Source organism: Variovorax sp. W1I1, assembly GCF_030815625.1.
Lineage (GTDB): Bacteria > Pseudomonadota > Gammaproteobacteria > Burkholderiales > Burkholderiaceae_C > Variovorax > Variovorax paradoxus_C.
Window position 1 is genome coordinate 3,879,887 of the sequence record NZ_JAUSWZ010000001.1, and the last position, 110,105, is coordinate 3,989,991.

121 protein-coding genes, 2 tRNA genes and 1 pseudogene (2 of these 124 running past the window's edge) are annotated in these 110,105 nt (G+C 64.5%); 52 read left to right on the forward strand and 72 right to left on the reverse strand.

The genetic code is table 11. The features are described 5' to 3' along the window. Positions 1-850 carry the 5' portion of an acetyl-CoA C-acyltransferase family protein gene (locus tag QFZ83_RS18125; RefSeq protein ID WP_307508703.1) on the reverse strand. Its footprint begins 335 nt before the window's first position, so the window shows 850 of its 1,185 coding nt (coding positions 1-850); it begins with the start codon at positions 848-850; its stop codon lies beyond the left edge, outside the window. Positions 851-892: 42 nt separating this feature from the next. Continuing rightward, positions 893-1,588, reverse strand: a complete 696-nt coding sequence (locus tag QFZ83_RS18130; protein ID WP_307508706.1) for a TetR/AcrR family transcriptional regulator — start codon at positions 1,586-1,588, stop codon at positions 893-895. A 139-nt stretch (positions 1,589-1,727) separates the two neighbouring features. Between QFZ83_RS18130 and QFZ83_RS18135 the strand changes: the two genes are divergently transcribed. Genes QFZ83_RS18135 through QFZ83_RS18160 form a run of 6 tightly spaced genes read left to right on the forward strand, consistent with a single transcriptional unit; the run spans position 1,728 to position 8,398 of the window. Then, positions 1,728-2,594 carry an ABC transporter ATP-binding protein gene (locus QFZ83_RS18135; protein WP_307508709.1) on the forward strand — a complete coding sequence of 289 codons (867 nt, stop codon included), beginning with the start codon at positions 1,728-1,730 and terminating at the stop codon, positions 2,592-2,594. Next, entirely contained in the window at positions 2,594-3,472 is an 879-nt protein-coding gene (locus QFZ83_RS18140; RefSeq protein WP_013540549.1) for a branched-chain amino acid ABC transporter permease, read from the forward strand. The genes QFZ83_RS18135 and QFZ83_RS18140 overlap by 1 nt, the downstream gene beginning before the upstream one ends. Beyond that, on the forward strand, positions 3,472-4,509 hold the full coding sequence (locus QFZ83_RS18145) for a branched-chain amino acid ABC transporter permease (RefSeq protein WP_307508713.1): 1,038 nt from the start codon (positions 3,472-3,474) through the stop codon (positions 4,507-4,509). The genes QFZ83_RS18140 and QFZ83_RS18145 overlap by 1 nt, the downstream gene beginning before the upstream one ends. A 23-nt stretch (positions 4,510-4,532) precedes the next feature. Then, positions 4,533-5,732: an ABC transporter substrate-binding protein gene (locus QFZ83_RS18150; RefSeq protein WP_307508716.1), complete on the forward strand. Its 1,200-nt coding sequence runs from the start codon at positions 4,533-4,535 to the stop codon at positions 5,730-5,732. Between the two features lie 3 nt (positions 5,733-5,735). Next, positions 5,736-6,581 (forward strand): ABC transporter ATP-binding protein, encoded by an 846-nt coding sequence (locus QFZ83_RS18155; protein ID WP_307508719.1) that lies wholly within the window; start codon positions 5,736-5,738, stop codon positions 6,579-6,581. Continuing rightward, positions 6,578-8,398 carry a long-chain fatty acid--CoA ligase gene (locus QFZ83_RS18160; protein ID WP_307508721.1) on the forward strand — a complete coding sequence of 607 codons (1,821 nt, stop codon included), beginning with the start codon at positions 6,578-6,580 and terminating at the stop codon, positions 8,396-8,398. The genes QFZ83_RS18155 and QFZ83_RS18160 overlap by 4 nt, the downstream gene beginning before the upstream one ends. An 11-nt stretch (positions 8,399-8,409) precedes the next feature. On the opposite strand, the gene QFZ83_RS18165 is transcribed toward QFZ83_RS18160, so the two are convergent. Together QFZ83_RS18165 and clpB are read right to left on the reverse strand one after the other, a co-directional pair. Then, a complete protein-coding gene (locus tag QFZ83_RS18165) occupies positions 8,410-8,754 on the reverse strand; it encodes a hypothetical protein (protein ID WP_013540544.1) in 345 nt (114 codons plus the stop codon). Positions 8,755-8,760: 6 nt separating this feature from the next. Further along, the gene (clpB, locus tag QFZ83_RS18170) at positions 8,761-11,382 is read right to left on the reverse strand and encodes an ATP-dependent chaperone ClpB (protein WP_307508725.1); all 2,622 of its coding nucleotides are present in this window, start codon (positions 11,380-11,382) and stop codon (positions 8,761-8,763) included. Between the two features lie 144 nt (positions 11,383-11,526). Between clpB and QFZ83_RS18175 the strand changes: the two genes are divergently transcribed. Further along, positions 11,527-12,522: a Bug family tripartite tricarboxylate transporter substrate binding protein gene (locus QFZ83_RS18175; RefSeq protein WP_307508728.1), complete on the forward strand. Its 996-nt coding sequence runs from the start codon at positions 11,527-11,529 to the stop codon at positions 12,520-12,522. Positions 12,523-12,645: 123 nt separating this feature from the next. On the opposite strand, the gene QFZ83_RS18180 is transcribed toward QFZ83_RS18175, so the two are convergent. After that, positions 12,646-13,122 (reverse strand): molybdenum cofactor biosynthesis protein MoaE, encoded by a 477-nt coding sequence (locus QFZ83_RS18180; RefSeq protein WP_307508730.1) that lies wholly within the window; start codon positions 13,120-13,122, stop codon positions 12,646-12,648. Positions 13,123-13,375: 253 nt separating this feature from the next. Here QFZ83_RS18180 and dapA point away from each other — a divergent pair, with 253 nt between their 5' ends. After that, positions 13,376-14,272 carry a 4-hydroxy-tetrahydrodipicolinate synthase gene (gene dapA / locus QFZ83_RS18185; protein ID WP_307508733.1) on the forward strand — a complete coding sequence of 299 codons (897 nt, stop codon included), beginning with the start codon at positions 13,376-13,378 and terminating at the stop codon, positions 14,270-14,272. Here the strand turns inward: dapA and moaD are convergent. The 6 genes from moaD to QFZ83_RS18215 all read right to left on the reverse strand — a co-directional run bounded on the left by moaD (position 14,259) and on the right by QFZ83_RS18215 (position 20,424). Further along, positions 14,259-14,510, reverse strand: a complete 252-nt coding sequence (moaD, locus tag QFZ83_RS18190; protein WP_307508736.1) for a molybdopterin converting factor subunit 1 — start codon at positions 14,508-14,510, stop codon at positions 14,259-14,261. The two genes, dapA and moaD, sit on opposite strands and share 14 nt — an antisense overlap. 7 nt (positions 14,511-14,517) lie before the next feature. Beyond that, a complete protein-coding gene (gene glp, locus QFZ83_RS18195) occupies positions 14,518-15,807 on the reverse strand; it encodes a gephyrin-like molybdotransferase Glp (protein WP_307508739.1) in 1,290 nt (429 codons plus the stop codon). Further along, positions 15,800-16,345: a molybdopterin-guanine dinucleotide biosynthesis protein B gene (gene mobB, locus QFZ83_RS18200; protein ID WP_307508742.1), complete on the reverse strand. Its 546-nt coding sequence runs from the start codon at positions 16,343-16,345 to the stop codon at positions 15,800-15,802. Before mobB ends, glp begins: the two co-directional genes overlap by 8 nt. An 18-nt stretch (positions 16,346-16,363) precedes the next feature. After that, the gene (gene thrC / locus QFZ83_RS18205) at positions 16,364-17,779 is read right to left on the reverse strand and encodes a threonine synthase (RefSeq protein ID WP_307508744.1); all 1,416 of its coding nucleotides are present in this window, start codon (positions 17,777-17,779) and stop codon (positions 16,364-16,366) included. Then, a complete protein-coding gene (locus QFZ83_RS18210; RefSeq protein ID WP_042579528.1) occupies positions 17,776-19,098 on the reverse strand; it encodes a homoserine dehydrogenase in 1,323 nt (440 codons plus the stop codon). The genes thrC and QFZ83_RS18210 overlap by 4 nt, the downstream gene beginning before the upstream one ends. Positions 19,099-19,191: 93 nt before the next feature. Further along, positions 19,192-20,424 carry a pyridoxal phosphate-dependent aminotransferase gene (locus QFZ83_RS18215; protein ID WP_306877512.1) on the reverse strand — a complete coding sequence of 411 codons (1,233 nt, stop codon included), beginning with the start codon at positions 20,422-20,424 and terminating at the stop codon, positions 19,192-19,194. Positions 20,425-20,523: 99 nt separating this feature from the next. On the opposite strand from QFZ83_RS18215, the gene QFZ83_RS18220 reads away from it, so the two are divergent. From QFZ83_RS18220 to QFZ83_RS18255, 8 genes are all read left to right on the forward strand, one after another. Then, positions 20,524-20,907, forward strand: coding sequence for an Mth938-like domain-containing protein (locus tag QFZ83_RS18220; protein ID WP_307508751.1), 384 nt, complete (start codon positions 20,524-20,526; stop codon positions 20,905-20,907). 135 nt (positions 20,908-21,042) lie between these two features. Then, positions 21,043-21,519 carry a peroxiredoxin gene (locus QFZ83_RS18225; protein ID WP_007830801.1) on the forward strand — a complete coding sequence of 159 codons (477 nt, stop codon included), beginning with the start codon at positions 21,043-21,045 and terminating at the stop codon, positions 21,517-21,519. Positions 21,520-21,738: 219 nt separating this feature from the next. Further along, a complete protein-coding gene (locus QFZ83_RS18230) occupies positions 21,739-23,526 on the forward strand; it encodes a PhoH family protein (RefSeq protein ID WP_307508754.1) in 1,788 nt (595 codons plus the stop codon). A 152-nt stretch (positions 23,527-23,678) separates the two neighbouring features. Then, the gene (locus QFZ83_RS18235) at positions 23,679-24,050 is read left to right on the forward strand and encodes a VOC family protein (protein WP_307508756.1); all 372 of its coding nucleotides are present in this window, start codon (positions 23,679-23,681) and stop codon (positions 24,048-24,050) included. A gap of 6 nt (positions 24,051-24,056) precedes the next feature. Beyond that, positions 24,057-24,506 carry an EVE domain-containing protein gene (locus QFZ83_RS18240; RefSeq protein ID WP_307508758.1) on the forward strand — a complete coding sequence of 150 codons (450 nt, stop codon included), beginning with the start codon at positions 24,057-24,059 and terminating at the stop codon, positions 24,504-24,506. A 45-nt stretch (positions 24,507-24,551) separates the two neighbouring features. After that, positions 24,552-25,001, forward strand: coding sequence for a GyrI-like domain-containing protein (locus tag QFZ83_RS18245; RefSeq protein ID WP_307508760.1), 450 nt, complete (start codon positions 24,552-24,554; stop codon positions 24,999-25,001). Continuing rightward, complete coding sequence (locus QFZ83_RS18250; RefSeq protein WP_307508762.1) at positions 24,998-25,456, forward strand: 6-O-methylguanine DNA methyltransferase; 459 nt, start codon at positions 24,998-25,000, stop codon at positions 25,454-25,456. The genes QFZ83_RS18245 and QFZ83_RS18250 overlap by 4 nt, the downstream gene beginning before the upstream one ends. Further along, positions 25,456-26,202 carry a YafY family protein gene (locus QFZ83_RS18255; protein WP_307508765.1) on the forward strand — a complete coding sequence of 249 codons (747 nt, stop codon included), beginning with the start codon at positions 25,456-25,458 and terminating at the stop codon, positions 26,200-26,202. The genes QFZ83_RS18250 and QFZ83_RS18255 overlap by 1 nt, the downstream gene beginning before the upstream one ends. A gap of 6 nt (positions 26,203-26,208) precedes the next feature. Here the strand turns inward: QFZ83_RS18255 and dnaB are convergent, their stop codons facing one another. The 7 genes from dnaB to ppsA form a co-directional block, all read right to left on the reverse strand. Beyond that, complete coding sequence (gene dnaB, locus QFZ83_RS18260; RefSeq protein ID WP_307508768.1) at positions 26,209-27,615, reverse strand: replicative DNA helicase; 1,407 nt, start codon at positions 27,613-27,615, stop codon at positions 26,209-26,211. A gap of 175 nt (positions 27,616-27,790) precedes the next feature. Further along, positions 27,791-28,243 (reverse strand): 50S ribosomal protein L9, encoded by a 453-nt coding sequence (gene rplI / locus QFZ83_RS18265; RefSeq protein ID WP_013540525.1) that lies wholly within the window; start codon positions 28,241-28,243, stop codon positions 27,791-27,793. A gap of 12 nt (positions 28,244-28,255) precedes the next feature. Then, positions 28,256-28,537: a 30S ribosomal protein S18 gene (gene rpsR / locus QFZ83_RS18270; protein ID WP_007830781.1), complete on the reverse strand. Its 282-nt coding sequence runs from the start codon at positions 28,535-28,537 to the stop codon at positions 28,256-28,258. A 21-nt stretch (positions 28,538-28,558) separates the two neighbouring features. Further along, a complete protein-coding gene (gene priB, locus QFZ83_RS18275; RefSeq protein ID WP_013540524.1) occupies positions 28,559-28,873 on the reverse strand; it encodes a primosomal replication protein N in 315 nt (104 codons plus the stop codon). Positions 28,874-28,877: 4 nt separating this feature from the next. Beyond that, on the reverse strand, positions 28,878-29,252 hold the full coding sequence (rpsF, locus tag QFZ83_RS18280; protein WP_019655917.1) for a 30S ribosomal protein S6: 375 nt from the start codon (positions 29,250-29,252) through the stop codon (positions 28,878-28,880). Positions 29,253-29,368: 116 nt separating this feature from the next. Further along, positions 29,369-29,833 (reverse strand): hypothetical protein, encoded by a 465-nt coding sequence (locus tag QFZ83_RS18285; protein ID WP_307508770.1) that lies wholly within the window; start codon positions 29,831-29,833, stop codon positions 29,369-29,371. Positions 29,834-29,968: 135 nt separating this feature from the next. Further along, positions 29,969-32,362 (reverse strand): phosphoenolpyruvate synthase, encoded by a 2,394-nt coding sequence (gene ppsA / locus QFZ83_RS18290; protein WP_307508773.1) that lies wholly within the window; start codon positions 32,360-32,362, stop codon positions 29,969-29,971. Positions 32,363-32,553: 191 nt separating this feature from the next. Here ppsA and QFZ83_RS18295 point away from each other — a divergent pair, with 191 nt between their 5' ends. Next, a complete protein-coding gene (locus tag QFZ83_RS18295; protein WP_306877557.1) occupies positions 32,554-33,375 on the forward strand; it encodes a pyruvate, water dikinase regulatory protein in 822 nt (273 codons plus the stop codon). Between the two features lie 43 nt (positions 33,376-33,418). On the opposite strand, the pseudogene QFZ83_RS18300 reads toward QFZ83_RS18295, so the two are convergent. From QFZ83_RS18300 to ahpC, 3 genes and pseudogenes are all read right to left on the reverse strand, one after another. Continuing rightward, a pseudogene (locus QFZ83_RS18300) lies at positions 33,419-34,643 on the reverse strand (IS3 family transposase). A 135-nt stretch (positions 34,644-34,778) separates the two neighbouring features. Then, positions 34,779-36,341 (reverse strand): alkyl hydroperoxide reductase subunit F, encoded by a 1,563-nt coding sequence (ahpF, locus tag QFZ83_RS18305; protein ID WP_307508775.1) that lies wholly within the window; start codon positions 36,339-36,341, stop codon positions 34,779-34,781. A 90-nt stretch (positions 36,342-36,431) separates the two neighbouring features. Then, entirely contained in the window at positions 36,432-36,995 is a 564-nt protein-coding gene (ahpC, locus tag QFZ83_RS18310; RefSeq protein WP_013540513.1) for an alkyl hydroperoxide reductase subunit C, read from the reverse strand. A gap of 260 nt (positions 36,996-37,255) precedes the next feature. On the opposite strand from ahpC, the gene bfr reads away from it, so the two are divergent. The 13 genes from bfr (at position 37,256) to hemP (ending at position 48,326) form a co-directional block, all read left to right on the forward strand. After that, entirely contained in the window at positions 37,256-37,732 is a 477-nt protein-coding gene (gene bfr / locus QFZ83_RS18315) for a bacterioferritin (protein WP_013540512.1), read from the forward strand. 118 nt (positions 37,733-37,850) lie between these two features. Continuing rightward, on the forward strand, positions 37,851-38,498 hold the full coding sequence (locus QFZ83_RS18320; RefSeq protein ID WP_307508777.1) for a PepSY-associated TM helix domain-containing protein: 648 nt from the start codon (positions 37,851-37,853) through the stop codon (positions 38,496-38,498). A gap of 61 nt (positions 38,499-38,559) precedes the next feature. Further along, on the forward strand, positions 38,560-39,060 hold the full coding sequence (locus QFZ83_RS18325) for a DUF2271 domain-containing protein (RefSeq protein ID WP_307512754.1): 501 nt from the start codon (positions 38,560-38,562) through the stop codon (positions 39,058-39,060). 50 nt (positions 39,061-39,110) lie between these two features. Continuing rightward, positions 39,111-39,920, forward strand: coding sequence for a DUF4198 domain-containing protein (locus QFZ83_RS18330; protein ID WP_307508779.1), 810 nt, complete (start codon positions 39,111-39,113; stop codon positions 39,918-39,920). 19 nt (positions 39,921-39,939) lie between these two features. Next, positions 39,940-40,938, forward strand: coding sequence for an FAD:protein FMN transferase (locus QFZ83_RS18335; RefSeq protein WP_307508781.1), 999 nt, complete (start codon positions 39,940-39,942; stop codon positions 40,936-40,938). Beyond that, on the forward strand, positions 40,935-42,293 hold the full coding sequence (locus tag QFZ83_RS18340) for a sulfite reductase subunit alpha (RefSeq protein ID WP_307508782.1): 1,359 nt from the start codon (positions 40,935-40,937) through the stop codon (positions 42,291-42,293). Before QFZ83_RS18335 ends, QFZ83_RS18340 begins: the two co-directional genes overlap by 4 nt. Before the next feature lie 240 nt (positions 42,294-42,533). Beyond that, positions 42,534-44,915 (forward strand): catecholate siderophore receptor Fiu, encoded by a 2,382-nt coding sequence (locus tag QFZ83_RS18345; protein WP_307508785.1) that lies wholly within the window; start codon positions 42,534-42,536, stop codon positions 44,913-44,915. Between the two features lie 91 nt (positions 44,916-45,006). Beyond that, on the forward strand, positions 45,007-45,687 hold the full coding sequence (locus QFZ83_RS18350; RefSeq protein ID WP_307508787.1) for a Fe2+-dependent dioxygenase: 681 nt from the start codon (positions 45,007-45,009) through the stop codon (positions 45,685-45,687). Positions 45,688-45,800: 113 nt separating this feature from the next. Next, positions 45,801-46,073 (forward strand): bacterioferritin-associated ferredoxin, encoded by a 273-nt coding sequence (locus QFZ83_RS18355; RefSeq protein ID WP_013540504.1) that lies wholly within the window; start codon positions 45,801-45,803, stop codon positions 46,071-46,073. A 101-nt stretch (positions 46,074-46,174) separates the two neighbouring features. Beyond that, on the forward strand, positions 46,175-46,858 hold the full coding sequence (locus tag QFZ83_RS18360; protein ID WP_373424067.1) for an energy transducer TonB: 684 nt from the start codon (positions 46,175-46,177) through the stop codon (positions 46,856-46,858). Positions 46,859-46,880: 22 nt separating this feature from the next. Further along, on the forward strand, positions 46,881-47,597 hold the full coding sequence (locus tag QFZ83_RS18365) for a MotA/TolQ/ExbB proton channel family protein (RefSeq protein WP_176658475.1): 717 nt from the start codon (positions 46,881-46,883) through the stop codon (positions 47,595-47,597). 5 nt (positions 47,598-47,602) lie between these two features. After that, positions 47,603-48,016 carry a biopolymer transporter ExbD gene (locus QFZ83_RS18370; protein ID WP_013540501.1) on the forward strand — a complete coding sequence of 138 codons (414 nt, stop codon included), beginning with the start codon at positions 47,603-47,605 and terminating at the stop codon, positions 48,014-48,016. A gap of 97 nt (positions 48,017-48,113) precedes the next feature. Beyond that, the gene (gene hemP, locus QFZ83_RS18375; RefSeq protein ID WP_013540500.1) at positions 48,114-48,326 is read left to right on the forward strand and encodes a hemin uptake protein HemP; all 213 of its coding nucleotides are present in this window, start codon (positions 48,114-48,116) and stop codon (positions 48,324-48,326) included. Positions 48,327-48,512: 186 nt separating this feature from the next. Here the strand turns inward: hemP and QFZ83_RS18380 are convergent, their stop codons facing one another. After that, on the reverse strand, positions 48,513-48,920 hold the full coding sequence (locus QFZ83_RS18380; RefSeq protein ID WP_013540499.1) for a heme-binding protein: 408 nt from the start codon (positions 48,918-48,920) through the stop codon (positions 48,513-48,515). A 162-nt stretch (positions 48,921-49,082) separates the two neighbouring features. Here QFZ83_RS18380 and QFZ83_RS18385 point away from each other — a divergent pair, with 162 nt between their 5' ends. Continuing rightward, positions 49,083-49,784 (forward strand): Bax inhibitor-1/YccA family protein, encoded by a 702-nt coding sequence (locus tag QFZ83_RS18385; protein ID WP_306877572.1) that lies wholly within the window; start codon positions 49,083-49,085, stop codon positions 49,782-49,784. Positions 49,785-49,832: 48 nt separating this feature from the next. On the opposite strand, the gene rlmD is transcribed toward QFZ83_RS18385, so the two are convergent. The 5 genes from rlmD to surE are packed head-to-tail and all read right to left on the reverse strand — an operon-like array spanning position 49,833 to position 54,793. Then, positions 49,833-51,269, reverse strand: coding sequence for a 23S rRNA (uracil(1939)-C(5))-methyltransferase RlmD (gene rlmD, locus QFZ83_RS18390; RefSeq protein WP_306877573.1), 1,437 nt, complete (start codon positions 51,267-51,269; stop codon positions 49,833-49,835). Between the two features lie 43 nt (positions 51,270-51,312). Continuing rightward, positions 51,313-52,335 carry a sigma-70 family RNA polymerase sigma factor gene (locus QFZ83_RS18395; RefSeq protein ID WP_306877575.1) on the reverse strand — a complete coding sequence of 341 codons (1,023 nt, stop codon included), beginning with the start codon at positions 52,333-52,335 and terminating at the stop codon, positions 51,313-51,315. A 4-nt stretch (positions 52,336-52,339) separates the two neighbouring features. Then, positions 52,340-53,248 carry a peptidoglycan DD-metalloendopeptidase family protein gene (locus QFZ83_RS18400; RefSeq protein ID WP_307508791.1) on the reverse strand — a complete coding sequence of 303 codons (909 nt, stop codon included), beginning with the start codon at positions 53,246-53,248 and terminating at the stop codon, positions 52,340-52,342. Between the two features lie 11 nt (positions 53,249-53,259). Beyond that, positions 53,260-54,033: a protein-L-isoaspartate(D-aspartate) O-methyltransferase gene (locus QFZ83_RS18405; RefSeq protein ID WP_306877577.1), complete on the reverse strand. Its 774-nt coding sequence runs from the start codon at positions 54,031-54,033 to the stop codon at positions 53,260-53,262. Between the two features lies 1 nt (position 54,034). Further along, positions 54,035-54,793 carry a 5'/3'-nucleotidase SurE gene (gene surE / locus QFZ83_RS18410; protein WP_206178240.1) on the reverse strand — a complete coding sequence of 253 codons (759 nt, stop codon included), beginning with the start codon at positions 54,791-54,793 and terminating at the stop codon, positions 54,035-54,037. A gap of 127 nt (positions 54,794-54,920) precedes the next feature. On the opposite strand from surE, the gene QFZ83_RS18415 reads away from it, so the two are divergent. After that, on the forward strand, positions 54,921-55,907 hold the full coding sequence (locus QFZ83_RS18415; RefSeq protein ID WP_013540492.1) for an NADPH:quinone oxidoreductase family protein: 987 nt from the start codon (positions 54,921-54,923) through the stop codon (positions 55,905-55,907). An 82-nt stretch (positions 55,908-55,989) separates the two neighbouring features. On the opposite strand, the gene QFZ83_RS18420 is transcribed toward QFZ83_RS18415, so the two are convergent. The 3 genes from QFZ83_RS18420 to QFZ83_RS18430 form a co-directional block, all read right to left on the reverse strand. Beyond that, the gene (locus QFZ83_RS18420; RefSeq protein ID WP_013540491.1) at positions 55,990-56,334 is read right to left on the reverse strand and encodes an H-NS family nucleoid-associated regulatory protein; all 345 of its coding nucleotides are present in this window, start codon (positions 56,332-56,334) and stop codon (positions 55,990-55,992) included. A 276-nt stretch (positions 56,335-56,610) separates the two neighbouring features. Further along, positions 56,611-56,686, reverse strand: a tRNA-His gene (locus tag QFZ83_RS18425). A 75-nt stretch (positions 56,687-56,761) separates the two neighbouring features. Beyond that, positions 56,762-57,415: a YbhB/YbcL family Raf kinase inhibitor-like protein gene (locus QFZ83_RS18430; RefSeq protein ID WP_307508795.1), complete on the reverse strand. Its 654-nt coding sequence runs from the start codon at positions 57,413-57,415 to the stop codon at positions 56,762-56,764. Between the two features lie 184 nt (positions 57,416-57,599). On the opposite strand from QFZ83_RS18430, the gene QFZ83_RS18435 reads away from it, so the two are divergent. Then, positions 57,600-57,848: a GlsB/YeaQ/YmgE family stress response membrane protein gene (locus QFZ83_RS18435; protein ID WP_013540415.1), complete on the forward strand. Its 249-nt coding sequence runs from the start codon at positions 57,600-57,602 to the stop codon at positions 57,846-57,848. Positions 57,849-57,900: 52 nt separating this feature from the next. Further along, on the forward strand, positions 57,901-58,233 hold the full coding sequence (locus QFZ83_RS18440; protein WP_307508797.1) for a hypothetical protein: 333 nt from the start codon (positions 57,901-57,903) through the stop codon (positions 58,231-58,233). A 27-nt stretch (positions 58,234-58,260) separates the two neighbouring features. Here the strand turns inward: QFZ83_RS18440 and QFZ83_RS18445 are convergent, their stop codons facing one another. From QFZ83_RS18445 to QFZ83_RS18455, 3 genes are all read right to left on the reverse strand, one after another. Next, the gene (locus QFZ83_RS18445) at positions 58,261-58,935 is read right to left on the reverse strand and encodes a histidine phosphatase family protein (protein ID WP_206178237.1); all 675 of its coding nucleotides are present in this window, start codon (positions 58,933-58,935) and stop codon (positions 58,261-58,263) included. A gap of 104 nt (positions 58,936-59,039) precedes the next feature. Continuing rightward, complete coding sequence (locus tag QFZ83_RS18450; protein ID WP_307508799.1) at positions 59,040-60,956, reverse strand: peptidyl-prolyl cis-trans isomerase; 1,917 nt, start codon at positions 60,954-60,956, stop codon at positions 59,040-59,042. 237 nt (positions 60,957-61,193) lie between these two features. Next, positions 61,194-61,976 (reverse strand): toll/interleukin-1 receptor domain-containing protein, encoded by a 783-nt coding sequence (locus QFZ83_RS18455; protein ID WP_307508802.1) that lies wholly within the window; start codon positions 61,974-61,976, stop codon positions 61,194-61,196. 762 nt (positions 61,977-62,738) lie between these two features. Between QFZ83_RS18455 and QFZ83_RS18460 the strand changes: the two genes are divergently transcribed. Beyond that, positions 62,739-62,990 carry a hypothetical protein gene (locus QFZ83_RS18460; protein ID WP_307508804.1) on the forward strand — a complete coding sequence of 84 codons (252 nt, stop codon included), beginning with the start codon at positions 62,739-62,741 and terminating at the stop codon, positions 62,988-62,990. 136 nt (positions 62,991-63,126) lie between these two features. Here QFZ83_RS18460 and QFZ83_RS18465 read toward each other — a convergent pair whose 3' ends face one another. The 3 genes from QFZ83_RS18465 to QFZ83_RS18475 form a co-directional block, all read right to left on the reverse strand. Beyond that, complete coding sequence (locus tag QFZ83_RS18465; protein ID WP_307508805.1) at positions 63,127-63,429, reverse strand: hypothetical protein; 303 nt, start codon at positions 63,427-63,429, stop codon at positions 63,127-63,129. Then, entirely contained in the window at positions 63,426-64,334 is a 909-nt protein-coding gene (locus tag QFZ83_RS18470; RefSeq protein WP_307508808.1) for a DUF72 domain-containing protein, read from the reverse strand. Before QFZ83_RS18470 ends, QFZ83_RS18465 begins: the two co-directional genes overlap by 4 nt. Before the next feature lie 67 nt (positions 64,335-64,401). After that, the gene (locus QFZ83_RS18475) at positions 64,402-64,590 is read right to left on the reverse strand and encodes a hypothetical protein (RefSeq protein WP_307508811.1); all 189 of its coding nucleotides are present in this window, start codon (positions 64,588-64,590) and stop codon (positions 64,402-64,404) included. Positions 64,591-65,369: 779 nt separating this feature from the next. Between QFZ83_RS18475 and QFZ83_RS18480 the strand changes: the two genes are divergently transcribed. Together QFZ83_RS18480 and QFZ83_RS18485 are read left to right on the forward strand one after the other, a co-directional pair. Continuing rightward, positions 65,370-66,065 (forward strand): hypothetical protein, encoded by a 696-nt coding sequence (locus QFZ83_RS18480; RefSeq protein ID WP_307508814.1) that lies wholly within the window; start codon positions 65,370-65,372, stop codon positions 66,063-66,065. A 307-nt stretch (positions 66,066-66,372) separates the two neighbouring features. Next, positions 66,373-66,585, forward strand: a complete 213-nt coding sequence (locus tag QFZ83_RS18485) for a hypothetical protein (RefSeq protein WP_307508817.1) — start codon at positions 66,373-66,375, stop codon at positions 66,583-66,585. Here QFZ83_RS18485 and QFZ83_RS18490 read toward each other — a convergent pair. The 18 genes from QFZ83_RS18490 to QFZ83_RS18575 form a co-directional block, all read right to left on the reverse strand. After that, positions 66,575-67,123, reverse strand: a complete 549-nt coding sequence (locus tag QFZ83_RS18490) for a hypothetical protein (protein WP_307508820.1) — start codon at positions 67,121-67,123, stop codon at positions 66,575-66,577. The genes QFZ83_RS18485 and QFZ83_RS18490 overlap by 11 nt on opposite strands. 37 nt (positions 67,124-67,160) lie before the next feature. Then, a complete protein-coding gene (locus QFZ83_RS18495) occupies positions 67,161-67,745 on the reverse strand; it encodes a glycoside hydrolase family 19 protein (protein WP_307508822.1) in 585 nt (194 codons plus the stop codon). After that, positions 67,742-68,134, reverse strand: coding sequence for a hypothetical protein (locus QFZ83_RS18500; RefSeq protein WP_307508824.1), 393 nt, complete (start codon positions 68,132-68,134; stop codon positions 67,742-67,744). The genes QFZ83_RS18495 and QFZ83_RS18500 overlap by 4 nt, the downstream gene beginning before the upstream one ends. Further along, complete coding sequence (locus QFZ83_RS18505) at positions 68,124-68,492, reverse strand: hypothetical protein (protein ID WP_307508827.1); 369 nt, start codon at positions 68,490-68,492, stop codon at positions 68,124-68,126. Before QFZ83_RS18505 ends, QFZ83_RS18500 begins: the two co-directional genes overlap by 11 nt. A 21-nt stretch (positions 68,493-68,513) precedes the next feature. Further along, complete coding sequence (locus QFZ83_RS18510) at positions 68,514-68,738, reverse strand: hypothetical protein (protein WP_307508830.1); 225 nt, start codon at positions 68,736-68,738, stop codon at positions 68,514-68,516. A 2-nt stretch (positions 68,739-68,740) separates the two neighbouring features. After that, on the reverse strand, positions 68,741-70,633 hold the full coding sequence (locus QFZ83_RS18515; RefSeq protein WP_307508833.1) for a hypothetical protein: 1,893 nt from the start codon (positions 70,631-70,633) through the stop codon (positions 68,741-68,743). After that, positions 70,626-71,033 carry a hypothetical protein gene (locus QFZ83_RS18520; RefSeq protein ID WP_307508835.1) on the reverse strand — a complete coding sequence of 136 codons (408 nt, stop codon included), beginning with the start codon at positions 71,031-71,033 and terminating at the stop codon, positions 70,626-70,628. Before QFZ83_RS18520 ends, QFZ83_RS18515 begins: the two co-directional genes overlap by 8 nt. Beyond that, positions 71,030-72,505 carry a LamG domain-containing protein gene (locus QFZ83_RS18525; protein WP_307508837.1) on the reverse strand — a complete coding sequence of 492 codons (1,476 nt, stop codon included), beginning with the start codon at positions 72,503-72,505 and terminating at the stop codon, positions 71,030-71,032. The genes QFZ83_RS18520 and QFZ83_RS18525 overlap by 4 nt, the downstream gene beginning before the upstream one ends. A 4-nt stretch (positions 72,506-72,509) precedes the next feature. Next, on the reverse strand, positions 72,510-73,718 hold the full coding sequence (locus QFZ83_RS18530; protein WP_307508839.1) for a hypothetical protein: 1,209 nt from the start codon (positions 73,716-73,718) through the stop codon (positions 72,510-72,512). A 23-nt stretch (positions 73,719-73,741) separates the two neighbouring features. After that, complete coding sequence (locus tag QFZ83_RS18535; RefSeq protein ID WP_307508841.1) at positions 73,742-77,326, reverse strand: hypothetical protein; 3,585 nt, start codon at positions 77,324-77,326, stop codon at positions 73,742-73,744. 3 nt (positions 77,327-77,329) lie between these two features. Then, complete coding sequence (locus QFZ83_RS18540; RefSeq protein WP_307508843.1) at positions 77,330-77,725, reverse strand: hypothetical protein; 396 nt, start codon at positions 77,723-77,725, stop codon at positions 77,330-77,332. 2 nt (positions 77,726-77,727) lie between these two features. Continuing rightward, positions 77,728-80,451, reverse strand: coding sequence for a phage tail tape measure protein (locus QFZ83_RS18545; RefSeq protein WP_307508844.1), 2,724 nt, complete (start codon positions 80,449-80,451; stop codon positions 77,728-77,730). A gap of 113 nt (positions 80,452-80,564) precedes the next feature. Next, complete coding sequence (locus QFZ83_RS18550; RefSeq protein ID WP_307508846.1) at positions 80,565-81,353, reverse strand: hypothetical protein; 789 nt, start codon at positions 81,351-81,353, stop codon at positions 80,565-80,567. A 20-nt stretch (positions 81,354-81,373) separates the two neighbouring features. Beyond that, complete coding sequence (locus tag QFZ83_RS18555) at positions 81,374-81,781, reverse strand: hypothetical protein (protein ID WP_307508848.1); 408 nt, start codon at positions 81,779-81,781, stop codon at positions 81,374-81,376. 1 nt (position 81,782) lies between these two features. Then, positions 81,783-82,067: a hypothetical protein gene (locus QFZ83_RS18560; protein WP_307508850.1), complete on the reverse strand. Its 285-nt coding sequence runs from the start codon at positions 82,065-82,067 to the stop codon at positions 81,783-81,785. A 16-nt stretch (positions 82,068-82,083) separates the two neighbouring features. Continuing rightward, entirely contained in the window at positions 82,084-83,967 is a 1,884-nt protein-coding gene (locus QFZ83_RS18565) for a phage major capsid protein (protein ID WP_307508853.1), read from the reverse strand. A gap of 50 nt (positions 83,968-84,017) precedes the next feature. After that, positions 84,018-85,562 (reverse strand): phage portal protein, encoded by a 1,545-nt coding sequence (locus QFZ83_RS18570; RefSeq protein WP_307508856.1) that lies wholly within the window; start codon positions 85,560-85,562, stop codon positions 84,018-84,020. Next, on the reverse strand, positions 85,559-86,104 hold the full coding sequence (locus QFZ83_RS18575) for a hypothetical protein (protein WP_307508858.1): 546 nt from the start codon (positions 86,102-86,104) through the stop codon (positions 85,559-85,561). Before QFZ83_RS18575 ends, QFZ83_RS18570 begins: the two co-directional genes overlap by 4 nt. A 194-nt stretch (positions 86,105-86,298) precedes the next feature. On the opposite strand from QFZ83_RS18575, the gene QFZ83_RS18580 reads away from it, so the two are divergent. After that, positions 86,299-87,249 carry a hypothetical protein gene (locus QFZ83_RS18580; RefSeq protein WP_307508860.1) on the forward strand — a complete coding sequence of 317 codons (951 nt, stop codon included), beginning with the start codon at positions 86,299-86,301 and terminating at the stop codon, positions 87,247-87,249. Between the two features lie 113 nt (positions 87,250-87,362). On the opposite strand, the gene QFZ83_RS18585 is transcribed toward QFZ83_RS18580, so the two are convergent. From QFZ83_RS18585 to QFZ83_RS18615, 7 genes are all read right to left on the reverse strand, one after another. Further along, positions 87,363-88,244, reverse strand: coding sequence for a TIR domain-containing protein (locus QFZ83_RS18585; RefSeq protein ID WP_307508862.1), 882 nt, complete (start codon positions 88,242-88,244; stop codon positions 87,363-87,365). A 70-nt stretch (positions 88,245-88,314) separates the two neighbouring features. Further along, positions 88,315-88,617: a Mor transcription activator family protein gene (locus QFZ83_RS18590; RefSeq protein ID WP_307508867.1), complete on the reverse strand. Its 303-nt coding sequence runs from the start codon at positions 88,615-88,617 to the stop codon at positions 88,315-88,317. Further along, positions 88,611-90,746, reverse strand: a complete 2,136-nt coding sequence (locus QFZ83_RS18595; RefSeq protein ID WP_307508869.1) for a phage terminase large subunit family protein — start codon at positions 90,744-90,746, stop codon at positions 88,611-88,613. Before QFZ83_RS18595 ends, QFZ83_RS18590 begins: the two co-directional genes overlap by 7 nt. Further along, complete coding sequence (locus QFZ83_RS18600; RefSeq protein WP_307508872.1) at positions 90,743-91,276, reverse strand: hypothetical protein; 534 nt, start codon at positions 91,274-91,276, stop codon at positions 90,743-90,745. Before QFZ83_RS18600 ends, QFZ83_RS18595 begins: the two co-directional genes overlap by 4 nt. 178 nt (positions 91,277-91,454) lie before the next feature. Then, positions 91,455-92,240, reverse strand: a complete 786-nt coding sequence (locus QFZ83_RS18605; RefSeq protein ID WP_307508876.1) for a hypothetical protein — start codon at positions 92,238-92,240, stop codon at positions 91,455-91,457. After that, complete coding sequence (locus QFZ83_RS18610) at positions 92,231-93,172, reverse strand: helix-turn-helix domain-containing protein (protein ID WP_307508878.1); 942 nt, start codon at positions 93,170-93,172, stop codon at positions 92,231-92,233. The genes QFZ83_RS18605 and QFZ83_RS18610 overlap by 10 nt, the downstream gene beginning before the upstream one ends. 40 nt (positions 93,173-93,212) lie before the next feature. Further along, a complete protein-coding gene (locus QFZ83_RS18615) occupies positions 93,213-93,431 on the reverse strand; it encodes a hypothetical protein (RefSeq protein WP_307508880.1) in 219 nt (72 codons plus the stop codon). Between the two features lie 116 nt (positions 93,432-93,547). Between QFZ83_RS18615 and QFZ83_RS18620 the strand changes: the two genes are divergently transcribed. Beyond that, positions 93,548-94,486: an IS481 family transposase gene (locus QFZ83_RS18620; protein ID WP_307508883.1), complete on the forward strand. Its 939-nt coding sequence runs from the start codon at positions 93,548-93,550 to the stop codon at positions 94,484-94,486. On the opposite strand, the gene QFZ83_RS18625 is transcribed toward QFZ83_RS18620, so the two are convergent. Beyond that, the gene (locus tag QFZ83_RS18625) at positions 94,466-94,768 is read right to left on the reverse strand and encodes a phage regulatory CII family protein (protein ID WP_307508885.1); all 303 of its coding nucleotides are present in this window, start codon (positions 94,766-94,768) and stop codon (positions 94,466-94,468) included. The two genes, QFZ83_RS18620 and QFZ83_RS18625, sit on opposite strands and share 21 nt — an antisense overlap. Here QFZ83_RS18625 and QFZ83_RS18630 point away from each other — a divergent pair. Beyond that, a complete protein-coding gene (locus QFZ83_RS18630) occupies positions 94,767-95,060 on the forward strand; it encodes a hypothetical protein (protein WP_307508887.1) in 294 nt (97 codons plus the stop codon). The genes QFZ83_RS18625 and QFZ83_RS18630 overlap by 2 nt on opposite strands. A gap of 23 nt (positions 95,061-95,083) precedes the next feature. Here QFZ83_RS18630 and QFZ83_RS18635 read toward each other — a convergent pair whose 3' ends face one another. Beyond that, the gene (locus QFZ83_RS18635) at positions 95,084-95,308 is read right to left on the reverse strand and encodes a hypothetical protein (protein WP_307508891.1); all 225 of its coding nucleotides are present in this window, start codon (positions 95,306-95,308) and stop codon (positions 95,084-95,086) included. Between the two features lie 73 nt (positions 95,309-95,381). Between QFZ83_RS18635 and QFZ83_RS18640 the strand changes: the two genes are divergently transcribed. The 9 genes from QFZ83_RS18640 to QFZ83_RS18680 all read left to right on the forward strand — a co-directional run bounded on the left by QFZ83_RS18640 (position 95,382) and on the right by QFZ83_RS18680 (position 99,489). Next, positions 95,382-96,053 carry a LexA family transcriptional regulator gene (locus QFZ83_RS18640; RefSeq protein ID WP_307508894.1) on the forward strand — a complete coding sequence of 224 codons (672 nt, stop codon included), beginning with the start codon at positions 95,382-95,384 and terminating at the stop codon, positions 96,051-96,053. Between the two features lie 82 nt (positions 96,054-96,135). After that, a complete protein-coding gene (locus QFZ83_RS18645; protein WP_307508896.1) occupies positions 96,136-96,465 on the forward strand; it encodes a hypothetical protein in 330 nt (109 codons plus the stop codon). 646 nt (positions 96,466-97,111) lie between these two features. After that, positions 97,112-97,321 (forward strand): hypothetical protein, encoded by a 210-nt coding sequence (locus QFZ83_RS18650; protein ID WP_307508898.1) that lies wholly within the window; start codon positions 97,112-97,114, stop codon positions 97,319-97,321. Between the two features lie 4 nt (positions 97,322-97,325). After that, a complete protein-coding gene (locus tag QFZ83_RS18655; RefSeq protein WP_307508900.1) occupies positions 97,326-97,676 on the forward strand; it encodes a hypothetical protein in 351 nt (116 codons plus the stop codon). Beyond that, positions 97,673-97,873 carry a hypothetical protein gene (locus tag QFZ83_RS18660; protein WP_307508903.1) on the forward strand — a complete coding sequence of 67 codons (201 nt, stop codon included), beginning with the start codon at positions 97,673-97,675 and terminating at the stop codon, positions 97,871-97,873. Before QFZ83_RS18655 ends, QFZ83_RS18660 begins: the two co-directional genes overlap by 4 nt. Beyond that, positions 97,873-98,145: a hypothetical protein gene (locus tag QFZ83_RS18665; protein ID WP_307508904.1), complete on the forward strand. Its 273-nt coding sequence runs from the start codon at positions 97,873-97,875 to the stop codon at positions 98,143-98,145. Before QFZ83_RS18660 ends, QFZ83_RS18665 begins: the two co-directional genes overlap by 1 nt. Before the next feature lie 49 nt (positions 98,146-98,194). Beyond that, the gene (locus QFZ83_RS18670; RefSeq protein ID WP_307508907.1) at positions 98,195-98,317 is read left to right on the forward strand and encodes a hypothetical protein; all 123 of its coding nucleotides are present in this window, start codon (positions 98,195-98,197) and stop codon (positions 98,315-98,317) included. Beyond that, positions 98,314-98,655, forward strand: a complete 342-nt coding sequence (locus QFZ83_RS18675; RefSeq protein WP_307508909.1) for a hypothetical protein — start codon at positions 98,314-98,316, stop codon at positions 98,653-98,655. The genes QFZ83_RS18670 and QFZ83_RS18675 overlap by 4 nt, the downstream gene beginning before the upstream one ends. A gap of 45 nt (positions 98,656-98,700) precedes the next feature. Next, entirely contained in the window at positions 98,701-99,489 is a 789-nt protein-coding gene (locus tag QFZ83_RS18680) for a hypothetical protein (RefSeq protein ID WP_307508912.1), read from the forward strand. Positions 99,490-99,497: 8 nt separating this feature from the next. On the opposite strand, the gene QFZ83_RS18685 is transcribed toward QFZ83_RS18680, so the two are convergent. Then, positions 99,498-100,145, reverse strand: coding sequence for a hypothetical protein (locus QFZ83_RS18685; protein WP_307508915.1), 648 nt, complete (start codon positions 100,143-100,145; stop codon positions 99,498-99,500). Between the two features lie 107 nt (positions 100,146-100,252). Between QFZ83_RS18685 and QFZ83_RS18690 the strand changes: the two genes are divergently transcribed. After that, entirely contained in the window at positions 100,253-100,489 is a 237-nt protein-coding gene (locus QFZ83_RS18690; RefSeq protein WP_280809798.1) for a helix-turn-helix domain-containing protein, read from the forward strand. Here QFZ83_RS18690 and QFZ83_RS18695 read toward each other — a convergent pair. From QFZ83_RS18695 to QFZ83_RS18715, 5 genes are all read right to left on the reverse strand, one after another. Further along, positions 100,454-101,578, reverse strand: a complete 1,125-nt coding sequence (locus tag QFZ83_RS18695; RefSeq protein ID WP_307508918.1) for a tyrosine-type recombinase/integrase — start codon at positions 101,576-101,578, stop codon at positions 100,454-100,456. The two genes, QFZ83_RS18690 and QFZ83_RS18695, sit on opposite strands and share 36 nt — an antisense overlap. Before the next feature lie 172 nt (positions 101,579-101,750). Continuing rightward, positions 101,751-101,826 (reverse strand) — tRNA-Val (locus QFZ83_RS18700). 26 nt (positions 101,827-101,852) lie between these two features. Further along, a complete protein-coding gene (locus QFZ83_RS18705) occupies positions 101,853-102,125 on the reverse strand; it encodes an HU family DNA-binding protein (RefSeq protein WP_007830705.1) in 273 nt (90 codons plus the stop codon). Positions 102,126-102,359: 234 nt separating this feature from the next. After that, entirely contained in the window at positions 102,360-103,445 is a 1,086-nt protein-coding gene (locus QFZ83_RS18710) for a tartrate dehydrogenase (protein WP_307508920.1), read from the reverse strand. Then, positions 103,442-104,353 carry an alpha/beta fold hydrolase gene (locus QFZ83_RS18715; protein ID WP_307508923.1) on the reverse strand — a complete coding sequence of 304 codons (912 nt, stop codon included), beginning with the start codon at positions 104,351-104,353 and terminating at the stop codon, positions 103,442-103,444. Before QFZ83_RS18715 ends, QFZ83_RS18710 begins: the two co-directional genes overlap by 4 nt. Positions 104,354-104,423: 70 nt before the next feature. Here QFZ83_RS18715 and QFZ83_RS18720 point away from each other — a divergent pair, with 70 nt between their 5' ends. Continuing rightward, a complete protein-coding gene (locus tag QFZ83_RS18720) occupies positions 104,424-105,392 on the forward strand; it encodes a LysR substrate-binding domain-containing protein (protein WP_307508926.1) in 969 nt (322 codons plus the stop codon). 3 nt (positions 105,393-105,395) lie between these two features. On the opposite strand, the gene QFZ83_RS18725 is transcribed toward QFZ83_RS18720, so the two are convergent. From QFZ83_RS18725 to uvrC, 3 genes are read right to left on the reverse strand one after another with little or no spacing between them, the layout of a single operon-like run. After that, positions 105,396-106,292 (reverse strand): DMT family transporter, encoded by an 897-nt coding sequence (locus tag QFZ83_RS18725; RefSeq protein ID WP_307508930.1) that lies wholly within the window; start codon positions 106,290-106,292, stop codon positions 105,396-105,398. Further along, positions 106,289-106,855 carry a CDP-diacylglycerol--glycerol-3-phosphate 3-phosphatidyltransferase gene (gene pgsA / locus QFZ83_RS18730; RefSeq protein WP_042578517.1) on the reverse strand — a complete coding sequence of 189 codons (567 nt, stop codon included), beginning with the start codon at positions 106,853-106,855 and terminating at the stop codon, positions 106,289-106,291. The genes QFZ83_RS18725 and pgsA overlap by 4 nt, the downstream gene beginning before the upstream one ends. Before the next feature lie 48 nt (positions 106,856-106,903). Beyond that, entirely contained in the window at positions 106,904-108,874 is a 1,971-nt protein-coding gene (gene uvrC, locus QFZ83_RS18735) for an excinuclease ABC subunit UvrC (RefSeq protein WP_307508933.1), read from the reverse strand. Between the two features lie 142 nt (positions 108,875-109,016). On the opposite strand from uvrC, the gene ggt reads away from it, so the two are divergent. After that, positions 109,017-110,105 carry the 5' portion of a gamma-glutamyltransferase gene (gene ggt / locus QFZ83_RS18740; RefSeq protein ID WP_307508936.1) on the forward strand. Its footprint extends 957 nt past the window's final position, so only the first 1,089 of its 2,046 coding nucleotides appear in the window; it begins with the start codon at positions 109,017-109,019; its stop codon lies beyond the right edge, outside the window.

The following is a 110,105-nucleotide window of genomic DNA, read 5'->3' on the forward strand; positions in this document are numbered from 1 at the left end:
CGGCGTGCGCGTAGCCGACGAGGCGCGCGAGGGGCTTCAGGCCCAGCGCCTTCACGCGGCCGCCTTCGGCCAGCACGACAGCCGCCGCGCCGTCGTTGATGCCCGAGGCATTGCCTGCGGTGACGAGCCCTTCCTTCTTGAATGCGGGCTTCATCTTCGAGAGCGTGTCGACGGTGGTGTCGGCGCGCACGTGCTCGTCGGTGTCGAACAGCACGACGCCCTTGCGCGTCTTCACCTCGACCGGAACGATCTGCTCCTTGAAGCGTCCCGCTGCAATGGCTGCGGCGGCGCGCTGCTGGCTGGTGGCGGCCAACTCGTCCATCTGCTCGCGCGTGATGCCGTAGCGCGCGGCCACGTTCTCGGCGGTGATGCCCATGTGGATCTTCTCCCACGGGTCGTGCAGGATGCCCAGCATGTAGTCGACCAGCACCGCGTCGCCCATGCGCGCGCCGTAGCGGGCCGAGGTGTCGAAGTACGGGCCGCGGCTCATCGATTCCGAACCGCCGCCGATGGCGATGTCGCAGTCGCCCAGCGCAATCGCCTGCGCCGCCGACACGATGGCCTGCAGGCCGGAGCCGCAGAGGCGGTTGACGTTGAAGGCCGGCGTCTCGATGGGGCAGCCCGCATCGATGGCGGCCACGCGGCTCAGGTACGCGTCCTTCACGTCGGTGGGGATCACATTGCCCATCACCACATGGCCGATGGCATCGGCCGCGAGGCCGCTGCGTTCGATGGCGGCCTTGACGGCGGTGGTGGCCAGTTGGGTGTTGGGCACGTCCTTCAGCGCGCCGCCGAAGGTGCCGATGGCGGTGCGGGCGGTGCCGACCACGAAGATGTCGCGTTGGGTCATGGTGTGGTTCTCCTGGATTGAAAAAAATCGGTTCGCGGCCGGTCACCCGGCCTTCACGGCGGCGGGCTTGCGACGCGCCACGGCCGGGCGGTGCAGCACGCCATTGAGCAGCAGCTCGATGCCCTGGTCGGCGATCTGGTCGGGCGTCAGGTCGCCGTCGGGGCGGTACCAGCGGCCGATCCAGCTGAGCGCGCCGGCCAGCATGAAGGCGGCCATCTTCGGATCGCAAGGCGCGAGTGAGCCTTCGGCCACGCCGTCCTCGATGAGCCGGCGGAACTGCCCGTCGATGCCGGCCTTCAGGCGGCGCAGCTCCTTCTTGAGCGGCGCGGGCAGCGGGTCTTCGCCGATGCGGATCACGCACATGCCGAAGTCCTGCGTCACCACGCCCGAGTAGATGCGCATGCAGGCCTTGAGCTGGTCGATGGCGCTGCCGCCCGCGGCGCGCACCTCGTCGATGCCGGTCTGCATCAGGTCGAGCGCGGTCTTCACGCACTCCAGCAGGATCTGGTCCTTGCTCTCCACGTAGTAGTAGAGCGTGGGCTTGCTCACGTTGAGCCGCTCGGCAATGTCGTCGAGCGAGGTCGCATGGAAGCCGCGCTCGTTGAAGAGCTGCGCGGCCGTCTGCAGCACGGCATTGCGCTTGACTTCGCGCTGCTGCGCGCGCTTGTCGGCAGGCTCCCAGGGGGAGGGAGAGAGGGGTCGGCGGAGTGCTGGGGCTTGGCGAGGCATGGGAGGCATCGGGTTTCTGCGGGCGGGGAAAGTCCGGATGCCGCGCAATGCGGCGAACTGTGACATTACCCGCCAGTAGGAATTTTACGGGCCAGTAGCTTTTCTGCCCCTGGACACAAACCCTGACCCTATCGCCTCCCTCTTAGCCATGCCTGACGAGCCCTCGCGGGGCGCCTCCCCGCACCCTTCTCCGGCTGCCACCGTGCTGCAGGTGGAGGCGTTGACGCTCGCATTCGGCGGCGTGAAGGCGCTGACCAACGTGGGCTTCGGCGTCGCGCCCGGCTCGATCACCGCGGTGATCGGCCCCAACGGCGCAGGCAAGACATCGCTCTTCAACACCATCTCGGGCTTCTACAAGCCGGCAGAGGGCCGCGTGCTCTTCGAGGGCGAAGACATCACCCGCGTGCCCGCGCCGAAGCGCGCCGCGCTCGGCCTCGCGCGCAGCTTCCAGAACATCGCGCTCTTTCGCGGCATGACCGTGCTCGACAACATCAAGCTCGGCCGCCATGCACACCTGAAGACCAACGTGTTCGACGCTCTCTTCTACCTGGGCCGCGCCCGCCGCGAGGAAGCCGAGCTGCGGCGCGATGTGGAGGAACGGATCATCGACTTCCTGGAGATCGACCACATCCGCCACGCCTCGGTCGCCGCCCTGCCCTACGGCCTGCAGAAGCGCGTGGAGATGGCGCGCGCCCTCGCCATGCAGCCCAAGGTGCTGATGCTCGACGAGCCCGTGGCCGGCATGAACCGCGAGGAGACCGAAGACATGGCGCGCTTCATCCTCGACGTGCGGCGCGAGTGGGGCATCACGGTGCTGATGGTGGAGCACGACATGGGCATGGTGATGGACCTGTCAGACCACGTGGTGGTGCTCAACTTCGGCCAGGTCATCGCAGAGGGCACGCCATCGCAGGTGCAGGCCGACCCCGAGGTGGTCCGCGCATACCTCGGCGCGGGCGACGTCGGCGAACTGCGTCGGCGGCTGCGCGGCGAATCCACGGCGGGGGCGGCGTGATGGATTGGGCCTACCTCTTCGAGATCGCGCTCACCGGCATTGCCGGCGGCGGCCTCTATGCATTGGCCGCCCTCGCCTTCGTGCTGGTCTACAAGGCCACGCGCGTGGTCAACATCGCCATCGGCGAGATGCTGATGGTCGGCGCGTACCTGTTCTTCACTTTTGCCGCGAGCTTCTCGCTGCCGATCTGGCTCGCGGTGCTGGGCTCGGTGATCGGCACCGGCCTCCTGGGCGCTGTGATCGAGCGCACGATGATCCGCCCGCTGCTCGGCGAGCCGCCGATCTCGGTGTTCATGGTGACGGTCGGGCTCGCATCGATCCTCGTCGGCTTGGTCGAGATCATCTGGACCGCCGACCAGCGCCGCCTGCCCGAGTTCCTGCCGAACGCGCCGGTGATGGTCGGCGAGGCGTTCCTCGCACCCAAGATCGCCTATGGCGCGCTGATCGCCGTGGTGCTGATCGGCATGGTGCTGCTGCTGTTCCGTTTCTGGCGCGGCGGCGTCGCACTGCGGGCCACCGCCTCCGACCAGGCCGCGGCCTACTCGATGGGCATCAACGTGCCGCGCGTGTTTTCGCTCGCCTGGGTGGCCTCGGCCATGATCGCTGCGGTGGCCGGCATCATCGTCGGCGCCATCGGCGGCATCTCGTCCTCGATGGGCGTGTTCGGCCTGTCGGTGCTGGTGGTGGTGATCGTCGGCGGGCTCGACAGCGTGCTCGGTGCGCTGGTCGGCGGTGTCTTCATCGGACTGGTCGAGGCGCTCGCGGGTTCGTACCTCGGCGGCGAATACAAGCTGCTCGCAACCTTCATCGTGCTGGTGCTCGTGCTGATGGTGCGGCCCTACGGGCTCTTCGGCACGCACGAGATCGAGAGACTCTGATGCGCATCGGTACCCTCAAGCAAAGCTATGTCGCCGATGCGGCGCTGTTCGACTCGCGCACGCAGAAGATGTGGCTCATGGTCGGCGCGGCGCTGCTGGTGCTGTTCCCGTTCATGGCCAGCGACTATTGGCTGTACCTCGCATGCCTCGTGGCCATCAACGTGGCGAGCGCCACGGGCCTGAACATTCTCACCGGCTACACCGGCCTGGTGAGCCTGGGCCAGGCGGCGTTCATGGGCCTGGGCGCCTACACCGTCGCGATCATGCAGACGCGGCTGGGAACGCCCTTCCTGCTGAACATCGCCGCGGGCGGCGTGGTCGCCATGCTCGGCGGCTTGATCGTCGGAATTCCCTCGCTGCGTGTGAAGGGCCTGTACCTGGCCATCGCGACCATCGCGGCCTCGTTCATCACGCACTTCCTGTTCGCCAACCTCAAGCTCACGGGCGGCACCACCGGCATCTCGCTGCCGCCGGCGCAGTTCTTCGGCCTGCCGCTGGACACCTCTTTCCGCCTCTACTGGGTGATCGTGCCGGTCATGCTGCTGATGGTGCTGGGCGCGGCCAACCTCTTTCGCACCCGCGTGGGCCGGGCCTTCATCGCGATCCGCGACCGCGACATCTCGGCCGAGGTGCTGGGCATTCCGCTCCTGCGCTACAAGCTGCTGTCGTTCGGGCTCTCGTCGTTCTACGCGGGCGTAGCCGGTGGCCTGTGGGCCTACTTCTTCCGCGTGGTCACGCCCGAGAGCTTTCCGCTCCTGATGTCGATCTTCTTCCTGGCCGCCATCATCGTCGGCGGCATGGGCACGATCCTGGGCGGCATCTTCGGCGCGGTGTTCATGACGATGGTGCCCGAGCTGCTCAAGCTCATCGTCGACCTGCTGCCGGGCGGCGTGGAGATGACAGTGTTTCTCTCACCCGTGCGCACCGTCGTGTTCGGGCTGCTGATCGTCGGATTTCTGGTGTTCGAGCCGCACGGGCTCGCAGAAGTGTGGCGGCGCATACGCCGCTTTTTCCATCTATGGCCGTTCCGCAACTGAGCCTATTCCAACAGGAGACAAGCATGCCCAAGACACCGAAGAAACCGAAGCTTTCACAACACCGCCGTGCACTGCTGATCGCCGCGGGCCTGTCCTCCGGGCTCGCCGCCGTGCCGTTCGCGCACGCCCAAGGCACCGAGGACATCGTCATCGGCGGCTCCATCCCGATGACCGGCGTGTTCGCCTTCGCGGGCGTCGGCATCAACGCCGGCATTGCCGACTACGTGAAGATCGTCAACGACGCGGGCGGCATCAAGGGGCGCAAGCTGCGCTATGTGCCCGAAGACACGGGCTACAAGGTCGACGTGTCGGTCGCAGCCTTCAAGAAGATCACGAGCCAGAACAAGGTCAACCTCTACTACGGCGACTCGACGGGCTTCTCCAAGACCATCAACCCCGAGCTGGACCGCAGCGGGCAGATCCTGATGGCGGGCGCCTCGTTCGCGACCGAGCTCAACGACGCGGCCAAGTACCCGAACCAGTTCCTGGTCGGCCCCGACTACACCGAGCAGATCGGCATCCTGCTGCGCCACATCGCCAAGGAGAAGCCGGGTGCCAAGGTGGCCTTCGTGTACTCCGACTCCGAGTTCGGCCGCGACCCCATCGAGGCCAGCGAAACCGCGGCGAAGAAGCTCGGCCTCACGGTGCCGGTGAAGCTCATGACGCCGGCCGGCAGCGTGGACGTGTCGACCGAGGTCATCAAGCTGCGCCGCGCCGCGCCCGACTACACCATCTTCCACGGCTACATCCTCGCGCCGATTCCGGAGTTCGTGCAGCAGGGCAAGCAGATGGGCATGACCAGCAAGTGGATGGGCACCTTCTGGACCATGGACAGCTCCACCGTGATGAAGATGGGCGAAGGCGCCGACGGCTTCATGGGCGTGATGCCCTACCGCTACTACTACGACACCTCGGCCAAGGCGCCGATGCTCGACAAGATCCGCGCGCTGCGCCCCGAGTACCAGAGCACGGCCTACACACAGGGCTTTCTCACCGCGATGCTGTTCACCGAGGCGGCTAAGCGCACGCTCGACGCGGGCAAGCCGCTGGACGGCAAGAACCTGAAGGCCTCGCTCAACACCATCAAGGACTTCGACACCGGCGGGATCATCGGCACGCCGATCACCATCAAGGGCAACTCGATTCCGGTGGGCCGCGTCTACAAGGCCGACATGAAGGCGCAGAAGATGGTGCCGGCGTCGGACTGGATTTCGCTGAACTGAGCCATGCATCCGCCCGCGGCCACGCCTGCTTCCGAGAAAGCTGACCTCGTTCTGGAGGTCAACAACATCGAGGTGGTCTACAACAAGGTGGTGCAGGTGCTGCGCGGCCTGTCGCTGGCCGTGCCGCGCGGGCAGATCGTCGCGCTGCTGGGGAGCAATGGCGCCGGCAAGTCGACCACGCTGAAGGCGGTGTCGGGGCTGCTGGCGCTCGAGGACGGCGAGGTGGAAGCCGGTCGCATCGTGTTCGATGGCGCGCCGACCGCTCAACTGGCGCCGCAGCAGCTCGTGCGGCGCGGGCTCAGCCATGTCATGGAAGGCCGTCGCGTCTTCGAGGACCTCACCGTCGAGGAAAACCTCGTGGCAGCGACCTATGCGCTGACGGGGCGCGAAGGCGCCGCGCCGCCGCGCAACTTCGACGACGTGTACGCCTATTTCCCCCGCCTGCACGAGCGCCGCAAGGGCCTTGCGGGCTATCTCTCCGGCGGCGAGCAGCAGATGCTGGCCATCGGCCGCGCGCTGGTCGCGCAACCCAAGCTGATCCTGCTGGACGAGCCCTCGCTGGGCCTCTCGCCCAAGCTGGTGGAAGACATCTTCACGATCATTGCGCGCATCAACGCCGAGCGCGGCACCTCGATGCTGCTGGTCGAGCAGAACGCGAGCGTCGCGCTGGCCATCGCGCACACGGGCTACATCATGGAAAGCGGCAAGGTGGTGATCGACGGCAGCGCCGAGCGCCTGGCCGCCGACCCCGATGTGCGCGAGTTCTACCTGGGCGTGGGCGGCAGCGGCGAATCGCGCAGCTTCCGCGCGCTCAAGCACTACAAGCGCCGCAAGCGCTGGCTCTCATGACAGACGCCCACCTTCCGTTGCTGACTTTGCCGCAGATGCTGCGCGAGCAGGCGCGCCTGCGGCCCCACGACATCGCGATACGCCAGAAGGACTTCGGCATCTGGCATCCGCTGGACTGGACCGGGTACCTGCAGCGCGCCACCCGCTTCGGCCTCGGCCTGCATGCGATGGGCCTGGCACCAGGCGGGCACCTAGGCGTGATTTCCGAGAACCGCGTCGAATGGCTGCTCGCGCAGATGGGCGCGGGGCTGATCGGCGCGGTCACGGTCGGCGTCTACCCGACCAGCCCGAGCAACGAGGTGGCCTACGTGGTCGGGCATGCGGACATCGAGGTGATCGTCTGCGAGGACCAGGAGCAGACCGACAAGGTGCTCGACGCGATGGCGCAACTGCCGCGCCTGCGCAAGATCGTCGTGATCGAGACCAAGGGCCTCGCGAGCTACCCGCCCGAAGTGCGCGGCCTCATCGCGACGTTCGCGGAGGTCGAGCAAGCCGGCGCCGAGGTGCAGGCCCGGGACGGCACCGCGCTGGTCGATGCCGCGCTCGCACGCCAGACGCTCGCCGACACCGGCTTGATGATCTACACCTCGGGCTCCACCGGCAAGCCCAAGGGCGCGATGATTTCCTACCGCAACATCCGCGGCGTGGTGCCCGGCATCGTCGAGCGGCTCGGGCTCGATGGCGACACCACGCACCTGTCGTACCTGCCGCTGTGCCACGTGGCCGAGCAGATGCTCACGGCCTTCGTACCCGTGTACCTGGGCTCGCAGGTGAACTTCGGCGAATCGATCCGCACCGTGCAGGAAGACCTGCGCGAAGTCGCGCCCACGATGTTCCTCGGCGTGCCGCGCATCTGGGAAAAATTGCATGCGGGCATCAGTATCAAGATGCAGGAAGCGGGGCGCGTGCAGCGTGCGCTCTTCCAACGCGCCATGGCTGCCTGCGCGCCGCTGGCCGAGAAGCCGCGCAGCACATGGACGCTGGCCGAGCGCAGCCGCTTTGCCCTCGCCTACTGGACGGTGCTGCGCGCGCTGCAGAACTTCATCGGCCTGCGCCGCGCACGCGTCGCGCTCACCGGCGCGGCGCCGATTCCCGCGGACGTGGTGCGCTTCTTTCGCACGCTGGGAGTGCCGCTGGTGGAGGTGTACGGCCTCACGGAATCGACCGGCATGATCGCCGGCCACCGCAGCGATGCAGTGAAGGTCGGCACCGTGGGCCCGCCCACGCAAGGCACCGAACATCGCGTCGGCGAAGCGGGCGAATTGCTGGTGCGCGGCGAGATGGTGTTCGAGGGCTATTACAAGAACCCCGAGGCCACCGCCTCATCGATTCGCGACGGGTGGCTGTACACGGGCGATGTGGTGCGCGAGGAAGACGGGCATCTGCGCATCGTCGACCGGCTGAAGGACATCATGATCACGGCGGGCGGCAAGAACCTCACGCCCTCCGAGATCGAGAACACCATGAAGGGCAGCCCCTTCATCAAGGAATGCATCGTGGTGGCGGATGGCCGAAAGTTCGTCGGCGCGTTGCTGCAGATCGACTACGAAACGGTGGGCAAGTGGGCGGAGGCCGAGCGCATTTCGTTTACCCATTTCCGCTCGCTGGTGGAGGAGCCGCGGGTGCGATCGCTCATCGAGGCGGAAATTGCGCGCGGCAACGAGAAGCTGGCGCAGGTGTCGCAGATCAGGCGTTTTCATCTGCTCACCAAAGAGTTGGATCATGACGACGGTGAAGTCACCGCGACCATGAAGGTGCGGCGCTCCAGCATCTACAAGACCTACGCCAGCGAGATCGAGGCGCTGTACAGCGCCTGATCGGCTGTTTCTTAGTCGCCGCGAACGGGGCGGGCACGCACGTCGGTCACATCGTCCGCGCGTCCGCCCAGCGCCATGGGGCTGCGCACCGATTCGCCGCGTGCACGCGCGCTGACCACGTCGGCGGCCGTGGGCTCGGCCGGCTTTGCCGCATTGCGAAATCGATCGAAGCCCGAGCGCGGATTGAAGCGCCCGCCCATCGAGGTCATCCAGGGCGTCACGGGCTTGCCCGTGAGACGCCCCCAGGCGTAGCGCACGCCCCACACGGCGGCCAGCAGCATGACCGCGACGGCGAGGCTGGCCGCGAAAACCAGCCCCAGGAGCAGAAGAATGACGCGAAGAATGAAGTTCATCATCCGACTTTAGGCCGAGGCCGCCGCCGTTGGTTCCCCGCCCTTGCTGAACGAGAACTGGCCCGGCGACTGGATCGGGTCGGTGTTGACCTCGATCGTGTCCTTCGGCCCGAAGCTGCCGTCCAGCAGCAGCTTCGAGAGCGGGTTCTCGATGCGTTGCTGGATCGCACGCTTCAACGGCCGCGCACCGAAAACCGGGTCGAAGCCGACCTTGGCGATCTCGGCCAGCGCCGCGGGCGACACCTCCAGGCCCAGGTCCATCTTCGCGAGGCGCGCCTTGAGCACCTTCAGCTGGATCGCGGCGATCGATTCGATGTTCTTCGCGTCGAGCGCATGGAACACGACCGTCTCGTCGATGCGGTTGAGGAACTCGGGGCGGAAGTAGTTCTTCAGCTCGTCCCACACCGCTTCCTTGATCTCTTCGGAAGGCTTGCCCACCATGGCCTGGATGATCGGCGAGCCGATGTTGCTTGTCATCACGATCACGGTGTTCTTGAAGTCCACGGTGCGGCCCTGGCCATCGGTGAGGCGGCCATCGTCGAGCACCTGCAGCAGCACGTTGAAGACGTCCGGGTGCGCCTTCTCGACCTCGTCGAGCAGCACCACGCTGTAGGGCTTGCGGCGCACGGCCTCGGTGAGGTAGCCGCCCTCTTCATAGCCCACGTAGCCCGGCGGCGCGCCGATGAGGCGCGCGACCGAATGCTTCTCCATGAACTCGCTCATGTCGATGCGGATGAGGTGGTCTTCGCTGTCGAACAGGAAGCCCGCGAGCGCCTTGCACAGCTCGGTCTTGCCCACGCCCGTGGGGCCGAGGAACAGGAACGAGCCCGTGGGGCGGTTGGGGTCGGAGAGGCCCGAGCGCGAGCGGCGGATCGCATTCGCGACCGCGCCGATGGCCTCGTTCTGGCCGACCACGCGCTCGTGCAGCTTGTCTTCCATCACGAGCAGCTTGTCGCGCTCGCCCTGCATCAGCTTGGCGACCGGAATGCCGGTAGCGCGCGCCACGACCTCGGCGATTTCTTCCGCCCCGACCTGCGTGCGCAAGAGCGTGGGCGCGCTGGACTTGCCCTTGCTCGCCTCGCTGGCCTCGGCTTCCTTCAGGCGCTTTTCGAGCGCGGGGAGCTGGCCGTATTGGAGCTCGGCCAACTTGTTGAAGTCGCCCTTGCGCTCCCATTCCTTGATCTCGGTCTTGAGCTTCTCGATTTCTTCGCGGATGTGCGCGCTGCCCTGGGCCTGGGCCTTCTCGGCCTGCCAGATCTCGTCGTAGTCGGCGATTTCCTTCTGCAGCTTGGCGATCTCGTCCTCGATGAGGCCGAAGCGCTTCTGCGAGGCTTCGTCCTTCTCGCGGCGCACGGCTTCGCGTTCGATCTGCAGCTGGATGAGGCGGCGGTCGAGGCGGTCCATCACCTCGGGCTTGGAGTCCATCTCGATCTTGATCTTGGCCGCGGCCTCGTCGATCAGGTCGATGGCCTTGTCGGGCAGGAAGCGGTCGGTGATGTAGCGGTCGGACAGTTCGGCCGCGGCCACGATGGCCGGGTCGGTGATCTGCACGCCGTGGTGCACTTCGTACTTCTCCTGCAGGCCGCGCAGGATCGCGATGGTGGCTTCGACGCTGGGCTCGCCAACGATGATCTTCTGGAAGCGGCGCTCCAGGGCTGCATCTTTCTCGATGTACTTGCGGTATTCGTCCAGCGTGGTGGCGCCCACGCAGTGCAGCTCGCCGCGCGCGAGCGCGGGCTTGAGCATGTTGCCCGCGTCCATCGCGCCCTCGGCCTTGCCGGCGCCGACCATGGTGTGCAGTTCGTCGATGAAGACGATGGTCTGGCCTTCGTCCTTCGCGAGCTCGTTGAGCACGGTCTTCAGGCGCTCCTCGAATTCGCCGCGGAACTTGGCACCCGCCAGCAGCGAGGCCATGTCGAGCGACAGCACGCGTTTGCCCTTGAGCGAATCGGGCACCTCGCCCGCGACGATGCGCTGCGCGAGGCCTTCGACGATGGCGGTCTTGCCCACGCCGGGTTCGCCGATGAGCACGGGGTTGTTCTTGGTGCGGCGTTGCAGCACCTGGATGGCACGGCGGATTTCCTCGTCGCGGCCGATGACCGGATCGAGCTTGCCGAGGCGCGCGCGCTCGGTGAGATCCATCGTGTATTTCTTGAGCGCCTCGCGCTGGCCTTCGGCATCGGCGCTGTTCACGCCCTGCCCGCCGCGCACGGCGTCGATGGCCGATTCGAGCGACTTGCGGCTCAGGCCGTTTTCCTTGGCGATCCTGCCGATGTCGGACTTGCTGTCGGCCACGGCCAAAAGGAAAAGTTCGCCGGCGATGAATTGGTCATTGCGCTTGATGGCTTCCTTCTCGGTGGCCTGCAGCAGCTTGCCCAGCTCGGGGCCGACCTGCACGATGTCGTGGCCCTGCACCTGGGGCAGCTTCTTGATGGCGGCTTCGGCCGCTTGCGCGAGACCCGGCACATTGACGCCGGCACGCTCCAGCAGGGCGCGCGGGCCGTCGTCCTGGCGCAGCATCGCGACCAGCAGGTGGGCCGGCTCGATGTAGGCGTTGTCGTTGCCGAGCGCCAGCGTCTGCGCGTCGCTCAGCGCTTCCTGAAATTTGGTGGTGAGTTTGTCTTGTCGCATGGTGGTATTCCTGCATCCAAAATAGGGCCGTTCGGGCACGATTCAAGGTTGCAAACCGGGCTCGCGCCTTGGGCACGGGTATTGCACGGTGCCCCCGCACCTTTCTGCCGTAGGCATTTCTCTCTCTCTCGAATGGAGTCGATCATGGTTTTTTCAATGCAGCGCGTCCAGCCGGTGCGCCGCGCGCTCAGCGTGGGACTTTTCGCGGCCGCCATGGGCATGGCCGGACTGGCGCAGGCCCAGGGCGGCACGCCGATCCGCATCCTGGTCGGCTTCCCCGCCGGTGCCGGCACCGACGCCATCGCGCGCACATTGGGTGAAAAGCTTAAGGACGTGCTGGGCGTGCCGGTGGTGGTCGAGAACCGCGGCGGCGCGGGTGGCCAGATCGCCGCGACGGTGCTGAAGTCCTCGCCCGCCGACGGCCACACGCTGTTTCTCTCGCACGACCACACGATCTCGATCCTGCCGCAAGTGGTGAAGAACCCCGGCTTCAACCCGGCCACCGATTTCGTGCCCGTGGCCGGTTTCGCCACCTTCGCCAACGTGCTGGCCGTCTCCGGCGGCACGCCGGCCCAGAGCATCGACGAGTACGTCAAGTGGGTCCGCACACAGAAGGATGGCAAGGAGACCATCGGCATCCCGGCGCCCGCGTCGATCCCCGAATTCCTGGTGAAGATGATCTCGGACAAGTACAAGATCGACGCACAGCCCGCGCCCTACCGCGGCAGCGCGCCGATGGTGGCCGACATGCTGGGCAACCAGATCACCGCGGGCATCGCCTCGGTGCCCGACTTCATCGAGAACCACAAGGCGGGCAAGGTGCGCATCGTGGCCTCCATCGGCGCCAAGCGCCAGGCGGTGATTCCGAACGTGCCGACCTTCACCGAGCTCGGTTTCTCGAACCTGGAAGACCTGCCCTACTACGGCATCTTCGCGCCGGTGGGCACGCCGCAGCCGATCATCGACAAGTACGGCGATGCGCTGCAGAAGGTGCTGGCGATGCCCGACGTGAAGCAGAAGCTGACGACGATGGGCCTGACGGTCGGCTACGAGCCGCAGGGCCAGTTCGCGGGCCGCGTGCGCACGTACACGCAGACCTGGGAACGGATCATCCAGGCCAGCGGGTTCAAGCCGCTCTGAGCCTCTTGCTCCCTCTCCCCTCGGGGAGAGGGTTGGGGTGAGGGTGAGCAGCGACCAACGCTCCACGGTGTTGTGAGGCCGCTGCCCTCACCCTATCCCTCTCCCAGAGGGATAGGGGACAAGTCAGGCGTTGTTGGCGCTGATGCCCCAACGCGCCAACGCCGCGTCGTCGCTGACGCGCGCATCGACCCAGCGGGCGCCTTCGGGCGTCTGTTCTTTTTTCCAGAACGGGGCTTGGGTCTTCAGGTAGTCCATCAGGAACTCGCAGGCCTCGAAGCTCTGGCCGCGGTGCGCAGAGATAACCGCCACCATCATGATCTGGTCGAGCGGCTGCAGGAGACCGACGCGGTGGATCACGCGGGCGCCGAGGATATCGAAGCGCTTGTGCGCCTCGTCGATCATGGCTTCGATGGCCTTCTCGGTCATGCCCGGGTAGTGCTCCAGCTCCATCGAGGCGACGGTGCTGCCGTCGTTGCGGTCGCGCACGGTGCCGATGAAGCTGCAGACCGCGCCCACGCGCTTGTCGCCCGCGCGCAACGCGGCGAGCTCCTGACTCAAGTCGAAATCACCCGTCTGGATCGAAACACGCGCAACGCTCATGTCCGGATTGTGTCATCGAGATAGACTGCGTCCATGCCTTGCCTCGCCACGCTCTCCACGGTGCCCTCGCACCCCGAGAGTCGTTGCGCGCGCCAGGGCAGCAAAGCCAAAAAACCAAAGCTCGTCTGACCGGAGCTGCGGTTCCGTCGTCGGATGAGCGACGGAACCTGCCAAGAGGCTTTGATCCCAGCATGGTTGTGCGCGCATCGGACGGTGGTTCTTTCCATCGGTCGATTCCTGAAAGGAAGCCTGCGTGCCACAACAACAAACCACCGCCCCCGTCCCTGATTTTTCGGGCCTCTGGATTCCGCTCGTCACGCCGTTCCGCGACGGCGCGGTCGACCATGCGGCGCTCGCCGCGCTGACCCGGCGCCTCGCCGCCGACGGCGTGGCGGGCTTCGTGGTCTGCGGCTCGACCGGCGAAGCCGCCGCGCTCGACGAGGCGGAACAACTGGCGTCGCTCGACACCGTGCAGGCGGCCGCCGGTGGCCTGCCGGTCGTCATGGGCCTCTCGGGCTACCACCTGGGCAAGACGACGGCCTGGGTGCGCAAGCTCTCGGAACGACCGCTCGCGGGCCTGCTGGTGCCCGCGCCGCACTACATCCGCCCATCGCAGGCCGGTCTGCTCGAATGGTTTCGCGCGATTGCCGATGCGAGCGCGGTGCCGGTGCTGATCTACGACATTCCCTACCGCACCGGCGCCACCCTCTCGCGCGAGACGCTGCTCGCGCTGGCCGCGCACCCACGCATCCGGGGCATCAAGGATTGCGGCGGCGACATGGCCAAGACACGCGCGCTGATCGCCGATGGCCGGCTGCAGGTGCTGTCGGGCGAAGACCACCAGATCTTCTCGACGGTCGCCGAAGGCGGCGTGGGCGCCATCGCGGCGAGCGGGCATGTGCAGACGAAGCGCTTCGTGCAGGTGCTGCGCCTCCTGGCCGACAACCGCGTGGCCGAAGCGCGCGCCGAATGGCAGCCGTTGCAGCCGCTGATCGAGATGCTGTTTGCCGAATCGAACCCCGGTCCAGTGAAGGCGTTGCTCGCTCATGCCGGTGCGATGCGCGACGAACTGCGGTCGCCGATGACGCGCGCCTCCGACGGCCTGCGCGAGCGCCTCGTGGCGCTGGACGCGCGGCTCAGCCGCCCGTAACCGGCGGGAAGAACGCGACCTCGCAGCCTTCGTGCAGGGCCGCGGCTTCGTCGCTCATCACCTGGTCGAGCGCCATGCGCACCGCCTTGCCGCGCGCGAGGGCGGTGGCGTGCGCACCGCCGCGCGCGATGAGTTCGTCGCGCAGCGCGGCGAGCGTTTCGGCGTGGGTGTCGACGGTTTCGCCGCTCGTGGAGAGCGCCTCGCGCACCGAAGCGAAATAACGGATCTGGACCTTCATGGGCGTATCAGTCGAGCAGCGAGGCGAAGGGAATGAAGTTCACGGTGTCGCCCGACTTGATCGTCTGGCCCGAGGGGTTGTCGACGAGGCCGTCGCCCCAGACCATCGAGGTCAGCACGCCCGAACTCTGGTTGGCGAACAGGTCGAGCCCGCCCGCGGCGTTGCGCCGTGCGCGCAGGAACTCGCGGCGCTTGTCGGCGCGGAGCCAGTCGAAATCGGCGCGCATCTGCACCGCCTCGGGCGTCACGCGGTCGGCGCCTTGCAGCGTCAGCAGGAAGGGGCGCACGAGCATCAGGAAGGTGAGAAAACTCGACACCGGATTCCCGGGCAGCCCCGTGACATGGCACACGCCCTGCCCGTTGCTGCGCGCAATGGACCCATAGGCGAAAGGCTTGCCGGGCTTCATCGACAGCGACCAGAGCTGCAACTCGCCGAGCGTCTGCAGCGCGGCGCGGATGTGGTCTTCCTCGCCGACGGAGACGCCGCCGGTCGTGATGATCAGGTCGCTCGTTTCGGCCGCGTCGCGCAGTGCAGCGATGGTGGTCTCGCGGTTGTCGGGCACGATGCCCAGGTCGTTCACCTCGCACCCCAGCCGGTGCAGCAAGGCGCGCATGAAGAAGCGATTGGAGTTGTAGATCGCGCCGGGCTTCATCGCATCGGGCGCGACCTCGCCGGGCATCACCAGCTCGTCGCCGGTGGAGAGCATTGCCACGCGCGGCTTGCGCGCCACCTGCAGTTTGTGGAAGCCGACGCTGGCCGCGAGGCCGAGCGCCGCGGGCGTGAGGCGTTCGCCCTTCTTCAGCACGACATCGCCGGCGGCCACGTCCTCGCCCGCACGGCGGACCCATTGGCCGACCGCTGGAACGATCGCGATGCGCACGGAACCCAGGCTGCCTTCCTGCGGCGTGGCGGTCGTGTCTTCCTGCATCACGACAGCATCGGCGCCTTCGGGAATCTGCGCGCCGGTGAAGATGCGCGCCGCGGTGCCGGCCGCGAGCGGCGTGCCGACGGTGCCGGCGGGAATGCGCTGAGTCACCTGGAGCACGGTGCCGGGCGCGACGCAATCGGCTGCACGCACCGCATAGCCGTCCATCGCGCTGTTGTCGCGCGGCGGCACGGTGAGGCCGGAGACGAGATCCTGCGCAAGCACGCGGCCGTCGGCGTCGAAGGTGACGACGCTCTCCTCGGGAAGCTTCGGTGCGGCCTTGGCCAGCAACTGCGCGATGGCCTCGTCCAGCGGCATCAGCGGAGGCCGCGCGTTGGACGCGGAGAACGGAACGGGAGGTGTGTCAGCCATGGTGTTCCGGGTTGTACTCGAAGCGATCGCCATTGGCGATGAGCCACCGCGCGATGGCCTCGGCGTCGTTGAGGTCGAACAGCGGCCGGGCCGTGGGCTCCGGCAAGCTGTCCGGCGCGTCGGTCGCGATGGCGGTGACGAAGGGATCGTCCGGATAGAGCACGGGCCGCAGCGCCTCGCCCGCCCCGGGCTGGCGCCAGACTTCGATCTTGTGCACGTTGCCGTGGCGAAAGCCCTCGACCAGCACCCAGTCGGCAACCGGATGCACCTCGGCGAGCAACTGGTGCACGCTGAGCTCGACCGGCGTTTCGAATTCGCGCATCACCGCCAGGCGCTTGTCGGAGGCGACGACCACCTCGAAGGCGCCGGCCTCGCGGTGGCGATATGTGTCCTTGCCCGGATGGTCGATGTCGAACTTGTGGTGCGCGTGCTTGACCACCGAGACGCGCTGGCCGAGCCGCTTGAGCACGGGGATCAGCTTTTCGACCAGCGTGGTCTTGCCCGCGCCCGAGTAACCGGCGAAGCCGACGACCTTCATGCCGGGGCTCGACCGCGCTCAGTCACAGTTCTGCGCGATGTAGGCCTTCACGGCCTCGGCGTCCGCCGGCAGCTTGACCACGCGCTTGGGCAGCGCTTCGATGCCTTCGAACTTTGCGGGCCGGTCGGGTTCGTGGCCCAGCGCTTCAACGATCGTGGCGGCGAACTTGATTGGCAGCGCCGTTTCGAGCACCACCATCGGCACGCCCGGCGCGAGGAATTCACGCGCGGCCTTCAGGCCGTCGGCTGTGTGCGGATCAACCAGTGTGGCGAAGCGCTTCTCGGTGTCGCGGATGGTGGCCAGGCGGTCGGCATGCGTGCTTCGGCTGCTCACGAAACCGAAGCGCCCGGCCGCATCCTTGAACGCCGCATCGGCGCTCAGGTCGAAGCGGCCTTCCAGGCCCAGGTCCTCCACGAACAGCTTGCGCAGCTTGCCGGCATCGCGGCCCACCAGGTCGAACACGAAACGCTCGAAGTTGCTGGCCTTGCTGATGTCCATCGACGGGCTGGAGGTCTCGTGCGTATCGGCCGCGCCGCGCACGCGGTAGATGCCGGTGCGGAAGAACTCGTCGAGCACGTCGTTCTCGTTGGTGGCGACCACCAGCGTCTGGACCGGCAGGCCCATCATGCGGGCCACGTGCCCCGCGCAGACGTTGCCGAAGTTGCCCGAGGGCACGGTGAAGCTCACCGGCTTGTCGTTGCTCGCCGTGGCCTGGAAGTAGCCGGCGAAGTAGTAGACGACCTGCGCCAGGAGCCGCGCCCAGTTGATCGAATTGACCGTGCCGATGCGGTACTTGCGCTTGAAGCCCAGGTCGTTGGACACCGCCTTCACGATGTCCTGGCAGTCGTCGAACACGCCGGTGATGGCGATGTTGTGGATGTTCTCGTCCTGCAGGCTGAACATCTGCGCCTGCTGGAACGGGCTCATGCGGCCGTCCGGCGAGGTCATGAAGACGCGCACGCCCTTCTTGCCGCGCATGGCGTACTCGGCCGCGCTGCCGGTGTCGCCGCTGGTGGCGCCCAGGATGTTGAGTTCGGCGCCGCGGCGGGCCAGTTCGTACTCGAACAGGTTGCCCAGGAGCTGCATCGCCATGTCCTTGAAGGCCAGCGTGGGGCCGTTGGACAGGGCTTCGATGTACACGCCGTCTTCGAGCTCGCGCAGCGGCACGATCTCGTCGGTACCGAACACCTCGGCGGTGTAGGTCTTCGCGCAGATCGCCTTCAGGTCGGCCGCGGGAATGTCGTCGATGTAGAGCGAGAGGATCTCGAAGGCCAGTTCGGCGTACGGCAGTTCGCGCCATCTGGCGAGCGTGGCGGCATCGACCTGCGGGTAGGTTTCCGGCAGGTACAGGCCGCCATCGGGCGCGAGGCCTTCGAGGAGGATTTCGCAAAAGCGCTTGCGGTCCGGGTGGCCGCGGGTGCTCAGGTAGTTCACTTCAACTCTTCCTTGCGGATGCGCACGATGGGTTCGAGCACGGTAGGCAGCGCCTGCAGCTCGGCCAGCACGTCGTCGACCGTGCCTTCGCGCGCGTCGTGCGTGAGGATGATGAGGTCGGTCTGCGTGGAGCCCTCGCCGCCCACTTCGTCGGCTTCGCGCTGCAGCACGGCGTCGATGCTGATGCCGGCGGTGGCCAGCAGGCCCGTCACCTTGGCGAGCACGCCGGCCTGGTCGGCCACGCGCAGGCGCAGGTAATAGCTGGTGACCACCTCGGCCATCGGCAGCACCTTCAGGTCGCTCATCGCGTCGGGATGGAAGGCCAGGTGCGGCACTCGGTGCGCGGCATCGGCCGTGTGCAGGCGGGTGATGTCGACCAGATCGGCGATCACGGCGCTCGCGGTCGGCTCGCTGCCGGCGCCCTTGCCGTAGTAGAGCGTGGTGCCGACGGCGTCGCCGTGCACGACCACCGCGTTCATCGCGCCTTCGACGTTCGCCAGCAGGCGCTTGGAAGGCACCAGCGACGGATGCACGCGCAGCTCGATGCCCTTGGCCGTGCGCTTGGTAATGCCCAGGAGCTTGATGCGGTAGCCGAGCTGCTCGGCGTACTTGATGTCCTGCGCTGCGAGCTTGGTGATGCCCTCGATGTGCGCCTTGTCGAACTGCACCGGAATGCCGAACGCGATGGCGCTCATCAGCGTGACCTTGTGGCCGGCGTCGACGCCTTCGATGTCGAAGGTCGGGTCGGCTTCGGCGTAGCCCAGGCGCTGGGCTTCCTTCAGCACGGTGGCGAAGTCCAGGCCCTTGTCGCGCATCTCGGAGAGGATGAAGTTCGTGGTGCCGTTGATGATGCCGGCCAGCCACTGGATGCTGTTGGCCGTCAGGCCTTCGCGCAGCGCCTTGATGATCGGGATGCCGCCGGCAACAGCCGCTTCGAAAGCCACCATCACGCCCTTGGCGTGCGCAGCCGCGAAGATCTCGGTGCCGTGCACCGCGAGCAGCGCCTTGTTGGCCGTGACCACGTGCTTGCCGGCCGCAATCGCTTCGAGCACCAGTTGCTTCGCGACGCCGTAGCCGCCGATCAGCTCGATGACGATGTCGATCTCGGGGTTGGCGATGATTTCGCGCGCATCGGCGACCACCTTGACGCCCTCGCCGGCCACTTCGCGGGCGCGGGCGGTGTCCAGGTCGGCCACCATGGTGATCTCGATGCCGCGGCCGGCGCGACGCTTGATTTCTTCCTGGTTGCGTTGAAGCACCTTGAAGGTGCCGCTGCCGACCGTGCCTGCGCCGAGGAGGCCTACTTGGATGGGTTTCATTGGGAAAGTCGCGCTCATGGCGTTGGTGATTTGGAGGAGGCAGGCTTCAGGTGTCGCCGGCAAGGCCACGGCACACGCCGTGACCGGCAGATTTCAGGATGCCGTCTTGCGGCGCAGTCGGTACTGCTCGAGGAACTTCGCGATGCGATTGATGGCCTCGCGCAGGTCGTCTTCGTGGGGCAGAAACACGATGCGGAAATGGTCCGGCGTGGCCCAGTTGAAGCCGGTGCCTTGCACCAGCATCACGCGGGTTTCCTTCAGCAGCTCGAGGAAGAATTGGCGGTCGTCCGTGATCGGGTAGACCTCGGGGTCGAGCCTCGGAAACATGTAGAGCGCAGCGCTGGGCTTGACGCAGCTCACGCCGGGGATGGCAGTGATCAGTTCGTAGGCCAGGTCGCGCTGGCGGCGAAGGCGACCGCCGTCGCAGACCAGGTCGTTGATGCTCTGGTAGCCGCCCAGCGCCGTCTGGATCGCCCACTGGCCCGGCACGTTGGCGCACAGGCGCATGTTCGAGAGCATGTTCAGGCCCTCGATGTAGTCCTGCGCGGCGCGCTTGTCGCCCGAGACCACGACCCAGCCGGCGCGATAACCGCACGAGCGGTAGCTCTTGGAGAGCGAGTTGAAGGTGAGCGTGAGCACATCGGTCGACAGGCTGGCGATGGCAGTGTGCTTCACGCCGTCGTACAGCACCTTGTCATAGACCTCGTCGGCAAAGATCACGAGGCCGTGTTCGCGAGCGATGGCGACGATGCTCTTGAGCAGATCGTCGGAGTAGAGAGCGCCGGTCGGGTTGTTCGGGTTGATGACCACGATGCCCTTGGTGCGGGGCGTGATCTTGGCGCGGATATCGGCCAAATTGGGCATCCAGCCATTGGCCTCGTCGCAGAGGTAATGCACCGGGGTGCCGCCCGAGAGGCTCGTGGAGGCGGTCCACAGGGGGTAGTCGGGAGCCGGCAGGAGCAGTTCGTCGCCGTCGTCGAGCAGCGCGTTCGTGGACATCGCGATGAGTTCGCTGGCGCCGTTGCCCAAGTAGATGTCGTCCAGCGTGACGCCGGCGATGCCCTGCTTCTGGGTCTCGTGCATCACCGCCTTGCGCGCGGCGAAGACGCCCTTGCTGTCCGAATAGCCTGCTGAATTCGGCAGGTTGCGGATCATGTCCTGCTGAATCTCCTCGGGCGCATCGAAGCCGAACACGGCGAGATTGCCGATATTGAGCTTGATGATCTTCTGGCCGTCGTCCTCCATCTGCTTGGCCGCGTCCATGATGGGACCGCGGATGTCGTAGAGAACGTTGGCCAGCTTGGCCGATTTCTTGAGCTGCTTCAAAGGGCCCTCCCGGGCGGGTTTACGCGAGGATCAAAGGCCCCTGCAGGCCTCGTGTCACTGGGGAAAACCTATAATTTGACCACAGTTCACAGTGACCAGATGAAGCTCCAGCCCGACAAATCAGACGCCAAGTCCCTCACCGCACACGGCCCCGGCTGGGTCGCGATCAACAACGAAAAGGTCGAGGGCAGCGTGGTGGTCGGCTCCCGCGGGGAGCGTTTCGAATGGAATTGCACCCGTTTCGACGAACTCGGCCCGGAACACTTCGCGCAGCTTGCCGAGCTCGGGGCCGAATTGATCATTTTCGGCAGCGGAACCCGCATCCGCTTTCCCCAGCCCGCCTGGCTCCAGCCCCTGATGGCGAGGCGCACCGGCGTCGAGACCATGGACACCCCGGCGGCCTGCCGGACCTACAACATCCTGGCTGGCGAAGGCCGGCATGTGATTGCCGCCCTGCTGATCGAGAGCCCGTCGGCTGACTGAGAGGGGTATTTTCGGGGTAAAATAGCGGGTTGCGAACAGGCCAGCTACCCCAAAGTTAGCAACGACCAATCCTCCGTGCATCGAGTCTGCCCCGAAGAACTCGATCCATGGAATCTAACGGAGAAAACAAGTTTCATGGCGATCGTTGTCAACAAACCCATTCCTGAATTCGACGCCAACGCCACGGGCGGCCTCAAGGTCTCGAATACCTCGCATCTCGGCCACGTGCTGGTCATGTATTTCTACCCGAAAGATAACACTCCGGGCTGCACGACCGAAGCGATGCAATTCCGCGACCGCTACAAGGATTTCGAGAAGGCCGGCGCCACCGTTTTCGGCGTTTCCCGTGACAACATGAAGTCGCACGACGAATTCAAGGCCAAGCTTGAGCTTCCCTTCGAACTCATCGCCGACACCGAAGAGAAGATGTGCCACATGTTCGGCGTGGTCAAGAACAAGATCATGTACGGCAAGAAGGTCAAGGGCATCGAACGCAGCACCTTCCTGATCGGCGCTGACGGCATCCTGAAGGCCGAATGGCGCGGCCTGAAGGTTCCGGGCCACGTCGATGACGTGCTCAAGGCAGTCAAGGCGCTCAAGAAGGCCGCCTGACGCTGCAAGACGCGACCAGGGAGTGCTTTTATGGATTGCGTGGGGAATGCCCAACGCAGTACGTAAAAGCCGCAAAGAGCCTCTGGCGCGTCATCCGCGGTGTGCATAATGGCCTCATGCCGTTGAGCTCCACGACCGCATCCCCCGAACAAAGCCGCCTTGGTCTTCAGGCGGCTTTTTCGTTTCTTGGTTTCCACTTTCCTGCGAGCGACCCCACACATGCCATTGCCTCCCGCCCCCACGAAACGCGCCGCATTGCTCTCGCCGGACGCGATCGACGCGCCCGCCCGGTCCTCGCACAGGGGGTCACGCCGCTCCGGCGACCAGCGCGCTGATGAAACGACCTCGAACGGACCGCAGCCGCTGGAGTTGTTCGATAACCTAAGTTCCGAGGCAGCAGGTGGCGGCGAAGCCGCGCGTCCGTCGCGCCGGGCCAAGTCCCGGCCGGCTCCTGCATCCGCCCCCGCCCCGCAGCAACCTGCCGCCATCCAGGTCGAGACCCGGGTCCCCACAGCGCCCGCCCCGACCTACGCACCCGCTCCCGCAGCGGCCGCGCCTCAGGCCCCCGCGCGCCCCAAGCGCAGCAAATCCACCGGTCCGGCCAAGCTGTTCGTGCTCGACACGAACGTGCTGCTGCACGACCCGATGTGCCTGTTCCGCTTCGAGGAGCACGACATCTTCCTGCCGATGATCGTGCTGGAAGAGCTCGATGGTCACAAGAAGGGCACCACCGAAGTCGCCCGCAACGGCCGCCAGACCAGCCGCACGCTCGATGCGCTGGCCGGCGCGCAGGACGCCGACATCGACAAGGGCCTGAAGCTCGACACCACCGGCCATCGCGAGGCAGGCGGCCGTCTGTTCTTCCAGACCGCCCCGCTCGACTACTCGCTGCCGATCAGCCTGCCCCAAGGCAAAGCCGACAACCAGATCCTGGGCGTCGTGCACGCACTGCGCGACGAATACGCCAAGGAACGCCCCGGCAAGCCGAAGCAGGAAGTGGTGCTGGTGTCGAAGGACATCAACATGCGCGTCAAGGCGCGCGCCCTGGGCTTGGCTACCGACGACTACCAGAACGACAAGACGCTGGAAGACGGCGACCTGCTCTACGCGGGTTCGCTCGCTCTCCCGCCCGACTTCTGGACCCGCCAGAGCAAGACCGTCGAAAGCTGGCAGAGCGGCAGCAACACCTTCTACCGCATCAGCGGTCCGATCGTGCCCAACCTGTACATCAACCAGTTCGTCTTCTTCGAGGCGCCCGGCGAGCCGAGCATGTACGCGCGCGTCACCGAGATTCGCGACAAAACCGCGGTGCTCAAGACGCTCAAGGACTACAGCTCGGGGAAGAACGCGGTGTGGGGCGTGAACACGCGCAACCGCGAGCAGAACTTCGCGATGAACCTGCTGATGGACCCCGAGATCGACTTCGTCACGCTGACCGGCACCGCCGGCACCGGCAAGACGCTGATGGCGTTGGCCTCGGGCCTCACGCAGGTGCTGGACGACCGCCGCTACACCGAGATCATCATGACCCGCGCCACGGTGAGCGTGGGCGAGGACATCGGCTTCCTGCCCGGCACCGAGGAAGAAAAGATGGGCCCTTGGATGGGCGCGCTGGACGACAACCTCGAGTTCCTCGCCAAGGGCGATGGCGGAGGCGCCGGCGAGTGGGGCCGCGCGGCCACCAACGAGCTGATCCGCAGCCGCATCAAGGTCAAGAGCATGAACTTCATGCGCGGGCGCACCTTCCTGAACAAGTACGTGATCATCGACGAGGCGCAGAACCTGACGCCCAAGCAGATGAAGACGCTGATTACCCGCGCCGGCCCGGGCACCAAGATCATCTGCATGGGCAACTTGGCGCAGATCGATACGCCGTACCTCACGGAAGGCTCCTCGGGCCTGACCTTCGCGGTCGACAAGTTCAAGGGCTGGCCGCACGGCGGGCACATCACGCTCGCGCGCGGCGAACGCTCGCGCCTGGCCGACTTCGCGAGCGACGTGCTCTAAAAAACCGCGACTCGCGGCCACCGAGCCCGCAATGCCCCCAGAGGGCATCGCGGGCTTTTTTTTCGCCCGAGATGACAGGCTCCTGACAAGACGTTGTCAGGAGGCGGCTCGCACCATCGAGGCTCCTTCCAACGAAACAAAGAGAGCTCCTCATGCAGAACGCAATCACCTGGTTCGAGATTCCTGTCAGCGACCTGGACCGCGCCCAGGCCTTCTACGAAACCGTGCTGGCGCGCAAGCTGCGCCGCGAGAGCTTCGGCGGCGAGGCGCTGGCTATTTTTCCGTATGACGCCCCGGGCGTCGGTGGCGCCTTGCAGGCCGGCGCAAGTGCCTCTGCTCGCGCGGGCAGCAGCATCCGCATCTACCTGGACTGCATGCCCAGCATCGACGCCGTGCTCTCGCGCGTCGAGGCGGCCGGCGGACAGATCGTGGCCCCCAAGTCCGCGCTGCCGCCGGGCATGGGCTTCATCGCCCACCTGCGCGACACCGAAGGCAACGAGGTCGGCCTTCACGCCTTCGCCTGAACCGCCATGGCACAGCGCAACTGGATTGCAGTCGCCAGCGCCGAGCATGCGCGGCGCGGGCGCGACCACCGGCCGCTCGGCTTCATGCAGGTCGGCCACGGCAAGCTGGGCCCGCTCAAGCGCATCGCTGCGGGCGACCGCGTGGCCTACTATTCGCCGGCCACGGTGTTCGGCGGCACGGACAAGCTTCAAAGCTTCGTGTCCATCGGCATCGTGCTGCCTGGCGAGCCGTACGAATTCGACATGGGCGGCGGCTTCATCCCGTGGCGCCGCGACGTGAGCTATGCGGCCTCGCACGAGGCGCCCATTGCGCCGCTGATCGAGCGCCTCGCATTCATCGAGACGCCCAAGCAGTGGGGCTACAAGTTCCGCTTCGGCATGTTCGACGTGACCAACGCCGACATGGCGCTGATCGCCCGGACCATGAAGGCCGACCTGAAAATGCTCCACCTTTGAGCGGCATCGCCTAGACAGAACATCGCAGACGCAGGAGAAGAATCCATGGAACCCGCCCGCCAACACCACGACGCCTTCCGCGTCGCCGGCCTCACGGCCCGCACGACCAATCGCGAAGAGAACGATCCCGCCACAGCCCGCATCGGCGCGCTGTGGGGCCGCTTCTTCGGCGAACAGACCTATGAATCGACGCCCCATCGCACGAGCGACACGCGCATCTTCGGCATCTACTCCGCCTACGAGTCCGATGCCCATGGCCCCTTTGACATCACCGTCGGCGTGGCTGTCTCGGACGGCGCGGACAGCGTGGAGATCGAAGCCGGCGACTACCTCGTCTTCACCGGCCAGGGCGAGATGCCGCAGATGGTGATCGCCACCTGGCAACGCATCTGGCAGTATTTCGAGGCGCACCCGGAAATCGCGCGCCGCTACCGCAGCGATTTCGAAGCCTACGAGGGGCCCGACAAGGTGGCGATCCATATCGGAGTTGCATGAGCATGAAGAAGAGCTGGCGCGACAGGCTCGCCAGCTACCCTCACCTGCCGAACGTCAAGGAGATCCCTCCGCCCATGCGCAAGCGCCATGGCGAGGGCACCATCGCCACGCCCTCGCCGCGCGAGGTCGAAGCGGCGATGCACGGCGTGCCCGAAGGCCGGCTCGCGACCGTGCTCGGCATTGGCGAGGACATCGCCATGCGCCACCACGCCACCATCGGCTGTACCGTGACCACGGCGATCTTTGCGCACATGGTCGCGCACGCCACCGAAGAGGCCCAGGAGCAGACGCCCTACTGGCGCACCCTCAAGATCGGCGGCGAACTCAACCCCAAGTACCCCGGCGGCATCGAGGCGCAGATGGCCAGGCTCGAAGCCGAAGGCCACACGGTCGTGCAGCGCGGCAAGCGCTACTTCGTCGAGGACTTCGCCAAGAAGCTCTCCGGAACGCGCTGATGCGCCGCGCCGACCGCCTCTTCCAGCTCGTGCAGCTCATCCGCGGGCGCCGGCTCACTACGGCCGCGTTTCTAGCGCAGCGTCTCGAGGTCTCGGAGCGCACGGTGTACCGCGACGTGGCCGACCTGCAGCACCAAGGCGTGCCGATCGAAGGCGAAGCCGGCGTGGGCTACCGGCTGGGCGTGGGCTTCGAGCTGCCGCCGCTGATGTTCACGCAGGACGAAGCCTCGGCGCTCGTGGCGGCGGCGCGGCTCGCGCAGAGCTGGGTCGATCCGGCGCTCGCGCGCGACATCGAGTCGGGGCTGGGCAAGATCCTCTCGGTTCTGCCGCCGGCCGCGCGCGTTTCGGCGGAAGCGCTGGCGCTCTATGCGCCCGCGCTGGGACTGGACGACGTCATGGGCGCCCGGCTGCAGGCCTTGCGGGAGGCCGTGCAGGCGCGTCAGAAGCTGCGCCTCAACTATCGCGACGTGTCCGGCGATGCCAGCGAGCGCACGGTGCGGCCGCTCGGCTGCTTCTACTGGGGAAAGGTCTGGACGCTCTCGACCTGGTGCGAGCTGCGCAACGACTTTCGCGGCTTCCGCGTCGACCGCATGGACGCGGTCAAGGTGCTGCCCGATCGCTTTCGCGACGAACCGGGCAAGACGCTGGCCGATCTGTTGCGCCAAGTGAAGGCCCGGCAAGTGAAGACGACACCGCCTGAACCGCAGATATGGCCGTCAAAGGCCCAGGGTCCTTCGGCTCTTTGACGCGCGTCAGTACTGGTCGCTGTGGCTGTAGCCTTCCAGGTTCTCGAATTTGGTGATCGGCTTCAGGAAGGCGAGCTTGATGGTGCCCGTCGGGCCGTTCCGGTGCTTGCTGATGATCACCTCGGCCACGCCCGGCTCCTTGCTGTTCTTGTCGTAGTAGTCGTCGCGGTAGATGAACATGATGATGTCCGCGTCCTGCTCGATGGCGCCGGACTCGCGCAAGTCGCTCATCATGGGGCGCTTGTCGGTTCGGCTTTCCACGCCGCGGCTGAGCTGCGAGAGCGCGATCACCGGGCACTTGAGCTCCTTGGCGAGCATCTTCAATCCACGCGAGATTTCGCCCACGGCCGTCGCGCGGTTCTCGTCGCCACTCGTGCTGGTCGACATGAGCTGCAGGTAGTCGACCACGATCAGCCCCAGGCGCCCGTACTGGCGCGCAAGCCGGCGCGCATTGGCGCGCAGTTCGCTGGTCGAGAGACCCGGCGTCTCGTCGATGTGCAGCGACACGGTGCGCAGCTTCTCGATGGCTTCGGTCAGGCGCGGCCACTCTTCATCGCTGAGCTTGCCGGTGCGCAAGTGCCCCTGGTCGATGCGGCCGATCGAGCCGACGATACGCACCGCCAGCTGGGACGCGCCCATTTCCATCGAAAACACGGCAACGGGCAGCCCTTCGTTGAGCGCCACGTGCTCGGCGATGTTGATCGCGAGCGAGGTCTTGCCCATCGAGGGACGCGCGGCCAGCACGATCATGTCGCCCGGCTGCAGGCCCGAGGTCATCTTGTCGAAGTCGTGAAAGCCGGTGCGCACGCCCGTGATGTCGTTCGGGTTCTCGGCCATCTCGGTCACGCGATCGAGCAGCTCGACCACCAGGGCGTCCATGCTCTGGAAGCCCTGCTTCATCCGCGAGCCTTCCTCGCCGATGTTGAAGATCTTCTGCTCGGCTTCGTCCAGGATCTTGTCGACCGGCTTGCCCTGCGGGTTGAAGGCGTTGGTCGCGATCTCGTCGCTGGCCGAAACGAGCTTTCGCAGGATCGAGCGCTCGCGCACGATCTCCGCATAGCGCCGGATGTTGCTCGCGCTCGGCACGTACTGCGCGAGCGAGTTCAGGTAGACCAGCCCGCCGATATCGTCGGCCTTGCCCAGGCTCTGCAGCCGCTCGAAGACGGTGATGACGTCGGCCGCCTTGCTGGCATTGATCAGTCCGCCGATGGCGGCGTAGATCAGCTTGTGCTCGTGACGGTAGAAGTCGTCGTCGACGAGCAGGTCGCCCATGCGGTCCCAGGCGCCGTTGTCGAGCAGCAGGCCACCGAGCACGCTCGATTCGGCCTCGATGGAGTGAGGCGGAATGCGCAGTTGGGCGATCTGGCGGTCGGCCGACGGATTGCCGTCGGAGTAGGAGAAAACGGCGGACATGGGACCTTGGAAGTGAACGGGGCATGCTACGCGCGGGGCAATGGCAGCGCCATGCATAACGCTGTGAACGTGCTGTGCAAAACCCTGTGGACAGTCACTGAATAAAACGGGAAAACAAAAAACAAAAGCCGCCCGAAGGCGGCTTCTGCGGCAGCGCACGAGGCGCCGCGAACGATCAGGCGGTTTCGCCGTAGACCGTGACGGTGATCTCGACGACCACGTCGGTGTGCAGCGCAACGGCCACGGTGCTGTCGCCGACGACCTTGATCGGGCCGTTGGGCAGGCGCACTTGCGACTTGGCAACCTTGTAGCCTTGCTTGCCCAGTTCTTCGGCGATGTCGCCGTTGGTGACCGAGCCGAACAGGCGGCCGTCGACGCCGGCCTTTTGCGTCAGCTTGACGGTCGTGCCGCCGAGCTTTTCGCCTTGCGCTTGCATTTCAGCCAGCTTGGCGGCCGCAGCCTTTTCGAGTTCGACGCGCTTGGCTTCGAATTCGGCCTTGTTGGCAGCGGTGGCGCGGCGAGCGCGGCCCGACGGGATCAGGAAGTTGCGTGCGTAACCGTCCTTGACCTTGACGATTTCGCCGAGGGTGCCGAGGTTGACGACCTTGTCCAGAAGAATGACTTGCATGGTGTCGGCTCCTTAGACGCGGTGTTGGTCGCTGTACGGGACCATGGCCAGGAAGCGCGCGCGCTTGATGGCGGTGTTGAGCTGGCGCTGGTAGATCGCGCGCGTGCCGGTCAGGCGTGCGGGGATGATCTTGCCGTTTTCGCTGATGAAGTCACGCAGCGTGTCGATGTCCTTGTAGTCGATTTCCTCGACGCCAGCGACGGTGAAACGGCAGAAGCGCTTGCGCTTGAACAGCAGCGACTGGGTGTTGCGCTTCGGGCGCTTGTCTTTGTTGAATTTCTTGAACGTGGCCATTTGGGGACCTCTTGTCGAAAATTAATCTTGCTGAAAATCCTGGATGTGCAGGACCGGATGCTTGCCGTTGCCCGGTGTCGCGAGAAACCCCTGAAAACGCCAGAGACTTCCCATCGACTGTCTTGCGAGCCGTTCGGCGATGGCGCCGAAGGCGACGGCCTTGAGGGCCGTCTTCACCTGCCGGGGTTTGCCTGCTTCATCGAGCGTGGACTCGTGTTCGAGTCGAAGGTCGATGGCGGGCAGGCCGGCGGGTGTGTATCGCAGGGCTCCGAGTTCGGCAACCGAGGCGGTCAGCAGCAGCTGATTGACACCGGTTGCCAGAGCGGCAGCAGTCACGCCATCAGTTGTTGTTGGCGGCGTATTCGGCCTGCTGGGCCTTGCGGGCTTCTTCGCGCTCGACCGTCTTCATCATCGACGAAGGACCGGTTTCGGCCTTCTTCTTCTGAACGGTGAGGTGACGCAGCACGGCATCGTTGAACTTGAACGCGTGTTCCAGTTCGCCCATCACGGTTTGCTCGGCTTCGATGTTGACGCACAGGTAGTGCGCCTTGTTGAGCTTGTTGATCTGGTAAGCCAGCTGACGGCGGCCCCAGTCTTCAACGCGATGGACCTTGCCACCGCCGGCCGTGATCAGGCCCTTGTAGCGCTCCAGCATGGCCGGAACTTGCTCGCTCTGATCCGGGTGGATCAGCAAAATGATTTCGTAGTGACGCATGGCACTCCTTGTGGATTCTTCCGAAGAAGAGGAAAAGCCACCTGCAGCGTCGGGCGCAGTGTGGCAAGGCAAAGCCGGCGATTATAGCCCTGGAATTGACAATCCGGCAAGGCACCTCAGTCGTTGAGGGCCTTGTCCAGAGCGGCGGCCTTCTCAGCGCCGACCGCGGCCCGGATCTTGGGCGCCAGCGCCAGCAGGTCTTCGTAACTCGTCGCGCCCTCGACCTGCAGGTTGAGCCGGAACCCCATCAGGCCCAGGCCGCCAGTGAGCTGGATGGCGATGGGGTAAGCGTCCTTGTAGCGCTGCTGCTTGCTGCGGCCCGAAGCGCCAGCCGCGGGTAGTGCGGCCGGAGTGACCGGCTTCGCCACCTCGGCGGGAGCACTGCCATCCGCCGGCTCCAGAAGCCCCAGCGCAACCATGTGGTCGATGTCCTCCCGGACGATGCCCATGCCGTTGGCGAGCACCTCGTCGACCGTGCGCTTGCCGTCGAAAAGAATGAACGCCGAGCGCTGGCGCGGCGTCATGGGAACCGAGCGGTCCTTCAAGGCCTGATGGCCCGCTGGCGTCTTCACAAGAATCATGTTGGTCTTCCCCTTCCGGGATACGCCCGTGAGTCTCAGAAGTCTGGCATCAAATACGCAATTTGTTTCAAAAACACCCACGCCTCGCGGGATTCCCCCCATGGGGATTTCCGCAATCCGGCGCGACGGCCGAGCTCAGCGCTTGGCGAGCTGCTGCCAGGTGTCGATCACGCTGTCGGGGTTGAGAGAGATCGATTCGATCCCCTCTTCCGCCAGCCAGAGCGCGAAGTCCGGATGGTCGCTGGGCCCCTGGCCGCAGATGCCGACGTACTTGCCTTCGGCCTTGCAGGCCTTGATGACACGGCTCAGCAGCGCCTTGATGGCCGGATCGCGCTCGTCGAAGTCGGCGGCCAGCAGCTCGAGCCCCGAATCGCGGTCCAGGCCCAGCGTGAGCTGAGTCAGGTCGTTCGATCCGATCGAGAAGCCGTCGAAGTACTTCAGGAACTCTTCCGGCAGGATCGCGTTGCTCGGCACCTCGCACATCATGATCAGCTTGAGATCGTTCTCGCCGCGCTTCAAGCCATGCTCGCCCAGCAGCGAGGTCACGCGCTCGGCCTGGCCCAGGGTGCGCACGAAGGGCACCATGATCTGCACGTTCACCAGGCCCATGTCGTTGCGCACGCGCTTGAGCGCCTCGCACTCCATCGCGAAGGCCTCGCCGAAATCGGCGCTCAGGTAGCGCGCCGCGCCGCGGAAGCCCAGCATCGGGTTCTCTTCTTCCGGCTCGTAGCGGCTGCCGCCGATCAGCTTGCGGTACTCGTTCGACTTGAAGTCCGAAAGGCGCACGATGACCTTCTTCGGCCAGAACGCCGCCGCGATGGTCGCGATGCCTTCAGCCACCTTGTCGACGTAGAAGGCGCGCGGCGAAGCGTGCCCGCGGGCCACCGACTCCACGGCCTTCTTCAGGTCGTTGTCGACGTTCGGGTAGTCGAGGATCGCCTTCGGATGCACGCCGATGTTGTTGTTGATGATGAACTCGAGGCGGGCCAGGCCCACGCCGTGGTTCGGCAGTTGCGCGAAGTCGAAAGCGAGCTGCGGGTTGCCCACGTTCATCATCAGTTGGATGTCGATTTCCGGCATCACGCCGCGCTGCACTTCCGTCACTTCGGTTTCGAGCAGGCCGTCGTAGATGAAGCCGGTGTCGCCTTCGGCGCAGCTCACGGTGACCAGCGTGCCGTCCTTCAGGAGGTCGGTCGCGTCGCCGCAGCCGACCACGGCCGGAATACCAAGTTCGCGCGCGATGATGGCCGCGTGGCAGGTGCGCCCGCCGCGGTTGGTGACGATGGCAGCGGCACGCTTCATCACCGGTTCCCAGTTGGGGTCGGTCATGTCGGTGACGAGCACGTCGCCGGCCTGCACCTTGTCCATTTCGCTGATGTTGTGCACCAGGCGCACGGGGCCGGTGCCGATCTTCTGGCCGATGGCACGGCCTTCGGCGAGCACTGCGCCCTTGCCCAGCAGCTTGTAGCGCTGCTCGGCCTTGCCCTGCTGCTGGCTCTTCACCGTCTCGGGGCGCGCCTGCAGGATGTAGAGGTGGCCGTCGGTGCCGTCCTTGCCCCACTCGATGTCCATCGGACGGCCGTAGTGTTCCTCGATGACCAGTGCGTACTTGGCCAGTTGTTCGACGTCGGCGTCGCTCAGTGAGTAGCGGTTGCGCTGCTCGGCCTTGACGTCGGTGGTCTTCACCAGCTTGCCGCTGGCCTTTTTCTCTTCGGGCGTGGCGAACTCCATCTGGATCAGCTTGGAGCCGAGGTTGCGGCGGATCACCGCGCGCTTGCCGGCGCGCAGCGTCGGCTTGTGCACGTAGAACTCGTCGGGGTTCACGGCGCCCTGCACCACCGTTTCGCCGAGGCCGTAGCTCGAGGTGATAAACACCACCTGGTCGAAGCCCGATTCGGTGTCGATGGTGAACATCACGCCGGCGGCGCCGAGGTCGGAGCGCACCATGCGCTGCACGCCGGCCGAGAGCGCGACCACGTCGTGCTCAAAGCCCTTGTGCACGCGGTAGCTGATGGCGCGGTCGTTGTAGAGGGAGGCGAACACCTCCTTCATCTTGTGCAGCACGTCGTCGATGCCGACCACGTTCAGGAAGGTTTCCTGCTGGCCCGCGAACGAGGCGTCGGGCAGGTCTTCGGCAGTGGCCGACGAACGCACGGCGAACGAGGCTTCCGGGTTGCCGGCGCTCAGCGTGGCGAAGGCCTCGCCGATGGCTTTCTGCAGGTCAGCCGGAAAAGGCTGGGACTCGACCATGGCGCGGATCTCGGCACCGGCCGTGGCCAGGGCGCGCACGTCTTCGGTGTCGAGCGCCGCGAGGCGCTTGCTGATCTTGTCGGCCAGGCCGTCGTGGGCCAGGAACTGGCGGAAGGCGTGGGCCGTGGTCGCGAAACCGGTCGGCACCCGCACGCCCTGGGGCAGTTGCGAGATCATTTCGCCGAGGCTGGCGTTCTTGCCGCCAACCGCCTCGACGTCGGTCATTCTCAGGTTTTCAAACGGTACGACCAGGGCGGTCGCGTCGAAAAGTGCAGACATGGGGAAGCTCCAGAAGTTGAAACCGGTGCTGCATGCAGGCGGCGCGGCACGATCGTTGTCGTTGCTTTGGGTGCGGAAGCGGCCTGCATGAGAAGAATGGGGGGTTGGGAAAGCGGATTCCCGATAATGGACCGGATTGTAGGCGTGGCAAGGTCGCCCGCGCCGCAGGACAAGGCCGCAAGAGCAACACCATGCAGACACGCACTGTTTTCTTCATTTCCGACGGCACCGGCATCACCGCCGAGACTTTCGGCAACGCCGTGCTCGCCCAGTTCGAGATGAAGCCGCGCCACGTGCGGCTGCCTTTCACTGACACGGTCGACAAGGCGCACCAGGCGGTGCGGCATATCAACCACACGGCCGAACTCGAGGGCGTGCGGCCCATCGTCTTCACCACGCTGGCCAACATGGACGTGCTGGAAGTGATCGAAACCGGTTGCAAAGGCATGCTGCTGGACATGTTCGGCACCTTCGTGCGGCCGCTGGAAATCGAGCTGGCGGTGAAGTCCAACCACCGCATCGGCCGCTTCAGCGACGTGAGCAAGAGCAAGGAATACAACGCCCGCATCGCCGCGATCGACTTCAGCCTGGCGCACGACGACGGCCAGAGCAACCGTGACCTGCAGGGCGCCGACGTGATCCTGGTCGGCGTGAGCCGCAGCGGCAAGACGCCCACCTCGCTCTACCTGGCGATGCAGCACGGCTTGAAGGCGGCCAACTACCCGCTGATCCCCGAGGACTTCGACCGCCGCCAGCTACCGCCGGCGCTGATGCCGCACCGCAAGAAGATCTTTGGCCTGACGATCCAGCCCGAGCGCCTGAGCGAGATCCGCAACGAGCGACGGCCCGACTCGCGCTACGCGAGCCTGGAGAACTGCCGCCACGAGGTGAGCGAAGCCGAAGCGATGATGCGGCGCGCCGGCATCCGTTGGCTCTCGACCACCACCAAGTCGATCGAGGAAATCGCGACGACGATCCTGCAGGAGTTGCGGCCGGAGAGGCTGACGTACTGAGCATGACCCGTCCTGAATTGCGTTGACACCCAAATAGCCGGCCTCAGCCGACCACGGACGCCCGATGCACAGCATCGGGCGTTTGCATTTTGAGCGACAGATGGGGCCGCTCGTGGTTGTAGATCTGCACGGACTCGGCACCAGTCGTCTGGCCTGAGCCAGGTCAGTTGGCTGGCTCAGCAGGAATTCGGTCTTGAGGATGCCATTGATGCGCTCGGCCAGTGCGTTCTGGTAGCAGTCGTAGCCGTCGGTCATCGAGCACTTCAGGCCATGGCGGCGATGCAGCGCCTGATAGTAGTTCGAGCAGTATTGGATGCCGCGATCAGAGTGATGCACGGGTTGCTCGCGCGTCTTTCGCTCGCGCAGCGCCATCTTCAGGGCCCGCGCCACCTCCTCCGTCTGCAGGCTGGCATGGACGTGCCAGCCCACGATCTTGCGGGAATGCGCATCGGTGACCAAGCTGAGGTAGACCACCTTGTCGACCGTGGCCAGGTACGTGATGTCGGCCACCCAAAGCTGCTCGCTGCGCGTGACGCGAATCTGCGTAGGCCCCGCTTTGACCAGGTTCGGGTGGCGGCGAAAGCGATGATGGCTGTCCGTCGTCTTGTGGTACGCCCGGCGGTTCGCCACAAGCAGGCGCGCGTTGCGCAGCACGTCGAACATCGCATCACGCCCCAATTCGATGTCTTGGCGCTGCAACGGCTCACGCAGCAGGTAGTGCAGCTTGCGCGTACCCAGTCTCGGCTGGCGCATGCGCTGTTCCTTGACCAACTGCACCACCGCTTCGGCGCGTTCGTGGCGCCGGGTGGCCCTGTGCTGGCCCTGGTAGTACGCCTGACGGCTGATGCCCATGTGGTGGCAGGCCCGCGTCACGCTCAGCCCTTGGACGAGGCCTTGCGCGAGGACTTGCCCGAAGGCTTTTTTACGACACGCACGCCGTGATCCTTCTTCAGGACCTCCAGCACCGCTTCGAACAACCGGGCCTTCTCCTGCGCCATGGCAAGTTGCGTTTCCAATTCCTTGATCCGCTGTTCTGGCGTCCGTGCAATGGCTGTCTTGTCGATCGGCATAGCCGCCGATGATGCCGCACGACCCCACCCCTGGCGACCGTGCTTGCGCAGCCAGTTCAACACTGTCGAGTTGCCCTGGATCCCATAGCGACTCTGCGCTTGGCCCCAGGTCAGCTCCCCTTTTTCCACTTGCTCGACGACAGCCAATTTGAAGGCCATCGTGTAGTCACGCTGCGTTCTCTTGACGCCTGTGCCCATTGCGCTTTTTCCTTTCACTGATGAAAGGTGTCAACGCTGGGCAGGACGGGTCAGCAGGCAAAAAAAGGGCTACCTGATCGGTAGCCCTTTTGGAGTTTGTCGCTCGGCCGCCAAAGCCCGAGCTGCGTTGCTCGATCAGGCGGCAGCTGGAGCCGAAGTGCGGATCAGGTGATCGAACGCGCCGAGCGCCGCCTTCGCGCCGTCGCCGGCCGCGATGATGATCTGCTTGAACGGCACGGTCGTCACGTCACCCGCAGCAAACACGCCCGGCACCGAGGTCTGGCCGCGCGCATCCACGATGATCTCGCCGTGCTTCGTGAGCTCGACCACGCCCTTGAGCCAGTCGGTGTTGGGCACGAGGCCGATCTGGATGAACACGCCTTCGAGCTCGACCTTCTTCAGTTCGCCCGACGCGCGGTCCTTGTAGACCAGGCCGTTGACCTTCTGGTCGCCGGTGATCTCGGTGGTCTGCGCGTTGGTGAACACGTCGACGTTCTTCAGGCTGTGGAGCTTGCGCTGCAACACTGCGTCGGCACGCAATGCGGTGTCGAACTCGATCAGCGTGACGTGGCCCACGATGCCGGCCAGGTCAATTGCCGCTTCGACGCCCGAGTTGCCGCCGCCGATGACCGCGACGCGCTTGCCTTTGAAGAGTGGGCCGTCGCAGTGCGGGCAGTAGGCCACGCCCTTGTTCTTGAACTCGTGCTCGCCGGGCACGTTGATGTTGCGCCAGCGCGCACCGGTGGAGATGATGAGCGACTTGGCTTTGAGCGAGGCGCCGCTTTCCAGTTGCACTTCGATCAGGTCGTTGCCGGGCACCAGGGCCTTCGCACGTTGCAGATTCATGATGTCGACGTCGTAGTCGCGCACATGCTCTTCGAGTGCATGGGCAAACTTCGGTCCTTCGGTTTCCTTGATCGAGATGAAGTTCTCGATGCCCAGCGTGTCGAGCACCTGGCCACCGAAGCGCTCCGATGCCACGCCGGTACGGATGCCCTTGCGCGCGGCGTACACGGCGGCGGCCGCGCCAGCGGGGCCGCCACCGACGATCAGCACATCGAACGGGTCCTTGGCGGCGATCTTCGCGGCTTCGCGCTCGACGCCGCTGGTGTCGATCTTCGCGAGGATTTCTTCCAGGCTCATGCGGCCTTGGCCGAATTCGGTGCCGTTCAGGAAGACGGTCGGCACGGCCAGGATCTGGCGTTCCTTCACTTCGTCCTGGAAGGTGCCGCCTTCGATCATCGTGGTGCGGATGCGCGGGTTCTGGACCGCCATCAGGTTCAGCGCCTGAACGACGTCGGGGCAGTTGTGGCAGGTGAGCGAGACGTAGATTTCGAACTCGAAATCGCCGTCGAGCGCCTTGATCTGGTCGAGCACGGCCTGCTCGACCTTGGGCGGGTAGCCGCCGATCTGCAGCAGCGCAAGGATCAGCGAAGTGAATTCATGGCCCATCGGCAGGCCGGCGAAGCGCGGGCCGTGGTTCTCGCTCGGACGATTGATCGAGAACGAGGGCTTGCGGTGGTTGTCGTCGCGGCTCTCGGTCAGCTTGACCAGCGGCGAGGACTCGGCGACGTCCTTGAGCAGCGACAGCATCTCGCCCGAGGCCTTGCTGTCGTCGAGCGAAGCGACGATCTCGATCGGCTGCGTGGCGCGTTCGAGGTAACTCTTCAATTGGGCTTTGGTGCTGGCGTCGAGCATGGCGAACTCACTTTCGATAACTGAAAACTATCAACTGGGGACAAAAAAGCCCGGGGCCTCGTGAGCGCCCGGGCTTTCGCACGGGAGCGCTTAGATCTTGCCGACGAGGTCGAACGACGGAGCGATGGTCTTGTCGCCTTCGTTCCACTTGGCCGGGCAGACTTCGTTCGGGTGAGCGGCGGTGTAGACGGCGGCCTTCAGCTTGCGCAGCGTTTCCTTCACGTCGCGGGCGATTTCGTTAGAGTGCACTTCGGCGGTCTTGATGATGCCGTCAGGGTTGATCACGAAGGTGCCGCGCAGTGCCAGGCCTTCTTCGGGGATGTGCACGCCGAAAGCGTTGGTCAGCGTGTGGGTCGGGTCGCCGACCAGGGGGAACTTGGCCTTGCCGACGGCCGGCGACGTGTCGTGCCAGACCTTGTGCGAGAAGTGCGTGTCGGTGGTCACGATGTAGACCTCGGCGCCCAGTTTCTGGAACTCGGGGTAGTTGTCGGCCGCGTCTTCGACTTCGGTCGGGCAGTTGAAGGTGAAGGCCGCCGGCATGAAGATCAGCACGGACCACTTGCCCTTGAGCGTCTCGTCGGACACATCGATGAACTTGCCGTTGAGGTAGGCCTGGGTCTTGAAGGGAAGGACTTGGGTGTTGATCAGGGACATGGGTGATTCCTTGGATGCTGCGGGTGGACAAAAAAAGTGCGAGCCATGAGTATAACTACCAATATATAGTCTTCAATAGATATCAACTATTAAAAGTATTGGAGCTTGCTATGTTTGCGATGGGCCGGATGCAGCTTTCGGCAAGCCTCAATACGAACGTGTATCACCATCACACGCATGCAGACCGGCGCAGCATGGGATTGCTTGCAAGCACGCATCGGCCCCTCTGACAATCACCGCTTTCAGAACAAGGAAAAATCATGAAGGGCGACCCCAAGGTCATCGAACATCTGCAGGCGCAGCTCAAGAACGAGCTCACCGCAATCAACCAGTATTTCCTGCACTACCGCATGCTCAAGCACTGGGGTCTGGACAAGCTGGCCAAGAAGGAATACGAGGAATCGATCGGCGAAATGAAGCACGCCGACAAGCTGATGGACCGCATCTTCATGCTCGACGGCCTGCCCAATCTGCAGGATCTCGGCAAGCTGAACATCGGTGAAGACGTGCCCGAACTGCTGCGCTGCGACCTCGGCGCCGAAACGGGCGCGCAAGCCACCATCAAGGACGGCATCCAGCATTGCGAATCGGTGCGCGACTATGTCTCGCGCGACCTGCTGCAAGAAATCCTGGACGACACGGAAGAGCACATCGACTTCCTCGAAACCCAGATCGACCTGATCGACCGCGTCGGCCTGCAGAACTACCTGCAATCGCAAATGGGCGAGCTCGAATAAGAGCGATCTTTCGACCTCATGCAACGGGACTTCGGTCCCGTTTTTTATTGCTTTACGTAACTTAACGACTGTCAAATAGCAGTCATTCTCATCTGCACGGATAGAATCCGCGCCTTCGATGACTGCCGCCGCCCGCCCCGACAACCGCCGCCGTGCCTACTGGCTCAAGACCCTGCACGAATGGCACTGGGTGAGTTCGGCGATCTGCCTCATCGGCATGATCCTGTTCAGCGTCACGGGCTTCACCCTCAACCACGCAGGGCAGATCGAGGCCAAGCCCGCCATCACGAAGCTGAACGGCACGATCGACGAGCCGCTGCGCGCCCGCCTCGAACGGCAACTGCCCGCCGCCAAAGCACAAAAAGGCAAGGCGCCCCTGCCCGCCGAGCTGCAAGGCTGGGTCCGGAAGAACTGGGACGTCAGCACGGCTGGCCACGATGCCGAATGGTCCGATGACGAAATCTATCTCTCGCTCCCCCGCCCCGGCGGCGACGCCTGGCTGCGCCTGAGCCTGGCCGACGGCGAGATCGAATACGAGCGCACCGACCGCGGCTGGCTCTCCTATTTCAACGACCTGCACAAGGGCCGCAACACCGGCACCGCCTGGAGCTGGTTCATCGACATCTTCGCGGGCGCCGCGCTGGTCTTTTCGATCACCGGGCTGTTCATTCTCAAGATGCACGCGGGCAACCGGCCGTTCACCTGGCCGATGGTGGGCATGGGCCTGGTCGTGCCGGTGCTGCTCGCGCTGCTGTTCATTCATTGATCTTCGATTCAGGAAAAAGAGGTTTCCCGTGCACGTTCGCTACTCACTCGCGCCAATCGCCATGTCGGCGCTGCTCGCAACCCCGGCTTTCGCGGCGAGCCTCGCCGTCAACATCGAGATTCCCCGGCTGAACGTTTCCGAGTACCACCGCCCCTATGTGGCGACCTGGATCGAGCGCGCGGACAACACGGTCGCCGGCACCCTCGCCGTCTGGTACGACGTGCGCACCAAGACGAACAACCCCGAAGGCGAAGGCACAAAGTGGCTCAAGGACATGCGCCAGTGGTGGCGCCGGGGCGGCCGCGAACTCGCGGTGCCGGTCGATGGCGTGACCGGCGCGACCAAGCCTGCCGGCAAGCATCAACTGAACTTCACTGAAGGCTCTGCAGCGATGCCAAAGCTCGCACCCGGCGCCTACAAGCTGGTCGTCGAAGCGGCGCGTGAAGTCGGCGGCCGCGAGGTCGTGAGTATTCCGTTCCAGTGGCCGCCCACCGCGGCGGCACAGCCGACCGCAACGGGCAAGGAAGAGCTCGGCGAGATCAAGCTCGAACTCAAGCCCTGATCGACGACGAACCGCCCTTCTCCGCAAGCTTCATCCATCAAGGCCCCCCCATGACCCTCTCCATCCTGCGCGCCACCGGCCTCGCCATCGCCCTGTCGGCCATTGCTTCCGCTTCCATGGCGCACAACGCCTGGCTGCTGCCCTCGTCCACCGTGTTTTCCAAGGCCGACACCGTGTCCGTCGATGCCGCCGTGTCGAACGACCTGTTCGTCGCGAACCACGCGCCGCTGCGGCTCGAAGGCCTGCAGATCACCGCACCCGATGGCAGCAACGTCAAACCCGAGAGCGAGGCCAAGCTCAAGCTGCGCAACGTGTTCGACGTGAGCGTGGCGCAGCCGGGCACGTACCGCATCGCCGTGGTCAACGGGGGCGCCTTCGCGAGCTGGAAGGACAAGGCCACGGGCCAGAACAAGCGCGCACGCGGCACGGCCGAGACCATCGGCAAGGAAATTCCGGCCGATGCGCAGGACGTCGCCATCACGCAGTCGTCGGGCCGCATCGAGACCTTCGTGACGGTCGGCAAGCCCTCGGCGCTCAAGCCGATCGGCCAGGGTCTGGAATTGATCGTCGCGGGCAGCCCGACCGACTTGGTCAAGGGCGAAAAAGCCAGCTTCACGCTGAACCTCGACGGCCAGCCCGCGAAGGACCTCGAAGTGACGGTCACCGCCGGCAACACGCAGTACCGCGACAAGCTCGAAGAGATCAAGCTCAAGACCGACGACAAGGGCCAGTTCAGCGTGACATGGCCGACCGCCGGCATGTATTGGCTGGACGCCAGCACCAAGGACACCAAGACCACCGTGCCGCAAGCCAAGGAACGCCGCCTGACCTACGCGGCCACGCTTGAAGTGATGCCCTGATCCCTGAGACGGCGCTCCCTTGGGACTTTCGTTCAGCACCTGGCGTGCAGGCGGTTACGCCAACGCGGCCGTCCCGCGTCGCGCCGACCCTGCCCGCCTGCAGCAACTGGGCGGGCAGACGATGGGCACGACCTGGTCGCTTCGCTTCGACAACCCGCGGATGCTTCCGCTGGAACACGTGCGCAAAGCGGTCGATGCGGCGCTTGCGCGGGTCATCGCGCAGATGAGCCACTGGGAGCCGGCGTCGGACATCAGCCGCTTCAACGTTGCGCCTGCGGGCTCGCGGCACGCGCTGCCCGAGGAGTTCGCCGAGGTGATGCGCTGCGCCCTTCACTGGGCGCGCGTCAGCGGAGGCGCGATCGATCCGACTGTCGGTCCGCTGGTGGCTTGCTGGGGCTTCGGCCCTGACGCGGAAGAGAGCGGCTTGCCCTCACCCGAAGCCATCGCCGGCCTGCGCACGCACACGGGTTGGCAGCAGCTGGAATTCGACGAAGCACACGACACCCTGCTGCAGCCGGGGAACGTCGCGCTCGATCTCTCGGGCATCGCCAAGGGTTTCGCGGTCGATCACGGCGTCGAGGCATTGCGCGGGCTAGCCCTCACCGACCTGCTGTTCGAGATCGGCGGCGAACTGCGCGGCATCGGTCGCCGTCCGGATGGGCAGCCGTGGCGGGTGATGGTCGATGGCGAATCGCCCGCCCCGCAGCGCATTGCGCTGGCCGACATGGCCATCGCCACATCAGGCGACCGCTGGCACCGCCGCGAGCACGAGGGACGCCGCTGGTCGCACACCATCGATCCGCGCAATGGCGAACCGGTCGTGCACCCGCTGGCGAGCGTCACGGTGCTGCATGCGCAGTGCATGCAGGCCGATGCGCTGGCCACCGTGCTGACCGTGCTGGGGCCGGACGACGGCCTCGCCTTCGCAGAGCGCCACGAGATCGCGGCCATGTTCATCGCCCACGACGACTTGGTTCCGCGAGCCACGCGCGCCTGGATCGCGCAGAACGGAGCATGACCGAGGCGATGTTGCGCACGCTGGGCGCGGGCGCCACGGCGACGGCCTATGCGGCGCTGTGCCTTGCCATCTACGCGCGGCAGCGACGACAACACACCGCGGCAGTCCGTGAAGCGGCAGCGCTGTCGACCGACGGCGGAACGCCGCCGACCCTCGTGCTGTTCGCCAGCCAGACCGGCCAGGCAGAGACGATCGCCTGGCAGACGGCGCGGCAGCTGCGTGCGGCGGGGACGCCAGTGCGCGTGATGGAGCTCAACGCCCTTGACGCCGCCACGCTCAGCGCCGCCGACCACGCGCTCTTCGTGGCCAGCACGTATGGCGAAGGCGATGCGCCCGATGGCGCCAGCGTGTTCGCGGAGCGGGTGATGGATTCACCTGTCGCCTTGTCTTCGCTTCGCTATGCCGTGCTGGCGCTCGGAGACCGCCAGTACAAGAACTTCTGCGGCTTCGGTCGCGCACTCGATGCGTGGCTGCATGCGGCCGGAGCCAGGCGCGATTTCGAATGCATCGAGGTCGACAACAGCGACCCTGCCGCACTGGCCGATTGGCAGGCTCGGTGGGGCGACGTTGCCGCCGATCAGGAAGATCCGGCCGACGCATTCGCGCCGTGGCGACTCACGACGCGCGAGCTGCTGAACGCCGGCAGCGCCGGTGCGCCGGTCTTCCAGCTGGGTCTGGTGCCGCAGTCGGGAGCGATGCCTCACTGGGCTTCAGGCGACCTGGTACAGATCGCCGTTGCAAGCGACCCAGCGCGGCCTCGCGACTATTCGATCGCGTCGCTGCCCGCCGATGGCGAACTGCAGTTATTGGTGCGCCAGGAACAGCATCCCGATGGCACGCTCGGCACCGCATCGGGCCTGCTCACCTCGACGCTCACGCTTGGAGATTCGGTGGCACTGCGCCTGCGACCACATCGCACCTTCCGCCTCGACGGTAATGAAACGCGGCCGCTGATCCTCATCGGCAATGGCACCGGGCTGGCCGGCCTTCGCGCTCATCTGCGCGCCCGTGCGGCAGCAGGCCGCAACGACAACTGGCTGGTGTTCGGCGAACGGCAGGCTGCTCATGACTTCCTCTGCCGCGAGGAAATCGAGGCTTGGCAGTCTTTCGGTGTGCTGCAGCGGCTCGACATGGTGTTCTCGCGCGATCAACCCGAACGCCTCTACGTGCAGCACCGGCTGCTGCAATCGGCCGACCAACTGCGCACATGGCTGGACAACGGCGCGGCCGTTTACGTTTGCGGGAGCCTGCAGGGCATGGCGTCGGGCGTGGATGCCGCCTTGAAGCAGATTGCCGGCCCTGCACGCTGGGCGGAGTTGTCGGTCGCCGGACGATATCGCCGCGACGTCTATTGACCTTCGAGCGGACTCGCAAGCGGGTCAGTTGCTTACTGACAACAGTGCGGCAAAACTTATGGCTTAAGTTTGCAAATGTCTCTCAAAGGTTAATGAGAAACACTATTATTCGCATCGCTTTGCGCTCCAGCGCAAATTGACTCACCCAGCCAGTCCAGCGGTTTTCTCACTCTGAAAGCGTGCGTGCGGACATCGCCAGTCGAGTCCTTCAGTTCGCCGCCCCTTTTCGGAGAAAACTACATGGCCTACATCAAGAGCCGCAAACACGCCGTCGCGCGCGCCGTTCCCCACCTCTCCGGCGCTGCCGCCGCAACGCTGATGGCCATTGCGGCCCCCGCCGCCTTTGCGCAGGCAAACAGCGCACTGCCCGAAGTTCGCGTGCAGGACTCCGCAGGCGTCGACTACAAGACCGACACGTCGGCCAACCCCAAGTTCACGGCACCGCTGCTGAACACGCCGCAAACCGTGCAGGTCATCAAGGAACAGGTCATCCGCGAACAAGGCGCGACGACGCTGACCGAGGCGCTGCGCAACACGCCCGGCGTGGGCACCTTCTTCCTCGGGGAGAACGGCAACACGAACACCGGCGACGCCGTCTTCATGCGCGGCTTCGACAGCTCCAGCAGCATCTTCGTGGACGGCATCCGCGACCTCGGCTCGATCTCGCGCGACGTGTTCAACATCGAGCAGGTCGAAGTCGTGAAGGGTCCGTCGGGTACCGACGTCGGCCGCACCTCGCCTACCGGCTACATCAACCTCGTGACCAAAAAGCCGAAGCTCGAAGACAGCTTCCTCGGCTCGATCGGCTTCGGCAGCGCCGACTACAAGCGCGGCAGCATCGACTGGAACAAGTCGCTCAGCAGCGCCAACGGCATCGGCGCGGCATTCCGCCTGAACGCGGTGACGGAAGACTCGGGCGTTGCCGGCCGCGACTTCGTGAAGAACAAGCACACGGCCATCGCGCCATCGATCGCACTCGGCCTGAACTCGCCCACGCGCTTCTACTTCGACTACCTGCACGTCGACCAGGACAACGTCCCCGACGGCGGCGTGCCGACCATCGGCCTGCCCAGCTACTCGAACCCCGATCCGACGGCGCTCGGCGCACGTCGCCGCAGCTTCCTGAACTACGCTGCACCGGTCGATTCGAAGAACTTCTACGGCACGTCGTACGACTTCAACAAGGTCACGGCGGACATGTTCACCGCGCGCGTCGAGCACGACTTCACGCCCGACGTCACGCTGCGCAACACCACGCGCTACGGCAAGACGAAGCAGGACTACATGCTGACGTCGTTCATGCTTGGCGGCCTGGGCACCAACGGCAACCCGCCTCCCTCCGCCAATACGGCATTCCTCAGCACGCCGATCCCGGGCCTTCCCTCCAGTTGGGCAGTCACGCGCAATTCGCCAACCAGCAAGAACCAGGAAAACACGATTTTCGTCAACCAGACGAACGTGACCGCCAAGTTCGGCACCGGAAGCGTGAGCCACTCGCTGAGCGCAGGCGTGGAGCTGATCCGCGAAGAACAGTCGAACCTGGGCTACTTCGCTCCAGGCGCGCTGTTCAACGGCAAAGCGATCCAGAACGGCGCGTGGCCGGCTGCGAACCTCTACGCACCGAACCCCTACGTCAACGGCTACAGCCGCATCCAGAGCGGCGCCGACAGCAAGGGCGTGACCAACACGGTCGGCCTCTATGCCTTCGACACGGTCAAGCTCAACGAGCAGTGGCAGATCACGGGCGGCCTGCGCTTCGACCACTACAACACGTCGTTCCAGGGCTCGACGCTGTCGACCGCAACGACCAACCCTGGCCTGCCGGTCGGCACGCTCGTGCCCTCGTCGCTCAAGCTCTCGGACAACCTGTTCACCGGCAAGATCGGCGTGGTCTACAAGCCCGTGAAGAACGGCAGCATCTACGCTGCCTACGGCACGTCGGCCCAGCCTCCGGGCGGCGCGAACTTCTCGCTGTCGGCAGCCGGCTCGGGCAACAGCGCCGCCCGCACCGACTTCCTGCCGCAGAAGGCCAAGACCTTCGAAATCGGCACGAAGTGGGACGTGATGAACGACAAGCTGTCGCTGACCGGCGCGATCTATCGCACCGACGTGACCAATGAAGTGGTGCAGGACCCGACCAACACCTCGGTCTATTACCAGAGCGGCAAGAAGCGCGTTCAGGGCATCGAACTGGGCCTGGCGGGCAGCATCACCGAACGCTGGGGCGTGACGGCCGGGTTCACGACGATGGACACCAAGGTCCAGAGCGGTCCCAACGTCACCGCCGACGGCACCAACGTGCTGGTCTACACGCCGAAGAACGCCTTCACGGCCTGGACCACCTACCAGTTCCCGTTCGGCCTGACCATCGGCGGCGGCGCGCGCTACAACGGCAAGCTGCACCGCGGCACCGACGGCGCGGTGGGTACGCCGGCCTATATCGACGCGTACTGGGTGTTCGACGCCATGGCGTCCTACCGCATCAACAAGAACGTCGACATCCAGTTGAACGTCTCCAACTTGTTTGACAAGCAGTACGCAGCAGCCATCAACAAGAGCGGCTACCGCTACACGCCGGGCACGCCCCGCTCGGCAAAGATCACCGCGAACTTCGCGTTCTGATCCTTGTTGCCTGCCGGGTCCGCCCGGCGTGGTGCGAAACTCGAGCCCCGGCCCCGTGCCGGGGCTTTTCTCTTTGCGGAGTGCCTGAAAAATGATGCTGCATGTGCCCGACGTCTTGAGTCCCGCCCAGGTGCGCGACATGCGCGCCGCGCTGGATGGGACGAACTGGATCGATGGCCGCGAGACGGTTGGCGCGCAAGGCGCGCAGGTCAAGCGCAACCGGCAATTGCCGGAGTCATCGGCTGTCGGGCGCGAACTCGGGGCCACGGTGCTTGCTGCGCTGGCGCGTCATTCGCTTTTCTTTTCGGCCGCCCTGCCCTCGCGGTTTGTTCCGCCGCTCTTCAATCGCTATGAAGGGGGCGAGCACTACGGCGTCCACATCGACGGAGCGGTGCGCGCGCTGTCCGGAGGTGGCCAGCAACTGCGCACCGACCTGTCCTGCACGCTGTTCCTGTGCGATCCGGAAGACTACGACGGCGGCGAGCTCGAGGTGATAGACACCTATGGCTCGCACGAAGTGAAGCTGCCGGCCGGCGACCTCATTCTTTATCCGGCAAGCAGCCTGCACCGCGTTCACCCCGTGACGCGCGGGGCGCGGGTTTGCTCGTTCTTCTGGCTCCAGAGCATGGTGCGCAACGACCAGCAGCGCAGCATGCTGTTCGAGCTCGACCAGAACATCCAGAAATTGCGCGCCCGGCTGGGCGAATGCGAAGAGACGGTGGCGCTGACGGGCCACTATCACAACCTATTGCGGCTCTGGTCGGAGGTATAGCGGGCGCCGGAGAGTCGTCGATAAGCCCAGTAACACCATAGTTATTGCAAATGCGATGGATTCTTATTTATAATCGAGCAACCAACAGCCAGCCAACTGCCCGCTTCACAGCCATGATCGTTTGCGTCTGCCATCGAGTTTCTGACCGTGAAATCGCACGCCATGTGCGAGCCGGCATGACTTTTGACGAAGTGCAATTCGAGCTGGGCGTGGCCACACAATGTGGCCAATGTGAAGGATGTGCGCGCGATATCGTCGCGCAATGCAGCGCTTCGCATCCGACCGCCGCGTTGAATCGCGAATCGGGTCCGAGGGCGATCCAGCTTGCCAACTCCATTACGGAAAGCAAGGCATGGAACTCGTCTCGGCACTCGGCGGCAGCCTGATCCTGGTCGCAGGGTCGGTCTGGTGGATTTTTCGCAAGTAACGTCGTAGCGGTTTTGCTGCAATCGGGGCACGTTTTGGCGTGCCCGCACTCGAATGGTTGATCGTGTCTGACCGCTTTGCCCCTCCCCCCTCGGTTTTTGGCCTCTCGCGCAATGTCGTCATTGCGAGCGGTGTCATCGTGTTTCACGCGGCTGCGCTCTGGGCGCTGCAAAGCGGGTTGCTGCGGCGCGCTGCCGAAGTGGTGATTCCGGTCGAAATCATGAGCCAGTTCGTCGAGCCGCCGAAACCCAAGGTGGAGCCGCCCCCGCCGCCGCCGCCACCACCGAAGGTGGCCAAGGCGCCGCCTCCTCCGCGGCCGCAAGCCATCCGCGAACCCAGGCCCACGCCAGCTCCGCAGGCGCCCGCGGGCACCACGGAACCTCCTCCTCCGCCAGCGCCGCCGGCCGCACCGACACCGCCAGCTCCTCCCGCGTTGCCGCCGGCCCCCCCGGCTCCGCCCGCGGTGCAACTGCCCTCGAGCAACGCCGACTACCTGCAGAACCCCAAGGCCGTCTACCCCGCGATGAGCAAGCGGCTCGGCGAACAGGGCAAGGTGATCGTCAAGGTGCTCGTCGGCGTCGATGGGCTTCCCAAGAGTGCCGAGGTCAAGAAATCCAGCGGCTTCGACCGCCTGGACGAGGCCGCCATCGAATACATCATGAAATGCCGGTTCGTGCCCGGCAAGGTCAACGGCGTGGTTCAGGCCATGTCCTATGACGCACCCGTCAACTACGTCTTGAACTAATTTTTCTCTGGAGCAACTTCGTATGGATTCCCAATTTGGCTTGATGAACGTCTGGAATCAGGGCGATTTCGTCACCAAGGCCGTCGCGGTGCTGTTGATCGGCATGTCGCTCGCGTCGTGGATCGTGATCATCGTCAAGGCCCTCGACGTCATCAAGTACAAGCGCCTGGCCAAGAATTCGCAGGATTTCTGGCACAGCGAAGACTTCGCCACCGCCCTGAACAAGCTCGGCAAGGACGACAGCAACCCCTTCCGCGCGTTGGCGCTCGAAGGCCGCGAGGCGGCAGCCCACCACCGCAACACCAAGGCCCACCTGCACGATGCGCTCGACGTGAGCGACTGGATCACGCGAGCCCTCCGCAACGGCATCGACGCATTCACCGCACGCCTTCAAACCGGCCTGGCCATCCTGGCATCGGTGGGCTCAACGGCGCCATTTATCGGCCTCTTCGGCACGGTCTGGGGCATCTACCACGCACTGATGAGCATCGGCTCGGCCGGCCAGGCCACCATCGACAAGGTGGCGGGTCCGATCGGCGAGGCGCTGATCATGACGGCGTTGGGCCTCGCAGTGGCGATTCCCGCGGTGCTCGGCTACAACGCGCTGGTTCGCGGCAACAAGTTCGTGCTGACCAAGCTCAACAGCTTCGCCCACGACCTGCATGCCTACTTCGTGACCGGCGCCCGCGTGCAAAGCGGTAGCGGCGACGCGATCGTGGTTCCGCTCAAGAAGGGCTGAACGCCATGGCTTTCGGAACACAAGACGAACCCGATGAGGTGATGAACGAGATCAACATGACGCCGCTGGTCGACGTCATGCTGGTGCTCCTGATCATCTTCATCATTACCGTGCCGGTGATGAAGCACGCGGTCAACATCGACCTGCCGCGCGCCAGCAGCGAGCCTGAGCAGCCCAAGCCGCAGAACATCCTGTTCAGCGTCACGGCCGACGGCAGCTACTACTGGAACGAGCAGAAGATCGACGACAGCGAGCTGCCCAACCGCCTTGCCGCCGAAGCCGCCAAGGAACCGCAGCCCGAACTGCACATCCGTGGCGATAAGGCCGTGCGCTACGAGCGCGTGGCCAAGGCCATGTCGGAAGCGCGGGAAGCCGGCGTCAGGAAGATCGGCTTCATCACCGAACCCGACGCGAAGTGAACTGAATTCGAAGCGTGTGAAAAAAATCAATCTTCGCGATTGACTTCTTGTTGAGAATCATTATCATTCACTCATCGCTTCGATAAGGGAACCTCAAATGCCAGCCACACCGAATGCCTTCACTGTTCTGAACCATCCTTCGCTCGACCAATCGGGTGGCGGTCATGCGTCGATCCAGGCATCGCGTCCGGTGCCAATGGTCGAAAGCACGGAGCTTCTCAAAGGAAGCAAAACCGTTGGCATCATGCACAACGGTTCGCTCTACCGGCTCCAGGCCACCAAACTCGGCAAGCTGATCCTGACCAAGTAAATAAGTCGCTCAGCCCGCCCTTCGCGCAAGTTTCATCGTGGGGCGACTCAAGGAGATTTATCTCCGAAGGGTCGTTTTTTGCTAGCCAACGGTTCGCCGACTAGCCAAGCTTTTTTTCACGCTGAACGCTCCAAAGAAAACGCCGACCTTGAAGTCGGCGTTTTGCTTTGTGCGGAGAGAAAAGACTCAGAGGCCGATTGCGGCAATGCCCGCCTTGGCAATCTGCGCGTCTTCGTTTGACTTCACGCCGCTCACGCCGACTGCGCCGATGACCTGGCCGTCCTTCACGATCGGCACGCCGCCTTCGAGCAGGCCCTGGACAGCAGGCGCCGTCAAAAACGCCGTGCGGCCGCCGTTGATGATGTCTTCATAGACCTTGCTCTCGCGGCGGCCCATGGCGGCCGTGTGCGCCTTGGCGGGAGCGATGTGCGACGACAACGCCGCGGCACCGTCCAGGCGCTGCAGCCAGAGCAGGTTGCCAGCATCGTCCGAGATGGCGATGGTCACGGCCCAGTTGTTCTTGAGAGCCTCGGCTTCGGCCGCTGCGGCGATGGCCTTGACGTCGGCGAGTTCGAGGAATGATTTGGTCTTCATGTTGAGCTCAGGTTGCGTAAAAACCCGACAGCATAACGGCCGCCCGCCTCGAAACCACCTGGGCGCTTAAGAACAACCTGGATACGGTCTTTCAGTCGCCCTCCTCTTGCAGACACCTAGAATGCGCCCAACTGCGCAGCAGCAACCACAGGAGCTTCGGCCATGAACGACCGCGTCACCACCCTCGACACTTCCACAGGCTACGGCCAGACGTTGCCGCAGGCGGAGCGCCAACGCGTCCTGCGCAATACCTATTGGCTGCTGGCATTGAGCCTGCTGCCCACCGTGCTGGGCGCCTGGCTCGGCGTGAGCACCGGCCTCACGCGCTCGCTCACCGGCGGACTCGGCCTGATCGTCTTCATGGGCGGCGCATTCGGCTTCATGTTCGCCATCGAGAAAACCAAGAACTCGGCAGCCGGCGTGCCGGTGCTTTTGGCCTTCACCTTCTTCATGGGCCTGATGCTGTCGCGCCTGATCGCGATGGTGCTCGGCTTCAAGAACGGCTCCGAACTCGTCATGACGGCCTTCGGCGGCACGGCGGGCGTGTTCTTCGTCATGGCCTCGCTGGCCACCTTCATCAAGCGCGATCTGTCGGGCATGGGCAAGTTCCTGTTCGTCGGCGCGATGGTGCTGATGTTCGGCGCGATCATCAACGTGTTCGTCGGCTCGACCACGGGCATGCTGGTCATCTCGGTGGCCGCCATCGGCATCTTCTCGGCTTACATGCTCTATGACCTGAAGCAGATCATGGACGGCGGCGAGACAAACTACATCACCGCCACGCTGGCCTTGTACCTGGACCTGTTCAATGTGTTCCAGAGCCTGCTGGCCCTGCTGGGCATCTTCGGCGGCGAACGCGACTGAGCGAGCGAAAACCGCGCTCAAGAACAAAGGGCCCTTTCGGGCCCTTTTTCATTCCAGGTCGAAGACCGCAATCGACTCGACGTGCGCCGTGTGCGGGAACATGTTGACCACCCCCGCGAAGGTGCATCGATAACCCGCTTGATGCACCAGCAAACCAGCGTCGCGCGCAAGCGTCGACGGGTTGCAGCTCACGTACACGATGCGCTTGGGCGGCGTCCAGCCATCGGTGCGCAGCTCGGGCTGCTGATGCAGATCGGCCATAGCCTTGGCGAGCGCGAAAGCGCCTTCGCGCGGCGGATCGACCAGCCATTTGTCAGCGCTGCCATCCGCCACCAGCATGGCCGGCGTCATCTCGAACAAGTTGCGCGCCACGAACTGCGTCGCCGAAAGCGCTCGACGCGCACTCGTTGCGGGCTGGTTCTTCTTGAAGTTGTCGGTCGCACGCGCCACCAGCGTGTCGCTGCCTTCGATGCCCAGCACCTCGCGCGCCTGGCTCGCCAGCGGCAAGGTGAAATTGCCGAGGCCGCAGAACCAGTCGATGACCCGTTCGTCGGATTGCACGTCGAGCAGGCGAAGCGCCTTGCCTACCAGCGCGCGGTTGATGTGCGGATTGACCTGCGTGAAATCGGTCGGCTTGAACGGCATCGTCACGCCGAATTCGGGCAGGCGGTACGCGAGCGGCGTGCCGCCTTCTTCCAGCAGCTTCACCGTCTCCGGCCCCTTGGCCTGCAACCACCATTGCACGCCGTCATTCTTTGCAGCGAACGCCTTCAGTCGATCGATATCCGCGCCTGACAGGGGCTGCAGATGCCGCAGCACCAAGGCGATGGTGCCGAGCGCCGTGGAACCCGGCGCATCGCCGCAGGCCAGCTCGATCTGCGGGCAGGTCTCGCGTGCGTCCATAGAGCCGATCAGCGCGCGCAGCGGCATCAGCATGTCGCTGACCTGCCTGGGCAGCACCGGGCACACCTGCATGTCGGCCAGGTACCGGCTCTTGCGCTCGTGAAAGCCGATCAGCACCGTGCCCTTTTTGACCACATGGCGCACCGACAGGCGCGCACGGTAGCGGTAATGCCATGCCGGCCCTTCGAGTGGCCGCAACACGTTGTCGGGGCGCACCTTGCCCAGGTGCCACAGGTTGTCCTCCATGGCGCGCTGCTTCACGGCTACTTGCGCGGCCGCGTCCAGGTGCTGCATCTTGCAACCGCCGCAAGCGCCGGTGTGCAGGCCGAAATGCGGGCAACCCGGGCGCACCCGCTGCGACGATTCGCGCCGGATTTGGGTGACCGTGCCCTGCTCCCAGTTGTTTTTGCGGCGATGGACGTTGAACTGCACTTCCTCGAAAGGCAATGCGCCCTCGATGAAAATGACCATGCCGTCGGCCTTGTGGGAAACGCCCTGCGCGTCGAGGTCGAGTGACTCGACTTTCAGCCATTCTTCGCCGGGATTCGTGGGGACTTTCTTTTCTTCGATGGATTCCGTCATCCCCCGATTGTCTCAGCGCGGCCGCCCCCGTTTTTTTGCCCCGTTAGAACAGCGCATCCCGTCCGATGCCCGAGCGCGCCAACTGGCGCCGCATCTTGGCCAGCGCCTCGTTCTGGATCTGCCTGACGCGCTCCCGCGTGAGGCCCAGGCGCACGCTCAGCACCTCGAGCGTTTCAGGCTCCCGGTCATGCAGGCCATAGCGGCCTTCCAGCACCTCGCGCTCGCGTGCGTCGAGCGCGTGGACCCACTGGTCGAGCAGGCGCTCCACCTCGTGCGCCTGCGTGACGCCGCTGGGATTGCCCTGCTCGTCGTCGGATGCCACGGTGTCGGCCAGAGTGAAGCCCTCGTCGCCGCGCGCATCGCCGGCATCGAGCGAGCGCGGCGCTTCCGAAAGCGCCAGCAGGTCGGCCACCGCCTGCACATCGCGGCCGAGCAGCGCTGCGACGTCTTCCACGCGCACGCCGTCAGGGCGGCGCGCGACGAACTCGGCATCGCCTTCGAGGGCACGGCGCGCGCGCAGTACCTGCTGCAGTTCGCGCACCACGTGCACCGGCAGGCGAATCGCGCGCGCCTGCGTCATGACAGCGCGTTCGACCGACTGGCGGATCCACCAGGTCGCATAGGTGGAGAAGCGAAAACCGCGCTCGGGCTCGAACTTGGTGATGGCATGCATCAGTCCGAGATTGCCCTCTTCGATGAGGTCCGAGAGCGGCACGCCGCGGCCGAGATACCCCTTGGCAATGTTGACCACGAGCCGAAGGTTGTGCTCGATCATCGATTGCCGCGCCGCGAAGTCGCCTGACCGCGCAGCGCAGGCGGTCTGGAACTCCTCGTCGGGGGTGAAGAGTTCGGTGCGCCGGACCTGGCGCAGGTAGATGGTCAGCGCGTCAGCGCCTTCGCCACCGATCAGCTCGGCCTTGGCGCCGCGTGACAGCGCTGCGTTGAGCTCTACAGGGTCGGCCGGAATATTCTCGTCGGGCGAGATTTCCTTGTCGCCGGAAGACCTGCCACCCCTGCCCGCCAGCCCGCGCACAGGCAGCGTGCGACGGGGGCGGGAGGCAGCCATGGCATCACCGGCCGGGCAGGTAGCGTGACGGGTCGACGGGCTTGCCCTGGCGGCGGATCTCGAAATGCAGCTTCACGCGATCGGCGTCGCTGTTGCCCATTTCGGCGATCTTCTGGCCCTTCTGAACCGACTGGTCTTCCTTCACGAGCAGCGCCTGGTTGTGCGCATAGGCCGTGAGGTAGGTGTTGTTGTGCTTCAGGATGATCAGGTTGCCGTAGCCACGAAGGCCCGCGCCCGCATACACCACACGACCGTCGGCCGCGGCCAGCACGGGGTCGCCCGCCTTGCCGCTGATGTCGTAGCCCTTGTTCTTGGCTTCATCGAAGCCGGCGATCAGCGAACCGCTCGCGGGCCAGATCCAGCCGAGGTCTTCGTCGCCCGAACTTCCGCTGCCAGGGCTTGCCGGAGAAGCCGTGACAGGCGCCGCCGGCTTCACCGGCGTGCTTGCGCCGCCGGCTGGAACAGGTGCAATCACCGGGGGCGGCGTCACCGGCTTGGTGACGGCGCCTTCCGAACCCGAAACTGCGGGAGCGGTTGCAACGGCCGTGCCCGAGCCCGACGGCGGAATCACGCGCAGCACCTGGCCCACTTCGATCAGGTCGGGGTTGTCCAGGTTGTTCCAGCGGGCGATGTCCTGCCAGCGTTGTCCGGTGTCGCTGCCGATGCGACGGATCGTGTCGCCGGGTCGCACGGCGTAGTAGCCAGGCTTGCCGTAGTTCTCGATGCCCTGGAGCGGCTTGCCGTTGGCATCGACGGTGATGGGAGAACCACCCGGCGTGGCACCGGGCGCTCGCGACATGGTGCCGCGATCCTCGACCGGTGCCGGCCCGCGCGGTGCGGAGCAGCCCGCGATCACGAGCACAACGGCCAACGTGATGCCCGCGAACAAACTCCGATTGCCAAAACCCTGCATTTGTTATTCCTTCAAGCGATGCCCGATTTTAGGGGGACAAAGTGAACCGCCTCAAGAATGAGACGCTCCAGTCCGCGGGCGGTTTTGTCGATGACGACGAGGGCTTGTCCGCCCTTGTCCGAATGGGTCGGCGCAACGATGCGCCCGCCGACCGCGAGTTGTGAAATCCAGGCTTCCGGAACGGCTTCGCCGCCGGCCGCCGCGATGATGCCCGCATAGGGCGCGCCCTTGGCATAGCCGATCATTCCGTCGCCCAGCATCAGGTGCACCGTGGCCAGCCGGAAGTGCCGCAGGTTCGTGCGCGCACGCTCGTGCAGGCCGCGCAGGCGCTCGATGCTGTAGACCTCGGTCGCCACGTGGTTCAGCACAGCGGCCTGGTAGCCGCAGCCGGTGCCGATCTCGAGCACGCGGCCAAGCCGGTCCTGCGGCTTGCCGGCCAACGCGGGCGCAGCGAGCAGGAGCTCGATCATTCGGGCCACCACGCTCGGCTTGGAGATCGTCTGCCCCAGGCCGATCGGCAAGCTGGTGTCTTCGTACGCCTGGTTGACCAGCGCGCTGTCGACGAAGCGATGCCGCTCGACGGCGCCCATCGCACGCAGCACGCGCGGATCGGAAATGCCCTGCGCCGCGAGCTTCTGCACCATGCGCGCGCGCACGGCGTCGGAGGCCATCGAGGGCGTGGACGGCACCATCGGCTTGGCCGGCACGGCGGGCATGCGCCCGCGCGTGGCTGCCGAAGCGGTGGGTGTCAGGCGAACCGGAAAACTCGGCCGTTGCGTGGCCATGTCAATTGCCGAGACGGGCCACCGTCTCGCGCCATTGGCCCAGGTTGGCGTGGTCGGTCAGGTCGATCTGCAGCGGCGTGAGGGCAATGTGGCCAGAGGCGGTGGCGTGGAAGTCGGTGCCTTCTCCGCTGTCCTTGGCGCTGCCCGCGCCGGCAATCCAGTACATCGTCTCGCCGCGCGGGCTGTCCTGCGTGATGACCTTCTCCGCCGCATGACGCCGACCGAGGCGACAGACCTTGACCGGCTTCAGCTCGTCGAACGGCCGGTTCGGCACGTTCACGTTGAGCAGGAAGGCCGGGCCGCCGATCATCTTTTCGCGCTCGATCTGCTGCACCAGACGACGCGCGACTTGCGCTGCCGCATCCACATGCGCCCAACCCTTTTCGATCTGCGAGAAAGCAATCGCTGGAATGCCGAAGAGATACGCCTCCATGGCCGCGCCGACGGTGCCTGAATAGATGGTGTCGTCGCCCATGTTGGCGCCGTTGTTGATGCCGGAGACCACGAGGTCCGGCCGGTAGTCGAGCAGGCCCTTGAGCGCGATGTGCACGCAATCGGCCGGTGTGCCGGTGACGTAGCGAAAACCGTTGTGCGCCTTGTGCACGTAGAGCGGTGCTGCCAGGGTCAGCGCGTTCGACTTGGCGCTGTTGTTGTGTTCGGGTGCGACCACCTCGACTTCGGCGATGTCCTTGAGCGCGTCGTGCAGTGCGACGATGCCCGGTGCCTGGAAGCCATCGTCATTGGAAATAAGTATCTTCATGGTGCTTTTCGGTGCACCGGATTGTAGGCGTCGGGTGCGTCGCAGCAGGGACAAGGACGCCCTGCCGCGGCACCTATCATGCCCGCAGTCATTGCCTCAACATTACCCATCCGAAGGAGACCCGAGCATGCACGCATGGCTTTGCGAAAACCCCGTTGGCGTCGACGCGCTCACCTGGAAAGAACTGCCGACACCCACGCCGGGCCCCGGGCAGGTGCTGATCGAGATCAAGGCCGCCAGCCTGAATTTCCCGGACCTGCTCATCGTGCAGAACAAGTACCAGATGAAGCCGCCCCTGCCCTTCGTTCCCGGCTCGGAATACGCGGGCGTCATCCAGGCGGTCGGCGAAGGCGTGACGCACCTGAAGGTGGGCCAGAACGTGGCGTGCCTCTCGGGCACCGGTGGTTTCGGCACCCACACGCTGGCCCCCGCGGCGCTGTGCATGCCGCTGCCCGAGGGCTTCGGCCATGTCGACGCGGCCGCGTTCATCATGATCTACGCCACCTCGTGGCACGCGCTCATGGATCGCGCGCAGCTCAAGGCCGGGGAAACCGTGCTGGTGCTGGGTGCAGCAGGCGGCGTGGGGACCGCAGCCATCCAGATTGCAAAAGCCGCCGGTGCAAAAGTGATTGCAGCCGCCTCGACCGATGAGAAATGTGAACTCTGCCGGTCCATTGGCGCCGATGCGACGATCAACTACACGACACACGCATTGCCCAACGGTTTTCGCGATGCCATCAAGGCCGCCACCGACGGCAAGGGCCCGGATGTCATTTACGACCCCGTGGGCGGCGATTTTGCGGAACCCGCATTTCGCTCCATTGGCTGGCGCGGCCGCTATTTGGTGGTGGGTTTTGCGTCGGGTCCCATTCCGTCGCTGCCATTGAATCTGACGCTGCTGAAAGGCGCATCGCTCGTGGGCGTGTTCTGGGGCGATTTCGCCAGGCGCGAACCCAAGGCCAATGCGCAGATGATGGCCGAATTGGCACAGTGGTATGGCCAGGGAAAGATCAAGCCGGTGATCGACAGCACGATGCCGATGGCCGAATTGAAGGCCGCATACGCGCACATGGGTTCGCGCGGCGTCAAAGGAAAACTGGTGATGGTGAACTGAGCGAACCTCGTTTCAACCGCCCAATAAAAAAGCCCGCGCATGCGGGCTTTTTTATTGATAAAAGTTCGGCGATTCGCAGCGCTTACTTGATCTCGTAATCAGAAAGCGACTTGCCGGCAGCCAATGCTTCGGTCACCCAGCGCGGCTTGCGGCCGCGGCCGCCAGACCAGGTTTCGCCGGTCGGGCCGCGGTATTTGGCGGCTGCCTTGGGTGCTGCGGCACCTGCACTGCGTTTGACGGCTGCACCGCGGCCGCCGAGTTTCAGGTCGGAAGCGGTCAAACCGAATTCCGCGATCTTCTTGCGCAACTCTTCGATCACGCCCGCGCGTTCTTGGTTACGGAGGTCTTCAGCCTGCTTCCGCAATTGAGCAATCTGCTCGTCGTGCTTCTTGATCTGGGAATTGATATCGGCGAGGGTCGAAGCCATTGTTGGACTCCTGTAAATTGAAAACGGGTGGATTTTAATTCAGTTTGCATTTGTCACAAGCCCATTGGCGCTAGAAAAAATGGCTGCCCAACAAGTTAATGCAACAGCGCGCAACGTAAAGCGGGCCGCTTTGGCTCTGTATATCGAGGAGAACAAGGGGGAGAAGTTGGCGGGCAACTGTTGCAACGAACAGAGCGCCGGAAATGACAACGCCGGGTAAACCCGGCGTTGGAATCCCTTGATTGCTATTGCGAAATAGCGACAGGGAGATATTTTTGGGGTGGCTGATGGGACTCGAACCCACGACGACCAGAATCACAATCTGGGACTCTACCAGCTGAGCTACAGCCACCGCAGAGCCCGCAATTGTAGCGTCAAAAATCGCGGTTTCGGCCTCAGTGAGTTGCAATGTGGTTGAAATTCACATTCAGCCCGCCGCCAGAGGGCTCGGGGCGCCGGCGGCCTCTTCTATCTTGATGGCGCCATCGGATCGCTCGCACGTGCCGATCAGCAGGCCGCTGGCAACCGCGTGATCGTGCAATTCGCCGAATACCTCGTCGCGCCCTGGCTCTTCTGAAAACACGGGAACGCTGTCGAGAGCGAACAGCTGGAAAGCGTAGCGATGCACACCATGGCCGGGCGGAGGGTCCGGCGGCAGCCAGGTGGCCTGCAGGCTCGAATTGCGCCCAACGTGCAAACCGGCGCCTTGCTGATCGTTGCCGGGAATGGCGGCCTCCACCAGCCTGTCGTCTTCGGGCCTCAAGCCGACCACGATGGCGTGCACCAGCGGATTCGGCGTGGGGGAATCGGCGTCCTCCACGATCAGCAACAGCGATGCGACGCCCGAAGGCAGCCCCGTCCATTGCAAAGGCGGCGAGACACCTTCTCCATCGGCCGTGTAGCGCGGCGGTATCGGCGCGTGGTCGGCAAATGCCACGCTGGTCACCGCAATCGACGCCATGCCTTCGCGCAGGCCGAGCGTGTTGAAAACGATGTTGTCCAGACCGGCGCGCACGCCGTGCAATGCGCGGCCGACGGCTTCGGGTAATTTTTCAAGCATGCACCCGGTATAGCCCGGCATGCACCCGTGCGCTGTAGGACGCCGCAGCGCACTCGCCGCCGACCTTGCGGCAGAATTCCCGTTCGCGTGCGCCGATGCACATCGCGGGTGCGACCGCTCACATGGCTCCGCTATCATCGATGCGGCCCGCGCAGACGGGCACGGCTTTTCGCCACTTCCACTTCACCGCCAAAGGAATTTCTTCATGAGCATCGTCTGGACTATTCTGATCGGGTTCGTCGTGGGTCTGGTGGCACGCGCCGTCAAGCCGGGCGACGATTCCGCGGGCTTCATCGTCACGACGCTGATCGGCATTGCGGGTTCGCTGATCGTCACCTACGTCGGCCAGGCCATGGGCTGGTACACCGCGGGCCAGGGCGCCGGCTTCATCGCCTCCGTGCTGGGCGCGATCGTGCTGCTGATCCTTTATGGCCTGATCAAGCGCAAGAGCTGATACCCCGCGCGGCCTCGCCGAAACCGCCCCGCGCGGCCAGGCTGCGAACCCCATGCCCCGCAAGCCACGCGCCAAGCACCACGTCTACGTGGTCGAGCTCGACGATCGCGTGTGGAACAGCAGCCGCTTCAGGCGCGCCAATCCCGACTACCAGCTCGGCAAGCCCTTCGTCTATGTGGGCATGACCGGGCTGGATCCCGACATCCGCTTCGACAAGCACAAGGCCGGCATCCAGGCCAACAGCTTCGTGCAGGAATTCGGCGTGCGCCTGCTGCCCGCGCTCTACGAGCGCTACAACCCGATGCCCTATGACGACGCGCGCCTGATGGAGGTCGACCTGGGCATCGCCTTGCGCAAGGCCGGCTACGGTGTCTGGCAGGCCTGACACGGCGCAGCGCGATTCAGGGGAATATCAGGAGTACGTGACCCAGTCCTCGTACGCCGGCCCGTCGAGATGCGGCAGCGTGTTGTAGGTCACCAGCATGTGGCGCTTCGGCGTGAATGCGAACTCCGTCACCGAGGTGTTGCGGATGCGCAGGTTGAGCTCGATGGTCGTCTCCGCGCTCGTGCCCAGCACGTGACCGACCGCGGTGCTGATCGGTCCCCCGCTCGACACCACCAGCACCTTCGCGCCGTGATGCCGGTCACGCACGTGGTCGAGCGCAGTCGTCACACCAGCGAGAAAGTCGACATAGCTCGGCATGCCGACTGGCGCTGTCTTGCCCTGCATCCAGGCGCCCAGGCCCTGGCGCAACAAGCGGAAGTGATGGCGGTACATCTCGGGCGAATCCGGCTTCTCGAGCTTGCCCTCGTGGATCGTGGCGATGACAGCTTCGCTGTCGTATTCGTTGAGCCCCGGCCACGGCAGCACGTCGTCTCGCTCCAGCCCGAGGCCCTTGGCAATGCCCTCCCATGTCTGCCGATGCCGCTTCAAGGTGCCGGTGATGACGGCATCGAATGCCATGCCTCGCTCGCGCCAATATTCACCCAGGCGCACGGACTGCCGGTGCCCGAGCTCGCTCAGGTTGTCATAGTCGGCAGCGCCGAAACTGGCTTGCCCATGGCGCACGAGGTAGAGGGTTCCCATGCGCCGGATTCTGGCAAGAAGCGCAGGCCGCGCTTGTCCCACGTGCGACCAAAAAAAAGCCCGGGTCATCGACCCGGGCGTTCGTTTTGCGGAGCAGCCTCGCGTCAGCGGGCGGATGCCACAGGCAGCGTGTCCGCCGGCTTCGGCACGAGGATCTCGGCCTTGAAGCGTTCCTTCAGCAGCTTGTAGTACGCATCGGCCTCTGCCGCCGTCACCGACTGGCTGACCTGCGCGCTCTCTTGCTGCGCCTGCTCGGGCGGCGGCGGCGTGCGCGGAACCACCTTGGTCACACGCACCACCGCGTAGCCTTGCGCGCCCAGGTCCACGCCCACCAGCGAAGGCAGCTTGGCTGCATTGGCACGAAGCGCAGCGTCGATCACCGGCATCGGTTGCGACTGCGCATCGATGCGCGAGACGGTGACCGGGGCAGCGAAGGTCGCACCATCCGCCTTGGCGGTCCAGGCCGCGAGCTTGGCTTCGCCTTCGGTCTTGGCCAGCACGGCTGCACGCTCGGTGACGAGCTGCGCACGAATCTTGTCCTTGACCTCGGCCAGCGGGATCGGATGCGCGGGCGTGTACTGCGTCACGCGGCCCGAGGCGAGCTGGCTGGAACCGACTTCGATCGCTTCGGTGTTCTGCTTGCGCTCGAGCGAGTCGCTGGCATACAGCGCGCTCAGGAAGTTGCGGCTGGCCAACGGGCCCTTGGCGCCCGGCGCGGGGGTGCGCGGGACATTGGTCGCGGTCTGGATCGTGAGCTTGAGCTTTTCCGCAGCGGGCTTGAGGCTGTCGGGCTGCTGGTACACCGCATCGGTGAACACCTCGGCGGCCTTCGCGAATTCCTGCGCGGCTTGCGCGGCGCGGACTTCGCTTTCGATGGTCGCGCGAACCTGCTCGAAGGGCGGCACCACGGCCGGCTTGATGTCGACGAGATGGATGATGTGATAGCCGAACTCGGTTTCGACGACGCCGCTGATCTCGCCCTTCTTCAGCGCGAACATCGCGTCTTCGAACGGCTTGACCATCGCGCCCCTGGTGACGAAATCGAGATCGCCACCCTTCTCGGCCGAACCGGGGTCCTGCGAGTTCTTGCGCGCCACGTCGGCGAAAGTGTTCGGTGCCTTCTTCACGTCGGCGAGCAGTTGCTCGGCCTTGGCCTTCGCCTTTTCGCGATCGGCGGCGGACATGCTGGCCGGCGCGGTGATCAGGATGTGGCTCGCGCGGCGCTCTTCCTTCGTGCCGAAGCGTGCGGTGTTCTGTTCGTAGTAGGTCTTGAGATCAGCTTCGCTGACGACGACGTTCTTCTTGGCCGCATCGAGGTCGAGCACGAGGTACTCGATGTTGGCCTGCTCGGGCGCCTGGAACTGCGAGGTGTGGTCCTTGTAATAGGCCTCGATGTCGGCGTCGCTCACTGTCACCTTCGAGGCGAAGCTATCGGGAGCGAAGCGGGCCACCTGGATTTCGCGGCGATCGTAGAAGGCGTTGACCGTGGCGGCCACCAGTGCCGGCGGCGTGAGCGCCGTGCCCGACACGCCGAGCAGCACCTGCTGCGTGGACATGTCAGCGCGCACCTGCGCTTCGTACTGCTCAGGCGTGCGGCCCGTCACGCGAAGGAAGGTCTCGCGGTCGAACTTGCCGTCGGGCGTGCGGAACGACGCCAGGCCCGGGTCCTGCGCGAAGATCCGCGAGAGACGATCTTCGGAGACGGTCATGTTCGCCTTGGCGGCGGCTGCGGCCAGCACGCGATCGCGCACCATGCGCTCCAGCGTGGCATAGCGCAAGGCGTCCGAATCGAGCACCGTCGGATCGACGTTGGGCGACTGCTGGCGGATGCGGTCCGTCTCGATGCGATGCTGCGCATCCCACTCGGGCTTGGTGATGTCGCCGCCTTCGATGTGGGCAACCTTCTCGTCGCGGCCGGAGCCCTGGTAACGCTCCACACCGAAGAGCACGAACGAGGGAATGATCAGCAAGAACAAGAAAATCATGACGATCTTGTTGTACTTGCGGAAGAAATCAAACATGCTTGAACACTCTTTTTCGACGGATGTCGGACGGCAATAAAAAAGGCGAACTGGTGTTCGCCTTTGCATCTGGGTGGTGGTGGGTGCTGAGGGGCTCGAACCCCCGACCTACGCCTTGTAAGGGAAAAGAATCTTCTTACAAATCAACGAGATAGCACTCTCACCAACCATTCGCTACCAACTTTGGCGCATAGCGACGGCAGATTCTACTCGTGGCGGCATTGAGAAGACCCCACGCTAGCTCTGAGATGGATCCATGCCGCCAACGCCCGTGATTGGCCGTCTCCTGATGACAATGCTTTTCTTTCCCGGTTGTTCTGTCTCAACGGGCTCCCCCCGAGGTGATACTTCAAGATCCTTCAACCATGGCGCGCGGCGATTTGGTTCCTTCGAAGCCTGAATGAACAACGAGGCGGCGTCTGAGGTTGCACTCGCTTCAATTTGAGACAACCGCGAATTCATGCTTCGGAGGTTAGAAAGAATCTCGCCAAGCATCTCGTCCGTTGCCGGCGGCGCCACAGGCGCGCCGACCTCAGGATGTTCTTCGACGGCAGCCTTAAAGTCTTCGTCGAAACTCTCCCAGTGGGCATCGAACGATTTTTTCAGTTGAGCCTCGGTGAGCCGCGTCTCGCCTAGCGCCGAATTCAGCGTGGCAGCGAGCTTGTACATCTCATCGCGCGTAGGTCTGGTGTGATTGAACTGAGCCAAAGGCCCGAGCACGTCTGCAGGCTCCAAATCAATCAGCAGCGTGCAAATCCTATTGGTCGGAACACCCTTTGCAATTGCACCTGCCTCGAACAGAATCCAAGGCGCAGTTTTGTTGCGTTGCGTCAAGCAAAAAATCCCAACCGAAGACTCGTGGAGTTGGCTCCCAATGTCGCCAAACCACTGTGCTCCCCGCTGAATATCTTCAGACGACAGCCAAGGACGCGCGGCCTGAATGACCGCCATCACCCACTCTCTGAGCACTTGCGCAACAGCATGGCTGCGCGGCCCCGACCAGCTGACAAACACCTTCATGAGAGACCTCCGTCTTCTTTCGCGGCTCACCCGGCCAAAGACGGCTGTGAACTAAGCGCCTAATGTAACGTGATGTTTTAGGCTTCGGTACTGTATTAAGCCCGGCGGATTCGGACCTATCGGGGCGTTCCAGCATCAAGCCCTCTGCCGAAGCAATCTAGTGCCATCCCGCGTTCTTGCCGGCTCACGATTAACCCCTCCGCGCTCAGGGAAATAATGGGTCTAGACCGCCTTGAACCGCCTCATGCATTTTTTCAATCGATACACGCCCTGCGATTATCACGTGGAAAGACGGCGATATTTGACCATTGCAATCAAACATTCCAGCATTCATGCGCCCTCCAGCCTGAAATCGTCTTAGAAGCCAATGTTTATGCGGCTTGCGAGATGATGACCTCGCTTCTGCGCGGGGTGTGGGCGCTCTGACTGTTGACGACGCCGTCAACAGGTGTTATCCATTTTTGAATAAGCGTACGGTTTAGCCGCCAAACGCCACATGTAGTGGGTTGTTGGTACTCGACACCCTAGATATAGTTTCCCCAAGTCACGTTTCTGGGGGTCCAGAAACGCAGAGGGGCCAGACTTGGTTGCACAAGTCTGACCCTCTGGCCCCACCTGTTTTAGCTTGGCGGGGGAAACGAACAGCGAAAAACCATTCGTGCCTAGACAGCGCAAATATTTTTGCATTTCGCGAAGACGGCGCCAAGCACTTTTTTTTGGGTATCCAAAATGAGTAGCAACTTGTGTGTCGAAGTTACGCACGTGAATCTGAACGGCTTTTCAGTCGTCGAGATCGGTGCAGTTCTTAACGGTCGCCAGATCTGGCGCCTTCCCGTGGCCGCAGTCGTCGCGATGTATCGTGCGGGGGCGCGCTTTTTCATAAAACTGAGCAACGGCAAGGCGGTGGAAATCTACCCCGACGACCGCATGCCCGGCAGTGACATTTCGCTCCGCACCTCAGCGGACAAAATCGTTGCCCCTGCGCTCCGCTCGCTGCCGCAATTTCCGAACTGAGCCCGACTTGAGCACGCGGGGGGCTTCGGCCCAAGCCGCGCAGTCGGGATCGTCCCTTTAAGCCATTGGTATTCAATGGCTTTTTTCATTTCTCGCTTACAGCAAGAACGGCCCGGTGCCATCCCCCGATGCCCGCCTACGAAACCTCGACGCTAGCCCCGAACTTCGCAGACACGATTGCTCGGGCAACAGCCATCCGAGGCGACGAGCCTTCAAGCCAGCCTCCCCGCCCCTCAGGCAACCTGCCGCCCGGACGGCCGACCACGATGGCGCACCACTGATATCTCTTGCCCGGCATCGGCGCGACGTGGATCGCATCGCGGTCGAGCACGCGGTCGAAGCCTGGCCAATCTGCCGAATAGGCAACGCCAACCGGCTCACCCAAGGCCTTCGCCACCCACGCATCGAGCGCAGATCCGCTCATCTCCGAAACCTTCATTGCTCGCCAACTTCCTGCAGCTTTTTCATGAATGTTTGCGCGTTGCGCTGCCCCTTGTCTTCGTGGCAGTTGTTGAAGATGACGTGTATGCGCTTGACCTTGAATGCCAGGCGAACTGCCTCGCCCGCCAGCTCGGCCAGCTCGGCCAGCTCGTCATCGAGATAGTCGTACTCGAAACGCTCGGCAGCCGATTGCACCTTCGCGTTGTAGGTTGTCACATTGCGCCCGTGGAGCCGCAGAAGCGCGTAGTCGGGGTGCGTGGACTCCCACAGGGCCGGCACGCTGTTGACGACCCCTTGCGGCCCGTCTACGACGGTATGCACGGCGCCAATGTCGCGCAGCCAGGCCACCGTATCGGCCGAGCGCTTCGCGTTCTGCCACCAGCTCTCATGCCGGAACTCAATGCTTAGGGTGTCCTTCGGCAAGCGCGCGATGCACTGCTCGACGTGCTGCATGGGCCGACGCGCACAGGTCACAGAGGGCGGGAACTGGAAGTGGATCAGCCCCAGTTTCCCGGCCGCCCGCAGCGGCTCCAACGAAGACTCAAACCGCTGCCACAGCTCGGTCCTCAAGTCTTCGCCCACATCCTTGTAGTAAATCCGCCGATGCGTGCCGAGTTGCAGGCACAAGTCGGCCGGCAGCACCTCTGTTTGCGTCATGTGCCCAGTAAAGAACCGGAATGCCTTCACGTTGAACGTGAAGCCCTCGGGCGTTCGCTCGGCCCAGCGGCGCGCGTTCGCTTCCGAGGGCATCGCGTAGTAGCTGCTATCGACCTCCACAAGCGGAAAAATCGACGCGTAGTGTCGAAGTCGCACCTCGGCGGTCTTCGCCTCCTTTGGGTAGAAGCGTCCGCAGTCAAGAAGGGTCTTGTCGGTCCATGAGGCCGTGCCGACGAGTGTTTCCATGGCACCTCCTAAGGAGTCAGCAAATTTTCCCGCGGTCCGCAGCACCGATCAATGGCGTGCCGCATCTTCACTCCGCGGTGCTGATCGGCTTCAACCAATCGACAGCCGCCTCATCCGGCGGCATCGCTCGCAGCCGCTCATCGCGCCAAAGGTCGCGCGCGACTTCCTCTAACTGGAGCGGATCGACGGTATGCCATTGCTGCTGCAACCGGTGTGCGCAGGCAGCAATCCAGAGGGTTGCGGGCACGTTTTCCATGAGCACATATTACTGTATATTTATACAGTGTTATGTGACGTTTACATCCTCTACCAATCCGGTGAACTGCGCCCCGAAGGCCAGGCGAAAGCGCGCCCGGTCCGCGGTTGGCTGTGCTTCGGGGATGCGGGACGAAGCTACCCGCACGAGGAAGCCCACCTGTACCGATGCCGAACAGACCCGACCGAAGTAATCACCTTCGTGGACTATGCGCGCGTGAAAAAAATCAAACGCGGCGGCCTACGAATCGAGGGACAACAGGAGCACGGGTACAGGGCGTACTGGCGGCAGGTTTGGTGGTGCGTCCCTGTCACCGCAGCCGAGCAGGCCTCCGACGCCTACGCCACGATGCGAGCGACCGTATCCCAGGTGGATGCGACCGGAGCCGCGTGCGCGCTGGGTAGGGACCGCGTCGCTCAGTCGTAGCGCTCTCATCAAAAAACCCCCGACGGCTTGAAAAAAAAACGCGTGCCGGGCCGGAAAATTTTCCCCTTTGGATACCCACGAGCATACGAGCACGTAGGAGAACGTCGAGCACATCGAGCAATCGAGCACACGATTTTTTTAAAACTCCTTTGTTTTCAAATAGTTAGAGGATCTTTCCGCGCGATATGGTGCAATTTCATATAAATGAGTTGCGTCAACGAAGGTTTACCAACTAAGCTCAATCACCTTTTTGGTGACGCGAGTGCAGCTATACAGACGGCCGAAACTACCCGTTGCCTTGGCTTCTACCCTCGAAGAAACTGCATGCATCGAAACGAATTCAGGAGCAAATAGTGGCAAACGCGAAGCAGTCGTCCGCACGGCGGTTGAAGATGTCGGAGCGCGCTCAGCAGCAGATGGACATTCATTTTCCGAACGTGCCTTCTGAGTGGATATGGCGACGGAAAACGAACGACGGCTTTACCACCCTTCCGCGAACGCTGCCCATCGTCATGCAAGCTGTCGATGCTCAATCGAAAGGGCAACCGGCTGGACACACCCTGTTTTGCTTGTGGGCACGCTCCCCCGACCACCCGCTCATCACCATTGAAAACCCGGCCACCTTCGCCAGCGAAGCGGGCTTTGCCGGCGAGCGAGCGGTTGACACGTGGCGCAAGCGGATGAAACGGCTTCACGAGCTGTGGATGATTCAAGCGAAGCCGGGACCGTCAGGGGATTTCCACTATGTGCTGCTCTACAACCCGAACGGCGCGATGGAGTGGATGTACAGGCAAGGCCTCGTTCAGACGGCACTCTACGGACGCTTCATTGACCGGCTCGTCGATGTCGGTGGGTTCGGCGAAATTGAGGCGGTGCGCGCGTCGATGATGAAGGCACAGATTGACGCTGCCGCTATTGCAGCAGCAGCTACCGCGGCTGCGCCCGCAGTCGGGCCTGTGCCAAGCCCTCCGAAACCACCCGCCGACGCCTTGTCCTTGCAGCCGGCGAAGGAGCCGGCTGAAGCTCCAGCGCCCGCGGCAACGCCTTAACTCTTCAAGAGGAGATCACATGCGCAAGACATTAGTTATCGGCATCTGGTGCTAGCTTGCCCGCCAGGTGCCGACAAAAGAAAAAGCCCATGACCGGCCTAAGTTTCTAAGGCCAATCCGGTCAGGGCTTGTGGCAAGACGTCGCTTGTCCACCGGGCAAATGCCGCAAGGCGGCCACCCGGTGGATTCAGTGTAGCAATCAGAAAGCCCGCTTTGCGGGCTTTCTTCTTTGTGTACTAGCGTCGCAGGGGATTGCTCTAAATCGACGACAAAGAAAGAATCACTTAATCCAACAAAGGAGAGAGCAATGGGCGAGTGGTCCGACTACTTCGAACAGTTTCCCGATGAAGATCCGGCGAATCAACCCGATGATCGGGCCGGCGATGCGCTTCGCGCCCGCGTTGCGCGCGAGGCGAAGTATTCGCCCGAGTTACTGGCAAAGATGGCCGAGGATCGCAAATTACGAGAAGAAGCGAAGGCAAGGGGCGCGGCATCGCGAGCTTCCGACCCTACGGCCTGAGCAGCGATCGATCATTGCTGACGATGCCGAGCAACAGCTCTACTTCGGCATCCCGCTGCTCAACGATGATTCGACCGCTTCGAAGTAACTCTGCACCTCGTGCAGCCAGGCTTCCGAGGACTGCGGCTCGATCCGCAACACGCCGACAGGCAGCGGGGTCGCTTGAGGCTTCGTCCCGATCACGGGCGGCGAAGGCGGTGAACTGATTGCGCAGCCGCTCAGCATCGCCGACAGCAGCGCGGCGACGGCCGTCGAGAACGGCCAGTTTCTTTTCGTAGGCATTTACGTTTTCCTGTTGAGCTTTGGCGTGGGCGGTCTGCATCGCGATCACACGTTGCAGATCGTCGAGGGCCGCGAGCGCGCGGCGGGTGTTCTCGGCTTGACGGTAGAGTTTTTCGTCGGAGACGGCTTGCCGCGCCATTGCGACATCGGCCTTGGCCTTGAGCACCTGCGTTCGCTCGATGCCCACCGCGGCCAAGGCCAAAACGAACAGCAACGCCCAAAGCCACGACGGTACGATGTCGAGCAACTTGTTCATGCGCCGCCCCAGTGAGGAAGATCACTGCGACGCGCGCTCATTTGCTCAGCACCTTGTAGGCGCGCGCCGTCGCCGCCTTGCGCTCGACCAACTTGAGCCGCTTCGGGCCGTTCACGCGCCCGGTGATGTCGTAGACATCACCGCGCTCGGCAGCCGGCAGACAGTCCTTGAAGTCGGCGAAGAACCAGCATGCAGACAACGCAGCATGCTGCGCCTGCAGCAGCAGCTCGGGGTTCGCGCGGTAGTTCACTCCGATGGCGCGCCCTGCAGCGATGTAGGCATCCTCCCAGGTCAATTGAATCAGGCCGCGGCCGTGGAAGCCCTTGTAGCGCAGCATGCTCAGCCCTTGCGGGTTGCGCACATAGTCCTCGGCCCGATACCCGCCCTGCACGAACAGACTCGGAAAGATTTCGCGCAAGCGCGCGGCCGTCGTGTAGTTGAGGTTTTCCTCGACCTTCTCCAGTGCGTCGGATTCGATGACAAGCTGACCGAGAAAGGCGGCCACCGCGCTGTCGGAATGGATGCGAAAGCGGTTCATGCCGTCCGCCAGGTGCAGGACGTAGCGCTCGGCGTTGGCACGCGAGGCGCCTGTGCAGTCGATGAGGGTCTGTGTGTCGATCATGGTTTCTTGAACTCCTTTGCCGCGGTCTTCGCGGCTTGGTTGGCGGTTTGTGCGGCGGTCTGCGCAGTGCTCGCGGCTTCACCCGCGGTCTGCGCAGCGCTCGCTGCGGTGCCGGCCGCTTGATTCACGCGGCCGGCAAGGGAAGTGAGCCGGTCGCCGAAGGCCTCGCGCAGTCGGTCGATTTCCGCGAGGTGGTCTTCGCGCTGGCGCGTCATCTGCACCTCGGCATTGCGCGTCGCCCAGAAATAGCCCGAGCCGAAGCCGCCGAGGAACAGGCTCCCGACGACGCCCACGGTCTCGAAGAGGCGGCGCCACTGGCGCGGCACACGCATGCGCGGCTGCTCTTCGTTCGGCGCACGGTCGGCGTCAATGTGCGATTCACTGTGCATTTCGTTGGTCCTTCAGTTGGCGAACGAGGTCGCGCAGCGAGCCCAATTCGAGGGTCTGCGCGGTGAGCGTTTCGTTCATGACCTTGAGCTGGCCCTTCATCTCCCACAGCTCTTGCATCGCCTGGTTGCGCTCAGCCGCGAACTTGTCGGCGCGCTCCTCGGCCTTCACACGCGCGGCGCGCTCGCCTTCAAGCAATGCCTGCCAGGTCGCGAGCGCGGCAATCTGCCCCTCGCTGTCGGCGCGCTCCTTTGCTTCGGTTGGCTGCTGCGCGCGCCAGACCCTGTAGCCGCCGGCAACCGAAAGAATCAGCGCCGCAAGCTGCGCGATCGGATTGCCGGCGATGTCGCCCATGTCCATGAGGTGCCTCTTCTCTTTCTCTTAGATTTCGACCTGAACAAACGGCATCTCGGGCGTTTTCGCCTCGATCACGCCATCGCGCACAAAGACCTGATCGCCCACCGCGCCGACACCGCGCGCCGTGAGCACACCGCCGCCGGGCAGCTCAAGACGAGCCACCTCGCCATCAATGGCCGTGATGGTTGCGACCTGCAGCGGATAGCTCGGCAGCAAGGCCAGGAAGGCGGCATAGACGTTCGTTGCCATGCTCATGCCTCCACATGCGTTTCGAGGGTGATTGACTGGCGCAGCACCGGCCGCTGCCAATCCACCGACGTGCTGCGCACGAGACCGAGATGCGTCTCGGCGCCGTCTTCGTAGCGCACGAGTGCGCCCGGCAGGATGAGACCCGTCTCGGGCAGCACCTGAAGCCGCAGGCTGACGTTCGCTTGCGCACCGGTGTCCGAGAGCACGGCAAGGCCACGCTGCGCCACCGCGTCGCTGTGCGTGTTGAGTGCGTGCGTCACCATCTGCGCCACGCGATCACCGGCTGTGCCGCTGCGGGTCACCTGACCGAGCACGCCAGCGCCGTTGGTGCCGGCCACAAAGACGCGGTTGTAGTCCGGCTTTGTCAGCGGCTGGATGCCCTCGACGGCCACCGCGGCCGCAGGCAATACGAAGTCGGGCGACAAGGTGCCCCAGTTCCACGGCGCCGCGGGGTAGCGCGGCATCACGCGCAAGGTCGCATCGGTGGCGTGCGGCTGCACGATGGCGCCGGCCGCACTGGCGATGTCGAGCACGGCGCCGATGTGGCTCCCTTGGAAGCTCCACGTTCCGCCGGGCACGGTCCAGTCGGTCAGACCGAAGTCGATGTCCCAGCCGATACCCACGCCGTTGTAAGTCAGCGCGAGGTCGAGCAGTTGCGCCACGCTGCGCGCGGAGGCCGACGCATGGTTGAGGATCGGCGCATACGGATCGTCGAGCATGGCCGCCCTCCCCTTGCCCTGCACCTGAACCCTTGCATCGCCGAATCTGCGGTCGCGGCTGCAATCGGTCGCAGCCAGGCGATACGGCACACCGTTGACGGTGGCGAGGATCTCCACCGGTGCCGCATGAATGCCGCGCCGGATGACGGGCCATGCTGCGCCGGGCAGCGTGGCACTCCATCGCCAGGTCCACGAGTCCGCATCGAGGCTCATGGAGAAGGCCGAGGCCTCGATCACCTCGCCGCTGTCGATGCGCACAAGGCTGATGCTGTTCTGCACGGTGTAGGCCTCCAGAATGGGCACGACGACGGTTTCGCCGGTGCCAGGCGGCGGCGAATGCCGCTCGCAAATGAAAATCAGAGTCTTGGTGTGCGCCTGCCGCGCGCTGAAAACGAGCGTGTTCGAGGGGACGTAGCAAGGGTCTTCGCCGGGCGGCACGAAGACCGACTGCCCCGCCGGCGGACGCATGAACTCTTGCCAGCGCATCACGATGCCGCGCTCGATGAGCTGCGCGCTGCCACCTCGCGCCGCGCGCTGAATGAGCAGGCGATCCGCTTCCTGCCAGCGCACGCCGGCGTCGCGGCGCATGCGCTCGACATCCTGATGCCGCACACCCACCACCGCCGGCGAAAGACGTACAGCGCCCTGCCAGCGCATGAAGGCTTGCGCCCGTGCGCGCAGCACGTCTTCATATCGAACCGTCGCACGCGCGCCGATGCGCCGCGCGTCCTGATGCCTCGTGCTGGCACTGCGATGGCACCGCGTCACGTCATCCCATGCAGCACTCACACCGGCCGCACGCGGGGCCGCGCTCCGCCAGCCGCCAGCGACCGCCCCCTGCAGCCGCTCGGCCGCCTGATGCTTCGCGCCGACAGAGGCAAGCACCTGCCCGGCTACCTGCCAGCCAGACGAGACACGACCGACGAGCAGCCGCTGCGCGTCGCTGTCGTAGCGCAGCGCGCCGCGCAACATGAATGCAGGCAACGCGATGGCACCGGCCGCGATGGCGTTCGACGGAAGCTCAGCGGTCGCCGAACCCGAAAGCATGAACGCCGGCAGCGCAATGCGCCCCAGCGCGACCGCACCGCCGCTGACGGGTTCATCCGGCTCGCCGAAAACAAGGACGTTCGGCGGCCCGCCGAGCGGCAGCTTCCGAAAGACAAGATCCTCAACCAAGGGTCACGCCCCCCAGCAGGAATCGTCCACCTTGATAGAGCTTGGCCTCTGGGTCGCCCACCGGCGGGTCGATGACTTCGATCTTCACTTGCCCCGAGCCCGAAGGCCCGCTCACGGTGAAGTCTTCCACCCAAGTGCCATCGGCAAGCTCAAGTCGGCCCCACGTTGCGACGCCAGTCGCCGCGGCCATGTCGCCCTCGGCGTCCGCCTGCGCGAGTGTCAACACGCCATTGACCACCACGCCGGCGGGTGAGGCCAACACGGCCGCGGCGAGCATCGTCGTAGCGGAACCGCCAGGCGCGGGCTTGGCCGCATCGCACACCAGAAAGCGCGCGCCTTCGCCGAGGTAAGCCAGCAGGCCCGGCCCCTGCAACATGGCATTGATGGCGAGCACGTTCATGGCATCAGCTCCACCTTGCCATTGGCAAGCGTCAGGCCGTCGCTGATGACAGCGCGTTTCCCGTGATCGAGATAGAAGGCAAGCACGGAATAGCTCTGCAGCTCGTCCACGTATTGGAAGTCGTAGACGCCATCGACACCGGTCCACGCCTCGCGCATCTGCAGGCCGTCCGCTTCACGCACCAATCGGACCTTGCACCGATATGGTTTGTTAAGCGGATTCACATAGTCGAGAACGACGCCGCGGACCCGGCCAATGCCCTGCCCGTGCACCCCCGACAAATAGTCCTTCCGGCCCCGTTTGATAGGCGGTACATTGCGCGCGGCATAGCTGCCCACCGGCGAGCCGGGACCACCACGCCCACCACTCACGCCTTGCGCGCGACCCTGCACCGCGTTGACTTGGATGTAGGAAAAATTCGGGTCGAAATTCCCGGTGTACTGCGCCTTCCCCTTCGTCACTCGCCACTCATCGATGTAGCCGTTGTGGTGTCGAACGCCCGCGTTGTCCCGCCCTACGGTCATCGCTTCGCTGCTTGGATCGATACCGCCAGTGAACCCCGTTCCCGTTGAGCCAAGAACACCCTGCACGAAAGTCAGAAGGCTCGACCCGTTTCGCACAAATGCGACATGCGCCCAGGTGCCCAGCGGGATGGCGTTGGCACCAATCACCGAGGTAGGAGCGCCGGCCGCAGTCACACCGAACCGAGGGAAGTAGCCCGGCACGGCGTAGTTCATGAAGATGCCACTCCCGTTCCAGCGCTCCATGAGCGTCCCGTTCGAGGGATCGGATGGCGGTCCGCTGATCCAGACCATCATTTCAATCGTCCAGTCCCCGGCTCCGAAATCAAAATCCGTGCTCGACGGCGATTCGAGATAGGCCGACGTGCCATTGAGCCGGACACTCGACCTTCCCGCCTTTTTCTGCGCCGTGCTGACCGCTGCGCCGCCAAAGAGTGCCCAAGGCTTTCCGGTGCGGTCGCCAATGGCCGCGCTCCCGTCGTATCCCTCCATGTTGAGATAGGACACGATGGAAGGCGACGACACATCGAGGTAACGCCACACGCTGACCGTCTTCGCACGCGGCCCCGGCCAGGTGATGCCGGCAAACGTCGTGTAGGTGACCCACGTCACGCCGTCGTCGGAATAGTCGATGCGGACAGACAAGGCAAAACGCGCCGGCGACACCGCGCTGCCGAGCCGAATATCGGTCACGTCTTGAGGGCTCCCGCCGAAGTCCCACTGCAGCGAGAGAGCCCGCACCACGACGACATCGCTCCACAGAGCTGCCGTGCCAAGCGCGTCGTCCTGCAGCGCACCCACGGCGCCCGAATCGGGCGCAGCGCTCGCAGTCAACGCCGCGGCCGCATCAACGCGGGTCGTTCCCGCGATGAGATGAAACTCGCTCAGCTCAAGCCCGCCGCCGCCGTAGGCGTCGAAGGCTGCTGCTCTCCAATACCGGTGCGCCGCCATCTTCTCAGCGCGCCCACGGGCCGGTTACGTCAACGAACAAGCCGCCGGAATTGCCACTGGTCGGCGTCGAAGTGATGCCACTGTTCGCAATCTGAAGAGACAGCAGCTTTCGCCCCGCCAGCAGACCAGTTCCAGGCGCAGGGTCGAGGTGTTTGAACGTGTCATAGACGAAGGTCTGCGGCACCGAATAGAGACCCGGGACTTCGGCCCGTGGCTCCGGAAATTCAGTGATGTAGAGGCTGCTGAATTTGAGCTGGCCATCTACCTTGCTGGGGAAGCCTCCCAATGTGGAGTCACACCCCGAAACCGCATTGGCGGCGCCCGTGTAGGGATAGACATAGTTCACCACTGAACTGCCCAGCCCGGTAAAGCTGCGAGGGCACGCCGTTCGCGCCGACACCGAACTGCCGTATCCGCCGTACACCCCGTCATATCCCGCAGTGACCGCTGTTTGGTTGCTGTAGTTGAGGGCGCATGCATAAGCATCGCCACTGGCTCGCAGCAAGACCATGTCGCCAAAGCCTCGGACCCATCCTGAATTGCACGCCGGCACGGTGACCGCATAGGGTGCGACCCAGAGATAAAAGGCGCGGCCATCGCCAACCACGAACCACGGCACCGCGGCAGCGCTCGCCACGTTGCTTTTGGGCCAGACGCCACCGCCAGGCACTTGCACGTCGGTGGGGAAACGCCCCAATCCGGTGTTGACATCAGACATGGACTCATAACCCACCACGCGCGCAATCGTGGCGGCCGAGTCATCGATGCGTAGCGACATGCCCGTGCTGGCGGGATCTGCAGACTTGAAAGAGGCCACATTGCCCACTGCAAAGGTGCGCAGCCAGCCAAGGGGCGCGATCTTCATCGTGATCGTTCCGGCCGCAATGCCATCGGCCGCCGCGGTTGCGAAGCGCACCACGCCGGCGCTCGGCTTCGCAACAATCTTCTGCTCGCCATTGAGGGCAACAAGGGCACCCGTCACGCCCGAAATCAAAACCACCGTGTCGATGGCCGACGAATGCGAACCGGTATAGGTCGCCGTCGCGATGCCGCCGGACACTTCGAGCGATGTCAAGGTGATGGCGTCGAACCCCGTCACAGCGCACGCATAGATGAGGGCGTTCAAGCTCCCAGCGACGCCATTCAACACGGGCGCGCTCGCGCCCATGAAACTGCCGAAATGCTTGACGCTCGTATCGACGACTGAAGCCATTGTGTTTCTCTCGCTTTCTTGAATCAGGGACGGTCAACGCCGATGCGCACGGAGATTTCGGCGCTGTCGTCGAGCACGGTTTCAGGTCCGGCCTGCACCGTGCGAATGGGGTCGAAGGGGAAGGTCGCGGCGACTGTGTTGTGGCGCAGCACATTGCCGTTGCTCCAGCCGCCGCCGAAGCCGGCGCTGCGAATCGTGAAATAGGGAGCACCTGCAGCAGCGTTGAACGGCGAGCAGTCCTCGTTGATGGATTGCCCCGTCACGATCTGGCCCAGGTGTTCGCCGATGACGTTGTAGGTCGTGCTGTTGATGAACTGCAGACGCCAACGCTCCGTGACCGTGCCCGCATTCGTGACGATCAACGGATAGTCGCGGTCGTTGTAGGTCGCATCGGCCGCGGCACCGTCTACGTCGTCCAGCCAGCGGCCGAGCCACGTCTGCTGATCGAAGAGCGCGGACACCTGCGCCTTGAGGTTGCCCATGCGCAGGCAACTGCTCACGTAGCTATCGCCGGCCGAGTAGTCGTGCGTGATGCGGCGGTTAAAGACGAGATTGCCGTTGATGCCGACATCGATCAACGCCACCATGTCTTCGATGCGGTGTTCGATCCTGACCGGCTGCACGTAGCCATCCACGTCCGTGAATGTCACAGTGCCCGCATCGAGGTTGTGCGTGTACCCGCCTTCAATGGTCTTGCCGTCGCTGCCAATCAGCTTCACGCGCGCGAGGCGCTCGCGCCCGGTGTCGATGGTCTGCCCGTTGGAGACGACCGCTGCCGGCGTCAGCTTGGCATTGCCCAGCACCACGAGGCCGCCTTTGTTGAAGATCGGCACGCGACCATTCGGTGGCAGGCGCACCGGGTCGATGCCGAGAAGCGACGCATCGAGCGGCAGGATGGAAAGCCCCACCGCGTTGTAGCGAATGGTGTTGGCGAACACCGGGACCGGCTTCCAGATCTTGCCGTCACTGCCCACTGCATCGGGCAAGTACCACGGTTCGCTCTCGTTGCCGGCCGCGCTCACCCAGTCGCCGAACCGGACCTTCCCCACACCGTTGGAATAGTCGAAGGTGCCATGCACGTTCGTTGCGTTGAAGAAGCCGCTTGCATCGGCCGTCACGTTGATCGTGCCGCCGTTGAGCTTGGTTGCGAGCAACTGCAGGGAGCCGGTCGCAATCGGCGCCACCGGCGTGCGAAAGACGACGTACTCCACCGGCTGACCGTCGAGCGTGGTCAACAAGCTCCGCACGATTACATCGCTCGATGCAGACGCCGGCCAGGTCGTGAGCGACGCGATGTTCGTTGCATAGTCGTAGGTGCCCGCCAGCGTGGCTGCGCCGGTGGCCGGGTCGAGGTCCGTATAGAGCGCGCCCGCACGGTCGAAGTACGTCTTCCCGCCGAGCGAAAAATTGACACTGCCAGGAATGCCCATCTCGCTGTAGAGCGGCAGCAAGTCGATGGAGAGCTTCGGCTGATTGAAGACCTGAGTCTTCGTCGTGCCGGCGCCGGCCACGCGGAAGCGCGCAGTCACGAGCGCCGTCGAGTCCACCGGAAGCGTCGCGTCAAGCGCCACATAGCTGTAGCCCGTGAGCGTGTTGCGCCAGGCGCCCGGCAGATTGGGTGACATCACGGTGCCGAGCACACCGAGCTGATTCACGGCCCATTGCGGCACCGCCACCGTGCTGACCGTCTCGGGGATGAGGGTCGCCACGCCGGTGCTGTAGACGATGGTCCCGAAGGCCACGCCCAGCCCGTCGCGCAGCGTGCCGGCGCCGTCGTGGGTCACCGTCTTCGTCGCCGCGAAATTCTGCGGCACCCATTGATCGGGCGGCACGCCACCGGTGGAAAGAAGAACGAGGTTCCAGTCGATGGCAACCGACCGGGGCGCGATGCCGGTCGCGCCGAGGTTCAACGTCACCGAGCCATCGACGTTTCGCGCAGGCGCGGGGAACGACTTCACCGAGGGGTCGCCGTGGCTGTAGCCGACCGTGAACGGCACCGCCGACGCCGGGAGAGCGTTCGGCTTCACCGTGAGCGTGCTGCTCGCATAGGACACCGGACCGGTGGCATCGCCCGTGAGCGCGCCCGATCCGTTGTCGGTCGCGTGGCGCGCAGCGCCGTCGTTCCAGTCCACCGACACAGTGCCCGCCTGCGCCGCTTCGTTGTCCAGTGCCAGGATGATGGAAGGCGCCCCCGCCAGCGTGCCGCTGCGGTCCTTGTAGTTGACCTTCGGCGCCCACTGATAAATGACCTCGCTACCGACATCGGGCAGCGCCCCGAGTGTGGGCGAAACCGTGCCGGTCACATAGTCCACGGTGCCGCTGCCGATGCTGGAATCAGCGCCGCGCAGACGACCCGAACCGTCGTCCGCCAGCTCGTACCAATTGCCGCCGGCGCGGTAGCTGACGCGCATCGCGCCAGGTGCAGGCGCCGGAAGGATGGTCAGCGGGTAGTTGATGCGCCGGTTTTCCGCGCTCACGGCGATGGATGCGGAGTCGGCCAGCTCCAGCGGTGCGCCGGCGGGCCGGAAGCTGATCGTTTTGCTTCCGCTGATGACTGGCGCATCGGTCGCGAACGTGATCGAGCCGCTGGCGTAGTTGACCGTCGCGACCGTCAGCGCGCCCAGCTTCAGGCTACCGCCGTCGTCCGTCAGCGTGCCGGCCGAGGTAGCAATCGAGATGCCGCCCGGATACGCAGGATTGCCGAGCAGGATCACGGCGCCAGGCCCGAAGGCGGCGCTTGTTGCCAGCGTGACGCTGCCGGTGCCGGACGGCACAAGCGCCGTCGCCGAGCCTGCCGCGCTGGTGTCGATGATCGGGATTTCAGTCTGCGAACTCGGCACGAGCTGGCTGTCGATGCGATCCACCGTCGCGGACAGGGCGCCGAATCCGACATTGGCCGTCAGCGTCGCGATCCCGTAGAAGCGGGCGGCATCCGCCACGATCATGCGATTGATCGCCGCCGACGCAGCATTGCGCTCGAAGAGACGGTTCGCGGCCGTGCCGGTGTAATCGTGCTTCAGGCCGCTTTCGATGTCGCAGACACATACCTGCGCCTGATAGTCCACGAAGGCACCGCCTCCGGTGCTGTAGCTGTACGTGCGTGATTCGACGGCTAGGTCTGTGATGCGCACATAGTCGGTGTTGCCGCCGCCGCTGATCTGCAGCGTCCCGTTGACCACGGGCGGCGTGGCGCCGGGTCGCTGGAAGATCTGAATCGATCGCTGCCCCTGCACATGGTTGCTCAGCAGGAAACCGGCGAACTCTTCGCCGGGCGCGGTGTAGGCCTCGATACGGTTCTGGATGCTCGCGCGGCGGTCGAAGAAATCGCCCGTATGAAAGAGCGTGAAGCTCACGTTCGGGTCGGCCGGAGGGCGCGAGATGATGACCGTACCGCCGAGCGCGGTATCGGTGTTCATCGTCTGGATGACCGCGGCCACCTTCATGATTGACACCGCACCGATGGCACGGTCCGGCTCGCTGATGTCCTTGAAGATGCTGTTGCTCTTGCCGTCTTCGATGACCTTGGAAGTCGGCGCGCCGCCGCCATTGGCGGTGTCGTCCATCACTTGGGTTTCAACGAGCTTGATGTCGGATTCGAGGATAGGCATAGGTCAGACAGTGATGAGCCGCACGGTGGCGATGTAGGGATAGCTAGCGACCGGCAGCTCGGGCCGCGCCAAGGGCTTGCCCTCGACAGCCAGGCCGGGCGCAAACTGCACGGTGAAAGCACGCCCATCGGCCAGCACGAGCGCGTGCACGCCGATGGCATCGGCTTCGGCCAAGTCCTGCAATGCGGTGAGCGCACCGCGCTGAATCCATCCGGCCTCGACCTCGCCCTGCAAGGTGATTGGCCGGCCGGCCAGGCGCACGCCGGCGTCGATCAACGCCGCGCCGGTGACGGAGTACTCGAGACTTTTCTCGACGCGGCTCCATCCGAATTCGTCGGACCAGACCATGCCGCGCGGAATCTGCAGGCCGGCGAGCGTGTGAAACTTTGAAGTGGCCATGTCTATCGGCTCGGCCGGTTGGAAGCCGTGCCGGCTGCGGCGCCGAGCTGCGCGAGCAGCGCCTCGATGGCGTCGGCACCGGCCGCATTGGTGCTGACCGTTCCATAGTCCCGACCGTTGAGATTCAGGTGCAGGTTCACGGTGCGATTCGATTCCGGCTGCGGGATCGTGGTCGGCGTCTGTCCCTTGCCGAAGAACGTTTCCTTCTCGGCCGCCTTCAGCAGCGCTTGACTCAGCGTGCCGCCATCTCCGCCGTACTTCCTCTGTCCGGGATTGTTGAAATACGGGATGTCGCCCTTGGCGTCTGCGAACTCCATTGCGATGGCCCGCGCCCTCTTCTCGTCGGCGACGCCCGCAGCCTTCAGAAACGCCGCAATGCCGGTCAAGGTGCCCAGCTCGCTGCCGGCGTTGACGGTCTTTCCGTCCTTGTCGGTCGAGAAACCTTTCGAGTCGCGGCCGAGGCGCTTGTTTTCGAGCGCGTTTTCGCGCTCTTTGAGCGCGTTGGCCTTCTCGCGCGTTTCGATGTCGCGCTCGCGTGCGTTCGTGACCTCGCGCAGCGCGCCGGCCAGACCATGGGCCGACTGCATTGCATCGTTCTGCGCATCGCGCAGCTTGAGGGTCGAGCGGCCCGCGCTGTCGAGCACGACCTCGAAGCCGCGCATCGCGGCCTGCGCCTCCACCCAGCCAGGGGCTACGCCGTTGCCGGCAGCGATGGCGGCCTCTGCCGCGCGCTTCCACGCTTCGCCCAGGCCGATGGCTGTGGCCTGCCCGCTGTCGCGAATCAGCTCGAAATCGCGCAGCGCGGTCTTCGCCGTGGTCTCAAGCTGTTCCTTCGTCTCGATGCCGGCACGCGTGAAGGCCGCGGCCAACTCGGCGGCAGCTTCGGCCTGCGCCCGCTTGTTGGTCACTGCCGCATCGGCCGCGGCGAGATTGGCCCTCTTCAGCTCGTCGAGCTTCTGCACCGCCAGCTCAAGATTTCCGGTCGCAATGGCTTGGTCGTATTCGGCGTGCAGGCGCTTGACCGACTCCCGGACCTCCTCTGCCTTTGCCCGCTGCGTTTCGGCCGCGCTGGCGGCCTTCTGGCCGGCTTCCTGCGCACTGTCGCCGGCCGCCTTCATTTCGGCCGCCATGTTGGTGAACGCCGCGGCGCTGCTGGTGGCCGCCGCCGTCGTCTCCGCGGCGCTGTCGGTCAAGCCCGCCCATCCGGCGCGCGCCTGCTCGGCGCCCTCGGCTGCACGGTCGAAAGCCTCACCGGCCTTCTCACCGAACGCATCCGCCACCGCACCGGTTGCCTCGGCCGAAATGCGCACCTCTTCGGCCGCCGCCTTGAACGCTGCCGAGAGGTCGCCGAACGTGATCTTCGCGAGGCCGGAAATGATGGTGGCGAGCCCGGACTGCACCGCACTGACCACGTTCGCCATGGCCTCGGCGATCTTGAAGATGGCCGCGATGACCATGTTCGCGCCGGCCGACATGACGCCCCACACCGTCTGCACGATGCTGCCCGTGGTCTGCGCTTTCCGCCCGAAGCTGTCGAGCAGCGCGCCCACACGGTCGGCCAGTGCCTGCGCCTTCGCCACCAGCGCAGGCACATCGACGCTCGCGACGAACGCCTGCACCCACTTGATGCCGTTCTGAAAGGCCGAGGCAAGCGAGGCCCCGAAGCGGCCTACTGTCCCATCGGCGACCGCAGCACGCAGCGCGCCGGACAGTTGCTCAACGCCCTCTTTCAGCACCGGCAGGATGGGCGTCGTCAGCGCGTTGACCGTCGAATCCCACGCGGTGCGCAGCCCGTTGAGCGCGCCATTGAGGTTCGCCTGCATGACGGCAGCCGTCTCGGCAGCGCTGCCCGTCGCGCCCTGCAGCGCCTTCTTCAGCTCGTCGAGTTTGTCGACACCCTGATTCAGCAGCGCGCGCAACGCCGGCCCGGCTTCCTGCCCCACGGCCGCAATGGCACGCTGCCCCGCCGGTCCGGCCGCGGCCAGTTCGTGCAGCATCTTCTCGAAGTTGCCAGTCGTGATACCGGCCGCGGCCAACTCCGTGCGGAACTTGCTGGCCGGGTCCGAGAACTGCGCGAGGATGCTGTTCAACGCCGTGCCGGCGCGGCTCGCATCGATACCGGCGTCGGCGAACTTGCCGATGATGGCGACCGTGCTTTCGAGACCCAGCCCGAGCGTGTTCGCGAGAGGCGCCGCATAGCTCAGCGCCTGCGCCAGCCCAGTAACACTGGTGTTCGTGGCGTTCGCACCCTTCGCGAGCACGTCGGCCACAAGGCCCGAGTCCGTGAAGGCGAGGCCCAATCCGTTGACGATCTTCGTCAGGAACTCGGCCGAAGTTGCGAGTTCGATGTCGCCGGCGCGCGCAAGCTGCATCGCGGCGGGCAGCGTGGCGATGGCATCCCGCACACCGAGGCCGGCTTTTGCCAGATTCTCCAGCGCGCCAGCGGCCTCTAGCTCAGTGAAGCCGTAACGCGCATCGGCCGCAGCTTCCTGCGCCGCCTTGCGCAGCGCACGCATCTCGGATGCGGTCGCGCCAGTGGCGGCCTGCACGCGGGACAGCGCCTGCTCGAAGTCCGCACCGCCCTTGATCCAGCCGGCGAATGCCTGAATGCCGAAATAGCCGAGCACGACGGCCACAAACGCGGCAAGGCGCGACTGCAGCTTGTCGAACACCTTGGACGCATCATCCTTGGCATTGATAACGATCTGGATCGGCTTGAAGCCCAATTGGGAACCTTTGAGAGAGTGGCGAACGGGAACCGGTACGGCGACGGTTGGCGCCTCAAGGGAAGCGCCAGGCGTCGCCGCCGCTCAGCGAGAGCGGCAGCGAGGTGCGGGGGTTAGACCTCCAGCGGCCGGCCATCGACGAAGATCGCGGCGCCGTTCGGCGGCGTCAGCACCTCGATGTCGAACTCCATCTGCACATAGGCGTCATCGCTGGTGATGAGCGACATATCGCCGGTGGGCGCCAGCGTCACGAGGGGGCAATAGGTATCGCTCTGCTCGCCTTCGGCCACGTTCGAAAGAACACGCAGCGCGCCGCGCAGATCGATCTTTTCGCCGGACTTGATGCGCAGCCAGGTCGTGGCCGGCTTCGAATAGGCGACCTTGATCTTTCCGGCTTCGATGCCGCCGCCGGCGAGGATCTGCAGACGGCCGAGCGCGGCGTCTACGGTGTAGTCCTCGCCCAGCACGTAGGGCTCGCCGCCGGCGTCGGGCGTGACCACCACCTGCGTGACCTTGCGCGCGCCCGCAGGGTTCGCATCGGTGCGGCCCAACTGATAGAAGAGGCCGGGAATCACGGTGATCTCTTCCGCGGCCACTGCGCCGGTCGCCTGCGCCACGGTGGATTTTTCGCCCGAGATGAACATCGCGCGGTTGTCCACACTCATGTTGTCGCAGGTGATCTTGCCGGTGCGGTCGATGCGCACGACACGATTCGCGTCCTTGACGCCCGGCCCGGATTCGGCGCTGTAGTGCGGCGCCTTCTCCGTCGCGATGTTGAGCGTGACGGTCGGGCAATTGCCGAGGTGGCGCTCGCCCGTGAGCTGGTCGGCTGCGTCGAGCACGTCGAAGAAGACGCGACCACGCGGGATGATGTATTGACTCTTTTCGTAGATGTTTGCCATAGTGGCTCCGTTGATTGGTTTCACTCTTGGCCGAAGTAACGGCCCGTCGTGGAGAAGAGAAGTTCGATGCCGATGAGCCCGCCATCTGCGAACTCGGGCGGAGAGAAGCGCGCCAACTTCAGCGCGCCCCACTTGCGCCCGCCCGCCTCACCCGGCACCCAGTTGTGAAGCCGCTCGACGACTTTCGCGATTCCCGTGTCGAGCAGTGCCGCCGCAGCCGGGCCTCGCTTGACCGACAGCAGGACGCTCCAGCCAGGTGCAAGCGCGACAGCGCCTTCCTTCACATCCGCCAGCGCGCCGGCGGCGAACATGACGGACACCAGCGCTGCGGCATCGCGATTGCCCTTGCCCGTGGAGAAGCCCAGGACTTCCCAAGCGGGCAAGGACTCGCGCAGCCGCTCAACGATGTTGATTTCGAGCAGGAACATGTCAGACGCTCCGCAGAACGAGGTTGGTTATCCCAGTGCCGTCCGCCTCAGCGCGCACCACTTCGAACGGTCGCCCGTCAACGGTGATCGCGTCATCACGCTGCAGGCCGGCGAGGTCCGCCGTCGCGCCTTGGCACGCCGGCGCATCCGCATCGACCTGCACGCCGAATGGAGCCGCATAGGGGTGATCGAAGAGGACGCGCGCGGTCTTCTGCACGCCTTCGACGGTGAACGAGGCGTTCACCGCGAAGTCGCTGAAGAAAACGGACAGGTCTTCGGCGAACATGGTGGATTTACGCGGTTCACGCGGTCTGCGCGTCTTCCATCGTGGCGAAGCTCTCTTCGTTGCGCACGCCGACATCCACGTCTTGCAGCGCGGTCACGCGCACCGTGCCCGTGGTGCTGTGCGTGTACGGATCGACCATCAGGTCGAGGCCGCCCCACATGCCGATCACGAGGTCGGCGAAGTTGCCGAAGATGAGTGCCGACAGATCCTCGCCGGTGCCCTTGGTGATGTTGCTCGGCACGGCGTTGGTGACGGCGGCGCGGTAGCCGTTCAGCGGCTCGCTGCCCTTCTGCCACACGCGCTCGCCGGTGCCGGGACCATCGACGAAGGTTTTCTTGAGCTTGCCGCGCACCTTGGCGTTGGTGAGGTAGGCCAGCGTGCCCACATCGGCATTGGCGACCGACACGGCCGTCTCCAGATCCACCACGCTGTCCCAGGTCGGTGCGCCGCCGTTGGCGCCGCCGATCACGCTCGCTGCGAGCTTCGCAAGGATGCCGAGCGGTTCATTCGCAACGCTGCCGCCGGAGATGGCCGCACGCTGGATCGCCAGGCCGAGCACCATCGCCAGGTCGGCCGACACGAAGCTCTCGACGTCGATGCTCGACTGCAGCAACAATTTGCGGCTGATGTCGGTGAATGCGCCGACGGTCTTCGGTGTCATCGCGACCTGACCGATGGCCGCAGCGCTTTCGGTGGGCGGCTGGCCTTCGGCAACCCAGTAGGCGCTGCCGGAGCCGGTTTGCTTCGGAATAGCGATGTTGCCGACCAGACCCGAGAGGAAGCGCACGCCCAGCGTGTTGAGCACCATCGCATCGCGCAGGATGGTGATGAAGTCGCCCGACATCAGGTCGGTGGCCACGAGGTTGCCGCCAGCCGATGGCGTGCCGACCACCATGTCGCGCTTCTGCACTTCGAACGGAATCATGATGCCGCGCGAGGCCTTGCCGAGCTTGGTAGAGGTCGCACTGGAGCATTCGAATTCGAAGGCCGCCGCGCTGCGTGCCGCGGTGTCGCCGGGGTTCGCCAGCGCGTTGAGGGCGCGCACCATGCTGAAGCGGCGCGTTTCCTTCTGGGTCAGACCGATGTCGGCGGTGGGCACGGGCTTGGAAGCGAGCGCGCGAATCGCCTCGGCCTGGAATTGCTCGACCGTGTGGCCGGCCTGGATGGAACGCATCGCCAGCTCGGCACCGCCGGGCATGGCCGCGGCGATCTGGCTGATCTCGGCGGCGTGGTTGCGCTGCGCAATAACTTCGATGGTGGGCGCCTGGTTGGCGGCGGGAATGGTTGCAGGCGTCGTCATGGCGCGGTTCTCCGTAGAGGTTGGGGAAATGGAAGCGAGGGGAGGAAGGGAAGCAATGGAAGACGGGGCCGGCAGCTCGGCGGGGAGACTGCGGCCGACGCCGACAGTCGCATCCGCCGGCACGCTGACCAGAGACAGCTCGAAGGGCTCCCAGTCGGTCACGCGGTAGGTGTCGGCACCGTCCTTCGTGCCTTCCAGAATGGCTTCGTGGACGATGTAGCCCACCGACACGTTGACGCGAATGCCATCGATCACGTCGCGGAAGACTTCCTCTGCGCGCACGCTTCGACCGAAGCGCACGACGGCACGGGCGACCTTGTCCGAACCGATCTCCACAGACTCGACGACCGCGACGACATCGCGTGTGTCGTGGTCGCAAAGGAGGTTGGCGCCGGCAGTGAGGCGGCCGGTGCGCATGGACTTGCGACTGAGGTCCAGCACCTCGATGAACCAGCCGCGATTGACGGGGGTTTCGCTCGCGAAGGCCAGCTTCACGGTGCGCGCCTCTTCGTCGATGGAGGCACGCTCCACCACGAAGGCGCGCTGGAGTTGGCCGGTGGGGAGGTGCTGGCGAAGGACTTGAGGAAGACTTGAAGTCATGCCGCTATTGCAACTGCGCGGCACTGACATTCATAAGGCACGCGATGTCACTATGTCGCGGTTTCTTCTTCCTCTTCGTCTTGCGCATCGGCCTCTGCGGGCCGGCCCTTCGGAGCAGACGTCGCAGGCGCAGCGACCTTCGCCGCATAGGCGGGCAGCACGATGCCGAGCTGCTGCGCCAGGTCTTGCGCTTCCTTGATCTTGAGCATGGTGTCGTAGAAGTCGCGGCCCATCTGAGCGCTCAGATCCTGCGGCGCCACCAGTCCCGCACCCACACCGGCGATGCGCGCATTCATGTCCTTGAGCGGGTCCACCCATTCCCAACGGCGGCCGAGCCAGTCGTGCGCGCCGAACTTCGCGACCTTCGCTGCAGGCAGTGGGCTCCCGTTCGGCATCGTGATCGCGTTCGACAGCAGGGACATCACCATCCACTCGGCGCGCACGCGCTTGAGCAGGATGTCGATGAACCACTGTTGATCCGACGACCAGCGGTCGCGCTCGTCGAGCGTGCCGCTGCGGATGCTGGAGAAGTTGACGCCTTCTAGGTCGTTCGCAAGCGCGTGGTACGACACGCGCCATCCGCTTGCCACGCGCTGAAGCGCGGTCTTCACGAAGGGGCCGAAAACCTCGTTCGGGTATTTGCTCTCGTGCGGCTTGAAGTCGTAGCCAGGCGGCAAGGTGTCGTAAATGCCGGGCTGACTCGTCGTGATTGCGTCGCCGCCGTCGTCGCGCTCGCCGATGGGCAAGGTGCCCGGTGCCGCGTCCTGGTTCTGCGTGAAGAAGCCGAAGTGATTCGCGCCGTGCTCAGCGGCCAGCACCGCAGCCAGCATGAAGCCGCCCAGGTGGTGCAGGCTCAACATGCCCGGTGCCATCCACGGGATGCCACGCACCTGCTCGGCGCGTTCGACCTTGAACCCGTGGATGATGTCTTCGGCCGCCAGGCGCACCCGTTGCCGCGACGTGCGCGGGCCATCGTTCGGATGCGCTTCGAAAATGTGGACCGCGACGGTTCGGCGGTAGGCATCCACCTCGACGCCCATGATGACGGTGTTACCCGTCGAGTGCTCGACGCCGTTGAAGGTGGTGTCGATGCGGTCCACGTCGATGAGCTGCAGCGCGAAGTTGAATTCGTTGCGTGCATCGGGGCCGCGCACCATGCGCACCAGAAACTCGCCATCACTCGGCAGGCCTCCGACCAACGTCTCGCACATGTCGCGCAGCGACTGCCGGCCGGTGACATCGCACACGGCCTGCCAGCGCACGAAGGCAGCTTCGATGGCATCGTTCGCGAGCTTGTCGGCCTTGCCGGGCGCGTTCTCGACGCGCGACTGCATGACGAAGCCGGCCGGACCGACCATGTTGGTTTCGACCATGCCGCAGAACTTGCGCGCATAGTCGTTGTTGTTGCGCAGCTCGCGCCCGCGCGCGCGCAGCCGGTCGAGGTCGCCGCGCAGCTCTTCGTTGATGCTCGAATAGGTGGCGATCCAGTCGGCCGACAGGCGGTCGATGCGCGCGGCCTGGAAGCGGCGAACCTGCGTCTTCTTGGTGATGGGCTTGCCGCGGAAGAGGCTGCGAAGGAATGCGGGGGCCTTCATGCGCCGAACCTCACCATGATGCGGCCCGAGACGCCCCGTGAGCCGCTCTTGCCCTCCTCCGCGGCAACCTCCCGCTGGTACTTCGTGCGCATCGCGTGCAGCTCGTTGAGGGGGATGTACTTCAGGCGGCGGCCGTTGATTTCGTATTCGGCTGTTGCACTGGTGGCCCGGCCTTCGAGCACCGCCTCGATCGCGTCGAGCGCCCTTCGTGCATGGGAACGGACATCGCCAGCGGCGCCGAACGATGGCGCGACCGTCATCCGGCCGGTGGCGACCGTGTAGACCTCATCGGCGTTGGTGACGCGCGCTCTCCAGTCGTAGGAGCCGGGTGAATAGCTCTGCGTGGTCTGCGCAGAGACAACGACGCGAAACGCCTTGCCGTCAGCGGTCGCGGCGATCTCGTAGCGATGCATCGCGTTGAGCAGTTCGTAGCTCAACGCCCAGCCGGCCGAGGCCGGGTAGTCCGCAAGCGTTCGCGTCCATCTGACGGTATCGCCGGGAATGATGGAGATGGGTTCGGTGTTGGATGTGTCGATAGCCACGGTCGGACCTTTGGTCAGTGTTGACCGCACTATCGAAGCCAGTAGCTGACATCAACAAGGCTAGCCGTGTCACCTCGCAGGAAAGAGGATTTAAGGGAGGGCACATGCGCCGAGATCTAGGCGAACGACGCGCCGTTCGCCGATGTCCTTTGAGCTTCGAGTACGCTTCGCGTAACAACTAGGCGGAGACTGGCATGGGCGGACACATTTATGAAGACAGCGAGCTAAGCAATTTGCCTCCTGAGGCATGGGGCAATGTCTTTGACGCCGACGGCCCCTTCGATCCAGAAAACTCCTGGCTAGAAGGTGCGAGCAAAGACGATCAGCTCATCGCGATGCGCGAATGGTTTCTCGGTAGATATTGCGATCCCGCACACGAAACCCCCTACAACGGGCGTGAGGGCGGGTATCTTTACATCCACGGCGGTCCGTACAACCCATCTGGGGAGCTTAGTGGTCGATTCAGTAAGCTCGTTGATGGTGAGACGATTGAAGAGCTGGCAAACGAACTGTCACGAAAAGGCGGGGACGAATGGGCACCAGTCATTCACTATGCCCCCGATGACTACGACGAGCGGTACGACCTCGATCACGGGAGCCCTCACGGACCTCTGCAGCGTCTCCGAACGCGAATCGGCGAACTTCGGATGACGCTGTCGTTGCAGAAAGATGCAACGGCCAAGCAGCAAGTTGTCCAACTCGTGTACAGCGCTTTGATTGGTGTTCTCGAATCTTTCCTGTGGGAAACAGCTCAGCACTGGATTGAGGAGCGAGAGGACGTACTACGCCGTTGTATAGAAAAGCATCCAGCGTTTCGCGACCAACCGATGAAGCTAGGCAACGTCTTCGTAGAGCACGCCAAGATCAAAGAGACAGTGAAAGGCTATTTGCAGACAATGGTTTGGCATCGTTGGGAGCAAGTCGGGGCCCTGTATCGAGTTGGACTTGAGGTTCGTCTCCCGAGCGTCAAGGTGTTCGAATCGCCACTTTCTATCCGTCATCACATCGTCCATAGGAGCGGCAACGACATGGGTGGCCTACCCATCAATATCGTTGAGGAAGATGTGGAACGACTAGCGAATGACGTGGAAGCATTCGCCAAAGCCACCGCCGATGCGTGCTTTGAGAAGTTCGTCGGTTTCTAAGTCGCGGCGGATGACCGCAGGCTGTAGGCTCCGAAGGAACGCCCTGCTCATCGCAATGGTGGCTAGTGCAATCAGGCCGGCCTAGGTTCCGTTTTGCGATACACCGAACCGATTCAGAACGGTATGTCATCGTCCATGTCTTCGAAGCCGCTGGTCGATTTCGGCTTCGGTGGTGCGGACGGATAACCTCTCGTGCGAGCGCGAATCGCCGCATACTCTTCTTCGTGCTTCAAGAAGGCATCAAGCCCATCCTCGGTTGCGCGATACGCGAAGTACTCGTCATTGTCTTCACTGACTTCAACCGTCTTTTCGATGTGCCCCAATCGCATAAGCTTGACTGCGCTGATGGATATTTGATATTCAGGTTGCCCCTTCAGCTCGCGCGAGATCCACCGATAAGAAAGCCCGCTTGGGTAAGCAACATGGCTCTGCACGCACTGAGCCAGGAAATGCAAATCTACTTCCTTGAGCGTGTAGTCGGGAGGGTTTGGAACATGCCAGCCGGCCGCTCGCGGTTGCGTCGTTGCAGATCGTGGAAGCTGACCGAGTTCTCCAATCCGGTCCTTGATTTGCTTGCACGCGGCATTTAGTGCAGATGCTGTGTCTCCGTCCGGCCTGTTCGGCACGTAGTCGGCTGTTGTGACGCCGGCAAGATCAGACGGAAGATGCATCTCAACGCCCCGCGGCTTCACTACATAGCACCGGTCTCTTCCCAATGAGCCGATGAAAAGTCCCAGCTCAAAGACGACATTGTCTCGGGCTATGACTTCTTCTTTTTTTCGGATTGTTGCGACGTCGTCAGGAGTGAACACGAAGATTGCGAAATCGACCGCGGAGGATTTCTTGATCAAGTCACCAAGCCCGTCTGACCCAAGCTTGAATGTGTTGTTCCGCCAAAGCGTGCAGTGAACTTCGTGATCGAGGTTCACGTTGATGGCATCAGCGACGGCCAAGCCTTCGGCAGATGACGCGATGAATACTGCGGGCTTTTCCATGGACAAAATGTAACCCACCACATCGGAACCAGCTAGATGGGGTCGGCGGGCAGCCGCCCTCTCATCACCCTCACTTTGCTGGCGCTTTGATGATGCGGAGTACCTGACGCTCCGAAAGCTCGTAGCGCCGCGAAAGCAGTTTCACCCGCTCCCCAGCCAGGTAGTCCCGAAAGATGCGGCTGTTCCGATTGCCATGCCCCTCCCCGCGCCGCTTCGCGATGAACACGCGGTCACCACCCCAGTCCGCCCGGATGCCGGCCTCTACCCCCTTCACAAGCTCGGGCGTCAGCTCGCCTTTGGCTTCGGCAAGCGCCTCCTGCACTCGCCCGAGGATGTCGAGAACGATGTCGTTTTGGTTCGTGATGTTCACCATGATCTAGCGGAGAAGGATTGACGGGAGGGACGTTGAACGGTTCGGCGCAGCGGGGCCGGCTTCGTGGGCGCGACCGGAGGCGGTGCGGGTGTTGACGGTGCGGGAGGTAGCGGTGGGCTCGTCGGCGCGACGCTCGGCTTGGTGTCTGCTTGCGCGGAGGGCGGCTCAACCGATTGCGTTTCGCGTGGAACATCAACCGGTGGAACCTCTTCGGTTTGTTCCACGCGAAACAGATCCCCGTTCGGCGGCTGCACGATGGACTCCAACCGCTCCCACATCTTTCCGGTGTACAGGTGCAGCCCGAGCATGTGCGTGCAGAAGATCGCGTAGACGGTGCAGTCCAACGCTTCATTGCGCGCACCCGGCGACTTCATCCACCGATAGGCCTCGCCGCCAGCCACACGCTGCGGCACGCGAGCCTCGGAGGTCAGCTGCGTATAGAACTCGGGCGGCAGATCCTTGCTGAAGTGGACGAACCCGGCGCCCCTCTTCTCGACGCACAAGCGCCCGTACATCAGATCCTTCGCCGTGTCGGTGCCCACATACCAAAGGCGAACGCCGCGCTTGATGATCTTCCCGCCCCAGTTCACGTCTTGAACCGTGGCCTTGCTCTTGACCATCTTCGACGGCTGCGGGTCGCCGCGTACCGCGAAGACCCGTTCGCGTTCGCGCTGCCGGCAGTAGTTGTAGGCCTGGTGCGTGAAGTGCCCGCCGGTGTCCACGGCCATCGCTTCGATCTTCATCGCCTGCCCGCTCTCGTGCTGGAAGATCGTCTTGCGATAGGCATCGAGGTGCGACCAATCGCGCTCGTCGGCCGGGTTCGCGTAGATCACGCTGTAATCGATGCACCACATCTCCTCGCCGCGCCCAATCGCCCAGGTCACCAGCTCGAAGCGGTTGTCTTGCACGTCCACGCCTGTGACCAGCACGAGGCCGCCATACGGCACCGTGAAGCGGCGGTAGCCCTCGGCCCGGCGCGAGAGCGCGTGCTCGTCGGCGCGCTCGACCACGGCCTCCCAGTACTGCGCAAGGGTCTCGTTCACGAAGCCTTCGAGCGGCGCCGAGTCCCCCGCCTTCGCCTTGATCGTGGCTTCGAGGAATTCCCGCACGATGTCGGACCATGCGCGTTGCGGGCTGTAGCCGCTCCACATCTCGACGAAGGCCACATGCCGCGGCGCCCGGATGACGACGCCTTGCGCATCGGTCCAGACGTGCAGATCGTGGTCGTAGCGATACCGGCCGCACTCGCTAACCCACATCGCCCGGGTGTCCCAGATGCGCAGGTAGTCGGCTTGCGTGATCGACTCATGGCAGTGCGGGCATACATGCCGCACCGTGTTGTAGTCATGGCCGTCCCACTTGAAGCCGTGCCGCACCTTCTTGCTGCCCCAGATGAGCGGGTGCTCGGCATCGCAGTGCGGGCAGACGATGTGATAGCGCATGCGCGCATCGGCGTTCTTCTCGCGCGTCTCGATGTGGTCGAAGTCCTTGATACGCACGGTGCTGCCGGCGACCAGCTTCGGGAACGGTGCGCCTTCGAGCCGGCCGCGTGCGAGCGTGATCGGGTCGGAGGACTTCTCGATCTTCTGATCGAAGGCCGAAGCTTCGTCGAGCACCGCGACGGCCACCGTGATGCGGCGGTAGGCGCGCGCGGCCTTGCCGCCGAGCAGATGCAGCACGGACCCAAAGAAGCTCTTGAGCTTCATTGTGTCTTCCTTGCCCGGCACGATGACCGCCTTCAAGGCGTCCACGTCGCGCAGCATCGGCTCGATCTCCGACTTCACGAAGCTGTCGCGGTCGTCGTCGGTCGGCATCCACAGCGCCTGCTTGCGCCGGCGGTGCGCTGCGTTGTAGGCGATGAAGGCAAGCAGCGTCTTGGTGTAGCCGACGCGCTTGGCCTTGCGCACGGTCACCTCTTCGATGTCGTCATTGCTGAAGGCATCCATCCAGCCCTTCTGGAACGGGTAGGCCTTCCATTCGCCCTGCGTGTGGCTGGCCTCGGGCGAAAGGTAGAAGTTGTCTTCGGACCAGGTGCTCAGCGGCTGCGGTCGCTCCATCTTGAGCGGCACGAGGCCCAACCTCACCGCCTGGACGATGGCGCGTTGCGTTTCGGTGGGCGCCAAGCTCATTCCGACACGTCCTCTTCTTCTTCGTCGCCATGGTCATCGTCGCCATCGCCCTCGACTTGCAGGATGGCCTTGGCGACAAGGCGACTGGTCAAGCGCACCCACTGGTTGCGCGCATCGGCGAAGGCCGACATCAGCTTGTCGCGCGCGGTGTCGGGCAGCTCGGGGCACACCTTGCGCATCAGGCCGGGCAGTTGCTCGAAGCGCTCGGAGACGGCTTGGCTCGCGGTCGCGAGCACTTCGGCTAGGAGCGTGATCGGCGCGTACTCGCCGCGGGCGACGGCATTCTTGATCGCGATCCCGAGACGCTGCTCGCGCGCCAGCGCCGCGCGCTCTTGCACGAGGTCGAGGCCACCCGTCTCCGACGACGCACGGCCGGCGGCGATGTCGCGCATCCGTTCGCAGTAGGCAATCAACCATTCGTGGCCGGTCTCGCCGCGCGTGAGCACGCCCTCGGCCATGAGCTGGCTCACGCGCGCTTCGCTGATGCCGACCCACGCGCCGAACTCGGCTTGCGAAATCGCCTGCCGCATTGATTCGATGGCCTTCACTTAACCCCCTTAGCGATACCGCCGAACAGTCCGAAGTCGGGGTTCGAATTACCCGTAACGACCACCTCTGCGGAAGGACCCGTGCCCTTGGGCGCGGGCCTTGCCCCGAGGTGGTGCGCTGTGGGGCCGGCCTCGATGGGCGACATGGCGATGGCTCTGGTCATTCGCCCACCATCTTTCGGATGCGGTAGCGGATGCGCCGCTCGATGTAGGGTTCAAGGTCGGCACGCTCTGCCACGCGCTCGCGACTGATGCGCGACTCGTAGCTGCCATCGCGCACGAACATCAGCACGGGCCGCACGATGAAGCCGTCTTGCCCTGTCGCGGCCCAGATGCCCGGTGCGAGGTGCTGTGTCGGGCCACTGCGAAGGCGACCGTATGCAATGAGGAAGCGCACGCCCTCGCGGTCCTTGGTGCCCTTGTGCAGACGGGCCTTGCGCTTGTCCGTCATGTTGGCCCTGTAGCCCTGCTCTCCCATCGCCTGGAAGTACGAGAGCAGGCGCACGAGGAAGCCGCCGCGCACGTTGCCGCGCCCGTCATCGCTGCCGGGGAATGGCGTGGCTGGGATGGCCGTCTGATAGCCGGCGGGCAGGATGCCAATGCGGCGCAATGCCACCTCGCTGCGCTTGTCTCGACGCGCACCGCCGAACTCTTGCGCCTGCAGGATCTTCTGCGGGTCCACGCCCTTGCCGCCGAAGTAGGTCGGCTCGATCTCCACGCTCAGCCGCTCGGGCGTGGCCTTGCGCACGTAGACGCTCTTGAGGATGTAGGCGGTTGGGCGGTCAAACTGCTCGCGCATCTCGCGTTGCCACTCCCGCCGCGCACGGAAGCCACCATCGCTCAAGCCATCGGCATAGGCCTGCTTGGCCTGTTGGCCCGACAGCTTGGCGAGCTGCGACTGCACGCTCGCAAGGCCGCTGCCATTGAAGCCCACGGTCACGCGCATACGGCCTCCCCTGCCTTCGCGGCGGCACGCTTGACCCGTGCGGTGAACGCCATGTAGTTCTCGCCGCGGCCCACCGAGAAGGCCGCTTCGTCCCAAGCGGTGAGGCCGAGGGCACGCGCCTTCGCGTCGATGCCGCTGCGTGTCTCTTGCCACGCGTCGTCGCTGGCATCGGCGCTGATGCCGGCATGGGCGCCAGCTGTACGAGGCTCGTCTCGCCACCGCTCGTTACGAAGCCAAGTCGCGAACTCGGGCACGAACTCGCCATCGTCCTTGGTCCACCTCTTGCCAAGCTTTTGGGCCTCGATGGCCGTGCGCATCGTCTGCTGCAGCGCGGCGTTGGGCGCAAGCCGGCGGTATCGGCGTTCTGCCTTCGCCCGGTTGTCGTGGTTCGGGTAGATCGAGAAAAGCTCATCGAACCCGCTCGCCCCCCCGCCGGGGGGTAGGGGGGATTGGTTCAATGATGGTTCTGAAGATTCGGGTGTCATAGCTGTGACACCCCTCTCGTCTCTGGTGACACCCCTCGCGGCTGTGGTGACACCCCTCTCGGGTCTCGGGACGGGTGTCAGATTGACACCCGTGTGGATAACTTCAGCTGGGGATTCATCGTCGAGGGGTGTCAAATTGACACCCCTCTCTGGTGTTGGCACTTCGCCGCCTTCGATCCATTCGGGACAGATGCGGTACTCGTTGGTGATGCCCGGCCGCCCGGTCGCGGAGCGGACCTGAATCAACCATCCAATGGCGACCATCCGGCGGATCTGCCGCTGCACGCTGCTGCGGCTCTGCATGGTCTTGCGGGCCAGCTCATCCACCGAGGGCCAGATGCGCCGGCCATCGTCGCTGGCATGGTCGGCCATCGCGAGCGCAAGCAAGCGCTCCATGCCGCCCGATGGATAGCGATCGAAGACCATCGACATGACTTTGATGCTCATGGGGTCGCGCGCCCTCCCCGCCCAGGTCGAACCGCTGCGCTCATGCCTTCGGCTCCTCCCGCATGAGCCCACGCAGCACGCCCAGCGAATGGCCCACATTGGCATTCACCTCGGCAGCCATGTACTCGGCCTTGCGCATCTGATTGCGAGACACCCCGCCCTCGCGGCGCAGCAGCGCCTCCCCGAGCGCCTGAACGAAGTCGGCATACGCCATCTGCAGGCGCACGAGCGTGTCCAGCGGATCACCTTCGGTGTGCACAGGCGTGGCAAGGCTGCAGGTGTGGCCTAGCTGTGATGTCTCAATAGGTTGTTCACCCGAATGGGTCTGGGAAACTGGAGTTACCACGCTTCAGGATCTCAGAGGAATCCCACCGGATGAACAGCCATAAGAATGCCAGATTGACATTGGAAGGTCGCAAGTTGCTTGTCGAACGCATTGCAGGAATGGGGCTGATGCCTGCCGCCGAGGCGGCAGGCATCAGCCCGCGCACCGCGCGCAAGTGGCTCAAGCGCTTCCTGGAGGGCGGCGTGCAGGGCCTGCACGATCGCAGCTCGCGCCCGGCCAGGACGCGCACGAGCCTGGACGCTGCGCTGCACGAGCGCATCGAGCAATTGCGCCGCTCGCGCATGCCCATGCGCCGCATCGCCACCATCGTGGGGCGCAGCGTGTCCACGGTCAGCCGCCTGCTCGCACGCCTGGGGCTGTCCAGCCTGAAGGCCCTGGAACCCATTGCACCAATCGTTCGCTACGAGCGAGAAGCGCCGGGCGAGCTGCTGCATATCGACACCAAGAAGCTCGGGCGCATCGTGCAGCCCAGCCACCGCGTCACAGGCGATCGTCGCGATGCCACGCGGGGCGCAGGCTGGGAGTTCGCTCACGTGGCCATTGACGATCACTCGCGAGCGGGCTTCGTGCAGATGCGCGACGACGAGCGCAAGGGCTCGGCCGTGGCGTTCCTGCAGGCGGCCGTGGCTCACTACGCGGCCTTGGGCGTGACCATCAAGCGCCTGATCACCGACAACGGCTCGGCCTATCGCTCGCGGCTGTTCGCCAAGACTTGCCAGGCACTGGGCATCAAACATACCTTCACCAGGCCCTATCGCCCACAGACCAATGGCAAGGCCGAGCGATTCATCCAGACCTGTCTACGCGAATGGGCCTATGGCCGTGTCTGGGCCAACAGCAAAGAACGCACGACATGGCTGCCTGCGTTTCTGAACTACTACAACGCCAGGAGGCCGCACTCCGCATTGGGCTACAGGCCACCAGCTTCCCGACTCAGCGGGAATAACCTATTGCAACTCGACACCTAGCTCGCCGGCCATCGCGTGGAGGATGGAAAAATCCCGGCTCTGCCACTGCATATCGATGGCATCACGCAGTGTCAGGTGATGGGTCGCGTTCTGCAGGTTGACTTTGTGCGTCAAGGTGTTGGGGTTGTGCCCCATGCGCTTGGCAAGGGCAGCAATGCCGCCCTCGTAGCCGTGCGCCGTGTCATAGGCTGCGACTGCGGCATCGTGGCCGCGCAGCTTGTCGGGAATGGGCTCATCGGCGCCATAGCCGTGCGCCTCGTCCAGCGAGATATTCGTTCTCATGCAGACCTCAGAGAAAACAAGCCACTGCCTCGCGAAAGCGAGTCCTGCTCCGACGCTGGCGGAGCGCATCGACGCCATCGAGCAATTCCTGCAGCAGCTCGTGCTACTGCTGGAGGTCGAACCAGACTTGAACCGGGAGACGATTGCGGCGTGGATTGAGATAACGACGGCAAGCGCAGGCGCCCAAGGGCTGCAGGCGTTGCGTCAACGCGCCGCGATGGCGCAGCTGTGCGAGCGCGTGCTTGCGCCCGCCGTAGACGTGCTACGGCCGTCGTCGGGATGGTTGTCGTAGTGCGCGCACCTGCACGCGCAGCGCTATACATGGGCGCCCCCACCGTTGCGGCCTTCCGCCGCGCTCGCCTCGCCAATCATTTCGGGCGGCAGGTATTTGCGGGCCAGTGCTGCAAGCACCCGGTCCTCAATTCGCGGCGGCAGATCCTCGGGCCATTGAGAGATGGCGGCCGAGGAGATGCGACCGATGGATCTGGCCGCCGCACCCACGGACCCGCCCAACAACTCAAGAGCGCGAGATTTCTTCATAAGCGGCATGTTAGCACGCTTACTTATTCGCCAAAAGTGCGCTTACGGCGTCTTAAGCTGTAATTACACTTACATGAGCACCCTCCAAGAACGCATGCAGGAACTGGTCCGCGAGACCGGTTGGACCGTGGGCGAGATCAGCGGGAAAGCAGGCGTATCAAGCTCTGCCGTCTCGCAGTGGCTCAGCGGGGAAACTCAGAGCTTGAAGATCGAGCCAGCTGTGCTGCTGGAGAGATTTACCGGATTCAGCGCCTTGTGGCTCGCGAAGGGCAAAGGGCAGAAAAAGGTCGATGCCGCCTCGGCATCGCAAGACGGACCCGAGTTTGCGGGTCGGCCAAAGCAAGCCAGGTTCGTTCCCATCGTTGGCACAGCCAAGATGGGGAGCGATGGCTATTACGAAGAGATCAGCTCCGTAGTGGGAGCGGGAGATGGGCACATCGAGATAGCGACAGAAGATCCCAATGCCTACGGACTGCGTGTACGTGGACAAAGCATGTTCCCAGCGATCCGCGACGGTTGGTATGTCCTGGTCGAGCCGAACGGCACGCCGCAAACCGGCGAGTACGTGCTGTTGAAGCTCCGGGATGGCAGGAAGATGGTTAAAGAGCTCTTGGTGCGCCGAAGCTCCTCGGTTGAGGTTCTAAGCGTCAACACGCAAGAGCGCCTGACGTTCGACCTCGCGGAGATAGAGGCGATTCACGCCGTCGCGGCCGTGGTCAGCTCCAGCAAGTGGCGGCCGGACTAACCTAGTAGTCGCCCCGAGTGCAGTTGAAAAGCCGAGCCGCATACTCAGCGTCGTTCATCTCCTCCACCCTCGGAACGCTCCTATGCCACTCGGATTTGTTGCGCACACCCATCTGCCGTATTGCCTCGAGAAGGCAAGCGACGGTAGCTGGCTCGTCCTCAATCGGAACTACAAGCCGCTCGGCACAATGAGCAAAGAATGGGTGGACTATGACACCCATCCTGCCCGGCTAAAGCTTCACGCCAGAACCGTGGCAGCAATTGCCAAAGCTGCGGTAAACGTCATCACCGACAAAGCCGGTGCTCCCAAAGTCATTTACTTTTATGACGACGGATGCATGCCCACCGAGTCAGCCGCGGACTGGAGCGCGTACAACAAACAGCTTTCTCGCGTGATGCACGCGAAGATATAACCGGCGCGGACGCCGGCCCGGGCTAGGCCACCTACACGCGTCTCACGGCAAATTTTGGGCGAGCTTGGGCCTTGACTGTCAAAACGCTCCTTGGCGATGACAGCCTGGCTTCTAGATCAGGAAGTCAGACAGGTCACGCGGGCTTAGTTCGTGAGCTTTGCAATCAGGTCGGCCACGTTCTTGAGCACGGTGCTAACACCGGCCAAGAGCGGAACCCACCTTTTTGCCAGCTTGAAAAGCTTGCGCATGGTGTTGTCCAAAAAAAGCCCGCGCGAAGGCGGGCTATCGAAACCCGCTGAGAGCGGGCACAAAAAAGCCCGCTGCTAGCGGGCTATCAAAAAATCAGGGCGAGCGGGACTTACGCAACTAATGCGGCAACCCACAACAGGTTGCACGGCGTTCCTAGGGCATCGCCCATTGTGTCCTGCGCTCATAACGCAATTGGAGGAGGGCGCAACTCGGCCCACCGCCTCCTTTATAGCCCGAATTTCATAGCTCGGCCAGAACTTCAGCCAGAGGCGGCATCACGCGCAGGGAAAGCTTCGGCATCTCGTTTTCGTCAGCACACTAAATTTCAGTTAGCTCACTTGCCGTCAATCGTTAGCTTGCTTACACTTGACCGTCAGCAAACTTACGAAAGACTAACTTGAAGCCTAGAACCGACTCCTCAGACCGCGCCTCTCGGCGCTATCGCTGCAGCTACACGCCGCGCGACGCCCTCGGCCACCTGAACCCCTCGGATACTGGTGCCGCGCCGTTCGTGCAGTTCCTCGCGGCCAACGCCGAGCAGGCTCTCGACATCGCACGGCAAGTCACCGGTTGCCCGGTGATCGACGCGACCCGCATCGAGGGCTGAAGACGTGGCCCGCGTTCAAGCTCACCACGCCACGAGCAGCCGCGTAGGGCCGGGCTACGTTGCGACCCGCTCGGCGCGCGTGGACATCTGGATTCGCACGACCGGCCGCCGCCGCCAGGCGTTCTACCGCTGCCCCGCCGTTGGCGTCTCGACGTGGCAGGCCATGGGCGTGCCGCTCGCCGACAAGGCGCTGAAGCTCGGCAGCATCAGCCTGCCAGGCATCTCCGACGCGACCGTCGAGGCCTACATCGAAGACGCCCCGGCGCACCCGATGGCCGTCGCATTTGCAGAGCGTGCCCGCGCACTCAACGGCGAGATTGACGCGCTCAGCCTCTCCGCGCGAGGTGACGCATGAAGACGGCCCGTGTGCGGCGCACGACCGCAGCTCAGGCCCTCGTTCGCGCGATGAAGTCGGGAAAAGAGTGCGGGCATCTGAACTGGCACTACGTGGTCGGCTTCCTGTCGAGCGAGCACCCCTCGCTGTCGGAAGAAATCGAAGCCTTCGAACGCGCGCGCATTGACGCGCTGCGGGCCGCAGGGGTTGCTGCCTGATGGCATTCCTCTTCCGCTGCCCCGAGTGCCGCACGCGGCGGCGCAGCCATGGCTTGTTCACGCAGCACCTGCGCGAAACCGGTCATCGGCTGTGCCGGTGCGGCGGCTATCACTACGAGCACCGCCCGGGTTCGCCGTTCTGCGAGCGCAACCCGATGAGTGCGGCACTGCTCGCGAGCCGACACGGCGCCTCTGACGAAGAGGTGACCGAAATCGCGCTCGAAATCGTCCTGACCACGCGCGGGCGCCCTGCCCTGCGCTGCCCCTTCTGAAAGGCCGGCCATGCGCTCGACCTCGCTCCAAGACACCGGCGTTGGCCTCATGAGGGCATCACCTGTCGCGCCCGCTCCAGGCTTCCTCGCGACCGCTGCCGCGCTGGCGGTCTTCATCGTCCTGCCCATCGTGCTGGCCGCGATGTGCGTCTACGGCTGGAGCACACCATGACGACCACGACAACCGGCGTCTTCTTCGTTGGCAAGGACCGCCCCGGACGTCCCGCCGTGAGCGAACACACGTCCGATCAAGGCGAGTTCGTTTTGAAGATGCGCCTCATCGACAACCAAGGGCCGCGCGCGGTCGAGGTCTACGTCACGCGCTGGGTTGGCCCGGCCGCTGCGGCGTGGCGTGCGCAGCACAGAGACCTCAAAGCCGGCGATGCGCTGCGCCTGGTGCTCTCCAACCCACGCGCGATGCCCGGCGCCATGTCGCCGGAAACGCACGCCGCCATCTCTTCGTGCGAGCTGCTGCCCGCACGCGCCCCTGCTGCCGCTCAAACCGCGTAGCCCATCCCCCCACGACCCGGACACATGAACACTCTCACACCGCCGGTGAATCGGCCCGCCCTTCACCATCTCTTCGCGCTCACTGGTCACGCTGGAGTCGGCAAGGACACCGTCGCCGACTTGCTCGTCGCGCATGCGCGCTTTCGCAAACTCGCCTTCGCTGACGCGCTGCGCGGCGAGGTGGCGAATGCATTCGACCTCTCGCTCTCCGACCTCAGCAACCCGCATCTGAAGAACGTCCCGACGGTTGCGCTTCGCATGCGCCGCGCGCCGCACGATTTCCTCGCGGCCGTGATCCTGTCCTTGAGCGCAGCCGCGCCGAACCACCGCACGCCGCTCAGCGACGCGTGGCTCGACGAACCACGCAGCCCGCGGCAGATCCTGCAATGGTGGGGCACCGAGTACCGTCGCGCGCAGTCGCCGCGCTACTGGACCGCGCAGCTCATCAAGCGCCTCGCCGACTACCGCCGCGCTGGTGAGACTCGCTTCGTGGTCACTGACGTGCGTTTCGACAACGAAGCTCACGCGCTGCGCATGGCTGGCGCCGTGCTCTGGCAAGTCATCCGGCCAGGACACGACGGCTCAGCAGAAGGCGCACACATCAGCGCAACGGACGGTAGCCGCTTCAATCCCGAGGCCGTCATCACCAATGCCCACGACGTGCGCCAGCTTCAGGCCGAGGTGCTGTCGCTCTTCATCGCACGCGAACTTGGGCTTGATCGCAACGAGATGAGTTTCCACATCGGCGGACGCAGCATGTTGATGCCTGAGTGGAACCGTCCTGCGGCTTCAAAACAGAGCATGCGCAAACAGGCCTGCGAAGGAGACGCATGAGTACGCGCCTATTTGCCATTTACCGCTGCAATTTGCGGATTGGTCATTTGCTGCTTGATAGCCCTCTCCAATCCCTCTTGCTGTGCATAGTCCGTCGCTCGTTGGTCGAGAACCTTGTAGCTCTCCTCGCATTGCCTGGCGCACTCATTCACTGTCGCCGCGATGTTTGTGAAAGAGTCAGCACTCAGTCCGCGAAAGTCGCGCATGGCTCGTCGAACCATGTTTCTCGCAGCGCGAGCGTTCTGAGTCGCAAGCAATACACGCCGAACAACCACCGCATCGTCGAGATCGTGCAACGGAATGGACGCCGTGAAATTGCCAAGGTCGTCGATTTCGGACACATCAAGTCCGGCGCGCCCCTCTCGAACGTCGTCGATAGATTGCCGATCTTTGAACTGAAGTGCGACGTAGCGGACGAACAGGGAATTCGCGAAGGTGAGTTCAACTATGGAGTCAAGACGCCTGAGGCGGCGGCTCGCGTCGTCTCCGCGGCTACGAGCAAGCTCCATTTTGTGTTGCCAGTAGATGTAGATTCCCGTCGCAGCGATGGCGACAACCGAGAAGATCGCTTGCACCCAACCCGACCATTCTGCTTTTGTCATGCAGAGGGGCCACCAGTCGATTCCAACAAGGCAATATTCGGCAACAGCAGGCATTTCGCTTCTCCTCGATTTGCGCGGATGGTAGCCCGCCCTTCGAGGGGACACGAGGGGGCACCATTCGCGACTGTCGAGCCACCAGGAGCGGCGAAAGGACTCGCCAAGTGAACCTCACGGTTGACGTGCTCGGTGCGGCCGAGCTGCTCAAGGTGCATCCGAAAACAGTGCTCGACCTAATCAACAGCGGCGACATCCGCGCTGCCAAGATCGGGCGCGCATGGGTGATGCTGACAAAAGACGTGCTCGACTACATCGAGCGCAAGATCGTCAACGAGACCGCGCGGCGCATGCGCCAGCCGCTGCGCTCACCAAAGGCGCGCAGCCAGGTCGCTGCCACGTAGGTTCGCGTACCGCATCATCATGCGGTGCGACTTGTGCCCGGTGATCTTCATGATCTGCGTCTCCGAGAGAGTCGTCTTTTCGAAAAGACGGCTCGTCGCCTCGTGGCGCAGGTCGTGAAACTTTAGGCCCGGGCACTTGGCCGCCTCGAAGATCCCGATGTAGAGCTTCGAAAGATAGTCAGAGGTTTTGCCAAGTTTTTTTGAACTGGTGTCGCCATCCCACCACGGAAAAAACACATCCCCCCCCTTGACCCCCGCGGCCACCCGTAGATCGCGATAGGCCGTTAGAGTCGCCATCGCGACACTCGACAAAGGAACTTGGCGCTTGTCGCCGTTCTTGGTCTTGTCGAGGAACACCGTGCGTTTTGCAAGGTCCACCTGATCCAGCGTCAGCGTGAACATCTCGCGCATCCGCATTGCCGACTCAACAGCAAGCACGAACATGCACCACAAGGCCTTCGGGTCATCCAGAGCAAGCGGACGCTGTTTACGCGGCAGCACGCCGGCTACGATCACGGCCGAGACCTTCTCAAATTCGCCAGGCTCAAGCCGCCTGTCGCGCTCTTCATCGACGCGCGCCTCGCCGGCGATTGCTGCGTCCGTCTTCGTGTACTGGGCGTAGCCATCGGGGAGTGTTCGCAAGGGGTGATCGGGCAACAAAAGATGCCCCTTTCGCATGCCCCAATCCGTACAGCGCGCCAATGCTCCAACCTTCGCCCGGATGGTTGCCGGCTTCAGCTTGTCCACGCGCTTCATTTCGGAGATCCAGTCATCCACCCATCCGGCATCGATGCTGGCTAGCCGCGTGGTGCCCTTCGCCGCGATGATCGTCCCGAGGGCGCCTCGATCCTTCTCCTTCGGATGCGCGTCGCGCTCGTACTCGCGCACAAGATCGGCGATGGTGTCGATGCGCGACGGTGCGCGTAGCTCTGTCGGGATGATCCCCTTGTCGAGCAGTTTCTCCGTGCGAGCGACGAAGGCGTCGCCTTCCTTCTCATCGGCAAATGTGAGATAGATCGGCTTGTCGAGTAGCCCGGCCCGCTTGATGACGTATTCCCACCCGTTGGGCCGCTGCCTTTTCCCCGCCATAACCGCTCCGTCTTTTGCACCGTGAAGCTACGCACTTTACGCGATTCGCGCGGCTGGCAAGTGGCTCTTTTTGGTTGGCAGAGGCTCCTATTGGCTCCCCTAGAAGTGGGCGATACAGGCAAAGAAAAAGGGCCTAGATCGCTCTAAGCCCTTGATTTCATTGCATTCATGGTGGTGGGTGCTGAGGGGCTCGAACCCCCGACCTACGCCTTGTAAGGGCGCCGCTCTACCAACTGAGCTAAGCACCCCACCGGAATACTCTCCGAGTCTAGTCTCAGTTCAGCGCGTCTTTCAGCGCCTTGCCCGGACGGAACTTCGGAATCTTGGCTGCCTTGATTTTAATCGCGTCGCCGGTGCGGGGATTCCGGCCGGTGCGGGCGGCCCGTTTGCCTACTGCGAAAGTGCCGAAACCGACGAGCGAAACGGAGCCGCCCTTTTTGAGCGTGGTACGAATGGCGCCGATGGTGGATTCGAGCGCGCGGGTGGCAGCTGCTTTGGAAATATCGGCGTTCTTTGCGATGTGCTCAATCAGTTCGGTCTTGTTCACAAGGGCCCCTTGTAGAGAAAAAGTTGGTCGGCTTTCGTCAGCTGCGACCTGGCCGCGGGTGGGTGCGACTCAAGAGCTTGGCAGGCCTGACGCCTCGGCAGCGCGCTGCCAGCGAGGATTACAACCACTGCCCTGCGGGGTGTCAATAAGACACGACGGCATGCAGAACAGCGGAGCGCGCGATTTTAGGGGCGTTTCGTCGCGCACTTTTCGGCACGTTTCGTGAAGTACTTTTCAAAGCGCTTCAGCGATTGCCTTTCCGAGGTCGCTGGTGCTCGCGGTGCCGCCGATATCCGGTGTACGCGGTGCTCCGCTTTGGGGCGCGAGCACCTTCTCGATGGTCGAGAGGATCGCATCGTGCGCCTCTTTGTGGCCAAGGAACTCCAGCATCATCGCGCCGCACCAGATCTGCCCGATCGGGTTCGCGATGCCCTTGCCCGCGATGTCCGGCGCCGAGCCATGCACCGGTTCGAACAGCGACGGCGTGGTGCGCTCGGGGTTCAGGTTGGCGCTCGGCGCGATGCCGATGGTGCCGGTGCAGGCCGGCCCGAGGTCCGAGAGGATGTCGCCGAAGAGATTGCTCGCCACCACCACGTCGAAGAAGTCGGGGCGCTGCACGAAGTGCGCGGTGAGGATGTCGATGTGGAACTTGTCGAGTTTCACGCCGACGTAGTTCTTCGCCATCTCGGCCACGCGCTCGTCCCAGTAGGGCATGGTGATCGAGATGCCGTTCGACTTGGTGGCACTCGTCAGGTGCTTCTTCGGCCGCGATTGCGCGAGTTCGAACGCGAACTTGAGCACGCGGTCCACGCCCACCCGCGACATCACGGTTTCCTGCACCACGATCTCGCGCGGCGTGCCTTCGTACATGCGCCCGCCGATGCTCGAATACTCGCCTTCGGTGTTCTCGCGCACGATATACATGTCGATCTCGCCGGGCTGTCGCGGCGTGCCGTCGCGGCGCACCACCGGCGCAACGATGCCGGGCATGAGGCGTGCGGGGCGCAGGTTGATGTACTGGTCGAACTCGCGGCGGAACAGCAGCAGCGAGCCCCAGAGCGAAATGTGATCGGGAATCTTCTCGGGCCAGCCGACCGCGCCGAAGAAGATCGCGTCGTGGCCGCCGATCTGGTCCTTCCAGTTGTCGGGCAGCATCTTGCCGTGCTTCTCGCAGTAGTCCCAGCTGGAGAAATCGAAGTGGTCGAACTTCAGGTCGATGCCGAACTTGCGCGCCGCCGCATCGACCACGCGCAGGCCCTCGGGCATGGTCTCCTTGCCGATACCGTCGCCGGCGATGACTGCGATTCTGTGGGTGCTCATGGAGTGGCTCCTGCTTGTTGGATGGGTGAAAAGAATGCGAGCGCCTCGGCGAGCAGTTCGGCCGGGGCTTCTTCGGGAACGTAGTGGCCGCACGGCAGCGCGCGGCCCGAGATGTCGTTGGCGCACGCACGCCACAGCGCGAGCACATCGAAGCACTTGCCCACCGCGCCGTGCTCGCCCCAGAGCACGCGCAGCGGCTGCGCGAGCTTGCGACCGCCGGCGAGGTCCGCGCGGTCGTGCACGAGGTCGATGGTGGCGGAGGCACGGTAGTCCTCGCAGATGGATTCGGCCGTGCCGGGGATGGCGGCGCATCGTTCGTACTCGGCCAGCACCTCGGGCGCGAAAGGCGCAAGGCCTGCGTGCCGACCGCCCATCACGCTGCGCACATAGCGCACCGGATCTGAGGCGATCAGCGCCTCGGGCAGCGGCGGCGGCTGGATCAGAAAGAACCAGTGCCAATAGGCTTTTGCGAACGCCTCGGAAGTGTTCTCGTACATCGCGAGCGTGGGCGCGATGTCGAGCAGCAGCATGCGCTCGACCGCAGTGGCATGGTCTGCCGCGAGCCTGTGCGCCACGCGTGCGCCGCGGTCGTGCGCCAGCACGCCGAAGCGCTCGAAGCCATGGTGCCGCATAGCGGCGAGTGCATCGAGCGCCATCTCGCGCTTGCTGTAGACCGCGTGCTCGGCATCGGCCGCCGGCCGGCCCGAGTCGCCGTAGCCACGCAGGTCCACTGCGACCACGGTGAACTGCTCGGCCAATTGCGGTGCCACGCGATGCCAGATCGCATGCGTCTGCGGATGGCCGTGCAGCAACAGCAGCGGTGCGCCCTTGCCGCCGATGCGGCCATGGATGCGCACGCCGTCGCGCTCGATGTCGAAGGTGGGGAATGTGAGGAAGGAGGCAGGCACGGAACGATTGTGCGTTGCGCCCTCGCGATCATCAAGCAACAATCAGCCAATTCATACTTTCCGGATCGGCATGAATCCATCCTCGCTGGAACGCAGCGATCTCGAACTGGTGCTGGCGATTCGCGACCAGGGCAGCCTCGCCGGCGCGGCCGCCACGCTCGACGTCGTGCCCTCCGTCATCACCAAGCGGCTCGGCGCACTCGAGGTTCGGCTTGGTCAACGTCTGTTCGACCGGACCACACGGCGCCTCAACGTCACTGCCGAAGGCGAGGCGGTGTGCCTGCATGCGCGTGCGCTGCTCGAAGGCTTTGCAGCACTCGAAAGCGAACTCGGCGAGCGGCAGAACGAACTGGTCGGCACGATCCGCCTTGCCGCGACCTTCGGCTTCGGCAGGCGCTGGCTAGGGCCGGCACTCGCTGCCTTCCAGGCCCGGCACCCCGCGCTGCAGATCGAACTGCTGCTGACCGAGCAACTCCCCGACCTCGGTGCCGAAGGCTACGACGGCGCGCTGTGGCTGTGGGCCGTGCAGCAGCACCGTGCGGCCGACTGGGTCACGCGGCGCATCGCGCGCAACCAGCGCGTGCTGGCGGCAGCGCCCTCGTACATCGCACAGCACGGCATGCCGGCCACGGTCGACGCACTGACCTCGCACGCCTGCTTGGTCGCGCGCGAGAACGGCGAGGTCAACCAGCGCCAGTTCGTACTCTGGACGCTGCGCCATGTGCGCGACGGCAGCACCGCGCGTGTTCGTGTGCAGGGGCCGCTCGCGAGCAATTCGGGAGAGATGGTGCGCGACTGGTGCATGGCGGGCCACGGCGTCATGCTGCGCAGCCTCTGGGACATCGCGCCGCAACTGGCCAGCGGCGAACTGGTGCGCGTGCTGCCGCAGTACACGATGCCCGATGCCGACATCCATTGGGTCGCGCCCTGGCGGCCGAAGACGCCGCGCCGCGTCCGGCTGTTGGTCGATCACCTCGCGGAGCAGTTTCGCGGCGAGCCGTGGAAGCCGGCGAAGACTGGGAAGACGGGCGCGCGCTGAAGTTCAGCGCTCGCTGCGCACCACCAGGCTCACGCCGATCGCGGTGAGCCCGATGCCCAGCAGCGTCACCAGCGTGATCGGCTCCGCGAACAGCAGCCACGCCATCACCGCCGTGCATGGCGGCACGAGGTACAGCAGGCTGGTGACGGCCGTGGCCGTGCCGCGCTGGATCAGCATGTAGAGCAGCGAACTGCCGCCCAGTGACAGCGCCAGCACCGACCAGGCCATCGCGCCGGTCGAGTGCGCGTTCCATTCGATGCCTTGCGACTCCATGGCAGCAAAGGGCAAGGTCACGAGCAGCGCTGCCGCCATCTGCACTGCGCTCGCGCTGCGCACGTCGCACGGTGCGACGAAGCGCTTCTGGTACAGCGTGCCCGCCGTGATCGACAAAAGCGCGAAGACGGTGAGCGCCATCGTCAGCGCGCTGACCTCGGTGCCCTGACCGAACTTGCGCGAGACCACGAGGACCAGGCCCGCAAAGCCCAGAAGCAGTCCGACCCACTGCCGCTTCGAAATTCGCCCGCCATTGAACGAAAGCCAGATCGCGGTGAGCACCGGCTGGATGCCGACCAGCAGCGCGACCAGGCCCGCGCCCATGCCCGCGTGCACCGCGGCCCAGACACCACCCAGATAACCCGCCTGCATCAGCACGCCCGTGACTGCGAGGTGGCCCCATTGCGAACGCTCCTTCGGCCAAGCGACCCGCGCCAGCGCGACCCATATGCCGAAGCACACGAGCGACAGCGCATAGCGCACAGCGAGGAATTTGAGAGGCGGCGCATAGGGCATGCCATAGCGCGCAACGATGAAGCCCGTGCTCCAGATCAGCACGAAGACCGCCGGCATGGCCCGCAGCCACCCCGAGCCGCCCGGGCCGGGTCCGGCGGCCGCCGCCGTCATTTGGAGTGGGCCCGGATCTCCGGAATGGCCTTCTGCAGGTAGTAGACCATCGACCAGACGGTGAGCACCGCCGAAATCCAGATCAGCCACTGGCCCCAGAGGCCGGTGTCGATCACCTTGAACAAGTGCCCGTCATAAAGCAGGAAGGGAATCGCGACCATCTGCACGGTCGTCTTGACCTTGCCGATCATGTGGACCGCCACGCTCTTGCCGGCGCCGATGCGCGCCATCCATTCGCGAAGCGCCGAGATGGCGATCTCGCGGCCGATGATGATGAGCGCCACGAACACATCGGCGCGCTGAAGGTGCACCAGCACCAGCAGTGCGGCGCACACGAGGAACTTGTCGGCGACGGGATCGAGGAAGGCGCCGAAGGCCGAGGTCTGGTTGAGCTTGCGTGCCAGGTAGCCGTCGAGCCAGTCGGTGGCCGCGAAGACGATGAACATGACCGTGGCGATCAGGTTGCGCATCGGCTCGGCCATCGGCAGGTAGAACACGCCGACGATCAAAGGGATCGCGACGATGCGCGTCCAGGTCATGATGGTCGGTAGGGTCCAGAACATGCGGGCGATTGTGTCATGGCGGGATGACCCCGCAGCTTGGCTCGTCTCTCAGTGCAGAGCCTTGTAGATCTCCTCGGCCAGTTCGGCAGCGATGCCCTCGACCGAGGCGATGTCTTCCATGCTCGCCGCGGCCACGCCGCGGATGCCGCCGAAGCGCTGCAACAGCCGCGCCCGGCGCTTCGGGCCGATGCCCGGAATGTCTTCCAGCTGGCTGCCGCCCACGCGCACCTTCGCGCGCTTGGCCCGCATGCCGGTGATGGCGAAGCGGTGCGCTTCATCACGGATCTGCGCGACCAGCATCAGCGCCGCCGAATCCTTGCCGAGGTAGACCTTCTCGCGGCCGTCGGCGAACACAAGTTCCTCGAGGCCAACCTTGCGGCCCTCGCCCTTCTCGACACCGACGATGAGCGACAGCGGCAGTCCCAGTTCGCTGAATACCTCGCGCGCCATCGACACCTGGCCCTTGCCGCCGTCGACCAGCACCAGCTCGGGCATGCGCGCGGTCCGGGTCTTGGGCGACGCCTCGCTGCCCTCTATGCCTTCGCTCTCTGCATCGCCCGGCGGCAGCGCGTCGGTCTCGGCCGCCATCGCCTCGGCCAGCTTGCCGTAGCGGCGGTGCAGCACCTGGCGCATCGCGGCGTAGTCGTCGCCCGGCGTGATGCCTTCGATGTTGTAGCGGCGGTATTCCTTGTTCTGCATCGTGTGGTGCTCGAACACCACGCACGAGGCCTGCGTGGCTTCGCCGGCCGTGTGCGAGATGTCGAAGCATTCGACGCGGAAGTTGTCCAGGTCGTCGCAGGCGAGCTCGAGCGCCTCGACCAGCGCACGGGTGCGCGCCTGCTGCGAACCTTCTTCGGCCAAGAGGCGAGCCAGCTGCAGGCCCGCATTCGTCTCCGCCATCTCGAGCCAGTGGCGGCGCTGCTCGCGCGGCTGGAACACCGCCGTCACGCGCCCGCCCGCCTGCTGCGAGACCGCCTCGATCAGTTCGCGGCTCACGAGGTGGCTCAGCACCAGCGTGGCCGGCACCGGCACGTCGATGTAGTGCTGGGCGATGAAGGCCTCGAGCACCTGCACTTCGATGGGATCGGCCGCGACTGCTTCGACACCCTCTTCCGCATCCATCTCGCCATGGTGGATCTGCGCGGCGTCTTCCACGTGCACCGGAAAGTAGGGCCGGTCGCCCAGATGGCGCCCGCCGCGCACCATCGCGAGGTTGACGCAGGCCTTGCCGCCCTGCACCTTGACCGCGAGGATGTCCACGTCCTTGTCCGAGGCGATCTCGATCGACTGCTGGTGCAGCACCCGCGAGATCGCCGACATCTGGTTGCGCAGCTCGGCCGCCTGCTCGAACTCGAGCTTCTCGGCGTGCGTCGTCATTCGCTGCTCGAGTTTGGAGAGCACGAGCTGCGTGTCGCCCATCAAGAAGGCCTCGGCGCTCGCCACATCCTGCGCATAGGCTTCGGGCGTGATGTAGCCGACGCAGGGGCCGGTGCAGCGCTTGATCTGGTACAGCAGGCAAGGCCGCGTGCGGTTGGCATACACCGTGTCTTCGCAAGTGCGCAGCTTGAACACCTTCTGCAGCAGTTGGATCGACTCCTTCACCGCCCAGGCGCTCGGGTACGGGCCGAAGTAGCGGTGCTTCTTGTCGACCGAGCCGCGGTAATAGGCCAGGCGCGGAAACGCGTGCGACGCGATCTTCAGGTAGGGGTAGCTCTTGTCGTCGCGAAACAGGATGTTGTAGCGCGGCTTGAGCGTCTTGATGAGGTTGTTCTCGAGCAGCAGCGCCTCGGCCTCGGAGCGCACCACGGTGGTCTCCATTCGCACGATCTTCGAGATCATGTGGCCGATGCGGGTGCCGCCGTGGCTCTTCTGGAAGTAGTTGGCGACGCGCTTCTTGAGGTTGCGCGCCTTGCCCACGTAGAGCACCGCGCCGGCGGCGTCGAAGTAGCGGTACACGCCCGGCAGTTGCGGCAGCGCCGCGACCTCGCTGAGCAGTTGATCGGAATGCACGTCTGACATGGCGGCTATTGTGGCTTCACGCGGAACCCGCGTCGCAAGCTGCGCGCAAACCCCGAGGTGGCTGGAATGAAATGTGCTGATGATGAAGACGGGCGCGAGGAGCGCCCGTGTCGTTTCATCAAAACCATTAGGGAAGAATTCCATGACGAAGAAGATCCAGGCGCGCGCCTGGTGGGTACTTTCACCCCTGGCGCTTGCATTGACCGTGGCGGGCTGCGGCGGCGGCGGTGGTGGACAGAACAACGACGCTGCGCTGATCGCGGCGATCGTCGCGGCCAACGCCGCAAACGAAGCTGCGGCTGCGGCCGAAGCCGCCGAGGGCTGTCTGATCGGTGACAGCGGCAGCCCGGTCGTGGTGGGCTCAGGCAATCCGGGCGACCCCGCCGCGCCTGAACCCGCCTCGGGCTATGTGCTCGGCCACAAACTGGTCTACGCGAAGAACTACATGGTGGTGGCCAACCATCCGCTGGCCACGCGCGCGGGCTGCGACGTGCTCAAGGCCGGCGGCAGCGCGGTCGACGCGGCGGTGGCGGTTCAGGCCGTGCTCGGCTTGGTCGAGCCGCAATCGAGCGGCCTGGGCGGCGGTGCGTTCATGCTGCACTACGACGCGAAGACGAAGAAGGTACAGGCCTACGACGGGCGCGAGATGGCGCCGGCTGCGGCCACCGAAAACTACTTGCGCTACATCGACGATGTCAGCGACAAGACCACGCCCAAGCCCTCGCCGCTGCGCGCGAGCGGCCGTTCCATCGGCACGCCGGGTGCGGTGCGCATGCTCGACATCGCCTACAAGGATCATGGCAAGCTGCCGTGGAAGGATCTCTTCAGCTACGGCATCACGCTCGCGTCGGACGGCTTCTCGATCGGTGGCCGCATGGCCGCCGCGATCTCCTCTTCGGAAGCCAACCTGAAGCGCGACGCCGAGGCCACGGCCTATTTCTTCAATGCCGACGGCACGCCCAAGGCGTTGGGCACCAAGCTCAAGAATCCGGCCTATGCCCAGACGCTGACGACCCTCGCCACTCAGGGCGCCAATGCCTTCTACACCGGCCCGATTGCGCAGGCCATCGTCGACAAGATCGCCGTCACGGCAGCCGTCGACGGCTCCGCCATCACCCCGGGCAAGACGACCATGGCCGACATGGCCAACTACGTGGCCAAGCGCCGCGACCCGGTCTGCGGCACCTACCGTGATTACTACGTCTGCAGCATGTCGCCCCCCTCTTCTGGC

Coding starts and splice junctions, on each gene's coding strand:
- QFZ83_RS18130 (WP_307508706.1), bottom strand. CDS start 1,588: ATGCCTCCCATGCCTCGCCAAGCCCCAGCACTCCGCCGACCCCTCTCT.
- QFZ83_RS18135 (WP_307508709.1), top strand. CDS start 1,728: ATGCCTGACGAGCCCTCGCGGGGCGCCTCCCCGCACCCTTCTCCGGCT.
- QFZ83_RS18140 (WP_013540549.1), top strand. CDS start 2,594: ATGGATTGGGCCTACCTCTTCGAGATCGCGCTCACCGGCATTGCCGGC.
- QFZ83_RS18145 (WP_307508713.1), top strand. CDS start 3,472: ATGCGCATCGGTACCCTCAAGCAAAGCTATGTCGCCGATGCGGCGCTG.
- QFZ83_RS18150 (WP_307508716.1), top strand. CDS start 4,533: ATGCCCAAGACACCGAAGAAACCGAAGCTTTCACAACACCGCCGTGCA.
- QFZ83_RS18155 (WP_307508719.1), top strand. CDS start 5,736: ATGCATCCGCCCGCGGCCACGCCTGCTTCCGAGAAAGCTGACCTCGTT.
- QFZ83_RS18160 (WP_307508721.1), top strand. CDS start 6,578: ATGACAGACGCCCACCTTCCGTTGCTGACTTTGCCGCAGATGCTGCGC.
- QFZ83_RS18165 (WP_013540544.1), bottom strand. CDS start 8,754: ATGATGAACTTCATTCTTCGCGTCATTCTTCTGCTCCTGGGGCTGGTT.
- clpB (WP_307508725.1), bottom strand. CDS start 11,382: ATGCGACAAGACAAACTCACCACCAAATTTCAGGAAGCGCTGAGCGAC.
- QFZ83_RS18175 (WP_307508728.1), top strand. CDS start 11,527: ATGGTTTTTTCAATGCAGCGCGTCCAGCCGGTGCGCCGCGCGCTCAGC.
- QFZ83_RS18180 (WP_307508730.1), bottom strand. CDS start 13,122: ATGAGCGTTGCGCGTGTTTCGATCCAGACGGGTGATTTCGACTTGAGT.
- moaD (WP_307508736.1), bottom strand. CDS start 14,510: ATGAAGGTCCAGATCCGTTATTTCGCTTCGGTGCGCGAGGCGCTCTCC.
- glp (WP_307508739.1), bottom strand. CDS start 15,807: ATGGCTGACACACCTCCCGTTCCGTTCTCCGCGTCCAACGCGCGGCCT.
- mobB (WP_307508742.1), bottom strand. CDS start 16,345: ATGAAGGTCGTCGGCTTCGCCGGTTACTCGGGCGCGGGCAAGACCACG.
- QFZ83_RS18210 (WP_042579528.1), bottom strand. CDS start 19,098: ATGAAACCCATCCAAGTAGGCCTCCTCGGCGCAGGCACGGTCGGCAGC.
- QFZ83_RS18220 (WP_307508751.1), top strand. CDS start 20,524: ATGAAGCTCCAGCCCGACAAATCAGACGCCAAGTCCCTCACCGCACAC.
- QFZ83_RS18225 (WP_007830801.1), top strand. CDS start 21,043: ATGGCGATCGTTGTCAACAAACCCATTCCTGAATTCGACGCCAACGCC.
- QFZ83_RS18230 (WP_307508754.1), top strand. CDS start 21,739: ATGCCATTGCCTCCCGCCCCCACGAAACGCGCCGCATTGCTCTCGCCG.
- QFZ83_RS18235 (WP_307508756.1), top strand. CDS start 23,679: ATGCAGAACGCAATCACCTGGTTCGAGATTCCTGTCAGCGACCTGGAC.
- QFZ83_RS18240 (WP_307508758.1), top strand. CDS start 24,057: ATGGCACAGCGCAACTGGATTGCAGTCGCCAGCGCCGAGCATGCGCGG.
- QFZ83_RS18245 (WP_307508760.1), top strand. CDS start 24,552: ATGGAACCCGCCCGCCAACACCACGACGCCTTCCGCGTCGCCGGCCTC.
- QFZ83_RS18250 (WP_307508762.1), top strand. CDS start 24,998: ATGAGCATGAAGAAGAGCTGGCGCGACAGGCTCGCCAGCTACCCTCAC.
- QFZ83_RS18255 (WP_307508765.1), top strand. CDS start 25,456: ATGCGCCGCGCCGACCGCCTCTTCCAGCTCGTGCAGCTCATCCGCGGG.
- dnaB (WP_307508768.1), bottom strand. CDS start 27,615: ATGTCCGCCGTTTTCTCCTACTCCGACGGCAATCCGTCGGCCGACCGC.
- rplI (WP_013540525.1), bottom strand. CDS start 28,243: ATGCAAGTCATTCTTCTGGACAAGGTCGTCAACCTCGGCACCCTCGGC.
- rpsR (WP_007830781.1), bottom strand. CDS start 28,537: ATGGCCACGTTCAAGAAATTCAACAAAGACAAGCGCCCGAAGCGCAAC.
- rpsF (WP_019655917.1), bottom strand. CDS start 29,252: ATGCGTCACTACGAAATCATTTTGCTGATCCACCCGGATCAGAGCGAG.
- QFZ83_RS18285 (WP_307508770.1), bottom strand. CDS start 29,833: ATGATTCTTGTGAAGACGCCAGCGGGCCATCAGGCCTTGAAGGACCGC.
- ppsA (WP_307508773.1), bottom strand. CDS start 32,362: ATGTCTGCACTTTTCGACGCGACCGCCCTGGTCGTACCGTTTGAAAAC.
- QFZ83_RS18295 (WP_306877557.1), top strand. CDS start 32,554: ATGCAGACACGCACTGTTTTCTTCATTTCCGACGGCACCGGCATCACC.
- ahpF (WP_307508775.1), bottom strand. CDS start 36,341: ATGCTCGACGCCAGCACCAAAGCCCAATTGAAGAGTTACCTCGAACGC.
- ahpC (WP_013540513.1), bottom strand. CDS start 36,995: ATGTCCCTGATCAACACCCAAGTCCTTCCCTTCAAGACCCAGGCCTAC.
- bfr (WP_013540512.1), top strand. CDS start 37,256: ATGAAGGGCGACCCCAAGGTCATCGAACATCTGCAGGCGCAGCTCAAG.
- QFZ83_RS18320 (WP_307508777.1), top strand. CDS start 37,851: ATGACTGCCGCCGCCCGCCCCGACAACCGCCGCCGTGCCTACTGGCTC.
- QFZ83_RS18325 (WP_307512754.1), top strand. CDS start 38,560: ATGTCGGCGCTGCTCGCAACCCCGGCTTTCGCGGCGAGCCTCGCCGTC.
- QFZ83_RS18330 (WP_307508779.1), top strand. CDS start 39,111: ATGACCCTCTCCATCCTGCGCGCCACCGGCCTCGCCATCGCCCTGTCG.
- QFZ83_RS18340 (WP_307508782.1), top strand. CDS start 40,935: ATGACCGAGGCGATGTTGCGCACGCTGGGCGCGGGCGCCACGGCGACG.
- QFZ83_RS18345 (WP_307508785.1), top strand. CDS start 42,534: ATGGCCTACATCAAGAGCCGCAAACACGCCGTCGCGCGCGCCGTTCCC.
- QFZ83_RS18350 (WP_307508787.1), top strand. CDS start 45,007: ATGATGCTGCATGTGCCCGACGTCTTGAGTCCCGCCCAGGTGCGCGAC.
- QFZ83_RS18355 (WP_013540504.1), top strand. CDS start 45,801: ATGATCGTTTGCGTCTGCCATCGAGTTTCTGACCGTGAAATCGCACGC.
- QFZ83_RS18365 (WP_176658475.1), top strand. CDS start 46,881: ATGGATTCCCAATTTGGCTTGATGAACGTCTGGAATCAGGGCGATTTC.
- QFZ83_RS18370 (WP_013540501.1), top strand. CDS start 47,603: ATGGCTTTCGGAACACAAGACGAACCCGATGAGGTGATGAACGAGATC.
- hemP (WP_013540500.1), top strand. CDS start 48,114: ATGCCAGCCACACCGAATGCCTTCACTGTTCTGAACCATCCTTCGCTC.
- QFZ83_RS18380 (WP_013540499.1), bottom strand. CDS start 48,920: ATGAAGACCAAATCATTCCTCGAACTCGCCGACGTCAAGGCCATCGCC.
- QFZ83_RS18385 (WP_306877572.1), top strand. CDS start 49,083: ATGAACGACCGCGTCACCACCCTCGACACTTCCACAGGCTACGGCCAG.
- rlmD (WP_306877573.1), bottom strand. CDS start 51,269: ATGACGGAATCCATCGAAGAAAAGAAAGTCCCCACGAATCCCGGCGAA.
- QFZ83_RS18395 (WP_306877575.1), bottom strand. CDS start 52,335: ATGGCTGCCTCCCGCCCCCGTCGCACGCTGCCTGTGCGCGGGCTGGCG.
- QFZ83_RS18400 (WP_307508791.1), bottom strand. CDS start 53,248: ATGCAGGGTTTTGGCAATCGGAGTTTGTTCGCGGGCATCACGTTGGCC.
- QFZ83_RS18405 (WP_306877577.1), bottom strand. CDS start 54,033: ATGGCCACGCAACGGCCGAGTTTTCCGGTTCGCCTGACACCCACCGCT.
- surE (WP_206178240.1), bottom strand. CDS start 54,793: ATGAAGATACTTATTTCCAATGACGATGGCTTCCAGGCACCGGGCATC.
- QFZ83_RS18415 (WP_013540492.1), top strand. CDS start 54,921: ATGCACGCATGGCTTTGCGAAAACCCCGTTGGCGTCGACGCGCTCACC.
- QFZ83_RS18420 (WP_013540491.1), bottom strand. CDS start 56,334: ATGGCTTCGACCCTCGCCGATATCAATTCCCAGATCAAGAAGCACGAC.
- QFZ83_RS18430 (WP_307508795.1), bottom strand. CDS start 57,415: ATGCCGGGCTATACCGGGTGCATGCTTGAAAAATTACCCGAAGCCGTC.
- QFZ83_RS18435 (WP_013540415.1), top strand. CDS start 57,600: ATGAGCATCGTCTGGACTATTCTGATCGGGTTCGTCGTGGGTCTGGTG.
- QFZ83_RS18440 (WP_307508797.1), top strand. CDS start 57,901: ATGCCCCGCAAGCCACGCGCCAAGCACCACGTCTACGTGGTCGAGCTC.
- QFZ83_RS18445 (WP_206178237.1), bottom strand. CDS start 58,935: ATGGGAACCCTCTACCTCGTGCGCCATGGGCAAGCCAGTTTCGGCGCT.
- QFZ83_RS18450 (WP_307508799.1), bottom strand. CDS start 60,956: ATGTTTGATTTCTTCCGCAAGTACAACAAGATCGTCATGATTTTCTTG.
- QFZ83_RS18455 (WP_307508802.1), bottom strand. CDS start 61,976: ATGAAGGTGTTTGTCAGCTGGTCGGGGCCGCGCAGCCATGCTGTTGCG.
- QFZ83_RS18465 (WP_307508805.1), bottom strand. CDS start 63,429: ATGAAGGTTTCGGAGATGAGCGGATCTGCGCTCGATGCGTGGGTGGCG.
- QFZ83_RS18470 (WP_307508808.1), bottom strand. CDS start 64,334: ATGGAAACACTCGTCGGCACGGCCTCATGGACCGACAAGACCCTTCTT.
- QFZ83_RS18475 (WP_307508811.1), bottom strand. CDS start 64,590: ATGGAAAACGTGCCCGCAACCCTCTGGATTGCTGCCTGCGCACACCGG.
- QFZ83_RS18485 (WP_307508817.1), top strand. CDS start 66,373: ATGGGCGAGTGGTCCGACTACTTCGAACAGTTTCCCGATGAAGATCCG.
- QFZ83_RS18490 (WP_307508820.1), bottom strand. CDS start 67,123: ATGAACAAGTTGCTCGACATCGTACCGTCGTGGCTTTGGGCGTTGCTG.
- QFZ83_RS18495 (WP_307508822.1), bottom strand. CDS start 67,745: ATGATCGACACACAGACCCTCATCGACTGCACAGGCGCCTCGCGTGCC.
- QFZ83_RS18500 (WP_307508824.1), bottom strand. CDS start 68,134: ATGCACAGTGAATCGCACATTGACGCCGACCGTGCGCCGAACGAAGAG.
- QFZ83_RS18505 (WP_307508827.1), bottom strand. CDS start 68,492: ATGGACATGGGCGACATCGCCGGCAATCCGATCGCGCAGCTTGCGGCG.
- QFZ83_RS18510 (WP_307508830.1), bottom strand. CDS start 68,738: ATGGCAACGAACGTCTATGCCGCCTTCCTGGCCTTGCTGCCGAGCTAT.
- QFZ83_RS18520 (WP_307508835.1), bottom strand. CDS start 71,033: ATGAACGTGCTCGCCATCAATGCCATGTTGCAGGGGCCGGGCCTGCTG.
- QFZ83_RS18525 (WP_307508837.1), bottom strand. CDS start 72,505: ATGGCGGCGCACCGGTATTGGAGAGCAGCAGCCTTCGACGCCTACGGC.
- QFZ83_RS18530 (WP_307508839.1), bottom strand. CDS start 73,718: ATGGCTTCAGTCGTCGATACGAGCGTCAAGCATTTCGGCAGTTTCATG.
- QFZ83_RS18535 (WP_307508841.1), bottom strand. CDS start 77,326: ATGCCTATCCTCGAATCCGACATCAAGCTCGTTGAAACCCAAGTGATG.
- QFZ83_RS18540 (WP_307508843.1), bottom strand. CDS start 77,725: ATGGCCACTTCAAAGTTTCACACGCTCGCCGGCCTGCAGATTCCGCGC.
- QFZ83_RS18550 (WP_307508846.1), bottom strand. CDS start 81,353: ATGGCAAACATCTACGAAAAGAGTCAATACATCATCCCGCGTGGTCGC.
- QFZ83_RS18555 (WP_307508848.1), bottom strand. CDS start 81,781: ATGTTCCTGCTCGAAATCAACATCGTTGAGCGGCTGCGCGAGTCCTTG.
- QFZ83_RS18560 (WP_307508850.1), bottom strand. CDS start 82,067: ATGTTCGCCGAAGACCTGTCCGTTTTCTTCAGCGACTTCGCGGTGAAC.
- QFZ83_RS18565 (WP_307508853.1), bottom strand. CDS start 83,967: ATGACTTCAAGTCTTCCTCAAGTCCTTCGCCAGCACCTCCCCACCGGC.
- QFZ83_RS18570 (WP_307508856.1), bottom strand. CDS start 85,562: ATGAAGGCCCCCGCATTCCTTCGCAGCCTCTTCCGCGGCAAGCCCATC.
- QFZ83_RS18580 (WP_307508860.1), top strand. CDS start 86,299: ATGGGCGGACACATTTATGAAGACAGCGAGCTAAGCAATTTGCCTCCT.
- QFZ83_RS18585 (WP_307508862.1), bottom strand. CDS start 88,244: ATGGAAAAGCCCGCAGTATTCATCGCGTCATCTGCCGAAGGCTTGGCC.
- QFZ83_RS18590 (WP_307508867.1), bottom strand. CDS start 88,617: ATGGTGAACATCACGAACCAAAACGACATCGTTCTCGACATCCTCGGG.
- QFZ83_RS18595 (WP_307508869.1), bottom strand. CDS start 90,746: ATGAGCTTGGCGCCCACCGAAACGCAACGCGCCATCGTCCAGGCGGTG.
- QFZ83_RS18600 (WP_307508872.1), bottom strand. CDS start 91,276: ATGCGGCAGGCGATTTCGCAAGCCGAGTTCGGCGCGTGGGTCGGCATC.
- QFZ83_RS18605 (WP_307508876.1), bottom strand. CDS start 92,240: ATGCGCGTGACCGTGGGCTTCAATGGCAGCGGCCTTGCGAGCGTGCAG.
- QFZ83_RS18610 (WP_307508878.1), bottom strand. CDS start 93,172: ATGAGCATCAAAGTCATGTCGATGGTCTTCGATCGCTATCCATCGGGC.
- QFZ83_RS18620 (WP_307508883.1), top strand. CDS start 93,548: ATGAACAGCCATAAGAATGCCAGATTGACATTGGAAGGTCGCAAGTTG.
- QFZ83_RS18630 (WP_307508887.1), top strand. CDS start 94,767: ATGCAGACCTCAGAGAAAACAAGCCACTGCCTCGCGAAAGCGAGTCCT.
- QFZ83_RS18625 (WP_307508885.1), bottom strand. CDS start 94,768: ATGAGAACGAATATCTCGCTGGACGAGGCGCACGGCTATGGCGCCGAT.
- QFZ83_RS18635 (WP_307508891.1), bottom strand. CDS start 95,308: ATGAAGAAATCTCGCGCTCTTGAGTTGTTGGGCGGGTCCGTGGGTGCG.
- QFZ83_RS18640 (WP_307508894.1), top strand. CDS start 95,382: ATGAGCACCCTCCAAGAACGCATGCAGGAACTGGTCCGCGAGACCGGT.
- QFZ83_RS18645 (WP_307508896.1), top strand. CDS start 96,136: ATGCCACTCGGATTTGTTGCGCACACCCATCTGCCGTATTGCCTCGAG.
- QFZ83_RS18660 (WP_307508903.1), top strand. CDS start 97,673: ATGAAGACGGCCCGTGTGCGGCGCACGACCGCAGCTCAGGCCCTCGTT.
- QFZ83_RS18665 (WP_307508904.1), top strand. CDS start 97,873: ATGGCATTCCTCTTCCGCTGCCCCGAGTGCCGCACGCGGCGGCGCAGC.
- QFZ83_RS18670 (WP_307508907.1), top strand. CDS start 98,195: ATGAGGGCATCACCTGTCGCGCCCGCTCCAGGCTTCCTCGCGACCGCT.
- QFZ83_RS18675 (WP_307508909.1), top strand. CDS start 98,314: ATGACGACCACGACAACCGGCGTCTTCTTCGTTGGCAAGGACCGCCCC.
- QFZ83_RS18685 (WP_307508915.1), bottom strand. CDS start 100,145: ATGCCTGCTGTTGCCGAATATTGCCTTGTTGGAATCGACTGGTGGCCC.
- QFZ83_RS18695 (WP_307508918.1), bottom strand. CDS start 101,578: ATGGCGGGGAAAAGGCAGCGGCCCAACGGGTGGGAATACGTCATCAAG.
- QFZ83_RS18710 (WP_307508920.1), bottom strand. CDS start 103,445: ATGAGCACCCACAGAATCGCAGTCATCGCCGGCGACGGTATCGGCAAG.
- QFZ83_RS18720 (WP_307508926.1), top strand. CDS start 104,424: ATGAATCCATCCTCGCTGGAACGCAGCGATCTCGAACTGGTGCTGGCG.
- QFZ83_RS18725 (WP_307508930.1), bottom strand. CDS start 106,292: ATGACGGCGGCGGCCGCCGGACCCGGCCCGGGCGGCTCGGGGTGGCTG.
- pgsA (WP_042578517.1), bottom strand. CDS start 106,855: ATGTTCTGGACCCTACCGACCATCATGACCTGGACGCGCATCGTCGCG.
- uvrC (WP_307508933.1), bottom strand. CDS start 108,874: ATGTCAGACGTGCATTCCGATCAACTGCTCAGCGAGGTCGCGGCGCTG.